This is a genomic window from Methylobacterium sp. Leaf113 (assembly GCF_001423325.1).
Taxonomy (GTDB): domain Bacteria; phylum Pseudomonadota; class Alphaproteobacteria; order Rhizobiales; family Beijerinckiaceae; genus Methylobacterium.
The window spans coordinates 1-112,693 of record NZ_LMNJ01000023.1 but is presented as its reverse complement, the minus strand read 5'-3'; the positions used below and the strand labels follow the sequence as shown (position 1 = coordinate 112,693).

Below are 112,693 nucleotides of genomic sequence, written 5' to 3'. Positions count from 1 at the left end.
GGTGATTGTCTGGTCTTGTCCGCTCAATCAAGTGGCGGAGCGGATGCCTAACTCGTCGGATTTGGTTATCGCGGTAGCGTCGAAAGTCCGGTGAGGTCGCATGAGCTTTCTATCTGACGAGGAAAAAGACGCGCTGTCGATCAAGCGAATGATTTTCCACGTGGTCGGGAAGACGCTCGAAGATCCCATCCTCCTCAAGGAGATAACCCCGCCGCAGCATCAGGACTTCTTTTTGGAGCGGGTGAAGTCCTCCCTTCGTGGCAACCTGTTCGCGTTCAAGGAGCATTCGCCGACGGAGGTGCTCCTTCGCGGGATCTCCAAGGGTGGCGACTTCACCGAGGAGACCCAGAAGCTCGCTCTGGACTTCCAGTCTCGTCACAAGAAGACGATGAGCGTGGGGGTGTTCTTCATCTTCGAGATGACGGCGGGCTACGGGGTCACAGTCTACGCCCTGGTGAAGTACGACAACGAGGACGTGGTCCGGTACGTGCTCGACGAGGCCGAGGGGGCGACGGTGCCCAAGCTTGAGCGCTTCCGGGAGTCCTTCGTCCGGAAGCCAGAGGCGATGCAGAAGATCGCCCTGGTCCGTCTGGACGCCAAGGAGGGTGGTCAGATCATGGTCAGGGACCGCAGCAACGTCGCCCACATCTCAGATTACTTCGAAGGCTTCCTTCGGGCGCGGCGCGTCAACGTTCCCGCGGACATGAGCGAGAAGTTGGCGAACGCCTTGAAGGATACGTTCAAGCAGCATCGGACGTCCCTACCGGACAACGTCCAGCGCAGCGGCGTCAACCGCATCTACGAGACGTTGCAGCTTGGGCTTCGTTTCGACCCTGACGATTGCGAGCCGCTGCTGACGGCGGTGTTCGGCCCGCTGGCCGAGGATGCGCCCTTGCGGACTACGCTGAAGCGGAAGCTGCGGGATCAGGGGGTGTCGGAGGAGACGTTCGACGTCGACCCCGAACGGGTGCAGAAGCCCCGTCGCCACGTCATGGAGACGGCCGAAGGCGTTCAGGTGCTGTACGACGCCGGCAAGCGTCCGAACGTCATCGACAGGGCAGACGGACGGCAGGAGATCGTGATTTTGACGGCGCGCGTGACAAGGGACGATGCCGAGATCGAAGCAAGTCCACGCCGCGGTTGAGCTCAGCCGCCCGGCTCTCGGGTTCTCGGTAAGCGAGGACCTCGGACACCTGCAGGTCGCGGGCGTGCTGGATCGTGCCGCGTTGGAAGCCTGGCAGGCGGTCGCCGATGGCGGTGACTGGATGAGCGTGGAGTGCGTGGACGAGGCTGGCGACGTCTTGCGTCCGGTCGAGGTGCTCGATGGGGATCGGGCGCGCATCTCGGTCCGCTACGAACCGGCCGCCCACGTCGCCCACGTGTTCACTCCGGAGGGCTGGCGCACGATCTTGCTGGGTGACCGGGCGGTGTACCGGGTCTCGGTCGTTCGGCTCGCATTCGACGACGTGAAATTTGCGACGGATGGCTTCGGGGTGGAGCCCTGGGTCGGTGCGCCTCGACCGGAGGCCGCACCCGAGCCATCGCCGGATACAGGCCCGCGACGTCAGGTTCGATGTCAGTCGTCGGACCTCATGGCGCCCCGCTCGATCCGCCCCTGGATACTGAAGAGCGATGCGCCCGCGGGTTCGTCCGGGTTCGAGATATGGCGAGGCATCGCGGCGAATATGATCGTCCGGGCCCTGCCCACGGAACTGTACCGCGACGACACCGTGGCTCGCGTCGCGCTTTCGGGACAGCCTCCCCGTCGTGTGGACCTGGGAGAGGCGACACCGGATGCGGACATGTTCGTGGTGCTGCAGCGGGCGGCGGCATGGGTCTACACGGAGGGGGCGGACATCGAGGTCCGGCACACCTTCCTGACGGCGGAGCTCGCGCGGGAATGGAAGCCCGAGCAGACCTTCGGGGCCGGCCTGCGGGACCGATTGGCACCGGCGCTCGACTCGGCCTCCCTGGTCTACAAGGCGCACCTTCGCAGCGGCAGCAAGGATACCCTCAAGGCGCTGGCCGACCTGAGGAAGACGCTGTCCGACGAGGTGCAGAAGCTGATGCAGCAGACCCGCGACCTGTCTGCCGGCGTCTGGCGGGACGTGGCCGTGGTGATCGGGCTGAACGCGTTGCGTGCCGCGACAGACATGACCAAGGCGCCCGTCGATAGCGGCAGGCTCGCGTGGGTGTACGTAATGGTCGCCGCCTATGTCGGCCTGTCCTACGCGATGAGTGTGAGGACCAACGGCAAGTTCCTGGCCGCGACCGAGGCCTCGCGCGTCGCGTGGCGGACCAAGCTGTACGCGTTCCTCGACGACGCCGATTACAAGGCGTTGGCAAAGCAGCCCCTGGACGATGCCATCGCCGCGTATCGTCGAACACAACTCTGGACGACCGTCGTCGTCGTGGTCGTCATTGTCGGTCTGTTCCTCGTCGCCGCCTCCGACGCAGGCCTTTTCGCGATGGGGGCGAGCGCGGACACGGTGATGTCGAGCCCGGGATGGTTCGACGTCCTGGCACCGTTCGGGTGGGTGCGGCCCACGGGGTCGTAGCGGATCGGGAGGCGCGCATCCTGACGGCGATGCCGCGCCTGTAGTCGGCTTCCGGACCGCGAAATACATGCCTCCGCAGGTCCGGTTTCTCGACTGCGATGGAGTAGCGATTGCGGGTAGCGCTACCTGCTATTGCTAACCGCCAAGATGGAATCCGTTAACCAAGTCGCGGCAGGATGACCCCGTTTTACGGGAGGCTCCGATGCCGGATCGGGACGAGGTGTTCAAGGCGGCCGACAAGCTGCGTTCGGAGGGCAAGGACCCTTCGTACCGGCTGGTCAGGGATCTCTTGCCGAACGGAGGCTCCCCCGGGCCGATCCTGAGGCTCCTCGACGAATGGAAGGAAGCACGCCGCTACCATCCGAAGCTGGAGGTGAAGGACGTCCCGAACGCGTTGATGGAGCACCTCGCGACCTACGGGAAGGCGGCGTGGAAGATGGCGCAGGAGCGAGCTCTGATCGAGCTCCGGCGTGAGCGGGAGGGCTACGAGGAGATCCGACGGCTCGACCTGTTGGATCGCGAGACCCTGCTGGGGTTGCTGGACGGGACGAGGGCCCTTCTCGAAACCGCCGAGGACGACATCGATGCCCTGAAGGCTCGCCTTGAGAAGGCCGAGGACCATCTCGCCCGGGTACGGGCCGAGCGCTACTGGGACCAGGTGATGGCCGAGGTGCACGCGATCCTGCCGGCCGAAGGCGCGATGAAGCCGAGGGACGTGCTGCCCAGGCTGTCCGAGGCGACCATCCGCGGGGCGCTGCTCCACAAGGAGGAACTGGACCTCAGGACCCTCAAGAAGAAGATGAAGGGCCGATCCGACCAGCAGAACTACTTCGCGTTCATCCCGGACGGCTATCGGTTCGCACGGATCGCCTGACCCGGGAACCGGGCCACGGGCTGGCGCATGGTCAGATGTAGTAGCGATAATCCCCCTGGGCATCGAAACCCTGGGGAACGTGCTTGAGGATGCGGCCGACCCGCCGGGCGGCCTGCAGGGTGATGGGCGAGGCGCCGTCGAACTGGGTCGAGTTCCAGTTCATCTTGGTCAGGGCGAGGGTCTCCGCCGCGAGTTCCTGGCTGGTCGTGTCCTGGCGATGGGGGCGGAGCATGATCGGGCGGGGGACCCGCATGCCGGGATAGGTCTTGAAGAACGGCACGCTGCCCCGGGTGTAGAGCATGGTGTCCCGGCCCATTTCCATCACGCTGCCGCGCAGGGGAGGGTAGTCCCCTTCGCGCATGGCCAGGAGGGGCGACCCCTCGTAGACCCAGACGAAGTCCCGGACCTCGATGAGGGCCTCGTCGATGGCGGCCTCGAAGCCCTCGACCTCCGCTGGGTTGAAGCGCGAGGTTTTGTAGAGGACCAGCCGCGCCGGGTAGTGCTTGTGATGCCGGCGGTAGGCGTCGAGCGCCCGCCGCAGCAGGTCGTAGGCATCCTCGCGCGACAGGTAGGGGTGGCGCTGGTTCCGTTCGGTCCGGGCGCGGCCGCCCTTGAGGATAAGGCCCTTGCCGCGCTCGTCGAACATCTGGGCGGAGCTGGTGAGGAGATGCTGCCCGGTCTCGTCCCGGTAGAAGCTGATCCCGCAATAGCTCGTCTTGAGCCCGTCCTCGGGGCTGTGGAGGCGCCATGGCACCCGCCCGGCCTTGTAGAAGAGGGCGTTGAACAGATTCCACGCCCGGGTCGCCGGGTCCTGGGTGCGGCGGGGCCGTCCGTTCAGCTTGCGGTTCACCTTCTGGGCGTCGTCCCAGGTGCTCGGCCAGATGATCTGGCTCGGGCAGCGCATGTGGATCGTGCGCGCCTTGAGGAGATCGCGAAAGTCGAGGGGCAGGCCGGCGGGCACGTTCTCCGGGAGGGGGTCCTCGTCGGCGTCCCCGGTGACGGTGTCGTTCACGACGCGCTCGATCAGGTCGGTCGGCAGGGCGAAGACGATGACGTCGGGGCGGGCGGAGGTCTCGTGGATGGCGAGGGCATGCTCGGCGAACAGGTCGACGGCGGCGCGGACGGCGGCGTCGTTGTCCCGTTCCTTGAGGATGCGCTCGATGTCCCGGCGCGGCAGCACCGTCCTGGCTCCGGCCTCGACCTCGAAGGCGCAACGGAAGGGGTTGGCGTTGCCGAGGCCGGGGAAGTGCGGGCGGAGGTTCGTCAGCCTGCCGGAGTCCGCGGCGATGCCGGTCCGGCAACGGTCCACGAAGCGCTCGAAGCCCTCGACGGTCTCGGCGGTGCCGATCACGGCGAGCCTGACCTTGTCGCCGGTGCCGGGCTGCAGCGGCCCGAACTCCATGAGGCCCATCCGCGGGTCGATGGAGCGTCCGCCGCCCCCGAACTCAAGCAGCGGTTCGTCGAGGACGTCGAGTTGGAACGTCATACCTGGAACTCCTCCTGCCCGCTGGTCCTCGACGCCGGGTCGCGGGTCTTCCACTGCCGCTCCGGGACGGCACGGGGCGCCTGGACGGCCTCGACGGGCCGGAAGCGGATCGCACCGGCGGCGGGCGTCGCCTCGAAAAGGTCGTCGAACGGCTTGGCGCCGAGCCCGCAGAAAAAGTGCCGCCACATCAGGAATTGGCCCAGGATGGCGCCGTTCTTCTCCAGTTGCCGTTTCTTGGCGAGGCGTTCGGACCCGAAGCGATCCGGCCTGGTACCGTCGCGGGTGAAGACGAAGGTCGGCTGCACGGACAGGTACCAGGCGTCCCCGATGCGCCAGAACCTCGGCACGAAGGCGTGGTGGCGCACGAAGTGGATCTTGGTGTCGTCCTTCTTGTCCTTGTAGACGGCGACGACGCCCGAGGAGGCCCCCTGCTTGAGGCTTTGGTAGGTGTAGGTGACGGCGATGCCCATCGGCGCCGGGGGGAAGTAGTAGGCGCGCTGGTCCTTGTCGAAGCAGAGGCTGCCGTCGAGTTGGGTGCGCATGGTGCGCCCGAGGAGCTTGATGAACTGGTGTTCCTCGGCCTCGTCGTCCGGGAACGCGAAGGTCTCCGTCGGCATCTCCTCCACCGTGTCGGCGTCGACGATGTGCCTGAGCGAGGAGGCGCGGGGATCGCGGAAGGCGACGAGGGTGTCGTTGCGCAGGACCCACTCGTCGGGCGGGCTCGGGTCGTGCCTGAGGAGCTCGGCGCGGGCCTCGCGCCCGTTCCGGAAGGGCGACGCCGCCATGAAGACGGTCGTGGGCAGCTCGATGCGAAGCAGGTTCAGGTGGAGCGGTTCGCCCCCGCGCAGGGGAGGCATCCAGACGCCGAAGCGGTCGGTGTCCACGGCGAGGTCGGCGAGCGCATTGACCGCCGTGGCGTCGAACGCGTCGAGGGTCTTGTCGACCGTGAGGCGGCGTCCGTCCGGATCGCCGGCCTCCCGGACGCTTTTCCAGTACATGCTCCCGTCGCTGAGCCGGACCATCACCACGATGACGGGGATGGTCCAGTTGCGCCAGTAGTCGACATCCTCCGGCTCGCAGAGGTACTCAAGGGACGTTCCGGTCTCCCGCGTGTAGGAGCCGGACTTCGTGGTCTTGACCTGGACGGCGATGGTCTTACCGGTGGCGGCGTGGGTGACCGGGTCCCGGATCTCCAGGGTGCCGTCGATCCCCGCCTCCATGCTGTCTGCCGGATTGAAGGCGAAGCCCATGGAATGGATGCGCGCCTTCACCAGCGCCTCTCCCTCCCGACCGGTGACCTGATTGTCGCTGTAGGTCTTCGCCTTTGCCATGCCTTCTCCCGGTATGCGTGATTACGGTGAGGGGACCGAGCGAGGGGCCGGTTGCCGCCATTCTCCGGACGGACGCAGGCGCCGGCGCGGACGAGCGTCCGGGTCTCCCCGGCACGCGCCATCCAAGGGCTCGCGGCCCGTTTCGACGTCCATGGGCGGGTTCCGGGTCATATCCGGCGATGTCCCTCTAAGGTTGGGTCCGGGCCGCTGGCCGATTGCCTCGGGGGGCCTTCGGCGTCGACCGGCTGCGCGGCCCCGCCTTGGTCGATGGCTTGATCTTGGGGGAGGGGGTTTTCGCCGGCGGCGCCTTGGGTTTCCCGGCTTTCGGCTTCGCGACGGTCGTTCCCGCCTTCGCGGGCGGCTTGGCTGGCGGCTTCGCCTTCGGGGGAGCGGGCGTGATCTTGACGGGGGCCTCGGCCATCTCGGAGCGGATGGTCTTCACGAGCTTGCCGATGCCCTGGGCGACGTTGAGGAAGGCGGCGTCGGCGCTGCGCCATTCGAGGACGTTCCGGCCATCCTCGGGGAGGAGCTTGAAGCCGGCGGCCTTGGTCTCCTTCCAGCCGCAGGGGCGAACGACGACGGCCACCACGCGCATGGTCCCGCGCGCCCTCCGGGCCATCGCACGCTCGTATTCGATCTGGCAGTACCGGCTGGAGATGTATTCCGGGCTGAGGAGCGCGACGAGGACGTGGGCCTGCTTGAGCGCCTTGGAGATGCTGGCGTCGAGCGGATCGCCGGGGTCCATGTTGCCGTCGAACCAGGTTCGGACCCCGTCCCTGACGAGGGGGGCGAGATGGGTTTCGAGCTTGGTCCGGGCGGCGGCGTCGAAGTGCGAGTAGGAAACGAAGATCCTGACCTCGGGCTTGCCGGCCGGGGTCCTTGCATTCGTCTTGGCGGCGGCCTGGCCGGCGGGAGTCTTGCCACTGACGGCTGTGGGGCTCGTCGCCGGCGCCTTCGGTTTCGCGGTGGCGGCCCGGGGGCGTTTTCGCGCGGCCATGGAGCCTCCAGAGCGTGACGGCCAAGTTCAGGGGAATAGGCGCTTCGGCCTCGTTTTGTTCCCTAGAAAGGTGTGGACGGCCAATATGATAGGCGCAGAGCCCACGTTGACGCCCCCCGGGTCGGCGTCGCCGGCGCAGGGGGGAGGCAGTGGCCCGGATACGAGCCACGTAAGGGCTAGCGAAACTGGCTCGGGCAGCCGGCTGAGGGGGGGCGGACACGCGCCACTTGGTGGGCACTTCCTTGCCCAGGCCGGTGAATGTTCCGCCGCCTGTCTGCGGTTCCGCGCGAAAAAACGACCCGGATTCTCGACTCTGAGGGCGTAGCGATAGCGGGTAGCGCTACCTGCTATCGCTACCTCGTTGGAAGGAATCCGTTAACCATCTGGACCGGGCCGGGGGCCCGGTTCCGGCTCGTGCCCCATGTCGAAAGGCCGGACTGGCATGCGACGGCGACAGGAACACCCTCGGGGGCATCCTGTTGGGTCGGCATCCCCTTCGGAGATATGCCATGACAACCGATCCCCTTCAGAAGTACCCCCGGCCGCCGTTCGAGGCCCAGCCCCAGGGCTTTCCCGGTAAGACCGGCAAGATGACCCCCGAGCCCGATCACGGCGAGGAGAGCTACAAGGGCTCGGGCAAGCTCTCGGGTAAGGCCGCGCTGATCACCGGAGGCGACAGCGGCATCGGACGGGCGGTCGCCATCGCCTTCGCCCGCGAGGGGGCCGACGTGGCCATCTCCTACCTGCCCGAGGAGCAGGCGGACGCGGAGGCGGTGCAGGCCTGGATCGAGAAGGCGGGCCGGCGTGCGCTGCTCCTGCCAGGCGATCTCAAGGACCCGGCCTACGGGCGCGAGATCGTGGCACGCACCGCCGAGACCTTCGGGCGCCTGGACCTCCTCGTGAACAACGGTGCCTTCCAGCAGCCGAACGAGGGGCTCGACGGTATTGAGGACACGGTCTTCGAGGACCACTTCCGCACGAACGTCTTCGGCCCGTTCTACGTGACGAAGGCGGCCATGGCCCACATGAAGCCCGGCGCCTCCGTGATCTTCACCTCGTCTGTGAACTCCAAGCACCCGATGCCGTCGCTGCTCGCCTACAGCGCAACCAAGGGCGCCCTGAGCAACATGGTGCTGAGCCTTGCCCAGTTGCTTTCCGAGAAGGGCATCCGGGTGAACGGCGTGCTGCCGGGGCCGATCTGGACGCCTTTCATCCCATCCGGGATGGACCAGGAGTCGGTCAAGTCGTTCGGTTCGAAGGTGCCGTTCGGACGCCCGGGACAGCCTGCCGAGCTCGCCTCGGCCTACGTGATGCTGGCCTCCGACGAGAGCAGCTACACCTCGGGGGCCCTGGTCACCGTGGCCGGTGGAATGCCCGTCCTCTGATCGATGCCGTATCGCGGTCGTCGGCCTCACCGGCCGCTCGGCGTGAATGAGGGAGGCCATGCGACATGGCATGGCCTCCCGAGGGCCAACTCAGGCGACCTCAGGCGTCGACCCGGACCGGCAGCGTCCAGTTCGGCCTGACGAAGTGGCAGGTGTACCCGTCGGGCCGGCGCTCCAGATAATCCTGGTGCTCCGGCTCGGCCTCCCAGAACGGTCCCACCGGCGCAACCTCGGTGACCACCTTCCCGGGCCAGAGCCCGGACGCGTCGACGTCCGCGATGGTGTCCTCGGCGACGCGACGCTGGTCTTCGTCGACGTAGAAGATCGCCGAACGATAGCCCGGGCCGCGGTCGTTGCCCTGGCGGTTCGGGGTCGTCGGATCGTGGATCTGGAAGAAGAACTCCAGCATCCGTCGAAAGCTCGTCCGTGACGGATCGAAGGTGATTTCGATGGCCTCGGCGTGGGTGCCATGATTGCGATAGGTCGCATCGGGAACGTCGCCGCCGGAGTACCCGACGCGTGTCGCCACGACCCCCTCCTGGCGCCGGATCAGGTCCTGCATGCCCCAGAAGCACCCGCCGGCCAGCACGGCCCTTTGATTGCTCATCGCTCGATCCTTCGCGCTTTCCGATGGCCTGAAGGTGGTTGGCAACCTTCGTTTTGCCCAGTGCCAGGCCCTGCAGGCAACGGTGCGGCTTCGTGGCGGTGTTCCGCCTTCCGACTGAAGGCTCCGCCCGAGCCGACACGCATCACCCCATGCACCGGAACGCAGGTTGCCTTGGCCTCAGTGGCTCGCGTGCGAGCACTTTTCGTGATCGGACAACGTCTCGATCACCCGGCATTCGCCGACGCGGCCCTGGCCGCATTCCGAGATCATCCGGTCGAGCTCGCCCCGCAGCGCCATGAGCCGTTCGATCCGCCGGTCGACCTCGGAAAGGTGGCGGCGGGCGATCAGGTCGACGTCGGCGCATGATCGGTCGGGGTGCGCGTTCATCGTCAGCAACTCCCGGATGGCGTCGACCTCGAAGCCGAGCTCGCGGGAGTGGCGAATGAAGTTCAGCCGCGCGACATCGGCCTCGCCGTAGCGGCGCTGCGACCCGGCCGACCGGGGCGGTACCGGCATGAGCCCGACCTGCTCGTAGTACCGGATCGTGGGTACCTTCACGCCGGTCCGCCGGGATAGCTCCCCGATTGCGATGTCCATGATTTTCCGCTTGCACCTCTAGCCGCTAGAGGTTGTAGCGTCGCCTCCGACCGATGGGAAGGAGACGTGATGAGCGAGCATTGCTGCGGGACGACCAAGGCCGACGCCTGCTGTTCCCCTCCCGAGCTCGCGCTCCCCGGGACCCCCACGCAAACGCCGGTGCACGACAAGGCCGGCGGCTCATGCTGCTCGGGAGGCGTGCCGGTCTTCGACGGCGTCGACCCACGCTACAAGGCCGTCCTCTGGACGGTGATCGGCATCAACGGCGCGATGTTCGTGACCGAGATGGCGGCGGGCCAACTTTCCGGCTCGCAGGCGCTCAAGGCCGACGCCCTCGACTTCCTCGCCGACACCGTCACCTACGGGCTGAGCCTCGCCGTGATCGGCGCATCGCTCGCCGTCCGCTCGAAGGCGGCCCTGTTCAAGGGCGCTTCGCTGTTCCTGATGGCGCTCTGGGTCTTCGGCAGCACCGTCTACCAGACGATGGTCCTCGGCGTGCCCAGGGCGGAGGTCATGGGCGTCATCGGCGTCATGGCGCTGGCCGCGAACCTCGGATCGGTCCTGCTGCTGCGCCGCTACAAGGATGGCGACGCCAACGTGCGCTCGGTCTGGCTGTGCTCGCGCAACGACGCCATCGGCAACGTCGTCGTGATGGTGGCCGCGCTCGGAGTGTGGGGCTCCTCCAGCGCTTGGCCCGACCTTGCCGTGGCGGCGGTGATGGCCGGCATCTTCCTGACCTCGTCCCTCCAGATCCTGCGGCAGGCCTGGGCCGAGCATCGGGAAGGCACCGTCGCGACCCATCCCGCGCCGGCCGAATAACCCCCCTCCGCAATCCATCGACCGACACCGCCCCCTACAGGACGCCATGACGACGCACGACGCACATGCCGGCCACGATCATGGATCGCATGACCACGAGGCCCATTCGGCCGAGGGCCATGTCGGCCATTCACACGGGCCGGGCCATTCCCATGCCCCCGCGAGCTTCGGCAAGGCGTTCGCCATCGGCATCGCCCTGAACGTCGGCTTCGTCGCCGTCGAGGCCACCTACGGGGTGCTGGGGAACTCGATGGCCCTGCTGGCCGATGCCGGCCACAACCTCTCGGACGTGCTCGGCCTCGTGGTGGCCTGGGTCGCCATGGTGCTGGCCAAGCGCGCCCCGAGCGCCCGCTACACCTACGGGATGAAGGGGTCGTCGATCCTGGCGGCGCTGTTCAACGCGGTGTTCCTGCTGGTCGCGGTCGGCGCCATCGCCTGGGAGGCGATCCAGCGCTTCGGCGAGCCCGTCCCGGTCGCCGGCAAGACCGTGATGGTCGTCGCGGCGGTCGGCATCCTGGTGAACGGCATCACCGCCTGGCTGTTCGCCTCCGGGGCCAAGGGCGACATCAACATCAAGGGCGCCTTCCTGCACATGGCCGCGGACGCCGCCGTCTCGGCGGGCGTGGTCATCGCCGGCCTCGTGATCCTCTACACCGGGTGGACCTGGCTCGATCCGGTCGTCAGCCTCGCCATCGTCGCGGTCATCGTCTGGAGCACCTGGGGACTCCTGCGCGACAGCCTCACGCTGTCCCTCGCCGCCGTCCCGCCGGGCATCGACCCGGCCGCCGTCCGCAGCCATCTCGAAGGATTGCCCGGCGTCACCGCCCTGCACGACCTCCACGTCTGGGCGATGAGCACCACCGAGACCTGCCTGACCGCCCATCTCCTGATGCCCGGAGGACGTCCCGACGACGCCTTCCTCATGGACGCGGCCGCCGGGATCAAGCACCGGTTCGGCATCGGCCACACCACCCTTCAGGTCGAGACGAGCGCCGACACCGCCTGCGCCCTCGCTCCCGCCAACGTCGTCTGAGCCATCGGAAACATGCCCGATCCGAAGGGGATGCCTCCAACCTGTGCGACCGGAGGAGCCCTGCATCCGCGTCGCGAGACATCGGTCCGGTGCTTCCGGCCACCGATGGATGAACGGCGGTTTCATGCCTCGTTCAACCGTCGAAGCCGATCCTGACGGCATCATCCCTTGAGGAACGAGCCATGCGTGTCCGCATCCCAATCCTGGTCGCCATCAGCCTGATCCTCGCCCCGGCCGCGGCGTCCGCCCAATACTACGGCGGCGACTTCGACAGGCGCGGAGACGTCCATGTCGACCGCTACCACCACGGCGACCACGACGATGTCGTCATCCACCGGCCGCATCGGGATTACGGCGACCGGGCCTTCTACGGGGAGCGTGGGTTCTACGGCGAGCGCAGGCACCACCATCATCATCACGACGACTATTGAGGCGCGAGCCACGTCTCGGGTCACCCGGCATGTACGGGTGGCCTTGAATCGTTCATAAGGCGACCATGACCACGGGACCCCGGATCAGGGCCTACGAGACGATGCGCGGCTGGTGGGCGTCCACCGTCCGCGCGCTCTCGCTCGTCCTGGTCATGGCTCTCGTCGTCCCCGGCGCGATCCATTCCGCCGAGGCTCACCGGTCCGTCAGCCACGAACTCTCCATGTCGGCCCCGGCGGACGGCTCCAGGCCGGACCACGCCGATACCTGTCCGGCCTGCCACGCCAATTGCGGCTGCCACCAGGCCCTGAACGTCGACGCGACGCCCGCCCTGCCGTCCCGCGGGACGGCGCGCGCCTCCTACGCGACCGTGACCACCGCCATCGGATCGGTCTCGCCCGACCGCCTTCCCAGGCCGCCTCGCGCTTGAGGCGACGTCGTCACGTTTGTGGCGCGTCACGGCCGGCCCCTCGCGGGTCCCGGCCCCTCACCATCGCGATCATTCAGTAAGGACCGTCCCCGGCCGCACGTGCGGCGAGGCGACGTCCCTGGCGGACCCCGGCCTATTCCCATGCGTGCATTCCTCTCCGTGGCCTTCCTGGCCATCGGCATCGCCGTCGGCGGTGCCTTCCCCCGTGTGTCCGAGGTCGTGCAGGGCGCGCTCGCCGCCGCCGGGCTGACGAACGCCCGCGCGGCACCACCGACCAACGCGGCCGTGACGACGCCGTCGACACCCACAGCCGACGATGGCCACGGTCATGGCGAGCATGGCCACGAGCATGCCGACGCCGAGCCCAAGCCTGCCGGCGAGCACAAGCATTCCGAGGGCGAGGCGCACGGCCACGACGAGGAAGGCGAGGGCAAGATCAAGATGACGGCCGAGCAGGCCGCCGAGCAGGACATCAAGCTCGCCACGGTCGAGGGCGGCATCCTCTCGCGCCATCTCCTGGTCCCCGGCACCATCGCCCAGGACGCCGACCGGATCGCTCGCGTCCCCGTACGGGTCGTCGGCACCGTGGCCGAGATGCGCAAGCGCCTCGGCGAGGAAGTCGCCAAGGGCGAGGTCGTGGCCGTCCTCGACAGCCGCGAGGTCGCCGAGGCCAAGAGCGACTTCCTCACCGCGACGGTCAAGGCGGACCTGGAGAAGACCAACTTCGACCGCCAGCAGGCCCTCTGGGACAAGCGGATTTCGGCCGAGTCCGCATTCCTGAACGCCAAGGCCGCCTACTCGGAGGCGACCCTGCGCGTCGATCTCGCCCGCCAAAAACTATCGGCCCTGGGCCTCAACGCGGCCGAGGTCGCGACCTCCGCTAAGAAGGACGAGACCACCCCGAACCTGTCGTCGCTGCGCCGCTACGAGCTCAAGTCCCCGCTCGCCGGCCGTGTGGTCGAGCGTAAGGTCGATGTCGGAACCGCCGTCGGCAAGGAGGGCGACCCGGCCGACGTCTACACCGTCGCCGACCTCTCCTCCGTGTGGATTGAGCTCGCGATCCCGACCACGGAGCTGTCGAAGGTCCGCGAAGGCGCCAAGGTCACCATCGTCGGAGGCGACGATGCCTCCCGCGGCGTGGGCAAGGTCGTCTTCGTCAGCCCGATCCTCAACCCCGAGACGCGCTCGGCCCGGGTCATCGTCGCCCTGCCGAACAAGGAGATGACCTGGCGACCCGGGACCTTCGTCACCACCGAGGTCGAGATCGCCCAGGACAAGGTCGCGGTCCGGCTGCCGAAGTCCGCCATCCAGACCATCGGCGGCGAGAAGGTCGTGTTCGTCCGGACCCCGGACGGCTTCGAGCGGAAGGACGTGACCATCGGCAAGGCCGACGACGATGCGTTCGAGATACTCTCCGGACTGAAGCCCGGGGACGAGGTCGCGGTGGCCAACTCCTTCGTCCTGAAGGCCGAGCTCGGCAAGGCCGAAGCCGACCACGACCACTGAGCGGGGACCGGCCATGATCTCGAAGATCCTCGACTTCTCCGTCCACCAGCGTTGGCTCGTGGTGCTCTTGTCAATGCTGGCGGCGGGCTTCGGCGTGTTCTCGCTGACCAAGCTTCCCATCGACGCGGTGCCGGACATCACCAACAACCAGGTGCAGATCAACACCACGGCGCCGTCGCTCTCGCCGGTCGATATCGAGAAGCAGGTGACCTACCCGGTCGAGACCGCGCTCGCCGGGATCAAGGGCCTCGAATACACCCGCTCGCTCTCGCGGAACGGCTTCTCGCAGGTCACGGCCGTCTTCTCCGAAAAACTCGATATCTACTTCGCACGGCAGCAGGTCGCGGAGCGGATCGGCGAGGCGAAGTCGACCCTGCCGCCGGGGGCCGAGCCCCACATGGGACCGATCTCGACGGGCCTTGGCGAGATCTACATGTGGTCGATCCATTACGCCCAACCGAAGGAGCGCAAGGTATCCCCGGACGGCAAGGCCGGCTGGCAATCGGATGGCAGCTACCTGACCCCCGAGGGCCAACGACTCGCGACGGAACTCGAACGGACGGCGTACCTGCGCACGGTCCAGGACTGGATCATCCGCCCCCAGGTGAAGACCGTGCCGGGGGTCGCCGGGGTCGACAGCATCGGCGGCTTCGACAAGCAGTACCATGTCCAGCCGGACCCGATGAAGCTGACCGCCCTCGACCTGTCCTTCGCCGACATCGGCCGGGCGCTGGAGGCCAACAACGCGAACCAGGGCGCCCGCTACCTGGAGGACAACGGCGAGGGCTACGTCGTGCGCGCCGCCGGTCGCCTGGAGACCATGGAGGACATCGGCTCCGTGGTCGTGACCACGCGCGGCGGCGTGCCGGTCCGCATCTCGGACATCGCCGAGGTCCGGATCGGGCGCGACCTGCGCACCGGGTCGGGTAGCGAGGACGGGCGCGAGGTCGTCATCGGCACCGCCCTGATGCTGATCGGCGAGAACAGCCGGACGGTCTCGGCCGCCGTCGACGCGCGCATGACCGAGATCCGGCGCACGCTCCCCCCCGGCGTCGAGGTCCAGACCGTCCTCAACCGGACCCTGCTGGTCGAGGCCACCATCCGGACGGTCGCGAAGAACCTGGCCGAGGGCGCCGCCCTCGTCATCGTCATCCTGTTCCTGCTGCTGGGCAACATCCGGGCGGCCATCGTCACGGCGCTGGTGATCCCGGTGGCGATGCTGATGACCATGACGGGCATGGTCCAGGGCCGCATCAGCGCCAACCTGATGAGCCTCGGGGCGCTCGACTTCGGCCTCATCGTCGACGGGGCCGTCATCATCACCGAGAACGCCCTGCGCCATCTCGCCGAGCGGCAAACCGAGCTCGGTCGCAAGCTCGACCTGGAGGAGCGCCTCGTCACCGTGCGCGTCTCGGCCGAGGAGATGATCAAGCCGTCCCTCTACGGGCAGGCCATCATCATCCTCGTCTACGTGCCGCTGCTCACCTTCACCGGGGTCGAGGGCAAGATGTTCGAGCCGATGGCGCTCACCGTGATCATCGCCCTCGTCTCGGCCTTCGTGCTGTCGCTCACCTTCGTGCCGGCGATGATCGCCATCGTCATCACCGGCAAGGTCACGGAGACCGACAACATTATCATCCGCGGGATCAAGGCCGCCTACCGTCCGGTCCTCGGCGCCGCCCTGCGGGTCCCGATGACTTTCGTCGCGGTCGCCCTGGTGCTGCTCGTCGGTGCCGGCTTCCTGTTCAGGGGGCTGGGACAGGAGTTCATCCCGCAACTCGACGAGAAGAGCATCGCGCTCAACGCCCAGCGCATCCCGTCGACGTCCCTGACGCAGTCGCAGGCGATGCAGTTGAAGGTCGAGCAGGCGATCAGCCGATTCCCCCAGGTCGCCTACGTCTTCTCGAAGACCGGCACGGCGGAGGTCGCTTCCGATCCGATGCCGCCGAGCTCGTCCGACACCTTCGTCATCCTGAAGCCGCAGGAGGAATGGCCCGATCCGGACCTGTCCAAGGCCGACCTGCAGGAGCAGATCGAGAAGGCCCTCGGGGCGCTCGCCGGCAACGTCTACGAGTTCTCCCAGCCGATCCAGCTTCGCTTCAACGAGTTGTTGGCCGGCACCCGCGGCGACCTCGCCGTGAAGGTGTTCGGCGAGGAGTTCGAGCCGATGCTGAAGGCCGCCAACCAGGTCGCCGCGATCCTGCGCGGCGTCGAGGGCGCCGACGACGTCAAGGTCGAGCAGACGGCGGGCCTGCCGTTCCTGGAGATCAAGATCAACAAGACCGAGGCGGCCCGCCTCGGCCTGAGCACGTCCTCGATCCAGGACGTCATCGGCGCGGCCATCGGCGGCCGCGAGGCCGGCATGGTGTTCGAGGGCGACCGTCGCTTCCCCATCGTCGTGCGCCTGAACGACAAGGTCCGCGAGGACCGCGAGGCCCTGGAGAACATCCCGGTGCCGCTGCCTCCCGGCCTCAACGGACGCGCCGCCTCGGTGCTCCTGAAGCAGGTGGCGAGCTTCTCCGTCACCGAGGGGCCGAACCAGATCTCGCGCGAGAACGGGCGCCGCCGGGTCGTGGTCACCGCCAACGTGCGCGGCCGCGACATCGGCTCGCTCGTCGCCGAGGCGCAGTCCAAGGTCGCGTCGGGCGTCCAGCTTCCGGCCGGCTATTACGTGACCTGGGGCGGGCAGTTCGAGAACCTGGCCTCCGCCCGGCAGCGCCTGATGGTGGTGGTGCCGGTGTGCTTCTTCCTGATCTTCCTGCTGCTGTTCTCGGCCCTGAACTCGGCGCGTGACGCGCTCCTGGTGTTCAGCGCAGTCCCGCTGGCACTGACCGGCGGTATCGCGGCCCTGTGGCTGCGGGGCATGCCGTTCTCGGTCCCGGCGGCGGTCGGGTTCATCGCCCTGTCCGGGGTGGCCGTCCTCAACGGCCTGGTGATGCTGACCTACATCAAGCAGCTCATCGCGGAAGGGCGGCCACGGCGCGAGGCCATCCTGGAGGGTGCGATGACCCGGCTCCGTCCGGTGGCGATGACCGCCCTGGTGGCGTCGCTCGGCTTCGTGCCGATGGCGCTGGCCACCGAGACGGGCGCCGAGGTCCAGCGTCCGTTGGCGACCGTGGTCATCGGCGGCCTCATCTCGGCAACCCTGCTGACCCTCGTCGTCCTGCCGGCCCTCTACGCGCGCTTCGCCGGTGCCGTCGCCCCGAGGAAGGCCACCGTCGAGAAGGAGGGTCCCCATGCACGCCCCGTCCTGCCCCAGGCCGCGGAGTAGGACGATGTCTCGCCGCCCCGCGCTCGCACTGACGGTGGTGGCGTGGACAGGGGCGGCCATGGCGGCGGAACCGACGGCGGGCGAGGCGCCGTTCGGATTGGCTTGGGGTCCCGTGGACCGTGTCGATGCACCCTCGATGGTCGACCGCGAGGCGAACCTGACCGGGCTGTACTATTTCCACGACCGTCCGCTCGCCTCGGGACCCGACACCGTCGAGGTGGTCCTGGTGGTGTGCAGGGAGCAGGGCCTCCAGCAGGTCGTCTGGGTCGGTCGGCCGCTCGACGGACCAGCTCATGTCACCGCACGCGAGGCCATCCGGCGCGAGGGGGTGCGCCGCTACGGCGAGCCGCGCCCGGGCATCGCCTCGGGGTCGCTGGTATGGCTCTCGGGCCGGGCTGTCCTGGCGACGCGCACCTTGCCGGACGGCACCCGCGGGTTGGTGATGTCCGTATCCGGCCCGGATGACGCGGCCTGCTCGGAGAGCCACCGCACCGCCACGGGCCACCCCGCCGGTTCCCACATGGCGGACCTGATCGGCGGGATGGTCCCGTGATCGTGCCGATCCGTCACGGCCTGCAGCGCCCCTCCTCGACCCATGGAACCCATCGGCGGGGGATCAGGGGGCGATGACCGGCAAGAAGCTCGCCCGGCAGATCGGGGAATTCGGCGGCGGAAGCAGGCGCCGACGCAAGGTCAGGCCGCATGTCCTGAGGGCGGCGCGACGGTCATTTCTGATGTCGGCGATGGCCATCGCCGTCGTGTGCGCGCTGTACTGCTGGTTCCACGTCCCGCGGTGACGAAGCTCGACCGCGGGGCCGATTGCCTTCGGGCCGGCTCAACCATGTCCGTGGCGATGGTGAAGGTCGGGGTAGTGCACGTGCTTGTGGCGCATCGGCTGGTGGCGATGCCAGTGGGAGTGGGGCTCGGTCACGGGACCATCGTGGTCGTGGTGGTGATGTTCGTCGTGCACGTGCCCATGCTCATGGCCCATCGCCTCGTGCGAATGCTCGTGGTCGTGCCGTTCCGCGAGGTGCAGCCAGAGGCCGACCCCCATCAGGAGCGCGGCGACGACGAGTTGCGGGGTCACGGGTTCCGGCAACAGGACCAAGGCGACGACGGCCCCGATGAACGGGGCGAGCGAGAAGTAGGCCCCAGTCCGCGCGCTGCCGAGATGGCGCAGCGCGAACACGAACAGCACCAGGCTGACGCCGACCCCGAGGAACCCGACGACGGCCGCGAAGCCGATCATGCCGGGCGGCGGCAGGCTCGCACCGCGTGCGAGGGCAATGGCGAGGTTGGCGCCCCCGGCGACGAGCCCCTTGGTCAACGCGATCACGACCGGATCGGCGGAGGACAGCTTGCGGGTCAGGTTGTTGTCGACGCCCCAGGCGAGGCAGGCCAGCGCGATCAGGCCGCCGCCCGCGTCGAGATGGACGCCCTGGCCCTGCCACGACAGCGCGACGGCGCCGGCGAGGATGGCCGCCGCGCCGAGCAGGAGGCGGCGGTCCACGTTCTCGCGGAACACCACCCAGGCGATGCCCATGGTCGCCAGCCCTTCTAGGTTGAGCAGGAGCGAGCCCGAGGCCGCTGACGTCCGTGCCAGCCCCAGCATCAGCAACAGGGGACCCGCCACGCCTCCGAACAGCACCACCGCGAGCAGCCACGGTGCGTCCGACCTGCGTAGGGGGGCCTCCGGCGCCTCGATCCGGAGGGCGGACCGGCTGCCGTGGACGGCGGCGAGGCCGACGCCCGCACCGAGATACAGGAGGCCAGCCAGCGCCTGCGGGTCGACCGATCCCAACAGGAGCTTGGCGAAGGGGGCCGATGCGCCGAACAGGACGGCGGACGCAAGCGCCAGAGGGACTCCGGGCCAGAGGTGCGCGTGACGATGGGCGTGATCGGACATGCCTCACGATAGCATTTGCGAGGAAGGTCGCATCCGCCCGGTGGGGCCGTAAGTCGAAATGGAGACCGCTCGAAACGGCGATAGCACGAGCCTTTGGTCGCGCTACGTTACCCCAAGTTGTCGGCTAGCGGTTAGGATCTAACGCTCGGTGCCGACTGCACCGGACCTAACCCGGCCGCCTGAATCGTCGTGGACGCTTCCCATAAGCGGTCGTTCGTCGGCCATACGGCAACTTCCACTCGGGGTGTACCGGAAGTCAGCCACTCGCCTCGAAGCGGACGTTCGGCATCCGACCCAACTACGCCGTAAGAGCAAGCCAACGTATCTCTTGAAAGCAGACGTTGCAGTCGATCTCGCCGTGCGAGGGCATGATCTCGGATCTCCGCCTTTCAGAGTGGTGACGCCGCCGCATCATTCCTCTGACTGCTCCTGGGTGACGGCCGTATGCCGTGGTTGAGGACGAGTCGGCGGTCACGCTGACGTCACCAATCTTTTTCGTGTGTCAGTGGAATAGACGCGCCCGTTCGGCATCTCTCCCGATGCGGTCATGGTCGACCGCCGGAGACCTCACTCATGCACACCATGCTGATCCGCGCTGCCTTTGCGGCCTTCGCCTTCTCCGCCGTCGCCGCCCAGGCCGCTGCGCCTGCGATGACGGCCGAGACTGCCAAGGGGCCGGCGCTCGTCGATTCCAAGAGCATGACCCTCTACACCTTCGACAAGGACATGGGCGGCAAGTCGATGTGCAACGGCCCCTGCGCCGCCAACTGGCCGGCACTGATGGCCGCCTCCGGCTCGGCTGCTAGTGGCGACTGGACGATGGTGACGCGGGACGACGGGACGATGCAGTGGGCCTACAAGGGCAAGCCGCTCTACACCTTCGCCAAGGATACGAAGCCCGGCGACATCACCGGCGACGGATTCCTCAACGACGCGTGGCACATCGCCAAGCCCTGATCGGTAAAGCCTCGTGGACGAGATCGCCGCCCTCATCGAACCGCAGATCCCAGCGTTGCGGCGCTACGCAGTCGCACTGTTGCGGGACCGCGAAGCGGCGGATGACCTCGTCCAGGACACCCTGGAGCGGGCGTTGTCCGGCTGGTCCGGACGTCGCCGCGACGGCGACCTGCGAGCCTGGCTGTTCACGATCGAGCGCAACCTGTTCCTCGGCACTGTTCGACGCCGGGGCCGGCGCGGCATCGATGTCGGCGCTGAGGCTTTGGAGCAGGTGCCCGATCCGGGTGCCGACCCCGAGGCCGTTATGGGGGCACGCGACGTGCTCACCGGACTCGACGCCCTGCCCGAGGAGCAGCGCTCAGTGCTACTGCTCGTCGCGGTCGAGGATCTGTCTTATGCGGAAGCGGCGCAGGTGCTCGGAGTACCGCTGGGCACGGTGATGTCGCGGTTAAGCCGAGCCCGGGAGCGGATGCGAAGTTTTCTGGAAACGGGTCGAACCGGCTTGTTGAGGAGGGTGAAATGAGCGGGGATCCGCGCCCGGTCGGCGAGGACGACCTGCACGGCCTGATCGACGGTCATCTTGAACCGGAGCGGCAGGCGCTGGTCGAGGCATGGCTCAGGGGAAACCCCGCGCGGGCGGCCGAGGTCTCGGCGGATCGCGCCCTGCGCGAGCGCTTGCGTACCCGCCTCGCGCCGATTGCCGAGGAGGCGATCCCGGCGCGGCTCCGGGTGGCCAACATCCGCTCGCGACATAGCCCAATAACCGGGCGCTGGCTTCCGGTCGCGGCTGCGGCCGTGTTCTGCCTCGCGGTCGGCGGTGCCGCCGGCTGGTTCGGCCATGCCGCGCGGCAGGTACCCACGGTCACGCTTGCGCGAACCGAGCCGGCGACCGACGACGCAGTGGCGGCCTTCCGCACCTACGTGGTCGAGGCGGTGCATCCGGTGGAGGTGCGCGCCGACGAGAAGCCGCACCTTGTTACGTGGCTCTCGAAGCGCCTCGGCCGGGCGGTGACCACCCCCGACCTCACGGCCTACGGCTTCCGCCTGATGGGCGGGCGGTTGTTGCCCGCTGGGTCCGAATCCGCAGCGATGCTGATGTACGACGACGACCACGGCACCCGGCTGACGCTCTACAGCCGCGTGGGCGATGCGGATGGCCGCACAGTGTTCCGCTTCGCCCGCGAGGGCGACGTCGCCGCTTTCTCCTGGGTCGATGGCGGCATGTCCTACGTCGTCACCGGTCGGACCGACGAGGCCCGGCTGCTCACCGTCGCGCAGGCGGTTGATGCGCAGGTCCGCGGCCTCGCGCCGGATCGGCAGCAGCCATGACCCTCGACCAGCTCCGCATCTTCGTGGCGGTGGCCGAGCGGCAGCACGTGACGCGGGCCGCCGAGGCACTGAACCTCGTTCAGTCGGCGGTCAGCGCGGCGATCGCCAATATCGAGGGGCGTCACGCCACCAAGTTGTTCCACCGGGTCGGCCGCGGGATCGAGCTGACCGAGGCGGGGCGCACGTTCCTTGTCGAGGCCCGTGCCGTGCTCGCCCGGGCGGAGGCCGCCGAACTGGTGCTCGCAGACCTCAGCGGCATGCGACGAGGGACGTTGGCGCTTTACGCCAGCCAGACCATCGCCAGCGACTGGCTGCCGCGCCATCTCGTTGCCTTCCGCCGGGCCTACCCCGAGATCGCTATCCGGCTGGCGGTGGGCAACACCACCGACGCCGCCGACGCGGTGCGCGCGGGGCAGGCCGAACTCGGCTTCGTTGAGGGAGCGCTGGACGACCCGACGCTCGCGAGCACGACCATCGCGCGAGACCAGCTTGTCCTCGTAGTCGCTCCTGGCCATCCCTTCGCCGGGGCTACTGCCCTCGAACCCAAGGAGCTCGCAACGGCCAATTGGGTGCTGCGCGAGGCGGGATCGGGAACCCGCTCGGCTTTCGAGGCGGCGCTGACGGACGCCGGCCTCGCTGCGGCTCAACTCCAAGTCACACTCGAATTGCCCTCGAACGAGGCGGTCCGCGCCGCCGTCGAGGCCGGGGGCGGGGCCGCCGTGCTGTCCGAGACCGTGGTCGCCGCAGCGCTTCGAGCCGGGACCCTGGTACGGGCGGCGTTCGCCCTGCCGAGCCGTCCTTTCCGGGTGCTGCGCCACAAGGAGCGCTACTGCAGCCGGGCCGCCGACGCGCTTCTCGACCTGATCGCGACGGCGAACATCAAATGAGTGAGCCCGCGAAACCCGTGCCCCCCGACGATCCCCGGGTGAGGCTCGCCGAGGACCGGACGGTGCTGGCAGCCGAGCGTACGTTCGTGGCGTGGCTTCGCACCGGGCTCGCCTTCCTCGGCGTCGGCCTGGCTGCGCAGCGCTTCCTGCGGGAGGTGCTGGCGGTTTGGCCGCTGAAGGTGCTGTCGCTCACGCTGATCGCCTGTGCGCTCGCCTCGTTCGCCGGCGCCGCATGGCGGGATCGGGCGATTCGAGCGCGTCTTGCCCATACCGAGATCCCGATGATGCCGCGCATCCTCACCGTCGGGATCGCGGCCCTGCTGATCGCGATCTCGGGCCTTGCGGCCACCGCCCTACTCTGGGCGTGAGGTCAGGCCACCGTGACCCGTACCCGGTGCCAGGCGGCGCTGAGGTAACCCTTGTAGTTCCAGGTGTCGTCCGGCGCCGCAGGCTGGGTCTGGCCGGCTGAGTCCCAGGCCCGCACCGCGAGTTCGTGTTCGCCCGCGGTCAGCTCGCAGTCGATCTCCCAGAACGTCCAGGCGTAGGGTGCGTCCGCATCGCGGTCGATCCGGGCCTGTGCCCAGCTGCGACCGCCATCCGTCGAGACGTCGACGCGGGCGACCGCGCGGTCGCTGGCGATGGCGTAGCCGCGGATCGCGTGCCGGCCGGCCTTCAACGCTGCGCCGCGGGCGGGCTCGCAGATCGCGCTGTTGAGCGGCATCGCCTCGATGGTGATGCCGTGGGTGGGGTCGGCGGTCTCGGCGGTCACGTCGGGCGGAAACAGCTTGTAGTCGTCGGCCTGCATCGGATTGTCGGAGGGCCGGTCCTGCACCGTGATGCGGGCGAGCCACTTCGGGCTGCGGATACCGGCAAATCCCGGCACCACCACGCGCAGGGGGTGGCCATGCTCGGGGGAGAGATGCTCGCCGTTCATTGCGAAGGCGACCAACGTATCGGGGGCCAGCGCCTTGGCGAGCGGGATCGAGGCGCCGAAACGCGTGTCCGTGTCCGCGATCCGGTCGTGGCTCTCGAAGGCCACGTGGCGCGTATCGCCCGCATCGATGCCGGCCGCGCGCAGCACGTCGGCGAGGCGCACCCCAGTCCATTTCGCGTTGCCGATGGCGCCGGGCGCCCACGGGTCGCCGGAGACCGGGGCCACCGCTAGCATGTCGGCCCGGCGGTTGCCGGCGCATTGCATTACCGCCGTGACGGTGACGGGCGCGAACCGCGTCTTCAGATCGGCAATGGACAGTTCGAGCGGCGTCGCAACCATCCCGTCGACGGTCAGGCGGTAGCTGTCGGCGTCGAGATCCGGGATATTCCCGTGGCTGCGGACGTAGAAGTCGGCCTGCTCGGTGAGGAAGGCGGCGCGTAGGCGATCGAGCGGTGGCTCGGCGTTGTAGGGCGCCTTTCCGTGGACGATGAGGCGGTCCTTGCGCTGGAACAGGCCGAGCATGGGGTCTTTGTCCTGCGTTCGTGACGTGTCGACGACGAGAACGCGCCGGGAGCCGAGAAGGCACCCAACGCGCGACGCCTCAGGGCTTCATGGTCGAGATGACCGCGTTCTTCGCCCGGTCCACCACGGCGACGCTAAGGTCGCGGTTGAGGACGTAGGCGTGGGCGTTGTCGGCCGAGAACGCGATCGCCTGGCGCGGCTCGTTCAGGCCGGTCACCGTGGCGACGACCTTGAGGGTGCCGGTATCGATCACCGAGAGCGAGTTGTCCTTGAGGTTGCCCGAATAGACGAAGTGCCCGTCCGGGGTCAGCGCGGCGCCGTAGGGGTCCTTGCCCACTGCCACCTCGGAGGTGACCTTACGGGCGGCGACATCGACCACGCCGATGGTGTTGCGGCCGCTGTTGGCTGCAAACAGCGTCTTTCCGTCCTTGGTGATCGAGATGGCGCGCAGCTTGTCGAACCCGGCGATCTCGCCGGTGATCTTGTTGGTGGCGGTATCGACCAACGTGATCTTGTCGCCGAGGAAGTTCGTCACGAACACGGTCTTGCCGTCCGGCGACAGCTTCACGCCCTGGCGCGGCTGCGCGAAGCCGGGGATCACAGCCTCGGCGAGCATGGTCCTGGTGTCGAACACGGTCAGCGTGCTTGCGGCCTCGTTATTGACGTAGAGCTTGCCCCCGTCGGCCGAGAGCACCGTACCGAACGAGCCGGGGCCCGCGGCGAGAACGCCGGCCTCCTTGCCGGTGGCGGTCTCGTAGACCGTGATCCGGCCGGTGCCGCTGTCGGAGACGTAGAAACGGGCGCCGTCCGGCGCGAACACGATGTTTCGCGGCGTGACGAAGCCGTCGAGGCGGCGCAGCACCGTGCCCTTGGCGACGTCGTAGACGACGACGGCGCTCTCCTCGCTGTTCGACACAGCGGCGACGGTCCCGGCGGCGTTCAGCGCCAGTGCGTTGTTCTTGATCGCGCCGTCGAAGCCGGCGGCGAACCCGGGCTGGGCCTGCGCTAGGAGCAAGGCGGCTCCGGCGAGGAGGGTGCGGAGGCTGGTGCGGATATGGGTCATGAAGCGGGTCTCTCGGGCATGCGCGCTCGTTCGGCGGCCGGGGCCTACCGTGAGGGCTGGTTCGAAATCGGAAATCCGTGGTCTAAGGCCGGGCCGGCCGTGCATCGCCCTGGGGAGACGCCGGAAGGCGCGGTCTATTCCCCGAGGCCGGCGAAAAAAGCGCGGCGGCCTCGGTATTCGGGGGTTCAGGGTGCCGGCTTCAACGCCGTCAGGTAGTCGACGATGGTCTGCACGTCGGCCTGATCAACGGGCGCATTGTAGACGTGGACCATCTTGTTCACGGTCTCGGTCCACTGCGCCTTCGTGAGCTTGGGTTGGGTTAGCACCATCCCGGCCGAGTGGCAGGCGAGGCAGTTGTTGTTGACCGCCTCGGCCCCCTGTCCGTCGGGGAAGGTCCGGTCGGAGGTCGGCATCGCGATGGATTGTGAGGTGAAGCGCATCGGCTCGGGGGCCGGGGCGGCAAGCGCCACCAGAGGAGACAAGGCGAGCGCGGCGATCAGGGCCGCCGGATGGATCGGGTTCATGGCTGGTCTCCTCAAGCGGCCTGGAAGGATACGGCCTCGATGCCGTTCTGCATGAAGCCGGCCCCGTTCCAGATCCGGTCCATGCCCTGCGCGACGCCGTTGGTGTTGGTGCAGCGGACCCTGACCGTGTGGGTGCCGGCGGCCAGCGCCGGCAGGCTGCCGTCGAAGCGGCGGAAGCTGTAGGGGCCCTCGTCCGCGCCGAGTTGCGCCGGAAACCACGTCGCCCCGCCGTCTCTGGAGAACTCGACCGCCTTTACCCCGCAATCGCCGCCGAAAGCGATGCCGCGGATGGCCACCGGCGTTCCGGCTGCCACCTTGGCGTCGTCCTGCAAATTGGTGATGAACGAGCGCGGCACCATCCTGTTGATCGGCACCGTCTTGAAGCCGGTCTGGCCTGGTTTGATGTTGGCGCCCGGCACGTCCGGAATGCGGTAGGCGGTCTTCATCCAGTATTGCTCGTCGGGCTTGTCCAGCACCTCGATGTCGGACAGCATCTTGACCCAGTAGGTCGAGTACCAGCCCGGCACCACGAGGCGGAGCGGGAAACCGTTGAGCAACGGGAGCTGCTCGCCGTTCATCGCGTAGGCGATCATCACCTCACCATTGTTGGCGTGGTCGAGATCGAGGGACTTCTTGAAGTCCGGCGCGTCGTCGACGACCGGCTCGTCGAGGCCGTTGAAGCGCACCTGCACGGCACCGGCCTTCACCCCGGCCTTTTCGAGCACGTCCTTGAGGCGCACCCCGGTCCAGCGGGCGTTGCCCATCGAGCCGTTGGCCCATTGCGCCCCGGGCACCCGCGGCTCGAACAGCCCGCGTGAATTGCCCGAGCACTGGTTCACCGCGGCGATCTCGAAGCGCGGCAGGCCGGCGATGGCGTCGAGCGAGAGCGAGAGTTCCTTATCGACGTGGCCGTGGACCTTGAGCCGGAAGGTGCCGGCATCGACTTCGGTCGGGATCGAGGCCCAGTGCCAGCGCACGTAGAAGCGGTCGTTGGGCGTGAACACGCCCTCGTCGAACACCGAGAACGGCGTCTCCAGCAGCGGCGGATGGGTGCGCTGGAGGATCATCTCGCCTTTGCCCGGAAAGGCGGTGGTCAGCGCCCGCTCGTCCGGGCCGCCGGGCAGCGGAAGCTTCACCGAGCCCGCGGCCCAGGCCGGCATGGCGGCGGCGAGGCTGCCGACCCCTAGGCCACCCAGGACGAGGCGGCGGTTCAACGGTTCGTGCAGATGGCGCATGATGTCTCCCTGGAATCGTTTGTTGGGCCGCGTCGGCCGGTCGCTAGATCTCGGTGTCGCCGTCGGCGGACGGCATTGGCGTCGGTCGAGACGGTTCGGTCTCGCCGCCGGAAACTCGGGTCATCGATCCAAGGCATCCCGGCAAAGAGGCGTCTTCTCCGTGAAGGAGATGCTACGGCGAGACGATTATTCCATCCAATGATCGTTCGAGATCTCAACGATCTCCGATTGCGATCATCCGAAGATCTCCGATCTCCGATCAATGGCGGGCGGCCGGATCAGATGATCGTCAGCCAAGCGGTGCCGACGGCGGCGACAGTCAGGGCGACCGTCCAGAATAGGACCCAGCGCATATGACCGCTGGTCTCGCCCTGCTAGGCCTCGTCGGTGGTCTCGATGGTGGGTCGGGTCATGACGGATCTCCCTGCCATTCGGGTGGTCGAAGGCTTCACGCGCCGCCGGACGGATGCCCGGCGGCCAAGGGGGCGCTGTCAGCGTCCGATCAGTTCCCGCGCCGGGCCGCCGGTCTCCTGGCCTCGGCCACGGGCGTAGGCCGGGAGTGCCGGGTTCTTGGCGTTGGCGCCATCGGCGTCGCCGTAGATCGGTGCGGATGGGCTGGTGATGAAGCGGACCTGCGGAGCGCGGAGGCCCTGGGCCTGCGAGAGGCCCGTCATGCCGACAAGCGCGGAGGCGGCGAGGGCGACGGCGGCGATCGTACGGGTCATGGTCGATATCCTTCTGGTGGGGTCGTCACGCCGGTTCGTGATGACAAGAAGGTAGCGGCCGGAAACCATTCGTACTAATGGTTTGATTAGCTAGTTTTAATCGATTGTTTTGATGATTAAGCGCCGCTTGCGAGTTGCTGTCTATCGCGGCGGCGCGCGATGCGGGGTCGTGCTAGAGCCGGTGCGTTGACCCTCCGAAGCCCAAGAGCGCCCCGTGTCCGAATCCAGTCTGCTGGCGATCAGCACAGGCCTAAAGCCGCTCTCGCGCCTCCAGCATCCGCGGGACGTGGTCCGACAATTCACGCCGAACTGGTTCACCGTGGTGATGGGCACTGGCGTGGTCGCCTTGACCCTCGACCGTCTGCCAGCGACGCATGCCCTGCTGGCCCCTGTGCCGCTCGGGCTCTGGCTCGCCTCCGTCGTGCTCTTCGCCACCTTCTGCTTGGTCTACGGCGCGCGCTGGATCTTCTACTTCGACGGCGCCCGACGGATCTTCGGACACTCGACGGTGTCGATGTTCTTCGGGGCGATCCCGATGGCACTGGCGACGCTTCTGAACGGGCTGCTGATATTCGGTCCGCCCTATCTCGGCGCAGAGACCGTCCGAATCGCACTGCCGCTGTGGTGGTTCGACGTGGCGCTCGCTCTGATCTGTGCTGTCGCGATCCCCTACCTGATGTTCACCCGTCAGGAGCACCGCATCGACCAGATGACGGCCGTATGGCTGCTGCCAGTGGTGACAGCCGAGGTCGTCGCCGTCTCCGGTGGCCTGCTCGCTCCAGCCTTGAGCGGCGAGAGCCAACAACTCGCCGTCATCGTCACGAGCTTCGTACTCTGGGGCGTCTCGGTCCCGCTGGCGCTGAGCATCCTGGCGATCCTGGTGCTGCGCATGGCGCTGCACAACTTGCCACCGCGTGAGATGGCCGCATCGAGCTGGCTCTCCCTCGGTCCGCTCGGAACCGGGGCGCTCGGCCTGCTCGTGCTGGGGCAGGCCGGTGGCCCGATCCTCGCGGCAGGCGGTTTTGCCGGCGCGCCCGAGATCCTCAGGATCACGGGCCTGATCGGCGCGCTGATCCTCTGGGGCTACGGCGCCTGGTGGTTTCTGCTCTCGCTCGCCGTCACCGTGCGCTACCTACGCGCCGGCGTTCCGTTCAACCTCGGCTGGTGGGGCTACATCTTCCCGCTCGGCGTCTATGCCCTGGCCACCCTGCGGATCGGCGAAGTGACGGCACTCAGCGGGTTCGCCTGGCTCGGAGCGGGCCTCGTCGGCCTGCTGACCCTACTCTGGCTGATCGTGTCCGTGCGCACGTTGCGCGGGGCCTATCGCGGGGAGCTCTTCGTCTCGCCCTGCCTCGCCGGGGCCTGACCGGGCCTCGGGCGCATCCGATCGGTTCAAGCGAGGCCCAGCACGCGGATCAGACCGAGGCTGACGGCGCCGAGTGCGACGAGCGAGGCGACCACCGCCAGGGTCACCCGTGCTCCGGCCTTAGCGACGCTGCGCACATCGACCCCGAGACCGAGCGCCGCCATCGAAACCACGGTCATCACGTTGGCAGTCTCCGACATCGGCGCGAGCGCGACCTGCGGGACCAGCCCGGCCGAGCGAAGGCCCGCGAGCGCCAGGAAGGCGAGGATGAACCACGGCACCAGGCGGTGGATCGCGAGGCCGGCGCGAGCAGGGCGGTCGCCGGCGGTGACGCCGGGGGCGGCCTCGTCGGTCTCCTCGCGCAGCCGGCTTGCGCCGAGCGAGAGCATCAGGACGACCGGGCCTAGCATCAGCACCCGGACGAGCTTCACCAGGGTTCCGACCTGGACGCTGAGCGCCGCGACCGGCGCGGTGGCGGCGAGGACCTGCGGAACAGCGTAGACGGTGAGGCCGGCGAGCACGCCGTACTGCATCGGCGACAGACCGAGCAGCGGCACCAGCAGCGGCAGGCCGAGCACCACCAGCACGCCCAGCACCGCGGTGAAGGCGATGGAGGCGGCGACGTCCTCGCCATCGGCGCCGATCACCGGTGCCGTGGCCGCGATCGCCGAGTTGCCGCAGATCGAGTTCCCGCAGGCCACGAGGATCGCCATGCGCGGATGCAGCCCGAGCGCTCGGCCGATGCCGTAACTCGACAGGATCGCCACGACGACGACGCCCGCGATGCCGAAGAGCAGGCCCGGTCCGGCGGCGAGGATCGTCGCGAGGCTGAGCGACGCGCCGAGCAGTACGACCGCGATCTCCAGCACGGTCTTGGCCCCGAAAGCGATGCCGGGAAAGAAACGCTGCGACGGGGTCCAGGCGGTGCGGATCGCGCTCCCGAGCAGGATCGCCAGCACCAAGGCTTCGAGCCAAGCGCGACCGAACAGGTGCGTCTCGACGGCTTCGAAGCCGATCGCTGCGGCGGTGACCGCCACACAGAGGCCCAGTCCCGGAAGGATGGCTCTCGTGCCGGCTAAGGCACGCGTCGAACGAGAGTGGGAGAAAAGTCTGGGCGCGGACATGGATGGCTCCGATGTGATGCCGGAGGATCCCAGGTCCCGTTCATTCACTCCAACGGAATGATTAGATGTTTCCCATCACTGAAATAGATGGAATGATGACCCCTTCAGAGTTTGCGGAGACCCATTTTGTGGGGCCGACAGGCGGATTCACCCGTCGATCCAACGGGCCTTGATCGCCGTGTCCGCAGCAAGCTCATAGATCCTGACGGAGCCCGTCGCGAGTTCGAGGTGCTCGACCTCCGCGGGGCTCAGGTCTTCAAGCGCCATGACAAGCGCCCGCAGGCAATTGCCGTGGGCAACGACGAGCACGTCTCCGCCCATGACCGCCGGCTGGATGGTTCGGAGGTAGCATGGCACGATGCGGGCGACGGTATCGCGAAGGCTCTCACCGTTCGGCGGCGCCTCGGCGTAGGAGCGGCGCCAGGTCTCGATCCGCTCCGCCCCCCAGCGCGCATCGGCGGCGATCTTGTCGAGCCCGCTGAGGTCGCCGTAGTCTCGCTCGTCGAGCGCGGCGAAGCGTTGGGGGACCAATCCGGGTTGCCCGAGCGCATCGAGAATAAGCCGGCCGCTCACGACGGCCCGCGTCAGCGTCGAGGTGAAGGCTGCGGAAAAGCGCCAGCTGCGCTCGGCCAAACGCCGCCCGGCTGCCTCGGCTTCCATCCGGCCCTGCTCGGTCAAGGGCGAGTCCAGCAATCCCGTGAACAGGCCGGATCGGTTGGCTACGCTCTGGCCATGCCGGACCAGCACGAGATGTCGCGTGACCGGGGCTTTGCAATCGTGAATCACGCTGTCTCCCGAGGCAGAGCGCTTTCGTGCCGGTCGCATCGCCTCTGATGATGTCGGCATCCGACTTCAACGAACTTCGACCCTGCGATGGGTTGGACCGTCCATCCGGAGTCGGCAGGTCATCTTAGGTCCGCTTAAGAACGTCTTGCGACCGAAAGCAGCCAAGCTGCTTCCCACCCGGTGCGGACGGTTGAGGCCAACATTAAGCATCGGATTTCCACGACTTGTTGGATCAGCCACGAGGCCCGAAGAGGATCACGCCCATGCCCGCCAGGCAGATGGCGGCACCGGACAGGTCCCATCGGTCGGGCTGGTGCCCTTCTGCCAGCCACAGCCATAGGATCGAGGCGGCGATGTAGACGCCGCCGTAGGCCGCGTAGGTGCGGCCGGCGGCCTCGCTGTCCACCAGGGTCAGGAGATAAGCGAAGAGCCCGAGCGAGACCATGCCCGGGGCCACCCACCACATGGTCCTGCCGAGCCGGAGCCACGCCCAGAACGCGAAGCATCCGGCGATCTCCGCCAGGGCGGCACCGGCATAGGCGAGGAAGGTCTGCATCCCCCGCCCCGTCGCATGGCCGGCCCGAAAGGCCAAGGTGGTACCCTAAGTCACCGTGGCGCCGTGGTAGCGCGCGAACGAGCGGCGACCGCCAGGCGCGAACAGGATGACGTCGTAGGTGTCCGGCTCCATGCCCTCGACCTCCATGCCGGGCGACACCGCGGGCATGCCCGGAACGGCTAGGCCCGTCCCTATGGGTTTCTCCGTCAGGAGGCGCTTGATCGCCCCGGCCGGGACATGGCCCTCGACGACGTAGCCGTCGACCTGGGCCGTGTGGCATGAGGCGAGGTCGCGTGGCACGCCGAGGCGGATCTTCAGCGGGTTCACGGGTCCCTCGGTCACGGCGGCCGTAAACCCGTTCTCGCGGAGATGGGCGATCCATTTCTCGCAGCAACCGCAGCTGGGGTCCTTGGTCACGGCGAGCGTGGGCAGGCCCTGCGCGAGGGCATGCCGACCGAAGGCCACCGATGCCGTCATGCCCAGGACCACGGCACGCCGGTTCGTCCTCGTCGTCTCGTTCATGGTCGATCTCCCGTTCCCGCTAGGCGGCCAAGGTCGTTTTCGTTTTTTCGCCGGATTCTCCCAGGGCTCCGGGCTTCGGCAGTCCCCAGCCCTTCACCAGGCCGTAGACCGCCGGGATCACCACGAGGGTCAGGACGGTCGAGGAGACCATGCCGCCGATCATCGGCACCGCGATCCGCTGCATGACCTCCGAGCCGGAGCCCGTGCTCCACAGGATCGGCAGGAGCCCGGCCATGATGGCCACCACCGTCATCATCTTCGGCCGGACCCGCTCGACCGCGCCGACCATGATCGCCCGCCGCAGGTCGTCGCGGTTGAACGTCCGCCCGTCGCGTTCGCAATCGGCGCGCACCTCGGCGAGCGCGTGGTCGAGGTAGACCAGCATGATCACGCCGGTCTCCGCGGCGACGCCGGCCAACGCGATGAAGCCGACCACGACCGCCACCGACAGGTTGAAGCCCATCCACCACATCAGCCAGACCCCGCCGACGAGGGCGAAGGGCAGCGACAGCATGACGATGAGCGTCTCCGTGAGCCTCCGGAAGTTGAGGTAGAGCAGCAGGAACACGATCAGCAGCGTCAGCGGCACCACGACCTTCAGCCGGGCGGTCGCGCGGTCGAGGTATTCGACCTGCCCGCTCCACTGCACGAGGGTTCCCTGCGGCAGGCTCACCTCGTTGGCGACCGCCGCCCTGGCCTCGGCGACGTAACCCCCGAGGTCGCGACCGGCGACGTCGACGTAGATGAAGACCGCGAGCTGGCCGTTCTCGGTCCGGATCTGGGTTGGGCCGCGGTTCAACTGCACCTTGGCGACCTCGCCGAGCGGCACCGTACCCCCGCCGGCGATCGGCACCTGGACCTCGGAGGCGATGGATCGCGGGTCGGACCGGAAGGCGCGCGGGTAGCGTACGTTGACGGTATAGCGCTCGCGGCCCTCGACGGTGTTGGTGACGCTCTCTCCTCCGAGCGCCATGGCGATCACGTCCTGCACCTCGCCGACCGTCAGCCCGTACCGGCCCAGCGCCTCGCGCTCGGGTGTGATGTCGAGGAAGTAGCCGCCCTGGACGCGCTCGGCGTAGGCGCTCGACGTGCCCGGGACCGCCTTCACCACCGCCTCGACCTGGCGGGCGACCTTCTCCATTTCCGTCAGGTCCGTCCCCAGCACCTTGATCCCGACCGGCGTGCGGATGCCGGTCGAGAGCATGTCGATGCGGGCGCGGATCGGCTGGGTCCAGGCGTTCGAGACCCCGGGGAACTGGAGCGCGGCGTCCATCTCGGCCCTAAGGCTCGCCGTCGTGACCCCGGGGCGCCACTCGGCCTTCGGCTTCAGGTTGACGATGGTCTCGAACATCTCGCTCGGCGCCGGGTCGGTCGCGGTGTTGGCCCGTCCGGCCTTGCCGTAGACCGAGGCCACCTCGGGGAAGGATTTTATGATCCTGTCCTGGGTGGCGAGCAGGTCCCCGGCCTTGGTCACCGAGATGCCCGGCAGGGTGGTGGGCATGTACATCAGGGTGCCCTCGTCGAGGTCGGGCATGAACTCCGACCCAAGTCGGCTCGCAGGCCACGCCGTCGCCGCCAGGACGACCACGGCCAGCAGGATCGTGAGGACACGCGCCCGCAGGACGCCGGCGATGAGGGGGCGGTAGACCCAGATCAGGAGCCTGTTCACAGGGTTGCGGTGCTCGGGGATGATCCGGCCTCGGACGAAGAGGACCATCAGCGCCGGGACGAGGGTCAGGGACAGCACCGCCGCCGCCGCCATGGCGAACGTCTTGGTGAAGGCCAGCGGACCGAACAGGCGGCCCTCCTGGCTCTCCAGTGTGAAGATCGGCAGGAAGCTGACCGTGATGATGAGGAGCGAGAAGAACAGCGACGGCCCGACCTCGTCCGCGGCCTCGATCAGGATCTCGACCCGGGGCTTGCCTGGGTCCGCCCGCTCCAGGTGCTTATGGGCGTTCTCGATCATCACGATGGCGGCGTCGATCATGGCGCCCACCGCGATGGCGATGCCACCGAGGCTCATGATGTTCGCCCCGAGCCCCAAGGCCTTCATGCCCGCGAACGCCATCAGGATGCCGACCGGCAGCATCAGGATCGCGACCAGCGCGCTGCGGACGTGGAGCAGGAACACGACGCAGACGAGGGCGACGATGGCGCTCTCCTCGATCAGCGTGCCCTTGAGGGTCTCGATGGCCGCCTCGATCAGGTGCGAGCGGTCGTAGACCGGCAGGATCTCCGTGCCCTTGGGCAGGCTGGCGGCGACCTCGGCAAGGCGGGCCTTCACGTTCTCGATGACGTTCAGGGCGTTCGCCCCGAACCGCTGCAGGACGATCCCGCCGGCGACCTCGCCGTCGCCGTTCATCTCGGTGATGCCGCGGCGCTCGTCGGGGCCGAGCTCGACCTTGGCGACGTCCTTCACCCGCAGCGGCGTACCCGCCTCGGTCTTCAGGACGATGCTCTCGATGTCGGCGACGCTCTTGAGGTACCCACGGCCACGGACGACGAACTCGAACTCGGAGAGCTCGACGGTGCGACCGCCCACATCGGCGTTGCTCGACCGGATCGCTTCCCGGAGCTTGGACAGGGTGATGCCCTGCGCCCGCAGCCGGTTCGGATCGACCACGACGTTATACTGCTTCACAAAGCCGCCGACGCCGGCGACCTCCGCCACGCCCTCGGTGCGGGACGCCCCGAAGCGCACGACCCAGTCCTGGAGCGAGCGGAGCTCGGCGAGGCTCCGTTCCTTGGCGACCACGACGTACTGGTAGACCCAGCCGACCCCGGTCGCGTCGGGTCCCAGGGTCGGGGTCACGCCGGCCGGCAGGCGTTTGGCCACGGTGTTCAGGTATTCGAGCACCCGGCTCCGGGCCCAGTACGGGTCGGTGCCGTCCTCGAAGATCACGTAGACGAACGACACCCCGAAGAAGGAGAAGCCGCGTACGACCTTCGACCGGGGCACCGTCAGCATGGCGGTGGTCAGTGGGTAGGTGACCTGGTCCTCGATGACCTGGGGCGCCTGCCCGGGGTACTCGGTGTAGACGATGGTCTGGACGTCCGAGAGGTCCGGGATGGCATCGAGCGGCAGGGTCCTCAGGGCGTAGAGCCCGGCTCCCACCGCGAACACCGTCCCGATCAGGACCAGCATCAGATTCCTCGCCGACCAGGCGATCAGGCGGGAGATCATGGCGCCTTCCCCTCGGCGGCGGCCTGCGGCCTGGGATCGGGCTTGGGTTCGGAAAGCCCCTGCAGCGCCGCCTTCAGGTTGCTCTCGGCATCGATGAGGAAGTTCGCCGAGGTCACCACCCGGTCGCCCGCGGCGATGCCGTCGCGGATCTCGACGTAGCCGTCGCCGCGGGTGCCAAGCCTGACCGGTCTCGGCTCGAAGCGGCCCTCGCCCCTGTCGAGCAGGACGACCTGTTTCGTGCCGGTGTCGATGACCGCGTCATCGGGCACCGCCACCACCGGCTTGGCGCTGCCGGTGGCGATCGTCACGTCGGCGAACATGCCCGGGCGCAGGTCCCCGTTCGGGTTCGGCAGCTCGATGCGCAAGCGGGCTGTCCGGGTCGCCATGGCGAGGTGCGGGTAGATCCGGGTCACCGCGCCGGTGAAGACGCGATCCGGGAACGTCCGGGCGCGCACGGTCGCCGTCTGGCCCTCCGCCACGGCCGCCAGGTCGCGTTCGGTCACGTCGGCCAGGACCCAGACCTTGGAATGGTCGACGAGCTTGAACAGCGTGTCGCCGGACTTGGCGCGCATGCCGTCGGAGACGTTGCGCTCGACCACGACGCCGTCGCGCGGGGCCGACCACGTGATGGTCGCCGGCACCTTTCGGGATCGCTCGATCTCGTCGATGACCTCGGGCGGGATGCCGAGGTTCTCCAGCCGTCGGCGGGCTCCCTCGTAGCCGATGCCGGTGAGGTACTGCGCGGCGGCCGCGTTCATCTCAGGCGAGAACAGGCGCAGGAGCGGCTGGCCCTTGTGCACGTGGTCGCCGGTGGTGACGGCCTCGACCTTCTCGATGAAGGCGTCGGTGCGCATGGCGATGACCGAGATCCGGCGCTCGTCCTCCTCGATGGCGCCGGGGGCCCTCACCGGCATCGACAGGACCCGTCGCTCGGCCACCGCCGTCCGGACCCCGGTGCGCTGGAGCTTGCCCGGAGAGATTTTTACGGTGCCGTCGTCGGTGTCCTCGCCCTCGTAGACGGGGAGGTAGTCCATCCCCATCGCGTCCTTCTTCGGAATCGGCGAGGTGTCCGGAAGGCCCATCGGGTTGCGGTAGAAGCGCACCTTGCGGGCGCTCGCAGGCATCGTGGTCAGACCCTTGGCCATGTCGCCGTGCCCAGGGTCGGGCATCGCCTCCGCCTCGTCGGGTTCGTCGAAGCGCACGTCCTCGCTGGCGCGGACGGCGCGATAGTCTCGACCGTCCGCCATGCGCGTCGGCTCGGACGCGTAGTCCGGCTTCCCGTCCGGGTCCTGGTAGTAGACGACGGGTCCCGTCGCCTTGGCCGGGACCCGAGCGGGCACCGAAGAGGGTTGCCGGGTTCCCGGCAGCCAGTTGGCGAACCCGGTCCGCGCCTGCTGGACGAGCGCCGGCACGGGGCTACCCTCATGCCCCGCGCCGTACCCCAAAACCCCCGCCGCGAGCGCGGCGAGGGTCCCGGCTGCCCAAGCCGACCGGCTCACTTGGTGGCCTTGAACACCAGCTTGTTCTCGACGGTGCCGGCCTCGCCTTGGACCTTAGCCCCGAGCGAGAGGCGCCAGCCGCCGGCCATCGTCAGCTTAGCCTTGAACCGGTAGAGGCCCGGCTCCGGCGAGGGCAGCTGCTCGATCTTCGAGGTCATCTCCTCCATGCTGTCGGGCGCCATGTCGATCCGCTTGGCAAAGATGACGGCGTTCGGCACGGGCTTGGACGTGCGCTTGTCGACGAGGCGCACGTCGAGGATGGCCTCGCCCTGCCTGGCCTCGTCCTTCACCAGTTGGAACTCGTAGTCCTTGGTGTCGGCCCGGGCCGCGGTGGTCAGGGCGAGGCCGAGCAGCGCAGCCGTCAGGGCGCGCGAAAACGATGTCTTGGACACGGTCGATGATCTCCTGAAAACGATGGGACCCGGGCCTTCAGGCGCTCGGGATCGGCCGGCGCAGGCGCCGGCGGCATCGGGTTCAGGCTCGGGGAGGCTCGGTGGGCGGCCCTTGCGACAGGCTGTCGAAGGAGGCGGTGACGGCCCGGGCGGGCCCCTCCATGACGGCAACGCGGCCCGGAAGTCCGACGGCGACCGGCAGGCCGGTGGCGACCTTCGCCAGGCAAAGCGCCATCAGGGGACAGCCCTTCGAGCAATCGGGCATGTCCGGCCGCTCCTTGGGGCAACACGGCATCTCGTCCATGGCCATCCCGGCCATGTCGGCCATGGCTTCGTCGGGCATCGCCATGGCGTGCCCCTGAACGGCCATCGGCACGCGCATGCCTGCGGCGGCCGCGGATGCGGTCACCGGCGCAAGGGCGAGGCCGATCACCGCCAGGAGCGGGAGCAGCCTGCGAAGGGCGAGCCAGAAGGTCACCGTCGGACGATGCCACAATGCGCGACGGCGAGGAAGGGAGCGTTCATCACCGGTGCCGCCCCACCTTCCAGGCCGAGACGAGAAGGATACCGGCCAGCGCCGGAAGCAGGATCGCACCTGGAACCATGCCGAGCAGCCGCCCGCCGACGAAGGTCCCGAGGATCGATCCCGCCGCCATCACCAGCACGAAGGTACGATTGCGTCCGATCACGGCGAAGCTGCCGTCACGGCTGTAGCGGGCGAACGCCATCAGCATGGTCGGGAGCGACACGGCGAGCGACAGGCTCCCGGCCAGCTTGATGTCCACGCCGTACAGGATGATCAACGTCGGGATCAGGAGCTCCCCGCCCGCGACCCCGAGCACGGCCGCCACAACGCCGATCAGGAACCCGGCCAGCACCCCCGCCACGACCTGCGCCGACCCCGTCAGGAGAGGCATGGCGCCCTCCGAGCCGTGTCCGAGCAGCAGCACGCCCGCGATGCCGACCAGCATGATCGCGATCACCCGGTAGAGGGTCTCCGAGCGCAGGCGCGTGGCCCAGCCCGCGCCGATCCAAGCCCCCGCCAGGCTGCCTGCCAAAAGGTTCGCGATCACGGCCCAATGCGCGCCGACCTCTGCGAAGGGTACCGTTTCGGCTCGGAACGGCAGCGCGGTCGCGACCACGATCAGCGACAGCAGCTTGTTGAGGATCACCGCCTCCAGGGCAGGGAACCCGAACGCCCCGATCAGCAGGGGCAGCCGGAACTCGGCTCCGCCCAGGCCGATCATACCCCCGAGGACTCCGATCAACGTGCCGGCGCCGAACGCCCCGACGATGCGTCCGCTCATGTCACCTCCCGGAGGTCCAGGGCCTCGCGCATCCGGGCGTCGACGCTGCCGCGCAGGATCTCGGCCGGCGTCCCGGTCCCTAGTGTCTCCCCGGCGTCGAGGACGCAGATCCGGTCGGCCAGCGTCTCCGCCTCCGACAGGTCGTGGGTGACCATGACGATGGGAATGCGGATCTCGGACCGCAGCGAGGCGAGCTCGTCCTGCATGCGTCGGCGCGTCCGCCGGTCCACCGCCGAGAACGGCTCGTCGAGGAGCAGGACCCCCGGGTCCCGGGCAAGGGCGCGCGCGACGGCCACGCGCTGCTGCTGCCCCCCGGACAGGGCCGAGGGCATTCGGTGTTCCAGGCCATCGAGGTGGACCATGCGCAACAGCGCCTGGGCCTTGGCATCGCGTTCGCCACGCGGCCGGTGTCCCATGGCGGCCGTGACGTTGCCCAGCGCCGTCATGTGCGGGAACAGGGCGTAGGACTGGAACACCAACCCGGCCCGCCGGCGGTGGGGCGGCACGTCAATGCCGGCATCCGTGTCGAGCCAGACGGCGCCGCCGCATCGCACCGCCCCGGACACCGGACGGTAGAGCCCGGCCACGGTCCTCAGGACGGTCGTCTTCCCGCTGCCGGACGGCCCCACCAGGGCGAGCATCTCCCCCGGCCCGCAATCGAGGTCGACGTCGAGCGGGATCGGGCCTCCCTGCCGGAGGCGAACCGTGAGGCCGGGGGCGTCAGCCACGGAGGGTGACGCGGTTCGACAGGGCGTAGGTCACGGCGAGCGCGATCAGGCTCAGCACGAGGAGGAAGGCCGCCATCACGCCGGCGGCCTGCATGTCGAAGGCCTGCACCCGGTCGTAGAGGGCGATGGCGACGGTGCGGGTCTCACCGGGGATCGACCCGCCGACCATCAGCACCACGCCGAACTCACCCACCGTATGCGCGAAGGTGATCACCAGGCCGGTGACGATGCCCGGCCATGCCAGCGGCAGGTCGATGGCCCAGAGCACCCGCCACGGGGAGAACCCGGACACCGAGGCGGCCTCGCGGACGTCTGCGGGGATGGCCTCGAACCCGCGCTGCATCGGCTGGATGGCGAAGGGCAGGTTCGCGATCACCGAGGCCAGCAGGAGTCCCTCGAAACTGAAGGCGAGAGGGTGACCGAACACGGACTTCCACGCCTGCCCGAGATGCGACCCGCCCCCGAACGTAACCAAGAGATAGTACCCGAGCACGGTCGGCGGGAGCACGAGGGGCAGCGCCAGCAGGGCCTCGACGACCGAGCGGCCCCGGAAGCGGCGGAACGCCAGCCGGCGCCCGACGAGCACGCCGATGGGCAGCAGGACGAGAACGGTCAGGGCCGCGAGGCGCAGCGAGACCGAGAGCGCGGTCCAGTCCATCGGATCACGGCGTCTCGCCCGGGAGGACGAACCCGAATTTCTTCAGCACGGCCCGGGCCGGCGGTGTCTGCATGTAGCCGTAGAACGCCTTCGCGGTCTCCCCGGCATTCGCCATCAGCACCATCCGCTGGCGCAGGGGCAGGTGCCACTCGACCGGCACCAGGGCATACGTGCCGAGCTTGGCGACCTCCGGCGAGAGCGCGAGCGAGTAGGCGAAGATCCCGCCCTGTGCGGACCCGCCGGTAGCGAACTGCGCGGCCTGGGCGACGTTCTCGCCGAGCACAAGCCTGGGCTTGGCGGCGTCCCACAACCCCTGGTGCGTCAGGGCCTGCTCGGCGGCCCGCCCGTAGGGGGCATGCTCGGGATTGGCGATGGCGAACTTCTGGATGCGCCCGTCGTCCAGGGCTGCCTTCAAGTCCGAGAAGGACGGGTCGGGTTTCAGCGGGGAGCCCAACGGAGCGAACAAGACGATCCGCCCCTCGGCGTAGAGGGTGCCCCGGTCCTGCGTCCGGCCGGCATCGGCGAGCTTGAACACGAAGCCCTCGTCCGCCGAGAGGAAGATCTCGAACGGCGCGTCCTGCTGGAGCTGCCGGGCGAAGTTACCGGACGAACCGTAGGTGACGCTCAGGTCCTTGCCCGTGTCGGCGCGGAATTGGGTGACGACGGCATCGAGCGCGAACTTGAGGTCCGCGGCGGCGGCAACGCGGGGGGCGGTCTCCGCGAGGGCGGCACCCGTGAGCGTCAAGGTGATGGCGACGGCCAGGGCGAGGGATGGAAGAGGCGATCTCATGTCCAACCCGATATAGCGGCCCGGCTATATCGGCAAGGACGTCTCGTTGGCCTCGGGCTCGTCGACGGGCTTCAGGAGCGCAAGCAATCCGGTCAGGTCGGACGCGGTGGCCACCGCGGCGGCGCGCTCCATGCTGCGAAACCCATCCAGGACGGCATCCCCGGTCTCGCTGAGGCGGGCGCCACCGCCCGTCCGGCCGCCCTTCGCCGTGATGACGAGAGGGTTCAGGAAACCGGCGTTCAGGGTGTCGATGAGGTACCAGGCGCGCTTGTAGCTCATCCCCATCCGGCGCCCGGCCGCCGCAATCGACCCGGTCTCGCGGATGCCCTGGAGGAGGTCCGCCTTGCCTGGCCCGAGAAGCGTGCCTCGGCCGAGGTCGACCCGAAGCCGGACGACGCCCCCATCCGTTCCGTCGCCATCGGCCTTGTCAGTCATATGATCCCGTTGTTCGGCCACCTGCATCGTGGCTTGAGGGAAGGCTCGCTGCCGGCATGTCGTCGGTCCTATCGCCCCCAAAGGGTTGCGGCTACCTGACCCGCCAGAGCGCCAGCGCCAATCCGACATTGGCAACGGACAATCCCATGAGCAGCAGGTAGGTCGCATCGGCCCCCCAGAAGGTGAGGACGAGCGCGCCCAGCGATGGGGCGAACGCCTGGGCCACCAGGCCCGGCCTTGCCAGCCTTCCGACGAGCGGGGCGTAGCGCTCCGGTCCGAACAGCGCCAGCGGCACCGTCCCCCGGGCAATCGAGTAGATCCCGTTGCCCGCCCCGTAGAGGACCAACGCCAGCCCGACCATGGGCAGGCCGGCCGCCAGCGTCGCGACCCCGATGGCGACCAGCACCATCGCGGCCGTAAGGGTCCAGAGGGGGTGATGCCGTCCCTTGCCAGCCATCTCGACGATGCGGGCGCCGACCTGGGAGGGGCCGATCAGGGCGCCGTAGGCAACCGCCGAGGAGAGCGCCACCCCACGAGCCTGGAGCAAGGTGATGAGGTGAACCGAGACCATGGCCATCACCGTGCCCCCGAGGGTCAGCACCCCCGCCATGAGGAGGAAGGCACGGCGTTCCCGACCATCGAGCCGAACGCTCGGGGCCGCGTCTGCGGATCGCGCGACGGGACGTACGGGCGGCCGGGGGATCACGATGAGGACGAGGGGAAGCGTGATCAAGAGATGGAGTCCGGCGTAGGTGAGACAGGTCCAGCGCAATCCGATCCGCTCCACGAGGAACGCCGAGAGGGGCCAGCAGACCGTGCTCGCGAAGCCGCCCCACAGGGTCAGCGTGGTGATGGCGGGCCTTGCCTCGGCCCCGTAGAGACGTCCGAGGGTGGCGAAGGCGGGGTCGTACAGTCCGGTGCCCATGCCGAGGCCGATCAGGAGCCAGCCTCCGAGGTATGTCGGTAGGTTCGGCGCCAGACCGAGGATGGCAAGGCCGACGGCGAGGGCGACGGACGCGAAGGCAAGGACGGGGCGCCCGCCATGTTCGCCGATGAAGGCCCCCACCCGCGGCGAGGCCAAACCCGCGACGAGGAGGCCGAGGGACAGGCCGCCGATGACCCATCCCAAGGGCCACCCCGTGTCCGCCGACATCGGGGCGGCCAACACCGACAGCAGGTAGAACGACGAGCCCCAGGTCAGGATCTGGACCACGCCCAGGGCCGAGATCACGGGCCATCGGCGCGCCGGGGCCATCGGCGCGCTACCGGGCCCCAAGGATGGGTAGCCACAACGCCAGGGCCGCCAGGGTGACGAGCAGCACCGGCGGGGTGATGACCAGGCCGACCCGCATGTAGTGGCCCCAGGTGATGCGCTGGCCCTTGGTGTCGAGGACGTGGAGCCAGAGCAGGGTCGCCAGACTCCCGATGGGCGTGAACTTCGGGCCGAGGTCGCAGCCGATGACGTTGGCGTAGACCATGAGCTCGCGCATCAGCGGCGACAGGTCCGGGGCCTGCTGGATCGAAAGCGCACCTACGAGCACGCTCGGCATGTTGTTCATCACCGAGGAGAGGATGGCGGCGGCGAACCCGGTCCCGATGGTGGCGACGAACGGGCCAAAGCCCGAGAGCCAGACGAGCCCCTGCGCCAGGTAGTCGGTCAAGCCGGCGTTCTTCAGGCCGTATACCACGAGGTACATGCCGAGGCTGAACAGGACGATCTGCCAGGGAGCCCCGGTCAGGACCTTGCGAATGGGGATGACGCGGCTGCGGTTCGCCAACGCCAAGAGGACGAGCGCCCCCGCACAGGTGACCACCGAGACCGGCACGCCGAACGACGCGGTGACGAAATAGGCCACCAGCAGCAGGCCGAGGAGCGGGAAGGCCGCCTTGAAGACCAGCGGGTCCCGGATCGCCTGGCGCGGCGCCTCCAGTTCGGCCACCGGGTAGGTGGCGGGCAGGTCGCGCCGGTAGAACAGCCACAGCACCACCAGGGTCGCGGCCAGCGAGACGAGGTTCACCGGCACCATCACGGCGGCGTAGCGGCTGAACGAGATGTCGAAGAAGTTCGCCGAGACGATGTTGACCAGGTTCGAGATCACCAGCGGCAGGCTGGTCGAGTCCGCAACGAACCCGCAGGCGACGATGAAGGCCAGGGCGGCGGCCGGCTTGAAGTCCAGCCGGAGCAGGATGGCCAGCACGATGGGGGTGAGCAGCAGGGCCGCCCCGTCGTTGGCGAACACCGCCGCGATGGCCGCGCCGAGGAGCATCACCAGCGGGAACAGCAGGCGCCCCCGCCCGCCGCCCCAGCGGGCGATGTGGAGCGCCGCCCAGTGGAAGAAGCCGGCCTCGTCGAGGAGCAGCGAGATGATGATGAGGGCGACGAAGGTGAAGGTGGCGTCCCAGACGATGTGCCAGACCACCGGGATGTCCCCCAGGTGGATGACCCCCGTGGCAAGGGCCACGGCGGCCCCGATGAGGGCGCTCCACCCGATCCCGAACCCCTTCGGCTGCCAGATGACGAAGACGAGGGTGACCACGAAGATGGCGAGCGCGAGCATCGGGACCGTTTCTTGTTCTTGATTGCGTGAAGAGGCTCAGGCGGTGGCGACGCGGCGCCCGTGCTCGTCGACGACGCGCTCGCCGTCCTCCTTGACGAACTCGCCCTGCTGGGCCGGCAGGAGGTCCAGCACCGCTTCCGACGGACGGCAGAGTGCGACGCCCTTCCGGCTGACCACCAGGGGCCGGTTCAATAGGATCGGGTGCTCGGAGATGGCGTCCAGAAGCTGGTCATCCGTCAGGCTCGGGTCCGAGAGCCCGAGCTCGGCGTAGGGCGTCCCCTTCTCCCGCAGGAGGTCGCGCACGGTGATGCCGGCGCGCTCCGCGAGCTGGCGAACCAGGATGCTGTTCGGCGGTGTCTTCAGGTACTCGATGACGTGCGGCTCGATGCCGGCATTGCGGATGAGGGCCAGGGTGTTGCGGGACGTGCCGCAATCCGGGTTGTGGTAGATGACGACGTCCATCACGCGACCTCCGGACGGGGCGAGGTGGCGCCGGCCTGCTGGCCGATCTCGCGAACCTTGGACGTCAATGCGACCTGGTCGAGGCTCGCCACGGGCAGCGCAAGGAAGGCCGAGATCCTGTTCTTTAGGTAGCGTTGGGCGGTCACGAAGGCGGTCTTGCGCTCAATCTCGCTACCCTCGACCGCGGCGGGGTCCTCGATGCCCCAGTGCGCCGTCACCGGCTGGCCGGGCCAGAACGGGCAGGCCTCGCCGGCGGCGTTGTCACAGACCGTGAAGACGAAATCCATGACCGGCGCGTCTGCGCCGGCGAATGCGTCCCACGACTTCGAGCGAAGGCCCTCGGTAGGGTACTCGGACTCGCCCAGAACTTGGATCGCCATCGGGTTGACGTCGGGCTTGGGCTGGCTGCCGGCCGAGAACGCCCGGAAGCGTCCGTGGCCGTCCTTGGCCAGCATCGCCTCGGCGAGGATCGAGCGGGCCGAGTTGCCGGTGCAGAGGAACAGGACGTTGTAGACGCGGTCAGGCATGGCTGGTGTTTCCCGTGGGTAGGCAACAGGCGGACAGGGCCGCGACGGCGGGGGCGCAGACCTCGGGTCGGCCCTGGCAGCAATCGCGCATCAGGAACTGGATCAGGTCCGACAGGTCCGGGTAGGCGGCGCTGTAGATGATCGACCGGCCCTCTCGCCGGGAGGTGATCAGCCCGGAATGCGAGAGCTCCTTGAGGTGGAACGACAGGTTGGTCCCTGACACGCCGACCGCCTCGGCCAGCATGCCGGCCGCCATCCCTTCGGGGCCGGCGGTCACGAGTTGGCGCACGATGCGCAGGCGGTGCTCCTGGCCAAGGGCTGCAAAGGCAGCCACGGCTTGCCGTTCGTCCATCATGATGTCAATATCTCAATCATCATTGAAACGTAGAGGAACGAAGCGTCTTGGACAAGCCCCAACAGCCTTTCGCCGATGGATTGCCCAACCTCAGCGAGGGGCACTTCGTGGTGCCGACGGCGACCGACCTGCAGGTGCAGGCACCGTTCACCCACTCCCCACGCTTCCTGATCCTGTACGGCTCGCTCCGGGAGCGTTCCTTCAGCCGCTTCCTCGCGTACGAGGCGGCACGCCTTCTAGAGGCGATGGGCGGCGAGGTGCGGATCTACGACGCGCACGGGCTGCCGTTGCCAGACGACGCCACGGCCGATCACCCGAAGGTCCAGGAACTCCGGAACCTCTCGATCTGGTCGGAGGGGCACGTCTGGGTCAGCCCCGAACGCCACGGCGCTATGACCGGGGTGATCAAGAGCCAGATCGACTGGCTCCCCCTGTCGGAAGGGTCGGTGCGCCCGACGCAGGGGCGGACCCTGGCCGTGATGCAGGTCTCCGGCGGCTCCCAGTCATTCAACGCGGTCAACGGCCTGCGCGTGCTTGGGCGCTGGATGCGGATGATCACCATCCCGAACCAATCCTCGGTGCCGATGGCCTACAAGGAGTTCGACGACGCCGGCCGGATGAAGCCGGGGCCGCTCTACGACCGGGTCGTCGACGTCTGCGAGGAGCTGGTGAGGTTCACGCTCCTGACCCGGGAGCGAGCCGACCATCTCGTCGACCGGTACTCCGAGCGCAAGGAGCGCGAGCCTGAGCGCCTGAAGGCCGTGGCGGTCGACATAGGGTTCGTCAAATGACCTTCGTGACCCGACCGGAGTGGGCACCGACCCATCGTCAGCATGGCGGGGCGATGGCAGGGGACGCCGCCATCCTCGCCATGATCCGGCCCAGCGTGACCGGCCGCCAATCCCAGCAATCGACGCCGACGTCGAGGCTCGTCCGGGTGGCCGGAATGCCGCCGTGGGAGTGCCCGTAGACGTGCAGGTCGCCGTGCCATGCATGGGGCCACGTCACGTGCGCATAGTGGCTTGCCCAAAGGGCGACGCGCTTCGGCATGCCCGGATCCTGGACGAAGATCCTCTGGACGTCGACGACGGGGCCGGCCCATTCGAGGCGGTCACCGAGGCCGTGGTCGTGGTTGCCCCTGCAGAGGTACTTTCTTCCCTTGAGGCGAGCGAAGATGCCGGCGGCATGGTCGAGACTGCACTTGTAGGCGAAATCGCCGAGGTGCCAGACGATGTCATCCGGGCGCACCACGGCGTTCCAGGCCGCGACGATTGCCTCGTCATGCTCCTCGATGGAGGAAAACGGGCGCCGGTTTGCGAACCTCGGGGAGAGAATACCCTTGTGTCCGACGTGGCCGTCCGCAGTGAAGAACGTTCTCGGCATGATCGCCTCCGGCGGTACGGAGGCACGGCACGCGACACGGCACTCCGTGATTAACGGTAAAGGTGCGGCGTCTCGGTTTTCATCGTCGGTTCTCCTCGATGAGCGATGGATCGCAGCTCGGTCGGCATCGGGCAAGCACGCGAATTTCGGCGTCCACAGGCGCGACGGCATCCGTGGGCGCAACGTTTTCGAGGTGTCAGCATGGGGGCCCTGGCCCGCTGGAATTCCGATGCGCGCGCTGGGGCTGAAGAGCATTCTCCGGCCAGGGAATGCGACTCCGACCCTGTAGCGATAGCGGGTAGCGCTACCTGCTATCGCTACCGGGTCGGAAGGAATCTGTTAACCATCGCCAGCGGGTAGGCATCTAACCCCATTGGCGCGACGGGAGGGCCTAGCTCGGGCACACCCTGCGCGACGGATGTCGTGGAGGCGGTAGGGCTCGTCCCCACCCGGTAGGGATTGCCGTAGCTGTTCCTGGATGTGGGATGGCACTCGGGAGACCCCGGGGGGCCTGCCCGCCGCTCCGATGCGGAGGGTTGGGCGACCGCCATGTCGCTTGCCCCTCGCAAGACGGTCGCATTGGCCTGTTCGCATGGGACGTGCCTGCCCGCCGGGCTTGCCATCGAGCTGGGTCCAGGCTTTTGGTCGCCCGCAGGCCTCATGGTTTGCCGGCCAACTCGCAACCATGTTGTGTCGATCTCCGGGCTCCACATGGTGCTGGCCGCCGGCGTGGTGTTCTGGCTGGTGCGGGCCGGGCTGGCGATCGTGCCGTTCACCGCCCTGCACTGGCCCATCAAGAAGATCGCCGCCGGCATCGCCATGGTGGGGGTCACCGCCTATTGCGTGTTCTCCGGGTGGGACATCGCGGCCGAACGCTCGCTGATCATGACCCTGGTGATGCTCGGCGCGATTCTGGTCGATCGGCCGGCCCTCAGCATGCGCAACCTCGCGCTCGCCGCGCTGATCGCCCTGGCGCGGGAACCGGACGGGCTCCTCGGCCCCAGCTTCCAGATGTCCTTCGGCGCCGTTGCCGGGCTCATCGCCTGCGCACCGCTGATCGCCGGACAGGGCGGCCGGCGCGAGGGCGCCGGTCCCGTCACCCGCGCCGTCGCGTTCCTGATCGCCGCGATCGTCGGAACGCTGGCCACGACCCTCGTGGCGCAGATCGCCACCGCGCCCTTCGCGACCTATCATTTCCAGACGGTGCAGCCCTTCGGCCTCGTCGGCAATGCGCTCACCCTCCCGCTGGTCTCCCTGGCGGTGATGCCCGCGGCGGTGCTCGGCATCCTCGCCTATCCGTTCGCCCTGGATCAGCCGGTGTGGTGGGCGATGGGTCTGGCGGTGCGCGGAATGCTGTCGATCTCGACCTGGATCGCGGGCTTCGGACACGCCGTCGTGGTGGTGCCGGCCTTCGGGGCGGGGGCGTTGGGGCTGCTGGCGGCCGGCCTCCTCCTGCTCACCCTTCCGGCTTCGTCCCTGCGTTGGCTCGGGTTGATCCCGGCAGCGATCGGCATCGCCTTCGCGGCGTCGCCCGATCCCTTCGACATCTACGTCGATCGGGAAGGCACCGGGGCGGCGATCCGGGATCGCAGCGGACACCTCGCCACTCTGGGGCGTCCGCCGGCCTTCGTGCTCGAACAATGGCTGAAAGCGGATGGCGATGCCCGGAAGGCCGGCGCCGTCCCGGCCTTTCCGGACGCCCGGTGCGATGGCCTCGGCTGTACCCTGACCCTGCCGGATGGGCGCAGGGTCGCCCTCGTCACCGACAAGCGCGCCTTCCCGGAGGATTGCGCCCGGGCCGATATCCTGATCAGCCGCCAATCGGCCCCGCCGGGCTGCGCCGCGGCGTTCGTCCTCGACCGGACCTTCCTGGCGGCACACGGCGCGGCGGCCTTGCGCCTCACGCGCGAGGGCGCCCGCGTCGTTACGACCCGGCGCCCGGGAGAAGCCGTTCCCTGGCGACCCGTGGCACCTGCCAACACGGACGCACCGGCGCGTGCCGCACCGGACATCGTGCCGGCAGCGCCGATCGGGCGAGCAAAGGACGCACCAGGTTCGCCCGGCGAAGGGCCGGGCGAAGGAATTGGCGAAGGGACCGGCGAAGAGCCTCAGTAACGACGCACGAGACTGACGAGGCGCCCCTGGATCTGCACCCGATCAGGGCCGAGCACGCGGGTCTCGTAAGCCGGATTGGCGGCCTCGAGAGCGATGGACGATCCCCGTCGGCGCAGGCGCTTGAGGGTCGCTTCCTCGTCATCGATCAGGGCCACGATGATGTCCCCGGTATTCGCCGTGTCCTGCTTGCGGATCACCACGAGATCGCCGTCGAGAATGCCGGCCTCGATCATCGAATCGCCGCGCACCTCCAGGGCATAGTGCTCGCCACCCGCGAGAAAGTCCGGCGACATCGTCACCGAATGGCTCTGCTCCTGGATGGCCGAGATCGGCGTACCGGCCGCGATCCGCCCCATCACCGGGATCGTTACGGCCCGGCCGCTCTCGTCGGTCGCCTGGGTGGTCGGCAGGCGTGAGATGGAGGCGCCGGCCGGCACGCCCTTGCCCTTGCCGCCCTCGACCACGCTCGGGGTGAAGCGACGGACTTCCGCCGCAGGCGCGGTCCGCGCCGAGGCGGATTGACCGCCGAGGCTCTCGGGCATCCGGATCACCTCGATGGCGCGGGCCCGGTTCGGCAGACGCCGCAGAAAGCCCCGCTCCTCCAAGGCCGTGATCAGGCGGTGGATGCCCGATTTCGACTTCAGATCGAGGGCGTCCTTCATTTCGTCGAAGGACGGGGGAACGCCGCTCTCGCGCATCCGAAGCTGGATGAACTGGAGCAAATCCAGTTGCTTACGCGTCAACATGCGGAACACTCTTCGTTGGAGACATTGGCTGCGGCGGACGACCACAGAAACAAACCACGAACACGTTAAACGTTCCGCAAGTGTTCTGCAAGAGTTCCTTAAAAAAGGCGACATTCGTGCGCGGTGGCGCGCGTCCGATCCCAATTCAGGGCCGGTCGGGTTGGTCCGGTCACCGGTCACCAGAGCACCCGGACGCAACTCTGGCAATATCCGGATCGGGCGGAAAGGCCGCCAGAGCGCAGACCTTGCCCCGCGATCGAGGGCGCTCAGGTTTCGTGCGCGTCGGGCAGGCATGAATCGGGAAGGCATGAACCGGGAAGGCATGAACCGGGAAGGCGCGAACCGGGAAGGCGCGAACCGGGAAGGCGCGAACCGGGAAGGCGCGAACCGGGAAGGCGCGAACCGGGAAGGCGCGAACCGGGAAGGCGCGCGTTTCTCGACTCTGTCGCACCCGGATCGGCCGTTCTCCGCATTCCGCAAAGGCACGGCGCGATGCGATGGACGGTTCGCGTTACGAAGCATCATACACTGCAAGCCTTGCCTCTCATCTCTCCTTAACCAAGAGAAAACCCCGTCGTTGTGTCCTTTACTGCCTATAGATAGAGATTACCCTTATAGAAAAACGCCAGAACAACGACAAGGCCAAGCAAAAATGTCGAAAATCATTGCGTATTGGGACAGTGAAAGTTCCCGCAATGCCGCTGGCGGCCAAGCAGACCTCATCCTGGCGACGGCGCAAGGCGCGGCGGATGGCTGGGCGAAACACATCCAGGGCGACGCCGTAATCGAGATCGCCATCGCGATGGGCAATTTCGCCGGCGGAAATGTCCTGGCCAATGCCGGTCCCAGCTATGCCTGGGACGGCCAGGGATGGACCTTCGCCCCGATCCTCGAAGCGCGCGAGGGTTGGGATGGCAATGGAGGCGAGGCGGACGGCAAGGTCACCCTGGGCCAGGACAAGCTCGGCGATCTCTTCTTCGATCCGCAGGGACAAGCCGGTGTCCCGTCCAACAAGATCGACGCGTTCGGGCTGTTCCAGCATGAGATCGCCCATGCCATCGGGTTCATCGATTTCCAGCCGGCCTGGTATGAAAACGGATCGATGGTGTATTACGACGAGAATACAACCACGGTCCTGGGTGGCCCTGCCAAGCTCGACGATGCGCGGGCGCATGTCTCGGGCGTCGAAGATCTGATGGACCCCTATTCGCCCTGGGGATGGCGCCCGCAGATCTCGGATCTCGATCTCGCTCTCCTTCAGGACAAGGGCCTTCCGATCGCAACGGATCGCAAGGACCAGATCTGGCTCGGCAGCAAATCCGACACCTTCTCGGCCTTCGGCGGCGACGATTACGTCGAGGGCGGACGGGGCGACGATCACATCGACGGTGGGGCCGGCAAGGATTGGCTCTATGGCGGCGTCGGCAACGACACCCTTCTCGGGGGTGCGGGCGCCGACGGGCTCGATGGCGGCGAGGGCGATGACCTGCTCGAGGGCGGCACCGGCGCCGATCGCCTCTATGCCGGTCTCGGCGACGACAACCTGCGTGGCGACGCGGGGGATGACGTCCTGGAAGGTGGCGACGGCACCGACATCCTGAACGGTGGCGCCGGCGCCGATCTCATCATGGGCGGTCGCGGCGGCGACCGGGTTGCCGGCGGAGCCGGGGATGACACCTTCGTCATCACCTTCGGCGATCTGGAGACGAAGGGCATTCGCGACCTGATCGTCGATTTCCAGGGCGCGGGGCAATCGGGCGGCGATGTGATCCAGTTCAGCGGGTTCGCCGTCGCCTCGACCCTGGACCTCATCGGAACGTCCGGCAACGCGCGCGTCTACGAGGTTCACGACGCCGCGGGCGGGTCCCAGGGGCAGCTTCAGGTCAGCGCGGGTGGAGCCCTGGGCCCGTTGCTGACGCTGAACGACTTCCTGTTCGCCTGATCCGATGTCGCGGCGGCCTGCATCGGGCCGCCTCGAATGAGCCTCGCTCTTCGTTCCTCGCCTCGTCGCGGCCTTCAGGCCGGGGCAAGCGGAGCGCGGGCGCAGTCACCTCAAGCCGATCCGTCGCGATCGACGTGGAGAAACCCGATCGGGCCGGCCTGCCCTTGGTCGAAGATGCCGGCCGTGAGCTGCCGGCCATAGACGCAGGCGGTGTCGAGATTGGTCCGGTAGCGCTTCTGATCGGGAATTCCGGTCCGCTGCGGCGTATGCCCATGGACCACGTGCTTGCCGAAGTCGAAACCGGCGCCAAGAAAGGGCTGGCGAATCCAGAGGTGGTTGGCGACATCGGGATCCGGTCCGGTGCGCCCCGGACGGAAGCCGGCGTGAACGTAGTAGCGCAGGGCATCCTCGTGGAAGGTGGGGAGCGACGCCATCCAGCGCACCACCTCCGACGGAAGCGCGTCCGGCTCCGTGACGCCGAACGAGCGGAGCGTGGCATCGCCGCCATTGGCGAGCCAGACCGCCGCGTCCGCCGCATCGCGATACGCATCGATCATCATCCGCTCGTGGTTTCCCATGAGGCAGACGACGGCGTTCGGTGCCGAGGCCTGCAGGTGGCTCAGCATCGCGACGACCCGTGCGCTGTCGGGGCCGCGATCGACGTAGTCGCCGAGGCAGACGATGCGGGCGCTGCGGTCGCCCCGATGGGCGTTGATCCGTTCGAGCAGCCGCATCAGGGCATCGGCGCATCCGTGAATGTCGCCGATCGCGTAAGTCAGGTCGTTCATGGGGGTGTCGGGGCGCGGGGCGTGCGGAGTGGCTGGACTGAGCATCGCACCCGCATGGCAGGAATTCGGCGCCACGAAAATCCTCGACGCGCCCGGGCTGCCGCCGCACCGCTCGCCCGGTCGGGGCTCCTCAGGGGTTTGACCCGCCACCGTGAGCGGGGAATGCCGGGTCACGGCCGCGCACGGGTCGGATCGGGCTCCGGCGTGGGTCAGCGAAAGACCTGGATCATGGCGGGCGTCAGGATGACGACGAAGAGCACGGGCAGGAAGAACAGGATCATCGGCACGGTCAGCTTCGGCGGCAGGGCCGCCGCCTTCTTCTCGGCCTCGTTCATGCGCATGTCCCGGCTTTCCTGCGACAGCACGCGCAGGGCCTGGCCGACCGGGGTGCCGTAGCGCTCGGCCTGGATCAGCGCCGTCGTGACCGCCTTGATCTGGTCGAGGCCGATGCGGCTGGCGAGGTTCTCGAAGGCCATGCGCCGGTCCGGAAGGTAGGACAGCTCGGCGGTCAGCACCGCGAGTTCCTCGGCCAGAACGATGGACTGCCCGGAGACCTCGGCGCTGACGCGGCGAAAGGCGTGCTCCACCGACATGCCGGATTCGACGCAGATCAACGTGAGGTCGAGCGCATCCGGCCAGGCCGAGCGAATTTCCGTCTGGCGCTTGCTCGACGCGTTGTGAAGGTAGAGTTCCGGCGCCTTGATCCCGAAGAGAAGGACCGCGATCACGATCATCGCCCGGATCGCGAAGGGCTGGTCCAGAACCCCGAGCACAAACAGGTAGAAGATCGCCACCACCGCCAGAACGACCGGCGTCACGAGGCGGAAGAACAGGAAGGCGGTTTCGGCGCCCGGCGAGCGGTAGCCCGCCATCATCAGCTGCTTGCGGGCCGTCTCGGTCCCGAGCCAGCGATCGAGGCTGAACCGCTCCACCACCCGCTTCATGTAGGCTTTGGGCGCGACCCGCAGGGTGACCTTCGAGGACATCCGCTCGCGTTCGCGGCGGCGAATCTCCTCCCGCTCCTCGCCGATCAGCTTCATGCGCTTGCCCAGGCGGTCGGGCTCGATCATCGGCTGGAGCAGCGCGAAGGCGGTCGCCGCGGCGGCGACGCCGGCCAGGACCGTGCCGAGGAAGCGCGGCTCGGTGACCTTGGCGGCGATCAGGTCCAGCATGCGGTGTCTCCGTACGATCCCGCCGGGCGCGGATGGGGGTGAGCGGGGAGCCCGCGCGTGGAGCGCGGACGGCGGAGAGAGCGGGTCGGCGGCCTCATCAGACGTCGAAGTTGATCATCTTCTTCATCGTGAAGACCCCGATCGACATCCAGATCGCGGAGCCCACCAGCGCGAGCTTGCCGATATCGGTCCGCCACAGCAGCGAGATGTAGTCCGGGCTCGACAGGTAGGTCAGGGTGGCCACGATGAAGGGGAGGGCCGCGATGATGCCGCCGGAGGCCTTGGCCTCCATGCTCATCGCCTGGATCTTGCCGGCCATCTTCTTCCGCTCGCGCAGGACGCGGGACAGGTTGGCCAGGGCCTCCGAGAGGTTGCCGCCGGACTTGGCCTGGATGCTGATCACGATCGCGAAGAAGTTCACGTCGGAGACCGGCACGCGCTCATACATCTTCAGGAGGGCCTCCCCGAGCGAAACCCCGAGGGTCTGGGATTCCACCACCTGCCGGAACTCGCTGCGGATCGGTTCCTCGGCCTCGCGCGAGATGATCCGGAAGCAGTCGCCCACCGGGATGCCGGCGCGCACGCCGCGGGTGATGATGTCGATCGCGGTCGGAAGTTCCTTGATGAAGGCGGCGATCCGGCGCTTGCGCAGAAAGGTCAGAAGCCAGAGCGGCAGACCGAAGCCACCGGCGAACACGGCGCCGAGACCGGCCAGGGGGTTGCCGGTCGTGATGAAGATGGTCGCGCCGAAGACGAGCGCGATCCCGGCCGAGATCAGGTAATACTGGTTGCGGGACCAGGACAGGCCCGCGCGGGCGATCTTCAGCTCCAGGGTCACCTTGGTGCCCTCGCGCTTGGCCTCGACCTCCTTCAGGCTCTTCGCGACCTGATCCCGCCGGCTGACCGTCGCCGCACGGGCGCCCGGGGCCGCGACGACGCTCACGGTCCGGCGCCGCTCGGCGGAGCGCCGCTCGCCCGAGAGGTAGGGGGACACGAAGACATAGGCCAGTCCGCCGGCCGTCAGGGCCAGGAGACCGGAGGCGAGGACGAGGCCGCTGGCGTTCACGATCCGCTCCCGTCCTCTCCGGCCGCGTCCAGCGCGGCCGCCAGCGCCTCGTCCTCACCGTAATAGCGCGCGCGCTCCCAGAAGCGCGGGCGGCCGATGCCGGTGGAGCGATGGCGGCCGATCAGCTTGCCGTTCGCGTCCTCGCCCAGCACGTCGTAGAGGAAGAGGTCCTGGGTGATGATGACGTCACCCTCCAGGCCCAACACCTCGGTGATGTGGGTGATCCGGCGTGAGCCGTCCCGCAGGCGCGTCGCCTGCACGATCACGTCGATGGACCCGCAGATCATCTCGCGCAGAGTTCGCGACGGCAGGCTGAACCCGCCCATGGTGATCATCGATTCGATGCGCGCCAGGGCCTCGCGCGGCGAGTTGGCGTGCAGGGTGCCCATCGAGCCGTCATGGCCGGTATTCATGGCCTGGAGGAGGTCGAAGGCCTCCGGTCCGCGGACCTCGCCGACGATGATCCGCTCGGGGCGCATGCGCAGGCAGTTCTTGACCAGATCGCGCATGGTGACCTGACCCGACCCCTCCATGTTGGGCGGCCGGGTTTCCAGGCGGACGACGTGGGCCTGCTGCAATTGCAGCTCCGCCGCGTCCTCACAGGTGATGATGCGCTCATCGGCGTCGATGTAGCGGGTCAGGCAGTTCAGCAGCGTGGTCTTGCCCGAGCCGGTACCGCCCGAGATCACGACGTTGCAGCGGACGCGCCCGATGATCTGCAGGATGCGGGCGCCCTCGGGCGAGATCGCCCCGAAGGAGACGAGCTGATCGAGGGTCAGCTTGTCCTTCTTGAACTTTCGGATCGTCAGCACCGGCCCGTCGATGGCGAGCGGCGGCGCGATGATGTTGACGCGCGACCCGTCGGGGAGGCGCGCGTCGCAGATTGGGGAGGCTTCGTCGACGCGGCGGCCGACCTGACTCACGATCCGCTGACAGATGTTCATCAGCTGCTGGTTGTCGCGAAAGCGCACGTTGGTGAGCTGGATCTTGCCGCCGACTTCGATGAAGGCCCGGGTCGCCCCGTTGACCATGATGTCGGCGATGTCGTCGCGCGCCAGCAACGGCTCGAGCGGTCCATAGCCCAGCACGTCGTTGCAGATATCGTCGAGCAGTTCTTCCTGCTCGGCGATCGACAGGACGATGTTCTTGAGGCCGATGATCTCCGAGACGATGTCGCGGATTTCCTCGCGCGCCGATTCGGCATCCAGGCGCGAGAGCTGGGACAGATCGATGGCCTCGATCAGCGCCCCGAAGATCATGCTTTTCGTGCGGAAATAGTCCTCGGACTTCGAGGTCTCCTGGATCTGCACCGGCTCGGGCCGGCGGGGCGCCTCGGCTTTCGGGCGCAGGATCGAATCATCGTGGATCGGCAGGGAGACCGGCGCCTTCGCAAGGTCCGTCATCGGCCGCGGGGCCGGCACCGCAGCACTGCCCGATCGTCTACCGAACATGGCGCGGGCTCCTGGGTATCGGGTCCTTGGGGATCGGGTCCTTAAGGATCGGGTCCTTGGACGACAGATGGCGCATCAGGAGGCCTTGCGCCGGGCGAGCCGGGACAGCAGGGGCTCGAACAGGTTCGGACGCGCGCGCTTCAGCTCCGCCCGGCCGGTGATCGAGGCGGCGAGGGAAGAGAAGATTTCCGCCGCCTTCGAGCCGGCCTGCACCTCGCCGATCATCTGGCCGTTATTCGCGGCCGTTCCGAAGAGGGCCGCGTCGAACGGGATCGCGGCGCCGATCGTCGTATCGAGGGACTTGGCGAACTCCGCCAGGGCGATCTCCGGGCGCTTCGGAACGCCGACGCCGTTGAGGATGACCCGGGGCTTGCGGTCGTTCGGCCGGTTCTGCTTAAGCAGGGTGAGCAGGTTCTTGGTGTTGCGCAGGGCCGCGAGTTCCGGGCTGGCGACGATGATGATCTCGTCGGCGCTGATCATCAGGCGCCGCGACCAGGCGGTCCATTGATGCGGCACGTCGAGGACGACGCACGGCACCGCGGCCCGCAGAAGGTCGAGCAGGTGGTCGAACGCCGGCTCGCCCAGATCGGTGGTCCGGTCGAGGGTGGCCGGCGCTGCCAGCAGGGACAGCCGGTCGCTGCACTTCGAGAGGAGGCGGTCGAGAAGAATCGAATCGAGACGGTCCGGGGCGAACACCGCCTCGGCGATGCCCTGGGGCGGGTCCTGGTTGAAGTTCAGGCTCGCCGTGCCGAAGGCGATGTCCAGATCGGCGATGACGGTGGCGGTGTCCTGCTCGCGGGCGATCGTCCAGGCGAGGTTGTGGGCGAGGGTGGACACGCCGACGCCACCCTTGGCGCCGACGACGGCGACCGTCCGCCCCACCGGCTTGGCACCCGGAGCGGTGAAGAGGTCCGAGATGGCCTGGATCAGATCGATCGGGCGCACGGGCGCCATCAGGTATTCGCTGACGCCGCGCTGGATGAACTGCCGATAGAGCGCCACGTCGTTGACGTGGCCGATGACCACGACCTTCGTTCCCTCGTCACAGACCTCCGCCAGTGAATCGAGGTACTCGAGCGGGCGCGATTTCATGCCCTGGGTTTCGATGACGATGACGTTCGGCGTCGGCGCGTGGCGGTAGGCTTCGACGGCGGCGGCGCCGCCCCCCATCTGAACCTTGATGTGCGCCTTGTTCATGCGTCGATCCAAGCCGACCGATTCGACCAGGGTCGCACTCTCCTGCGTCTCGCAGAACGCCTGGATCGTGATGCGGGGCACGGGGGCGATGATGCGCTCGGACGTCTCGTTCAGATCCGTCATGAGGGTGGTTCCGGTTCAGGTTGGTGCAGAGGCGGGAGCGAAGGCGGATGACGTGATGAGCGACGTGGCGGGTAACTTAGAGGGTGGCGCCGGGCCACCCGCCCCTTGCGGTTATTGCGAGACCTGCGACTTGACCGAGGTCTTCCCATCCTGACGCCATTCGATTGACGGATCCTTGCCGTCCCGGATCTTGCCGATGTCGTTGGTCCGCCGGATGGTGTCGATGCGCCCCTCGGGCCGGGCCCGGACGAGGTCGACGGGGTCTGCGACCTGGGCGGCGAAGTTCGACTGCGAGGCGCACCCGAAATTCCAGTAGGTTTCGTTGCGTCCGTTGAAGGGCGCATCGCCGACGCCGAGATCCTGCGGCCAGGTCCCGCATTGGCTGGCAACCTTCGCCTCCATGCGCTGGAAGCTGAGACGCAGGGGCGAGGCGAGGTTCGGGTTGGCCACGGCGTAGTGGGAGATCACGATCTGCCGGCCCGGGACGCCGCCATCCGCGCCCATCCGGCGCAGGGCCGCTGCCGTCCGCTCGACCGCCGCCCCCTGGGCCGGGGCGATGCCGCCCGGCAGGTCGAGCACCAGAGTCCCCCGGCCGTAGCGCCGAAACTCGAGCAAGAACGCATCGACGTCGGCGGCCTGGCGCGGATCGAGATGGCCGGTTCCGGTGACGAAGACGTCGAGGGTGCGGACCCCCTCGGTGAGGGCGATGGGGTGCCGGGCGCGGTAATCGACCGGATAGAGCGAGCCCGTGGTCGCCACCGGATTGGCGCGGCAGGCTCCGAGCAGCGCGGCAAGACCCGCGATCGCCGCGAGAGCCATCGGGGTACGGGGGGACGAGTGGGACATCGGGGTCGGATCCTGCTGATGCCGGGGCCGCGGCGCTGTGGGTTTCGGACGCGGAGATTCTGAGAAGATCTCGAAGCGGGACTGTGAGCCCGTGCGGCGCGGGCCTAGTCGGTGATGAAGCCGACGCGGCCGCGATAGGCGGTGCCGAGGGGCTTCGCGCCCGCGACGCCGTAGAGCCGGTTGAAGCGCCCGAGCAGGATCGCCTGCGCGTCCTGCGCATCGACGAAGCCGTCATCCGGGCGGGCGATCTGGCGCGGCTCCATCGGCTTGGCGATGTAGGGGGTGACCATGATCATCAGTTCCGTCTCCTGGCGCTGGTAATCGCGCGAGCGGAACAGGGCGCCGATGATGGGGAGGTTGACCAAGCCCGGCAGGCCGGTGATCGCGGCCTTATTGCGCTGCTGGATCAGGCCGGCGGTCATCATGGTGGCGCCGGAGGCGAGCTCGATGGTGGTTTCCGACTTGCGGACGGTGAAGCCCGGCACCGCCGTCGTTGTACCGGTGAAGTTGAGGTTCAGGGCGTTCTGCTGGTCGATCTCGGTCACCTGGGTTCCGACCCGCACCGAGATCTTGTTCTCCGCCAGGACGACGGGGGTGAAGTTCAGGCTGACGCCGTAATCCTTGTAGGACAGGCTGGGGACGCAGGACTGGATCGTGCTGGTCCCGATGGTGGTGCAGCTCAGGTTGGACGGCACCGGGATCTGCCCGCCGGCGGTGAAGGTGGCGGATTCGCCGGAAATCGCCGTCAGCGTGGGCTCGGCCAGGACGCGGGAGACGCCGGCCTGCTCGAAGGCCCGCAGGGTGGCGGTCAGGTTCGCGCCGCCGGCGCCGTTGATCGTGCCGGACAGCAGGTTGCCGTTGGGGAACTGGCCGCCGTTGATGGCGAGGGGTGTCGTGTTGGCGAGGTTGAGACCGGACCATCCGCCGCTCAGGTTGACGCCGAACTGCTTCAGCACCGTCCGCGAGACCTCGACCACCGTGACGCGCAGCATCACCTGATCCTTGCCGCGGATCGTCAGGTTGTTGATGACGGCCCCGCGTGCGGCTGGTCCGGTACCCGAGATGCCCACGAAGGCATTGGCGATGTCGAGGGCCTGCGCCGCCTCCGAGGCCGAGTTGACCGTGCCGGTCAGGACGACCGAATCGCCCGCGGCCCGGACATCGAAGCGTCCCCCGGCGATGCTCTGGTTCAGCGTCTGACGCAGGACGTTGAGGTCGCGCGCGACCGTGACGTCAAGGGCGGTGATCTGCCGGCCCTCGGCGTCCATGATGAAGATCGAGGTCGCGCCGTTCTCCATCCCGATGATGAACACCTTGCGGGTCGAGCGGACGACCGCGTTGGCGACCTTCGGATTGGCGACGAAGACCTCCTTGGCGTCGCGCGGGAGGTCGACGACCAGCGAGCGGCCCATGGTGAGATCGACCCGGCGCGAGGTCGCCGTCTCGTTGCCGCCGACCGCCAGAACGGGGGCGGCCGTCAGACCGCCCGATGGTTGAGCGACGCTCGGCGTCGGCACCGACAGGGCGAGAAGCCCGGCCAGGATTCCAGCCTGAATTCGGGAACGGCCCGCGGCTGGCTGGGGAATGAGGGTCATCGACGCTTCCTCGATCATGGTGCGGGCGCCGATCTCAGCGTCGCGACTGCTGCTTCGCGACGCCGAACCGCACCACGGTCAGGGCCGTCTCGGGGCGTCCATCGACGTTCGCGTCGGCGGAGCGGCCGCTATCCACGAGGCTGCGGAGGGACAGCGACAATTGCCCGACCTTCTGCGCCAGGGTCACGGTCTCGGCCTGGCCCGGGGTCAGCGCCAGGGTCGCGGTCTGGCCGGTGACGACGGTGTTGCCGTTCTTTTCCTGCACCACCTGCCCGATGGCGAGGACGCGGACATCCTGGAGCAGGGTTTCGGACAGCTGCGTGTCGGTGGTCCCGCGCGCGGAATCCTCGTCGCGATAGGTCCGGATGATGTCCACGTGATCGTTCGGCAGGATGAACCCGCCGGCGGTGTTGCTGCCCGCTGTGTCGATGTTGATCGCCACCGCGCGCATCCCGGTCGGCAGGATCGCCGCCATGAACCCGCCATCGGAGCGGGCGAGCTTCTGCGGCCGGATCGGTTCGCCGGCGAGGAAACTCGACCGGGCGATGGAGCCGACGATCTCCTCCATGCCCTTCGGGGCGTTCTCGCGGGTGATGTAGCCCGTGGTGACGGCCTCGCTCGGCCAGGGCTGCCAGCGCAGGTCAGGCGCCTGGATATTCTGGCCCATGGGAAGCTCGGCGGCCGCGACGAGCACGTCGGTCATGGCGACGACGGGAGGCGGAACGACGGCCGCCGGCTGCACCGCCGGTTGATCGTCCCCACTGATCAACAATGCCGCTCCGCCACCTGCCAAGAGGGCAATGGCAAGGACGGCTAGTCTGGCTGGTTTCATCGCCGAACTCGACCCCGGAACGGCAGGACGCCGTATTGGTCGAGAATGGCCCGCCATTCCTCAAATTACGGTTAACAAGTGGTAATTTCAGCTAAGCCTTTTGCTTGGCCTATTGGGACCGATCAGGCCGGCAGCATCCGCAGCCAGATCGCGGTATCGGGCAGCACGATCAGGGCCGACAGCGCCAGGGCGATGCCGTAGGGGACACCGGTTTTGGCGTCGTGCAGATGCAGCGCGAAAGGCAGCCGGGCGACCGCAAACGGAAGCGGATGCGCCCGGATCGCCAGTAGGCCCAGCGTCAGTGCCCCCCCGGCCAGCGACGCGATGATGAGATAGTCGCCAAGCTGATCGAAGCCGATCCACAGCGCCGTGGCGGCGACGAGCTTGGCATCGCCACCGCCGATATAGCCGAGGGCAAACAGCGTGAAGGTGACCGCGAGCGCTGCCAATCCGGCGCCGAGGTGCCACGCGACGACGTCCCACCCCAATCCACCGGAAACGGCGAAGGCCGCGAAGGCGACGACCAGGGCGATCGAGACGGTGTTGGGGATCAGCATCGTCAGCAGGTCCCTGACAGCGGCATAGGCCATCAGAAACGGGAAGACGACGAGGAGACTGATGCTGGTCATCATGTTGGCATCCCGGGCAGTTCGATCGAGGTGCGGCACAGATCGCCGGAGGCCTCCGGCATCGACCGGCCCGGCACGATCATGGCCCCGAAACCTTTAGCCGTTCCTCAACGGAGCGAGGAGCATTGCGGGTTGTCCGCAATGCTCCTCGAAACCACCGGCGTGCAAGATATCAGGTATCTCTGAGGAGTTCGGCGACTTATCGCTGCCGGACACGTCCGGCCTGTGCTCGGCGATTAAGATGTCTTCAGGTTGTCCGCGACCTTCTGCAGGGTCGTGGTCAGCTTGGTACCGACGGAGGTCAGCACGGTGATGATCGCAACGGCGATCAGCGAGGCGATCAGGCCGTACTCGATGGCGGTGGCGCCGGACTCGTCGGCTGCGAAACGCTTGAGGATGGACGACATGGCAAAGTTCCCCTGGAAGTAGCTGTGCCGGTCACGCTCTCAGCGTCATCCTCGGCCACGGACTCACTATGCCCAGACCCTCTTGCGATAGCGTTAAATCGGCCGGTGAAACTGGCACCCGGCTGGGCGGTTCTCACCATGGTGAAACAATCCTTAAGGCAATAGGGTGGCCTTTCGACATTTGCTTTGTTCGAATACACCTCGACTACAACCCGCCAGTGCTTCACAAAATCGAGACAAATCCACCTTGGACACCCTGAGCTTTCGACATTGCTGTCGAACGGTAATTTATGGGTTTGTTTACCGTGTCCGTGGTTGATATCGGCTCACTCGCGGCGATGGGGTCCGTCCTCGGACGCGGAGAACGATCACGACATGCGTCGTGCCATCAGGTCCGAGTGAGCATCCGATGCCGCTGTCCATGAACCCCACCCAGATCCCTGTCCGGTGCATCACCGCGCTACTGGTCGCGGCTTACGGGATCTTCGTCTGCGGCGACGCCCGAGCCCAGGACGCGGTCGCGGTTCCGACCGTGGTGGCAGTCTCGGTCGACAACGCCAAGGTCATGCGTCTTCCGGAGAAGACCCAGATGGTGATCGTCGGGAACCCGATGGTCGCCGACGTGGCACTCCAGAAGAACGGCGTCCTCATCCTGACCGGCAAGAGCTTCGGCAGCACCAACCTGATCGCCCTCGATGCCGCCGGGACCATGCTGGCCGAATCCACGATCAGCGTTCAGGCGCCGCAGGCCTCCGTGATCACGGTGCAGCGGGGTCTGGAGCGCGAATCCTATTCCTGCACCCCGAACTGTCAGCCCTCGATCCAGCTCGGGGACGCCACCAAGTTCTACGGGGAAGTCAGCAGTCAGGCCGAGTCGCGCCGCAACATGGCCACGGGCGCGGCCGCAGCCGGAAGCCGGTAGGCGGCCGCTCAGCGGATGAGCGGATGCCGACCGAGCGCCTCGCGCGCCGCTAGGCGAAACCCGTCCAACCCTTCGACCGTGGCCTCGAGGCCGGCGCGCCGGTCGGCCACATACCGCAGAGCGCCGGCAACCACCCGTTCCGAATAGGGCTTGGCGATCACGCCGACCGCGCCGGCGAAGTCGTCCGGGATGCGCTTGGCGTTCGCCGTCATGAACACCACCGTCGTGTGGGGATCGGCGCTGAGAGCCCGGGCGACGTCCACTCCGGTCGGGCCATCGACGAGATGGATGTCGACGAAGGCCACGTCGGGAGCCGTCGACTGCCCCAGCGCGATCGCCTCCACCGAACTCCCCGCCACCCCGACGATGACATGACCGAGATCGTCGAGAAGGCACTCGAGTTCGAGGGCGATCAGCGCCTCGTCCTCGACGACGAGGATGCGGAGGGGGATATCGGTCATCGGGAGGCCCAATCCGGCTCGGCGGCGCGATCGGACATCACGCTCTGCAGCGAGATGGCATCCAGGGGCACGGTGATCTCCACACGGGTGCCGGGCGAGACGTCGCTCCAGGCAATCACCCCGCGCAGCTGGCGCACCACCATCTCCACCAGGGACCGGCCGAAGCCGGCGGGATTCGGCGTCCCACTGGCCATGCCGATCCCATCGTCCTCGATCAGCATGCGCAGGCCGCCCGCGCTGCGCTGCGCCGTGATCATGATCCGACCCGGCCGGCTACCCGGAAAGGCGTGGCGCACGGCGTTGGTCGCAAGCTCGTGCATCATCAGCGCGAGGGGCGCCGCCATGGCGGCCGAGACCGCGATCGAGTCGATCTCCGCACTCACGGCGGTGCGGTCGGTGTCGAGACCGGCGACGAGTTCCGAGACGAAATCCTCCGCGAATTCCCGAAGGTCGAACTTCGTCACGTCGCCGGTGGAGTAGAGCATCCGGTGGACCGTCGACAGGGCGCCGATGCGCTCGGCCATCCCCTGCAGCGCGTCGCGGGCTTCGCCCTGCGGCGTGCGCCGTGCCTTCAGCAGCATCAGCGACGAGATCACCTGGAGGTTGTTCTTGACGCGATGGTCGACCTCGTGGAGCAGCGCCGTCTTCTGTTCCAACGCGGCCCTGAGGTCGGCCGTCTGCTCGCCGACGCGCCGCTCGAGTTCGTCGTGGGCATCCCTCATCGCGACTTCGTGACGGTGCTTGCCCGTCATGTCGGCCTGGGCCGAATAGAAATGCACGATCCGGCCGGTCTCGTCATGGACCGGCGCGACGGTCATCCCGTTCCAGAACGAGGACCCGTCCTTGCGGTAATTGACGAGTTCGACCTCGAGCGGGCGACCGGCCGTCACGGCCTCGCGCAAGCGCCTGATCGCACGCGGATCGGTTTCGGGCCCCTGCAGCATCCGGCAGTTCCGGCCATCGATCTCGTCCCACTCGTACCCGGTCAGGGCCAGGAACGCGTCGTTCGCCCAGACGATGGGATTATCCGCCTGTCGCGGATCGGTGAGGACCATGGGCGTCGGACTCGCGGTGAAGGCCGCCACGAACGCGCCCGCATTGACTCCGAGACCGCGTGCCCTGGTGACCGGCGTTTCCCTATGCGTCATGATCGGCTTCAGCCAAGACGAAACACCCGTTGTAGACCTGGACGCCGATCCGTCGCACGTCCCCACGCAGACGAACCCAGACTTGAACTGCCGGGATGCCCCGCCGTCAACACCTGGATCGCTGAACCCCCGGAGGGCTGGCAGACCGCTAACAGGAAGATGCGAGACCTCGCGTTAAGAATTCGGAAGGCATGTTGTGGACGGTAATCGGCCGTAAACGGCCGACATCCTCGTCGCCGGCCCGACGATCGGGCCGGCGACGAGGCCTGCTCAGTATGCGGGCATCAAGCCGTTCGGACCTCAGGAGTTCCATGTCATGGCTCAAAGCGACGTGCGGGGTGCTCGGAGCCGCCTTCGCCTGAAGGACATCATCGAGGACCCGCGCATCCTGCTGATGCTGGCCCTGGGCTTCTCCTCGGGGTTGCCGCTGCTGCTGGTGCTCGGCACCTTCTCGACACGGCTCGCCTATTCCAACGTGGACATCAAGGCCATCGGCCTGTTCAGCTACCTGGCGCTTCCCTACACCCTGAAGTTCTTCTGGGCGCCGATCATCGACCGGTTCGACGTTCCCGTCCTGAGCCGCGCCCTCGGGCGGCGGCGTGCCTGGATGATCGCGAGTCAGTGTGCCGTGGCCCTGGCGCTGACGCTGATGGCCTTCGCCGATCCGGGCACCAGCCTCGCGCTGCTCGGCCTCGGGGCATTCCTCGTCGCCTTCTGTGCCGCGACGCAGGACGTGGTGATCGACGGCTGGCGCATCGACGCCGCCGGCACCGACCTGCAGGGCGTGATGGCCGCGACCTCGAACCTCGGCTACCGCCTTGCCCTGATGTCGGCCGGAGCCGGCGCCCTGTTCATCGCCAGCGCCTACGGCTGGCCCGTGGCCTACCTGTCGATGGCGGCCCTGATGGGCGTTGGCATGATCGCGGCCCTGCTGGCACCGGCCTACGACCGCGCCGTCACGACCACGGCGGCTCCCCTCAAGGTCTGGACCTTCCGGGGCGCGGTCCTCGAACCGCTGACGGAGCTGCACACCCGGTTCGGCGCCAGTCTGTGGGCCGTCCTGCTGCTCGTCGCCTTCTATCGCCTGCCGGACTTCATCTCCGGCGTGATGGCGAGCCCCCTGTACCGGGAGGTGGGGTTCAGTCTGGTGGAGATCGGCGCCGTCTCGAAGCTCTACGGCATCTGGATCGGCATCGCCGGCGCCTTCGTGGGCGGGTGGGCGATGACCCGGTTCGGGCTGTTTCCCACCCTCGTGGTCGGGGCTTTCCTGGGCGCAGCCTCCAACCTCGCCTTCTCGTGGCTCTCCTTCGGCGGCCCCGAGGTATGGCGCCTGACGGCGGCGATCTCGATCGACAATTTCTGCGGCTCCTTCGCCGGCATGGCGCTGATCGCCTACATGTCGAGCCTGACCGCGCCGGGCTTCGCCGCCACGCAATACGCCCTGTTCTCCTCGCTCTACGCGCTGCCGGGCAAGCTCATCGCCGGAAGCTCCGGTTTCATCGTCTCGGCCTACGGCTACCCGGTGTTCTTCGCCTTCACGGCCGCCGTCGGCATTCCTGTGGTGATCCTATGCCTCCTCGTCGGTCGCGCCGGCGAGCGCAAAGCCGCCGCCGCGGCCGCCACGGCTCGCGATCCCGTCCGCCCGGAGGCCGCGGCCGGCGACGAGATCGGCGGGAACCAACTCCGAGGCCCCGAGCTTGCTTCCACCGGCACCGACCAACCTGGGACGGGTCGTCCCGAACGTCCCCGCCCGGCACACGGATGAGACCGCAGACGTGAGCAACATCAAACTCGTCGACGACAACACCACCGCACCCGCCATCGCCCCCGGCGCACCGCCGCTCAGCGACGCCGACCGCGCAGCCCTGCGCCGGGCGGTCGAGGCCCTGGAGAAACCCGGCCTCGCCGCCCGCCTCTCGGGGATCGCCGGCGCGCCCCTCGACTTCATCGGACGGGCGCTGCCCGCACCGGTGACCGACGCGGTGTCGCAGGCGACCGAGAGTGCGATGCGGGCCTCCCTCAAGGTCGCGCTGGCGACGCTTCCGGCGCACGTTGCGGCGGGCCGGGAGGGTCCGCTGGCGGCGAGCGCCGAAGCCCTTCTCGAAGGTCCGGTCGCCGAGCCGTCCGTCGCGATGCGCACGGTGACGCGTCTCGCCAAGTACCTTCCGTCGAGCACGTTCGGCCACAAGGCCATGGCGGCGGCCTCGGGTGCGGTCGGCGGCGCCTTCGGCCTCGCCACCCTGGCGGTGGAACTGCCCCTCTCGACCACCCTGATGCTGCGGTCGATCGCCCAGATCGCCCAGGAGGAGGGCGAGGACCTGAGCGACCCGGAAAACGCGCTCGCCTGCGTGCAGGTCTTCGCCCTCGGCGGACGCGAGGCCGCCGGAAGCGCGCTCACCGAGAGCGGCTACTTCGCGGTCCGCGCCGCGCTCGCCAAGACCATGGTGGAAGCCGCCCGCTACGCCGGCAACCGTGCGCTGCTCGACGAGGCGGCCCCGGCCCTGATCCGGTTCTCAACCCAGATCGCCGCGCGCTTCGGCCTCGTCGTCTCGCAGAAGGTGGCGGCCCAGGCCGTGCCGATCCTGGGGGCCTTCGGCGGCGCAGCCGTGAACGCCGCATTCATGGACCATTTCCAGTCCACCGCCCGCGCCCACTTCACCGTGCGGCGCCTGGAGCGGATCTACGGAGCCGCTCCGGTGCGCGCCGCCTACGAGTCGGAGAAGGCGATGCTGGGGGTGTGACCCGGGCTTACGCCCGGGGGTAGCGCCGTGTCAGCAGGGCGTGGACCAGACGCGCCGTCTGGACCTCGCCCCCCTCCGGGCGTCCCGGCTTGGTCGACGGATTCCAGCCGTAGAGATCGAAATGGACATGCGCCCGCGTCGCGGGCGCGAAGCGGCGCAGGAAGAGAGCGGCGGTGATCGCCCCGGCGAAGGGGCCGCCGGACACGTTGTTCAAGTCCGCGATCTTGGAATCGAGCAGGCTCGCGTAGGGCTTGTGCAGCGGCAGGCGCCAGACCGGATCGGCCACCGCCGCTCCAGCCTCGGCTACGGATTGCGCCAACGCCTCGTCCTCAGTGAAGAAGGCGGGCAGGTCGGGGCCGAGCGCCGTCCGGGCCGCCCCCGTCAGGGTCGCGAAGTCGATCAGCAGGTCGGGCTTCTCCGCATCGGCCAGCGCCAGCGCATCGGCCAGGATGAGGCGGCCCTCGGCGTCGGTGTTGCCGATCTCGACCGTGAGGCCGGCGCGGCTGCGGATCACGTCCCCCGGTCGAAACGCGGTTCCCGACACGGCATTCTCGACGGCCGGGATGATCAGGCGCAGGCGCAGGTTCAGCCCGGACCCCATCACCATCTCGGCGGCCGCGAGCGCGGCGGCACTGCCGCCCATGTCCTTCTTCATCAGCAGCATGGCGCTCGACGGCTTGATGTCGAGGCCGCCGGTGTCGAAGGCGACGCCCTTGCCCACCAGGGTGACCCGAGGCGCATCGACCGGCCCCCAGGTCAGGTCGATCAGGCGCGGCGCGCGCGGCGACGAGGCGCCGACGACGTGCACGAGGGGGAAGTCCCGCGCCAGATCCTCTCCCGTCACCACCGTAACGGCGGCGCCGTGCCGGTCCGCGACGGCGCGGATCGCGGCCTCGATCTCGGCCGGGCCGAGGTCGTTGGCGGGAGTGTTCACGAGGTCGCGGCCACGGGCCACGGCCTCGGCGATGCGTGTCACCGCCTCGGCGTCGACGCCCTCGGACACCGCGAGGGCAGGGCGCTCGGCACTCGCAGCCCGGTAGCGTCCGAAGCGGTAGCTCCCGAGCAGCCAGGCCAGGGTCGCACCCTGCACGTCGAAGCCACGCAGCTCGGAGCCCTGCCCGTCGGAGTTCTGCACGTCGGAGGCCTGCACGTCGGAGTTCTGCACGTCGGAGCCACGCAGCTCGGAGCCCTGCACGTCGGAGTTCTGCGTCGGGCTGAACCGGTAGGTGCCGGGGGGCAGGAGGCCGGGGAGCTTGCCTGCGAGAAGTGGGTCCGCATCGTCACCGAGGCCGAAGAGAACCGCGGCCACTCGACCCTCCGCATCGGGGAGGAGGGCCAGGCACCCGGCCTTCGGGCTGAAGTCGGTCGCGCGCGCATAGGCCGCCTGCGGGGCGGGGAGCGCCGCCTCGATCCCGGGCCAGGATTCCCGGGTGACGCAGGTGATCGGCACGGCATCGGCGGCCTCGCGGACGAGGCGGGACAGGGTCTGGCTCATGGCTCTCGCACAGGCAGGAAACGGACCGCCGGGGGATTAACGGCGGGTTAGGGTTAACGCTCTATCACCGGCTCTACGGCGGCGCGAAGCGTTCCGCCGGTCACGTTCAGACCCGAGGGGTCGTCGCGGAGCGCGCCATGGTCACGCCGCTGTTGAAGTCCTCTCGCATCCGGCCGGCCCGGCTGGCCGTGGCGGTCCTGGTGGCCGCCCTCGCGGCGGGATGCCAGTCCCGCTCGCCCGAGACCACCGGCTCCATCGGGGGCCTCTCGCTGCCGGGCTTCGGCCGGGCGCAGAACCCCGCGGTGATCAGCCGCCGCGAGGTCGAGAGCCTGGGCGAGAAATACGCCGGGGACCAGAACGATCTGCGCCTCGCGCTGCGCTACGCGCAGGCCCTGCGGGCCACCGACCAGAAGCCCCAGGCCGTCGCGGTGCTGCAGCAGGCGGCCCTGCGCAACCCCAAGAACACCGCGGTGCTGGCGGCCTACGGCAAGAGCCTCTCGGAAGTCGGCCGCTTCCAAGAGGCATCGGACGTCCTGCAGAACGCCCATACGCCCGCCCGGCCCGATTGGCGGGTGCTCTCGGCGCAGGGCGCCGTGGCCGACCAGCTCGGCGACAACGCCCGCGCTCAGGCCTTCTACGAGGCGGCCCTGAAGATCCAGCCGGACGACCCGGTCATCCTGTCCAATCTCGGGCTCTCCTACGCGCTCGGCCGTCAGCTGCCCCAGGCGGAAGCGACCCTGCGGCGGGCCGCCGCCCAGCCGCGCGCCGACGTGCGGGTTCGCCAGAACCTCGCCTTGGTGCTCGGCCTTCAAGGCAAGTTCGCCGATGCGGAAGCCGTGGCGCGCCAGGACCTCTCGCCCGACGAGGCCGCCGCCAACACCGCCGCCCTGCGCGCCTTCGTGGCCCAGCCCAACAGCTGGAAGGCCCTGAAGACGGCCGATGCCCGCGCGGCGAAGCCCGTCCGCCGGCTGGCGGAAACCCCAACCGATTGAGCCTTCGCATGGACGGGGCCAGTGACTTGAGGTTAACCGAAGGTTAAGGCGCACGGCCTAGCCAGGACCGGACGGGACTCGATCGGAAGAGAAGCCGGCAAGATCCGAAACGGCAAGATCCGACCTGGCAAGGCTCGACCCGGCAAGATCCGACCTGGATCGGACTCGACCTGAACAAGACTCGGCGGGGCGCCGGTTCGTAGGCGTTACGTTGAAAGAGGAGACTGCGTGCGTTGGGGGGCTGATCGCTGGCGGTTCTATCGGCTGATCGGACGCGAAATCGCGGGCTCGGTGCGCAACACCTATGCGCGCCTCACCGGCCGGCCCGATATCCTCAGCCGCGCCCGCGTGACCGGATTGGTCATCGCCCCGCACGATCTGCGCACCAGTGACGCCACCTTCGCCGACGACATCTATGCCGGCCTCTTCGTCTTCGCCGGTCGCTCGCTCTCGGTCAGCGGCCGCTCGCCCTTCGACTACGCGCCGCCCTCGCCGGAATGGGCCGACATCCTCTACGGCTTCGGATGGCTGCGCCACCTCAGGGCCGCCGACACCGCTTTGGCCCGGGCCAATGCCCGCGCCTTCGTGGCCGATTTCATCGCCGGACGCGGCGATGCGACGTTCGCCCGTCCGACCCCGGTCGCGGCCCGGCGGCTGATCTCGTTCCTGTGTCAGTCACCCCTCGTCCTGGAGGGTGCGGACCACGCCTTCTACCAGGCTTTTCTCAAGAGCCTCGGCAAGGCCGCCCGCGACCTCGAGGGCGATCTGCGCCGCGGCATCTCTCCGCAATCCCGGCTCCTGGCCGCCGTCGCCCTCTGCTACGCGGGCCTATGCTGCGAGGGCATCCAGCCGATCCTACGCCGGGCCACGCGCATCCTGGTGCGCGAACTCGACCGGCAGATCCTGCGCGACGGCGGCCATCGCAGCCGCGACCCGCGCTTCGCCATGGAACTGCTGCTGGACCTGCTCCCCCTGCGCCAGAGCTTCCTCTCCCGCAGCGTCGACCCGCCGGTGGCGCTGCTGCACGCCATCGACCGGATGCTGCCGCTGCTGCGCCTGCTGCGCCACCCGGATGCCTCGCTCAGCCACTTCAACGGCATGGGCGCGACGGCGGCCGACCACCTCGCCACGCTCCTGGTCTATGACGGCGCCCTGGCCCAGCCGATGATGCACGCGCCGAATTCCGGCTACGAGCGCCTCGAAGGCGGGCGGGTGCTGGTCGTGACCGATGTCGGCGCGCCGCCTCCGCTGCCCGATTCGATCAATGCCGGGGCCGGCTGCCTGTCGTTCGAGATGTCGAGCGGCCCGCAGCGCATCGTGGTCAATTGCGGCCTGCCGGCGAGCGGCCCGGAACTGCGCCGCCTCGCCCGCAGCACCGCCGCCCATTCCACCGCCACGGTGGCCGACACCTCCTCCTGCCGCTTTCTGGTCGGGGGCGGGGCCTGGTACGAGCGCTGGGCCGTGACCTGGCTCTCGCGGCGTATCGGCCCGGTGATCCTGCGCGGCCCCCGCGACGTGAAGGCGGAGCGGACGACCGAGCCCGGCGCCACGATCCTGGCGGCCCGCCACGACGGCTATGCCGGCGACCACGGCATCATTCACGAGCGGCGCTGGCGCCTGACCAGCAACGGCCACCTGCTCGACGGGGAGGACGCCTTCGTGCGGCCCCAGCCGACCCGGCGCGGCAAAGTCCGGTCTGGCAAGGCCCGGTCAGGCAAGGCCCGGCACCGGCCGCAGGAGGTGGCGGTGCGCTTCCATCTCCACCCGGCCATCGCGGCCCGCGGCCTCGACGACGGCCGGCTCGAACTCACCTCGCCGATCGGCGAAATCTGGCACTTCGGAGCCGAGGGCGCGCAGGTCGCCCTGGAAGAGAGCGTCTACTTCGCCGGTCTCACCGGGGCACGGCGCACCGACCAGATCGTGCTCTATGTCTCGGTGACGGAGGACACCCGGGTCCGGTGGGGCTTCGCCAGGGCGCCCGCCCGCGAAGGCTGACGAGGCGTCTGGCCGCAGCGCACAAATCCGTGGTAGGCGCGGCGCAGGTTCCACCGTCGATTGCCTCGGACGAAATGCCATGTCGCACGATCAGGTGCGGGTTACCCGCGCGCTTCTCTCCGTCTCGGACAAGGACGGCCTCGTCGCGTTCGCCACGGCCCTCGACCGACTCGGGATCGAACTCGTCTCGACCGGCGGCACCCACAAGGCCCTGCGGGCGGCCGGACTCCCCGTCACGGAAGTCGCCGAACTGACCGGCTTTCCCGAGATGATGGACGGGCGGGTGAAGACGCTTCATCCCGGCGTCCATGGCGGACTGCTGGCGGTGCGCGACAACCCGGAACACCAGGCCGCGCTCGCCGCCCACGGCATCCGCGCCATCGACCTGCTGGTGGTCAATCTCTACCCCTTCGAGGCCACCGTGGCGCAGGGCGCCGACTACGACGCCTGCGTCGAGAACATCGACATCGGCGGCCCGGCGATGATTCGCGCCGCCTCGAAGAACCATGCCGACGTCGCGGTCGTGGTCGACGTCGCCGATTACGGCGACCTTCTCGGCGAACTCGCGGCGCAGGGCGGCGCCTTGAGCGCGCGCACCCGCCGCCGCCTCGCTCAGAAGGCCTATGCGCGGACCGCCGCCTACGACGCCGCCATCGCCAATTGGCTCGGCAGCCAGATCGAGACGGAGACGACGCCGGTCTTCCGCGCCTTCGGCGGGACCCTGGCCCAGTCGCTGCGCTACGGCGAGAACCCGCACCAGAGCGCCGCCTTCTACCGCATGCCCGGCCCGGCCCGGCCCGGCGTCGCCACCGCCCGCCAGCTTCAGGGCAAGGAACTGTCCTACAACAACCTCAACGACACCGATGCGGCCTACGAATGCGTGGCCGAGTTCGAACCGACGCGGTCGGCGGCGGTGGCGATCATCAAGCATGCCAATCCGTGCGGCGTGGCCGAGGGGGCCAGCCTCCTGGAAGCCTACGAGCGCGCGCTCGCCTGCGATCCGACCTCGGCCTTCGGCGGCATCGTCGCCCTGAACCGGACGCTCGACGCCGACGCGGCCCGCAGGATCGTCGAGATCTTCACCGAGGTGATCATCGCCCCGGACGCGACCGAGGAGGCGGTCGCGATCGTGGCCGCCAAGAAGAACCTGCGCCTGCTGCTGGCCGATGGGCTGCCCGACCCGCGCGGCGGCGGCGAGACCGTGAAGACGGTCTCGGGCGGGCTGCTCGTCCAGGCGCGTGATTCCGCCGTGGTCGACGACATGCCGCTCCAGGTGGTCACGAAGCGCGCACCCACCGACCGGGAATATGCCGATCTGCGCTTCGCCTACCGGGTCGCCAAGCACGTGAAGTCGAACGCCATCGTGTACGTGCGCGACGGCGCCACCGTCGGCATCGGCGCCGGACAGATGTCGCGGGTCGATTCCTCTCGCATCGCCGCCTGGAAGGCCGCCGAGGGCGCCAGTCGCATCGGCGCTGCCGAGAGCCTGGCCAAGGGTTCGGTGGTGGCCTCCGACGCGTTCTTTCCCTTCGCGGACGGGCTGATCGCGGCGGCCGAGGCCGGCGCCACGGCCATCATCCAGCCCGGCGGCTCGATGCGCGACGCCGACGTGATCAAGGCCGCCGACGAGGCCGGCCTCGCCATGGTCTTCACGGGTCACCGCCATTTCCGGCACTGACGATCGGCAGCGCACCTGCCACCGGAACACGGCCGGGCGCCCACGCCCGCCGCATCGACGAGGCCTCCCATGACCCACATGCCCATCCTGTCCAGCCGCGAGGAGCGCCGCGCGGCCGGCAAGCGCCTGCGCGAGCACGTGTCCCGGGAATCCCACGGCCAGTGGCAGCCCACGCCGCAGCGTGATCCGCTGGCGGTGCTGCGGGCGGGCGACGCCGGTCGGCTGCCGAGCCTGATCCCCCTGCGCTACGAACGGATGCGGGACAATGCCTTCGCGTACCTGCGCGGGGCGGCGGCCGTGATGGCCGCCGATCTCGAGGGCGTGCCGGTCCCGGGTATTCCGGTCCAGGCCTGCGGCGATTGCCATGTCGGCAATTTCGGCGTGTACCGCAGCCCCGAGGGGCAGACCCTGTTCGACATCAACGACTTCGACGAGACCCTCTGGAACGTCGATTTCACCGTCGATGTGAAGCGCCTCGCCGCCAGCGTGGCCCTGGCGGCCCTTCCGCGCGGCGTGGAGAAGGCCCGCAAGGCCGCGAAGGCCACTGCCTGCGCCTATCGCGAGCACATGCGCGACCTGTCCAACCTGTCGCCGCTGGCGATCTGGCACAGCCGCATCGATATCGACCTCGAGGTCGGACGTTTTGGGGACGGCGACCTGTGCCGGCGCCTGCTCTCGGAAGCCTCGATGGAGAATGCCGACGGCTTGAGCCGCGGCGACACCCCCAAGCTGGCCTCCGAGCCGGATCGCCAGAACCCGGCCGATTGGCGCATCGCCGACAAGGATCGGACGATCTTCCACGAGGGGCCGGACGGGCTGACCGAGGCCGTACAGCACGCCGAAGCGGCACTCCAGGCCTATCCCGGCGCACTGAGCGCCGATCGCTGGACCCTGGTCTCGCGCTACGCCCGTCGCGACGTCGCCTTCAAGGTCGTGGGGATCGGCTCGGTCGGCCTCGTCTGCGCGGTCGGCATCTATGCCGATGCCGATGGCGCGCCGCTGTTCCTGCAGATCAAGGAGGCCCGGCCCTCCGTGATCGGGCAGCTCGCCCTGAAGCCGTTCTCGATCGTCTCCGAGGGCCAGCGGGTGATCGACGGCCAGCGGATCATGCAGGCGGCGAGCGACCTCTTCCTCGGCACCGCGCAGTCCGAGGCGAGCGGACGCTCCTACTACGTGCGCCAGCTCAAGAACCGGAAGCTCTCGGCCGTCGGCGAGATCCTGTCCGAGAGCGGGGCCAAGGCCTACGCCCAGCTCTGCGGCACCACGCTCGCCCGCGCCCATGCCCGGTCGGGCGACGCCGTGATGATCGCCGGCTATCTCGGCAAGGGCTCGGCCTTCGACGAGGCGATCGCGGATTTCGCCATGGCGTATGCGCGCCAGAGCGTCGAGGACCACGCCCTCCTGATCACCGACTTCCTGACGACGCCGACGCCGCAGGCCGCCTGAACGAAAAAAGGCCCCGCCGGGTGGCGGGGCCTTCCTCAGAACCCGGCGATCAACGCACCGGGTTCTCGTCGTAGGTGAAGATGTCGCGATCCTTGGTCTCCGGGATGAACAGGAGGCCGATGACGAAGGTCATCGCGGCGATCGCGATCGGGTACCACAGGCCGTTATAGATGTTGCCGGTCTGGGCCACGATGGCGAACGAGGTGGCCGGCAGAAGGCCGCCGAACCAGCCGTTGCCGATGTGATAGGGCAGGGACATCGAGGTGTAGCGGATACGGGTGGGGAACAGCTCCACCAGGGCCGCCGCGATCGGGCCGTAGACCATCGTCACGTAGAGGACGAGGATCGTCAGGATGCCGATGACGATGAGCTTCTGGCCCGTGAAGATGTCGATCGGGTTGGCCACCTTCACGATGGTGGCGTTGCCGGCGGGCGCCGGGTAGCCAGCGGCCGTCAGGGCGGCCGGGACCGCCTTGGCGAAGGCCGGATCGGCCACCGGGAAGTCCTTGCCCGCGATGGTCACGATGGTCGGCGCACCGGCGGCGACCGGCTCCGTGGTGTAGTTCACGGCCGAGCGGGCGAGCAGCGCCTTGGCGACGTCGCACTCCTTGGTGAACTTGGCGGTGCCGACCGGATTGAACTGGAACGAGCACGCATCCGGGTTGGTCTTGACCACCACCGGGACCGTGGACTGCGCCTGGTAGAGGGCCGGGTTGGCGTTGGCGGTGAGCTGCTCGAACAGCGGGAAGTAGGTCAGCGCCGCGATCAGGCAGCCGCCGAGGATCACCGGCTTGCGCCCGATCTTGTCGGAGAGCGCGCCGAAGAACAGGAAGCCGCCGGTGGCGAGAAGCAGCGACCAGGCGATCAGCACGTTGGCGGTGAACTGGTCGACCTTGAGGATGCTCTGCAGGAAGAACAGGGCGTAGAACTGCCCGGCGTACCAGACCACGGCCTGACCGGCGGTGAGGCCAAGCAGCGCCAGCAGCGCCCACTTGGCGTTGCGCCACTGGCCGAAGGCCTCCGAGAGCGGCGCCTTCGAGTGGGTGCCCTCTTCCTTCATCTTCTTGAAGGCCGGGCTCTCGTTCATCTGCATGCGGATCCAGACCGAGATGCCGAGCAGGACGCAGGAGACGAGGAACGGGATGCGCCAGCCCCAGGCCTGGAAGGCCGTGATGGTGGTCTGGGTGCCGTCGGCGGCCGTCGTGACGGTCGGCGCGTAGGCGCCGTTCACGTAGCCCTGCGTCGACAGGATGATCACCAGCGACAGCAGCAGGCCCAGCGTCGCCGTGGTCTGGATGAAGGCGGTGTAGAAGCCGCGACGGCCGCGGGGGGCGTGCTCGGCCACGTAGACGGCGGCGCCGCCATACTCGCCACCGAGCGCGAGGCCCTGGAGCATGCGCAGGGCGAGCAGGGTCACGGGAGCGACCCAGCCGATGCCGTAGGCGTTCAGCGTGTCATAGGACGGCAGCAGGCCGACCATGAAGGTCGAGATGCCCATGATCAGGATGGTGATCAGGAAGGTGTGCTTGCGTCCGACCATGTCGCCGAGGCGACCGAACACCAGGGCGCCGAAGGGCCGGACCAGGAAGCCCGCCGCGAAGGCCAGCAGCGCGAAGATGTTGCGGGTCGCTTCTGGGTAGGCCGAGAAGAACTGTGCCCCGATGATCGTCGCGAGCGATCCGTAGAGATAGAAATCGTACCACTCGAACACGGTACCGAGGGATGAGGCGAGAATGACTTTCTTCTCGCCGGCGCTCATCGGCCGTGTGGCCGAATCGCTGACGGGAATTGCGCTGGACGCAACCATGGGACGTTTCTCCAAGTCTTGTTTTGCCCAGGCGTAGTCCGCCCGTGACGTGTTGGACCCTGCGGATGCCGCAGCATTGCTGCCGGACCCGCGCGGACTGATCAGTCCCTCGCGTGCCGGCGGCTAGTCTGAGTACCCGCGTGGCGATGCTAGGCCATGCCACGTTTTCGCCCAAGTCCCCATCGCGGCCGAGGAGTACCGAATTCAGATATTTTTTGAGTCTTGAGGAAGTCTTTTTTGGATCGCGCCGGGATTAGACCGGCCAGCCGACATGAGAAGGGGCGCGACTTGCGTCGCGCCCCCTCGATCCCCACTCGATTCGGAGCAGCTTCGGCTCAGTGCGCGTGGGCTCCGTCGGCACCGATTCCCGTCTCGGAGCGGACGAACTGCGCGTCGAACAGTGCCCGCTCGCGCTGGGCCCGCTTGGTGTTGTCGAGCTTCGAGACGACGATGATCGTCAGGAAGGCCAGCGGCATCGAGAACAGGGCCGGGTTGTCGTAGGGGAAGATCGCGGCCGGGTTGCCGAAGGTCGTGACCCAGACGGCCTTCGACAGCACCACCATGCCGACCGCCGCCACGAGGCCGACGAGGCCGCCGATGAGGGCGCCCCAGGTGGTGGTGCCCTTCCACAGGATCGACATGGTCAGGACGGGGAAGTTGCAGCTCGCCGCCACCGAGAAGGCGAGGCCGACCATGAAGGCGACGTTCTGGTTCTCGAAGACGTAGCCGAGATAGATCGCCACGATGCCGATGACGACGGCGGCGATCTTGGAGAGCCGGACTTCCGCCGCCTCGTTGGTGCGTCCCCGGGCGATCACCTGGGCATAGAGGTCGTGGCTGACCGCCGAGGCCCCCGCGAGGGTGAGGCCGGCCACCACCGCCAGGATGGTGGCGAAGGCCACGGCCGAGATGAACCCGAGGAAGTACGGGCCGCCGACCGCGTTGGCGAGGTTCACCGCCACCATGTTGGTGCCGCCGACCATGCCCTTGAGCTTGTCGAAGGCGCCGGCCGCGTCGAGGTTGAAATAGGCCGGATCGGACATCAGCAGGGCGATGCCGCCGAAGCCGATGATGAAGGTGAGGATGTAGAAATAGCCGATCAGGCCGGTGGCGTAGAACACCGACTTGCGGGCGGCCTGGGCGTCCGACACCGTGAAGAAGCGCATCAGGATGTGCGGCAGGCCGGCGGTGCCGAACATCAGGCCGACGCCGAGCGAGATCGCCTCGACCGGATTGCTGACGAGGCCGCCCGGCGCCATGATGGCGTCGCCCTTGGGGTGGGTGGCGACGGCGGCGGCGAACAGGGCCTCGGGGTTGAAGCCGTACTGATAGAGCACCGCGCCGGCCATGAAGGTGGCGCCGCCCAGCAGCAGGCAGGCCTTGATCACCTGAACCCAGGTGGTCGCCTTCATGCCGCCGAAGGCCACGTAGACGATCATCAGCACGCCGACGATGATGACGGCGTAGAGGTAGGGCAGGCCGAACAGCAGCTGGATCAGCTTCCCCGCGCCGACCATCTGGGCGATCAGGTAGAACGCCACCACCACCAGGGTGCCGGTGGCCGAGATGATGCGGATCGAGGTCTGGTCGAGGCGGAAGCTGGCCACGTCCGCGAAGGTGAACTTGCCGAGGTTGCGCAGGCGCTCGGCAATCAGGAACAGCACGATCGGCCAGCCGACCAGGAAGCCGGTGGAGTAGATCAGGCCGTCGAAGCCCGAGGTGTAGACGAGCCCCGAGATGCCGAGGAACGAGGCGGCGGACATGTAGTCGCCCGCGATCGCCAGGGAGTTCGTGCCGGCCGAGATGCCGCCGCCGGCGGCGTAGAAGTCGGCGGCCGACTTGGTGCCCTTGGCGGCTTTGTAGGTGATGCCGAGGGTGAAGAGCACGAAGAACGCGAACATGCCGATCGCCGGCCAGTTCGTCGCCGACTGCTTGACGGCGCCGAGATCCGGTCCGGCCGCATAGGCGACCGTCGCGGCGAGCGCCGCCATCACGGTGCCGAGGACGAGGGGGTGCTTTGCGCGGATCATCGGGCGAGGTCCCGCTTGAGGGCGGCGGTCAGCTGGTCGAAGCGGCCGTTGGCGCGCTGGACGTAGATGCCGGTGAGGATGAAGGCGAGCACGATGACGGTGACGCCGAGCAGCAGGCCCAGGGAGGCCGTACCGCCGCCGATCTTCACCGCCAGCAGCGCCTTGTCGAAGGCGATCAACCCGATGAAGCCGAAATAGATCAGCAGCATGATGATGGTGAGCGTCCAGCCGAAGCGGGTGCGCTCGTGGACGAGTTCCTTGAAATGCGGGCTCTGCGCGATCCGCGCAGTCTCGAGATCGGCCATGACGTGTCTTTCCCAGGGATCCGCGTCTTCGCAGGGCGGCGTCCGGATTGCAGGCGTTCGATTGTGGGAACAGCAGGACGCGCGAACACGGGGTCACCGTGCCCGCGCGATCGGAGGGACCGTGGCGCTCAGTGCGTCCGGTTCTGGCGATTCTCGATCAGGTCGTCCACCACCGCCGGCTCGGCGAGAGTGGAGGTGTCGCCGAGCGCCGAGAACTCGTCCTCGGCGATCTTGCGCAGGATCCGGCGCATGATCTTGCCCGAACGCGTCTTGGGCAGGCCGGGCGCGAACTGGATCAGGTCGGGCGAGGCGATCGGCCCGATGTCCTTGCGGACCCAGGTGACGAGCTCCTTGCGCAGCTCGTCCGAGCCGTCCTCGCCCTCCATCAGGGTCACGTAGGCGTAGATGCCCTGGCCCTTGACGCTGTGCGGATAGCCCACCACGGCCGCTTCGGAGACCTTCGGATGCGCGACAAGGGAGGACTCGACCTCCGCCGTGCCCATGCGGTGACCGGAGACGTTGATGACGTCGTCGACCCGGCCGGTGATCCAGTAATAGCCGTCCGTATCCCGGCGGCAGCCGTCACCGGTGAAGTAATTGCCCGGATAGGTCGAGAAGTAGGTCTGCTCGAAACGCTCGTGGTCGCCATAGACCGTGCGCATCTGGCCCGGCCAGGAATCCTTGATGCAGAGATTGCCTTCGCAGGGCCCCTCGAGGGTCTTGCCCTCGGCATCGACCACGATCGGCTGAACGCCGAAGAAGGGCCGCGTCGCCGAACCCGGCTTCAGCTTGGTCGCACCCGGCAGCGGCGTGATGAGGATGCCGCCGGTCTCGGTCTGCCACCAGGTATCCACGATGGGGCAGCGGGAATCGCCCACCACCTTGTAGTACCAGTCCCAGGCTTCCGGATTGATCGGCTCGCCGACCGAGCCGAGGACGCGCAGGGACGCCCGCGAGGTCTTCTTCACCGGGTTCTCGCCGCCGCCCATGAGCGAGCGGATCGCCGTCGGGGCGGTGTAGAAGATGTTGACCTTGTGCTTGTCGACCACCTCCCAGAAGCGGGAATTCGACGGATAGGTCGGGATGCCTTCGAACATCAGCGTCGTCGCGCCGTTCGCAAGCGGTCCGTAGACGATGTAGGAATGCCCCGTGACCCAGCCGACATCGGCCGTGCACCAGTAGACCTCGCCCTCCCGGTAATCGAAGACGTATTGATGCGTCATCGAGGCGTAGACGAGATAGCCGGCGGTGGTGTGGACGACGCCTTTGGGCTGACCGGTCGAGCCCGAGGTGTACAGGATGAACAGCGGGTGCTCGGCCTCCATCGGCTCGGCCGGGCATTCGTCGGTCACCTGGGCGGCGGCCTCGTCGTAATAGACGTCGCGTCCGGGCTCCATGGCGATCGACGAGCCGGTGCGGCGCACGACGACGACGTGGTCGACGCTGTCCTTCGGCAGGCGCGCGATGGCGGCATCGACATTGGCCTTCAACGGCACCTTGCGGCCGCCGCGCAGGCCCTCGTCGGCGGTGATGACCATCTTGGAGGCGCAGCCCTCGATGCGGCCGGCCAGCGAATCGGGCGAGAAACCGCCAAAGACGATGGAATGGATCGCGCCGAGCCGCGCACAGGCCAGCATGGCGTAGGCGGCCTCGGGGATCATCGGCAGGTAGATGGTGACCCGGTCGCCCTTGGACACGCCACGGTTGCGCAGCACGTTCGCCATCTTGCCGACTTCGGAATGAAGCTGGCGATAGGTGATGTGCTTGGACTCGTTCGGATCGTCACCCTCCCAGATGATGGCGACCTGATCGCCACGCGTCTCGAGATGACGGTCGACACAGTTGTAAGCGACGTTGGTACGCCCGTCTTCGAACCACTTGATCGAGATTTTGCCAGGTTCGAAGCTGGTCTCCTTCACCGTCGTGAAGGGGGTCATCCAATCGATGCGCTTGCCGTGCTCGCTCCAGAATGCCTCTGGATCGGCGACGGAGGCCTGATACATGGCCAGGTACTTGGCATCATCGACGTGAGCGCCTTCGCTCCACGTCGGACGCACTTCGACTACCTTCTCGTCCATCGCGTTTTCCCTGTCGGCGCCCGATCGTATCGCGACTGTTCACGCAGCCGGGACTTCCGAATATCGTCATAGGCTCAACGACATATCGGCCGCAAGCACTCAGGCGGCCTGTTGGGAGACAGATTGACGAGTTTCTACGCGGTGCTTCAGTTACAACCGATGCAGATCCCGGTCTCGATCTTGCGATCCAGGGACTTCTGCTTCTGCACGGCATCCGACCCGACATCGTCGGAACCTGCGCCGGCCCGGCCCGGCGGCTTCGTCACCCCCGTGGAGGTGATGTTACGGAACTGGCCGGCCGAATTGAGATTCTGTTCGGTCGGTCCTGTGCCGGTCTGCTGAGCCAGGGCGAGGCTCGGAGCACCGAGGCCGAGACCGGCGATCAGGGGCAGGGCGATCAGGGGCAACGTCCGCATCGGTTTCTCCATCCCAGGTTCTTGATCCCAGGTTCTCGATCCCAGGAGAGCCCGCCTCCCTGGCTGCCCACATAACGCGCGCTGACATCGCGGGTTGCGCGGGTACAACCGGAATCAGGCCCGCATCGTCGCAGGGCGAGCGGGGAACGACATCTCGACCAGGGTGCCCTCGTGCTTCCGGCTGTCGATGCGGAACCGCCCCTGATTGGCCTCGACCAGAGCCTTGGTCAGGGGAAGGCCCAGCCCGGTTCCCCTGCGCGTATCCGCCTGCAGGCCCTCCCTGGAAGGCAGGCCCTCCCTGGAAGGCAGGCCCTCCCTGGAAGGCAGGCTCTCGCTGGAGGACAGCTCTTGCCGGAACGGATTGAGCACGCCGTCAACCTCGTCCGGCGTCATCCCGGCTCCGGTATCGCGGACCCGAAGGGCGATCTCGCCGCGATCCGCCATGGTGGTGGAGACGATGACCTGGCCGCCCGCCTCGGTCAGGGCGATGGCGTGGGCGAGAACGTTGAGCGTGGCCTGATGCACGGACCGCTCATCGGCCAGCAGGGGCGGCAGATCGACGGAGAAGCTGGTGCGCAGCACGATCCGCTCCCGCGCAGCCTGGGGTTGCAGCAGGGCGACGCAGCGCGACACCACGTCGTTCAGCGGGACCTCCGCGATGTCGAGATCGAGGCGCCCGGCCTCGATGCGCGCCAGATCGAGGAGATCGTTGATGAGGTCGAGGAGGTGGGCTCCGGAGGCCCGGATCTCCTGCAGGGCCGCGCGGTGGCGTTCGGAATCCGGCGGCCCGAACGTCGCGTCGAGCAGGCCGTCGGTCAGCCCCATCATGGACGTGATCGGTGCCTGGACGGATTGGCTGATCCGGGCCAGGACGTCCGCCTGCCGGACGCTGCCGGCCTCCGACGCGCGCGCGCGCGACGCCTCGTCCCGAACGTCCGACCCACCCTTCTCGGGACGCGATCCGTCGTTCCGAATCACGGCGCAGAGACGGCCCTGCGCATCGCCCGCCAGGGGCAGGATCTTGACCCGGAGGCGCACCCCGGTTCCGCGCGCGGTGACCGGGATCTCGTCCATCGCGGCGGAGGCGGGGTCGGCGTGCAGGCGCGCCAACAGGGCGACGGCGTGCTCGGCCGCGAACAGGCTGAGGAAGCTCGCCCCGACGACCTCTCGGGAATCGAGCCCGAAAGCCTCGGCGGTCCTGCGATTCAGCGTCAGGATGCGGCCGCGCTCGTCGAGGAGGGCGACCCCGTCCTCCAGTGTTTCGAGCACCGCCAGGGCGTCGGCACCGCGCCGTGCGGCGAAATCCTGCGCGATGGCCACCGCCGTGGCGGCGCGGGCCTCCTCGCTCGGCTCGGCATCGCGGGCGAGGAGCAGTTCGGCCGGCTGCCCGGCCCAATCCAGGACCGAATGCTCGACCAGGACGCTCGCACGGCCGCCGTCCCGGGTAACCAGGACGAGGGGCGTATCGACACTCGAACGCGCGTGGGGGTCCAGGCCTCCGAACAGATGTCCGACCCCGCCGGCCGCAGCCAGTGCATCGCGGTCCGCATACCCGACGAGGTCGAGCAGCGGCCGGTTGGCGAACAGCACCGCATTGTCCCGGTAGACCAGGACGCCGGAGGGAATGCGCTCCAGCGTCGCCACCATCGCGGCATCGGGTGCGGCGGGGTCCACCGGACGCGCGGGCGGGACCGGGAACGGCATCACGGCGCAGGGCAGACCCGGCTCGGACTCGGGCTCCGCCCGGTCGTCGCCGGCGAAACGGGCACCGAGGGCGCGGGCGATCTCGCGGAAGGCCGCGTGTTCATGGCTCGACAGGTGCGGATCGGGCTCGGGCAGAGGTGCCTCTACGGGGCCGGAATCAGGCTGGACGATCGCACCAAGGGCTTCCTCCACCTCGGCCGGAGCCGGGACAGGCGTTGGAACCGGTGCAGACACCGGGATGGGCATCGCTGACACGGCCGGAGGCGCCGATGCGACGGAAACGGCGGGCCGCACGATCGAACGGACCTGTCCGAAGCCGCGGAAGCCGTTTCCGCTCCGGTCGATCGGGGCGCCGGACAGGTCCAGTTCGCAGAGAGCGCCGTCCGGCTCGATCAGCGTCACCGGAATGGCCCGGAACGTCCGCACCCCCTCCAGGGCGGTGAGCAACCCGCCGGCATCGCGGAGAATTTCCGCCTGCGCGAGGTCGCGCCAGGTCCGGCCCTGGAATCGGCGGCGAAACGCCGAACCGGCTTCCTGCGAGATCCGCACGATGGCGCCGCCCGCGTCGCTTTCCCAGGTAAAGCGCTGGCGAAGCACCAGGGGGTCATCGCCCTCGAGGTCCGGGTTCGGGTCCTGGTCCTGGTCCTGGTCCTGGTCCTGGTCCTGGTCCTGGTCTGCGATCTCGATCGCGTCGGGCACGGGCGGGATCGCGGCAGAGGGCGGCACCGGCTCCGCGCGGCTCTCCGCAGCCCGCCGGGGGCGAAGGTTCGGGAGCGGCGCGCCGGCGACGAGGACCACCGCCTCGCCGTCTTCGGCCAGTGCCGTGAGCAGGAGGCTGACCGTCACCGGTGGAGCGAGGCGCCGGGGGTCGAGGTGGAGCCGTACCAGCACGGGATGATCCCGGCGCAGACGCGCACGGGCGATCTGCTCGCCGAGCCGCAGATCCGGGTAGATCCGCCTGTCCGCATCGCTGATCGCGCGGAGCAGCGGGTCCGTGCCCGCGGAGGCATGGAGAACCCGCGCGCCGGACGCATCGAGGATCAAGGTTGCGGTCGATGGATCGGCCATGCGGGTCGCGAGGCGCGAATCATGGGCGCACCGGCGCAAGACGGCCTGCAGCGCCGGATCGTCAACCAAGCCCGGCCGTGAAGCTCCAGTCTCGAACATCCGCACCTGTTTCGCGTGACGATTTTTGCAACGTGACGTCCTTTTTAGTGCGTCACGCCCTCTTCGTAAGCCACCAGCGTCTCAAGCGGGCGTTTACCTGTTGTCAACCTTAATGCGCCCGAGCAGGGTGGCATAGGGCTGGGCCTGTGCTATTGTGCAGCGCACAACAAGCCATCAACAATCACCTGTGAGGAGAGGATAATGAGCAGCACCCCGAATTACGAGGTTCCCGCCGAGATGCGCGACTTTGCCGAGAAGAGTGTCGATCAGGCGCGCAAAGCGTTCGACACCTTCATCAGCGCTGCTCGCCGCACCGCCGATACCGTTCAGGGCTCCGCCGAGATGGCGCGCACCAACGCCCACGACGTTTCGGCGCGCGGCTTTGAGTTCGCCGAGCAGAACGTGACCGCCGCCTTCGATCTCGCCCAGAAGCTCGTCCGCTCCCGCGATCTGCAGGAAGCCATGCAGCATCAGGCTGAATTCGTGCGCAGCCAGTTCGCCGCGATTCAGGCCCAGGCCAAGGAGTTCGGCGGCCTCGCCCAGACGGCGATGCAGCAGAGCGCCGAGAAGGCCAAGGGCGCCATGCAGGAGGGTGCCGAGCACGCCCGCAAGGCGATGGAGCAGGGCACCGAGGCGGCACGCAAGGCCGGCAGCGACGCCGAGCAGGCCATGCGGAACGCCACCAACTCCTGATCGCGCTCCGCGCGTGACGTCCTGATCAACGGCGCCCACCCGGCGCCCAGTCTCAGCCCGCTCGGCCCCTGGCCGGCGGGCTGTTCTCGTTCGATGGGCGGCGCCGGACGGCCATCAGCCAGAGGGCTTGCCTCAGGCCAGAGGACTTGCCTCAGGCCAGAGGACTTGCCTCAGGCCAGAGGACTTGCCCGCAGCCGACCCGTCTCCTACCGCTGACAGCGTTCCGATTTCGGGCCGCTCGGCCCTTCCGCCTCCCGCCCGAAGCGGGTGTGGCGGTCAGGGGCGCCGACATCTTCCAGCGGCGCACGACTCCAACAGAGGTGCACATCCATGCGACGCATTTCCGGACGCTGTCTGATCCTCGGCCTCGTGGCCGGACTGCTCACGACCCAGACCGCGCAGGCGCAGTATTACGATGACGGCTACGACCAGCCGCCGCCGCGCCGGTACGAGGAACGCCGGCTGCCGCCGCGCCCCTATGACCGGGACGATCGCTACGAGCGCCGGGCGCCACGCCGCGAGGTCGGCCTGAATTGCGATGCCGTCCAGTCGGGCCTCACCGGGTATCAGCCCTATTCCTGCCCGCTACCGGGTCCGCGCCCGCTTGGCGCGCGCTGCTTCTGCAACATGCCGATCGCGCCGCTGAGCGCACCGCAGACGGCCGTCGGCCGGGTCGTCCCCTGACCGGTCGGCACGTCTGACGTCCGATCGTCTCCAATAAGAAGGCCGCGCCATCCTCCCGGACGGCGCGGCCTTCTCGCATCTGACGGTCCGAGTGTGGCTGCCGAGGCAACCTCGCTCAGCGGGTCCCGATCAGTTGTTCAGCACGACGACCTTGGCGCCGACCTTCACGCGCTCGTAGAGGTCGGTCACGTCCTCGTTGGTCATCCGGATGCAGCCCGACGACACGGCCTGGCCGATCGTGTCAGGCTCGTTCGAGCCGTGGATGCGGTATTCGGTGTTGCCGATATACATGGCCCGCGCGCCGAGCGGGTTCTCGACACCACCGGCCATGTAGCGCGGCAGGTCGGGACGACGGGCAATCATCGCGGCGGGCGGGGTCCACGACGGCCATTCCTTCTTGGCGGTCACGGTCTTGACGCCCGACCACGTGAAGCCGGGACGACCGACACCGACGCCGTACCGGATGGCTTCGCCGTTCGGCATCACGAAGTACAGCCGACGCTCGGCGGTGGAGACCACGACCGTTCCCGGCTTGTAATTGCCGTCGAAGGCGACGATCTCGCGCGGGATCGGGGCGACCTGCGCCTGCGGGGCGGCCTGATAGCCCTGACCGACGGCGCCCGGGAAGCTGTAGGGATCGTCGGTGAGACGGCCGTTGGCATAGGCCGGATCGGCGGAATAGTAGTCATCGCCGGCATTGCCGCCGAAGGGATCGTAGGGAGCTGCCAGAACAGGGCTCGTCGAGAGGACGCAGACACCGAGTATGCCAGCCAGGGCGGTCGCCAAGGTCTTCATCTGTGGTCCCTTACCTATGCCGTAACCTTTGCTATACAAGCGTAAGCATAGAGCGGAGGTTCCACCGGCCGCGCAGATTTCGTCATCATTGCGGCAGCGTCGGTCGCCGGGCGACGATCGTGCTTAACGATCGCCGTAAGACCGGCGCGACCCGTATCCCTGTGAGGTGCCGTATCCGCAGCCATAGCGATAGCGCGAGCACCCGACCGAGAAGTCGTTCCGCGCCCGGGCCTTCGCCCGCTCCTGATCGATCACGAGATCGCGCTCCCGGTTGCGCTCGGCCGACAGCGAGGAGCCGTAGCGTTCGGCCGCTTCGGCTGCGGTCCCCCCCACGAGCGCCAGGGTCAGGCCGATCGCAGCGGCCCTTCCGCACCGGCGGGTCTTTCCATCAAATCTGGTCGTCATGCGTCGCATCTCCCGATCTGTCCCTCCTGAGCGGCCTCAGCCCGGCAGGCGCCAGACCGTGACGCGCTGGATCAGGTACTCGGCCGGCATGGGCGTCGAGGCGTCGGGATACCCACCCCACGATCCGCCGATGGCGAGGTTGACCAGGATGTACATCGGAACGGACTTCATGTCGGACGGCGTCGGAATGCGACGGACCTCCTTGCGGTCGACGTACCACACGATTTCGTCGGCGGTCCAAGCGGCGCCGTAGGTGTGCCAGTCCGCCCCGGGTCCGCCCACCGGGAAGGGCAGGGCGACCTTCTGGTTGCGCTGCTTCGGCGCCTCGCCGGTGTGGAGCGAACACCAGATCTCGTTTGGGACACCCAGTCCCTCGAAGATGTCGAGTTCGCCGTTCTCCGGCCAATTGCCCTTCGTCGGCATTAGCCAGAAGGCGGGCCAGACGCCCTTGCCCACGGGCAGCTTCGCCCTGATCTCGAAGTACCCGAACAGCTGCGAGAAGCTGAACCGCGTGGTCAGCACGCCGCCCATGAATTGCTTTCCATGCGCGAGCGGTTGCAGGTTCTCGGGTATCTTCGAACCCAGGATGGTGAGGTGTTTACCCGGATCGAGCTTAAACGGGTTCAGACCGAGCGGCGTGTCGAGGACCTTGTCGTCCTTCACGCCGGTAAAGCTCGGGTCGACGTAGATGCTGCCGGCGCTGCCGGAGCGGTACTCGAGTTTCGTCGGACCGCCCGAGCCGAGCACGGTTCGCCACCGGGTCGGGGAAGGGGGCTTCTTCGCCATCTCCGAGGCATCGAGCGTCTGCCAGCGCTCGTCGAAGGTCGGAGCCCCGAAGGTCGCCGGATCGATCTTGCCGGGCAGCGGACCGGCTTGCGCCAGGACGGTGCCGGCAAGCGTCGCGGCGACGAGACAGGCGAAGCGTTGGAACATCACAGTATCCTCGAAACGATGCCGGACCACTGACGCCGACGGGCCTCCGCCCCCATCCTTGATAGGGCGCCGCAAGGGTCCGAGCCAGTGCAGGGAGGCCTATGGCCGGCGCAGGGGTGCCACGACGACGTCACAACGCGGCGATCTCATGGCGCCAGCGGGATCGCGCATTCTCCCGTTTCTTCGGAAGGACAGCGACAGCGTCGCATCGCAAAGATCCCGGCAGGGACATCGCGGGCGCGGCTTCAGAAGCGCCCCGCGAGGGTCAGACGAAACGCGGTGGGCTCGACCGGATGGACATGCCGGTCGGCCACGCCCGCGGGGCCTTCGCCGCTCAGGCGCGAGGTGTAGAAGTAAGCGATCTGGTCCGCCCTGGCGTTGGTCAGGTTCAAGACGTCGAGGGACAGGCTGATTCCGTCGTCGAAGGCGTAGCCGATCCGTCCGTTCAGGAGAGCCGTCGCTTTCGAGCGCACCGAATTGTCCTCGATCAGCGGACGCGGCCCGAAGTAGCGAAAGCGCATCGAACCGAACCAGCCGGGACCCGCACCGAAGGTGAATCCGGCCGACGCGATGGTGGTCGGTGCCTCCGGCACCCGGTTGCCGATCGGGTCCCGGTCCGAGAAGCGGGCGTTGGTGACCGTCAGGTCGCCCTCCAGGGAGAGCCAAGGCGTCACCGCGTAGCGGTTGGTCCACTCGATGCCGAATCGGCGGGTGGGGCGGCTCGGCTCGGTGGTGCCGCTGTCGCCCTGGAACAGGTTCTCGGAGGCGAAATCGAGTTGGAACAGGGCGACGGCGGTCTCGAGCCCGGCGATGCTGCGGTTGCGCAGGCCGATCTCCGAGCCGGTCGAGGGCACGAGGAAGGGCGAGCGGCTGATGTTGAAGAGCGGGCTCGTCGGATCGACCGTGGCGGTTACGCCGCGGGCGTCGTTGGAGTGGAAGCCGCCGCCGTAATTCACGAACAGCTCGGTCTCGAACCACGGACCGAGCACGAGGCCGAGCTTCGGGTTGACGATGCCGTCCCGTGCCGTGCCGGAATTGGCCGGCGTGTCCGAGCGGACATCGGCGGTGAACCCGTCGGCCCGGACACCGACGCTGGTGCGCAGCCAATCGGTCCAGCGCACCCGGTTCTCGACGTAGAGGGCGGCGCTCGCCTCCAGCACCCGGTCGTCCAGCACCGTCGAGCGGACCTGCCGCGCGGTGGTGTTGAACAGGCCGACGCGGATCGAGTCCGTGCGGGTCTGAAGCCCTATCTCGGTCTCCATCGGCAACCCGAAGAGATCGCCCTGGACCGTGTGGCTGATCTCGCCGCCGCCCAGCACCCGGCTGTCGCGCTGGCGGAACTGGTCGCCGCTGACCGGATCGTTGAGAAAATACGTGAAGTCGTTGAACAGGTTCATCCCATAGCGGATGACGTAGGCGTTCGCCCGGGTGATGCCGGCGTCGCTCGTCCGGCTCCAGCGTCCAGAGAGCGAGAAACGGCCGGTGTCGCCGCCATCCGTGGGGTTCAGGGCGCCGAAGCGGCCGATGATCCCCTCCGCGACGGCGCGCTCCGGGATCTGGTTGGTGGCGTTCCACCGGGCCCAGTAGGCCATGCCCGTCAGGGCGAAGCCGTCCAGGGCCGTGCCCTGGCTGTAGCGGACGACGCCGTTGAGCTTGGCCAGACGGTCCGGCACGTCCCAGGGGCCGTCATAGGTCTGGGCCTCGCCCGCCACCAGAAGGGTGCCCTGCCCGAGCGGTGCCGACGCGATGGTGAGCGCCCGCTTGTAGCCGAAGCTGCCGAAGGAGGTCAGGGCGAGGTTGCGGTCGGTCTTGTCGAGATAGTCGATCCGCACCGAACCGGCCGAGGCGAAGTCGCCATCGCGCACGAAGTAGGGACCCTTGTGGAACTCCACCGCGCCGACGAGTTCCGGGATCAGGAAGTTGAGGTCGGCATAGCCCTGTCCGTGGGCGTGGGTCCGCATGTTGACCGGCATGCCGTCGATCGACAGCGCGATATCGGTGCCGTGGTCGAGATTGAACCCGCGCAGGAAGAACTGGTTGGCCTTCCCCTCCCCGGAATGCTGGGTGACGATGAGACCGGGCACGCTTTCCAGCACCTCTCCCGGTCGGGTGATCGGGCGGCTGTTGATCTGCGCACCCGATATCACCCCCGCGCTCGCCGCATCGACGGGCCTGAGACCGCCGCCGATGCCGGTGACGCCGCCGACGAAGCCCGCCTGCGCGACCGGTCCGGTTCCGGGCGGCGCCGATGCCTCCGCCGTGACCGAGAGTTCAGCCAGGTTCGCCTCGGCCGCCTGGCCAAAGACCGGCCGGATCTGCGCGCCGTAAGGCACCAGGCCGGCGCAGGAGACCAGAAGGAGCGTTCGGTAGGGGGGCCGTGACGGAGCGGGCGACATGAAACCTCGGGCGACGTCTGTGGCACGTCACCGCGACGAGGTCGGTCCGTTCGCCGCGTGCGAACGCCCCGACACCCACCAGGACACCCCGCCCGATGCGTTTCGCGTGTGACCACGATGGACGGCAGGTCTCCTGGCTCGCGGGTCACCGCCCTCTCATCGTCTTCCCAGGTGCCGGGGCACCCAGTGACGTGTTGATGATGGGCTCGCCGCTTACAGTTGCGGGGGCAGCCGCGGCGTTGGGCTCTCGCCCGCACCGCGTTCCCTTTTGATCCTCGATCCGAGGAACCGTCCGAGGCCAGAAGACCAGAGGAAGCCCGACAGCGTCAATCGAACGCGCGGGAAATCGGCGTCCTGTGCTCCCTGTGCGACAGCCCGGGCCGAGCCCAGCGCCGGGGGGTCGGGGACAGGCCGGGTGAAGGCTGGATGGGCGGCCGCCCCTCCGATCAGAGCGGGCGATCCCGATCCTGGTCCGGGCTCCAGCTTCGCAGCGGCGAGGGTCCGATCTGGCGTTCGGCGCGGGGCGCCGGCTCGTCCTCGAGCCAGGTGCGGGGGCCATTGGCATTGCCCCGGACGACGTCACCGGCGACGATCGCGTGTCCGGAGGCGACCGCCACGATCAATTGGGTGGCGTAGGCCCTCGGACCGCTGCCCTTGAGGGACATGCCGGGTCCGCCCGGACGGAGCTTGCTGCCGAGCGCGCCCCAGAGGGGCGGTGTCTTGATCCGGCGCAAACCAAAGCCCTGGTCGATCAAGCCAGCGGCCGCCTCGATCTGGCCGTTGAGGAGAAGCAGGCCCGGCCGCGTCAGGCGGAAGGCATAGCTGCCTTCGTCGTCCTCCTCGACGAGGTTCACCAGCTTCAACGACAGGGCCTGACAGGCCGTGTCGACGTTGTCGCGGGTGAACTCGGCGTCGACGGCCAGCGGCCTCAGGGCTTGGCCCGAAATCCGGCAGGAAACCCGTTGGAGGAAGAAGCGACGTCTGGAAATCTGGCTCAGGCCCCATCCAAGCGCGATCGCGCGACGTGGGGCGATCATCCGCCGGACAGCATGGCGCCCGGAGGTTTCGGTCTGGTTGAGACGGTCCGCGAGTTTCGGTGGCGGAATGCACGCCGTGGTTGACGATCCAGTGCCCGGCCCGATCCCGCGGGGACCCCGGTCTCGGTCACCGAGGCGGCGCGGGCGCTCGCCCCCGCGATCGGCCGATCGATGCCGGCCCTCTTGCTGTTCGCCCGTCACCGCCCTCTGTGAGCGGTCATCACCGCCGGGAGACATCGGACATGACGAAGCTGTTCATCGCCAACATCAGGACCGCCGAGGGACCGAAACCGCTGGTGACCGTGCGGGCCGCCGCCGAGGGCGAAGCCAGGCTGTTTCTCGAAGCCGCCTATCCGGACGACGAGATCCTCGACGTGGCGGAGCCGAGCGGCTGGGCCAGCGACGCCGACACCGGCAGCGCGGCGGGCGACATCCGCGAGCATGCCGGCGTGCAGTGGCAGGCGCCCTCCAGCCATTCCGGCTGAGATTCAGCGCCGCCGGTTGAACTCGGCGCTTGCCAGCGCCAATCGTGCCGTGACCATTGCCGACCATGCCGATCCGTCGCGAGCATCGCTTCTTCTATCCGATCGACTGGCCCGAGCTGTCGGCCGTCATCCGGTTCACTCGCGCGCGGGGTCGGTGCGAGTCCTGCGGACGGCCGCATGGCCGGCGGGTCTTCCATCTCGGCGATGGGCGCTGGTGGGACGACGATGCCAGCGCATGGCGCGATGGGGCAGGGCGGTTCGTCTGCCTCGCGGTCGGGATCGATGACGTGCTGGGAACCGTGCGGACGACGCGCGTGGTCCTGGCGACGGCCCACCGCGACCACGATACGGCGAACAACGCCGCGAAGAACCTCGCGGCCTTCTGCCAGCGCTGCCACATCAACCACGACCGACCGGAGCATCAACGCCGGCGCTGGCGCACCCTGTTCCGGCGCAAGGCGTTGGGCGACCTGTTTCGCGGCCCGTATCCCAGCCCCTGAAACGCGCGGAACGGCTGGTTTCGAACAGGACATCAGACAGCGCGACAGGACGTCAAGACGAGGATTCCGGTGCGGAACGGTTTGTCCCCTGATCGAGGACCGGATCGGCCGCCGCGATACCTTGTGCTCCACCGACAATGCCGCTCGATTTGATTCCATGACCAAATCTGCTCAGCCTCGTCCGAGCGCAAGACTTATCAGTCTTTTTATTAATCTCGGTTCGCATCCAACCGAATAGACTCCGATCCGGAGGATTTTTTCAGCAAAAATACAGAAGCGCCCGTCTCGGCGATGCTTTACACAGAGCCTGACCTTGCCCTGGAGTGAGCCCGTGACAACAAGCCTGTCGAAATCCGCCAGCGTGGCCGCCCTCGCCGTCCTGCTGATGGGCGCCGTCGCGATCGCCGAACCCGTCACCGTCGTCCCCGGACAACCGCCGGTCACGGTGGACCTCCCGGCCGGCTGGACATCCTCGGCGATCAAGCGTGGCATCCAGGCCAAGACGTCCGACGCGGAGGTCTTCGTCTGGTTCGAGAGCTTCAGGCCGGCCGAGCTGAAGGAGCTCCTCGCGGAACACGAGAGCGACTTCAAACGCCGGGGCGTGACGGTCACCGGCGAAGCGAATATCGAGGAGAAGGACTTTCCGACCTATTTCCTCAAGATCACGGACGTTCCCGCGACCTACGAAGGCAAACCAACCCTTCTGCGCTACGTCGCGGTCTCGCCGAAGGACCCGAACAAGCGCCAACTCCTGGTCAGCGTTTGGGCCTTGCCCCAGGGCGGGACCCGCTATGCCACAGACCTGAACGCGATCTTCGACAGCTTCCGGATGTCCGTCGAAGCGCTGTGATCCCGCCGGCGCGTCTCAGGCGGCCCGGTTCGCGCGCTATCCCGCCGGATCGGTGAGGACCAGCTTGCCCTCGAAGGGGGCCTTCTGGTTGCGGTTGCTGGTGCAGGCATAGGTTTCCTGCCCGGCCTTGAGCGTGCGGATGCGCAGAACGCCCTTGCCGTTCTGCTTGACGAGATAGCCCTTCTCACTCGCCACATGGACGAGATCGCCATCGGCGTGCAGCACGTTCGCGTTCTCGAACTGCCCCGGGGCCGTGATCGTCACGGGCTCGGCCGCCTGACTGACGATGTGGAGTTCGACGTTGGTGTTGGCCGGAAGCTTCAGCTCGGCCGGCGCGCAGACGGGCTTGCCCCCCTCCATCCGGATGGTGAGTTCGACGGGCGGCATCACATCGGAGGAGGCGGGCGGCAACGGCTTGCTCTGCGCGAAGACCCCCGTGGCGAATGACGTGACCGCGAGCGCGCTCAATCCGAGCAAACCATAGCGCATGTGACTGACCCCGACCGTTCCGTGTTGGATATCGAGGAAAGGGCCGCGGGAGTCCGCGAGTTCCGGTTTGCGGCGGCACGCCGCAAGGCCCCCTGGCAGGTCGGCAAGGCCCCCTGGCAGGTCGGCAAGGCCCCCTGACAGGTGGCGAGGTCTCGCGGCGTGGCTCGCCCGATGGCCTCAGGCGCGCACGAAGGCCAGCAGATCCGGGTTGATGATCTCGGGATGCGTCGTGCACATGCCGTGCGGCAAGCCCTCATAGGTCTTGAGCGTGCCTTGCTGCAGGAGGGGGTGCGAGAGCATCGCCGAATCGGCGATCGGCACGATCTGATCGTCGGTCCCGTGCATCACCAGGACCGGCACCGCGATCGCCTTCAGATCCTCGGTGAAATCCGTCTCGGAAAACGCCTTGATGCAATCGTACTGGGCCTTGGCACCGCCGATCATGCCCTGGCGCCACCAATTGTCGATCACGCCGGGCGAGACCTTCGCGCCGTCCCGGTTGAAGCCGTAGAACGGGCCTTCCGGCACGTCGCGGTAGAACTGCGCCCGGTTGGCCGCAAGCGCGGCGCGAAAGCCGTCGAAGACGGCGAGGGGCAAGCCGCCGGGATTGGATTCGGACTTCACCATCACGGGCGGCACCGCGCCGATGAGCACCGCCTTGGCCACGCGACCGGGCTCCGAGCGGGCGACGTAGCGCGCCACCTCGCCGCCGCCGGTCGAGTGACCGATATGGACGGCGTTCTTCAGGTCCAGGGCCGCGGCGAGTTCGATGACGTCGGCGGCGTAGGTGTCCATCTCGTTGCCGGTCGCCGTCTGCGAGGAGCGGCCATGGCCGCGGCGGTCATGCGCGATCACCCGATAACCCTGGTTAACGAAGAACAGCATCTGGTTGTCCCAGTCGTCGGCGCTGAGCGGCCAGCCATGATGGAAGGCGATGACCTGCGCGTCCTTGGGACCCCAGTCCTTGTAGGCGATCCGCGTGCCGTCCCGTGTCGTCAGGAAATCCATGGTCTCGGTCCTTCCTCGAGGGTGAACTCTGTGGTGGGGTGAAGTCTGTCCCGCGGCCCCGACGAAGCCCGGTTTGACGGGTGCCGGATCGGGGCCGGCCGGCCGGCGCGAGGCGGAGGCGTATCCGGCTGAACGCTGAGGGCACAGACCCGGGCCTTCGCGATCAACCGCTTCGTCCGTGGACCGGCGACAGGGTTCGGAATTGCGACTTTGAAATGGAGAATTCGATCTGCCCGATCATGCAGTCTTCGCGTGTATCGCCGATGATGTCTGACGGTATCATCGCAGATCGTCTTGCCGGCAGCGTCGATGTCGTCGGCGAAAGCGACCCGGCCCAAGCGATACAAGCTGCGGGCGACGGGCGAAACCATACGAAGGTAGAGGGTTCCTCTCCCCACGACGTGTCGGCTACGCCGACGCGATGCGTCGGCCGCGCAGGCGACCCTCACGTACCGGCGCCTCCGATGATCGACGTCCCCGGTGCGTCAGGGCAGCGGCTCACCCCGTCGCTTCGGCGCCCCGCGCTTCGCCGCCCCGGGCTTCGGCCGCCTGCACGAGGGTGCTCAGCAGCCGGTTCACCGGTGTGGGCACGCCGGTCTCTGCTCCCTTCCGGACGATCAGACCGTTGAGATGCGCGATCTCGCTCGGCCGGCCCCGGGCCAGATCCTGCGCGGTGGAGGAATGCTGGTCCGGCATGGCGGCCGCGAGTGCGAGGACGCGGTCGAGGATGTCGCCCGGCACCGCGACGCCGGAAGCTTCGGCGACGGCAACGCATTCGGCCACCACGTCGGCCATGACGGTGGCGATGCCCGGGACCGCGAGCAGGCGTCCGTACGGGAGCTGCGTGATCGCCGACAGGGCGTTGTAGGCGCAATTGACGACGAGCTTCCCCCACAGGGCGTCGACGGCCCGGGCGGAGACCTGCGTGGGGATGCCCGCGGCGGCGAACGCGGCGGCGATCTCCGGGCTCGTCGCGGAGGCGCCGATCACCAGGTCTCCGCGCCCATGGTGCTTCACGTGGCCCGGCCCCACCATCTCGGTGGCGACGTAGACCGCCACCGGCACCACCAGGCGATGGAGAACCGCCTGCAGGCGCTCCGGATTGTCGACCCCGTTCTGGAAGCTCAGCACCGTCGCATCGGGCCGCAGGTGCGGGGCGATGGCCCGTCCGGTCGCCTCGGTATCCCCGGACTTCACGCAGACCAGCACCCATTCGGCCCCGGCGACGGCGTCGACCGCCGTCGTGGCCCGAACCGGGACCACGATCCGCTCGTCGCCGATCTCCAGCCAGAGCCCACGCGCCTCGACCGCGTCCACGAGCGGGCGCCGCCCGACCAGGACGACTTCGAGCCCCGACCGCGCCAGCAGGCCGCCGTAATAGCATCCGACCGAGCCCGCCCCCACGATAGCGACCTTCTTGCTGGCAACCTTCTTGATGGCGACCGTCATGCCCTGGGCAACCTCGTGGCGAACCGGTGCCGGCGCGACGCCGGCCGGAGCGCCAATCTGGACCCGCCGGGCGGCCGGGACCAGACGCAGGCGCGGGACAGCAGGCCCGCGCGGCGGAGCGGAGCGGGCGCGATGCAGTCGGAAATCCGATCGCAGCCATCAGAACTATGCGTTTCTCAAATGATCGCGTTCGAGCGAGGGTCCTCCCGCGGAGCCGACCCGACAGGTATCGGCAGCTTTCCGCATCGCCGATCAGGAGCATCCCCATGAAGGCCGTCGGGTTTCACACCTCCCTGCCCATCACCGAGCCCGAGGCTCTGATCGATCTCGACCTGCCGGAGCCGGATCTGCGCCCGCGCGATCTTCGCGTCCGCATCCAGGCGATCTCGGTCAATCCCGTCGACGTGAAGGTCCGGGGCCGCGTCACGCCCGAACCGGGCCGGCCCCACATCCTCGGTTACGATGCGGTCGGCATCGTCGCGGCGACCGGCCCGGAGGTCCGCCTGTTCCAACCGGGCGACGCCGTGTTCTATGCCGGCGCCCTCGACCGGCCGGGCACCAACGCGGAATTCCACGCCGTCGACGAACGCCTCGTCGGTCTCGCCCCGAAGACCCTGACCCCGCAACAGGCCGCCGCCCTGCCGCTCACCGCGCTCACCGCCTGGGAGCTGCTGTTCGATCGCCTGCGCGTGCCCTACGGCGTCATGGCGGGCACCGACGCGCTCCTCATCGTCAACGGCGCCGGCGGCGTCGGCTCGATCCTGACCCAGATCGCCCGGTGCCTGACGGGGCTCACCATCATCGCGACGGCCTCGCGTCCCGAGACCGAGGCGTGGTGCCGCGCCATGGGCGCCCACCACGTCATCGATCACCGCCAGCCCCTCGACCAGGAACTCGCCCGGATCGGCATTCCGCAGGTTCGCTATGCCGCCAGCCTGGCGGGCAGCGACCAGCATCGGGACGCCCTCGTCGCCGCCCTGGCGCCGCAGGGTGCGCTGGCGCTGATCGACGATCCGGAGACGTTCGACATCGTGCCGTTCAAGCGCAAGAGCCTGTCGGTGCACTGGGAACTGATGTTCACCCGCAGCCTCTTCGGCACGCCGGACATGGACCAGCAGCACCGTATCCTGACCGAAGTGTCGCGCCTCGTGGATGCCGGGCTCCTGCGCAGCACGTTTCGCGAGGAGATGGGCCCGATCAACGCCGCGAATCTGCGCCGGGCCCACGCCGCGCAGGAGAGCGGACGCAGCATCGGCAAGACCGTGCTGACCGGCTTCTGAGCACGCGCGGCAGGGGCGGCAGAGGCCGCTGGGGGGGAAGGGCCGCCAGGGGGCAAGGGCCCCGCAACGGCGGCGCCATCTCCGCGTCAGGCCACCAGGGCGAGGCCGTCGCTGCCCGCGAGGCTCTCGGTCAGGAAGGTGATCAGCGGCCGGATCAGGGCGCCGGCCCGGTCCTCGCCGATCACCGTGACCTCCGTCATCGGCAGGGCGGGCCAGAGGTCGGGCGCGCGCAGGATCTGCAAACCCTCCTGCAGGAAGGAGCGGCCGAGCAGCGTCACCCCGAGGCCGCCGGCCACAGCAGCCTGCACACCCATCAGGCTGCTTGCCGTACAGGCCGCGACCCATTCGCAACGGACCGAGTCGAGCGCCGCGATCATCATGTCGCGATAGCTGCAGGGGGCCGGCAGCATCACCAGACGGGCGGGTCTGCTGAAATCCGGCTGGTAGTCGGCGGCCGCCAGCCAGACCAGCGGCTCCCGCCAGATCACCCGGCCGCGCGGGCTCGCGCCGCTGCGCTTGGCGATGACCGCATCGAGCCGATCGGCGTCGTAGGCCTCGAGCAGGGTGCAGCTCAGGCCGGTCATCAGGTCGATATGCACGCCCGGATAGAGCCGTCCGAACCGGGCCAGGAGCTTCGGCAACTGGCCCGGGATGAAATCCTCCGCCACCCCGAGACGCAGCGTCCCGCTGGCCGGGGGTTCGTGCCAGGCGCGGATCACCGCATCGTTGAATTCCAGCATCTGCCGGGCCGCCACCAGCAGGCGCTCGCCGTCCGGGGTCAGGCCGAGGGTCCGGCTGGTGCGCTCGAAGACGCGCTGCCCCAGGATCTCCTCCAGGCGCAGGACCTTCTGGCTCACCGCCGATTGTGAACGGTGGACCACGTCCGCCGCGGCCGTGAAGCTGCCGGTCTCGGCCACGGCCACGAAGGCGCGCAGGAGATCGATCTCAAGATCCGGGCGGCGCATGGCTCAATCGCGATTCTGCTGGATGCCGATCCATCTATGCAGATGTCGCATCGCTCGCAACGCGGACCCGGTCATCTCCGGGTGCGCCCGACGAGATCGGGCTCGTATCCCCGTGGCGGGACGCGTCGCTGCCGGAGCGCGTCCCGCCTTTGCCCTGAGTCCGGACCGCGCCGAGCCGATCAGTCGATGATCTCGACCACCCGGCGGGTGCGCGGCTCCACCAGCACCGGGTGATCGTTGACGATGGTGTAGTTGTAGCCCGAGATCGCGAATTCCGCCGGGACGTCGTAATAGACGATGCCGTCCTCCGGCAGCACCGAGCCGACCCGAAGGTTGCCCGCATAGGCATAGGAGGGCCGGCGCTCGGCCGTGGTGTAGATCCGGAAGCGCTCGCGCCGGTCGATGCCCAGGATGCCGTTGGCCGTGCCGACCGCTGCCCCGATGGCGCCGCCGACCACGGCCCCGAGCGGCCCGGCCGCCATCCCGCCGCGCGCCGCCCCTTCCTCCGCCCCCTGGACGAGGCCCTGCGCCTGCGCGGTGGCGAGGCCCGCCAGAACCAGGGCGGATGCGGCCGTGAAACGCGCGAGGGTCATGGGGAGGGTCATGGGATCAACTCCAGGCAGGCCCGAACCGGGCCGGTCAACGAGGGGGGATGAACGGTTTGGGATACGGTCTCACCACGGCGCGGCGGAGACCGGTAACCCTTGGCGGCAGCCAGGATGCGGAGCCTGGCTGACGCGGGGCTTGGCTGATGCGAGGCTTGGCTGATGCGGGGCTCGGCTGATGCGGAAGACCCCGACGACATCCCGGGACGCATAGCGGAGCGGACCGAAGGGCATCATTCGGGCGTGCCGGTGACGGCCCGCATGGGGGCGCCGGCCAGATCCACCGTCGAGCCGACCGTATCGGTGACGCCGTGCCCGACATTGGACAGGTGCTGCCCGTAGGTTTCCCGCGTCTGCGGATCGAGGATCGCCACCGGCGCCGCCACCGCCAGCGCCGCTCCGGTGGCGACCGTCGAGGCCGCTCCGGCCGCCGTCTGGACCAGCTTGTCGCCCAGCCCGACATGGCTGTCGGAGATCGGCTGTCCATCGGCCAGTCGCTTGCCCAGGAGCGCCACCACCTCGCTCGATGCGAACTTGCCGTGGTTCAGCGAATCCCCCGACTGCACCCCGGTCAGGTTCAGGATGCCGATGTTCTCCCGCTCCAGTTCCGAGCGGTAGGGCTCCTGGTTCGGGTCGATGGCGCCGAGGCGGACCGAATCGCCCCAGACCAGGCGCGACACGGCCAGGGCCCGGTCGTCGCCGGACACCATCAGGGTGAGGCGGGGCCGGTCCTTGCCCATGTCGTGGAACGCCGCGCGGGCGAGGTCCATGTCGACGTCGGGGGCGGCCAGCATCACGTTGCGGATCTTGGCGGCGACGCGGCCGTCGCGGATGGCCATCTGGCGCAGGCTTTCCAGCGCGAGCCAGTTGCCCATGGAATGGGCAAGGACGGTGATTTCGCCGACCTTCGGGTCCTTGGCGAGATCGCGCAGGAGGGTCTCCAGGCCGTTGCGGGAGAAGTTGGTGCTCTCGCGGTCGTAGCCGTAGGCGAGGACGCTGCCGCGGGACGGCCAGGTGAACAGCACCGGCACCACCTCGGCCCCGGAATCGTGCACGATCTGGGCGAAGCGGAAGACCGCATCCTCGAACCGGTTGTTGAAGCCGTGCACGAAGACCAGCACCTGGCGCTTGCGCGATTGCTTCAGGGCACGCCCGGTCCAGGCCGGCACGTCCTTGCGCGCCAGGGGATCGGCCCGCAGGGCGACGAAGTCGGTGGCGGGATTGCCCGGCAGGGCCTTCGGCCATTGCACGGTCCCGGCCGCGCGGGTCGCATCGGGCGGAATCGAGACGGCGAGATCGGTGTAGCTCACCGCCGCGCCGCGCTCGCCGGAGAACAATTCCCCGGGCGCGCCCGCACTCTTGCGGTTCGTCACCACCAGCATCTCGACCTGCGAGGTTCCGGGTGCCGTCACCCCGGCGGCCACCGGCAGGAGCACGCCGGTCGGGCGCCCGGCACAGGCGGGCAGGGCGAGAAGCAGCACCAGGACCGGCATCAGCCGTCGCGCCCGGACTCTACGGTCCGCTGTCGTCCCGATGGTCATGCTCGCCACGCGTGTCTCCCTGTGACCGGACCGAGACGGCCCGTCGGTTAACCAGAGGTTAAGCCCGGGCTGGAGCCCTGGACCGGTATTGCGGCGGGGACGCGGTCGCCGCACCGCCAAACGGCGCTTCCACCTTCCGAATTGCCTCGCGACCTGCCAGGAAACGGGCGATCACACGATGACGTGAAGGCGCCGCCCCGCCTGCTGGGCCGCCGTGGTTGCGAAATCGCGACGCGTCGGGTGAGCTTGGCGCTGATGATGCATCGGCGCCTGCCCTGACCCCGACCCCACCGGACCTGATGATCGCCTCACCGTTGCCCGCTTCACCGTCCGTCGCAGCGCCGACCCTCCCTTTCGCGGCGACGGCGGCCCGCATCCGCGCGCCGCGTCCGGCCGGCGGCGAACGGGGGCGGACGTGAGCGAACTCGACGGCTGGGCCGAGCGTCGCCGCATCGCCGAGCAGGGACGCGGCGAACGCCCCTGGTCGCTTTGGGGGCCGTATCTCAGCGAGCGTCAGTGGGGCACGGTGCGGGAGGATTACAGCCGCGACGGCAATGCCTGGCGCTCGCTGCCGCATGACGAGGCGCGCTCGCGGGCCTATCGCTGGGGCGAGGATGGCCTGGCGGGGATCTGCGACGAGCGCGGGCAGATGTGCCTGGCGCTCGCCCTCTGGAACGGGCGCGACCACATCCTCAAGGAGCGACTGTTCGGCCTCGCCAACGAGGAGGGCAACCACGGCGAGGACGTGAAGGAGGTCTATCACTACCTCGACGCGACCCCGAGCCACGCCTACCTCAAGTTCCTCTACCGCTACCCGCAGGGCGCCTACCCCTACGACGATCTGGTGCAGGAGGGGCTGCAGCGCGGCCGCGACCAGCCGGAATACGAGATCGAGGACACCGGGCTGTTCGCCGATAACCGCTTCTTCGACGTCACCGTGGAATACGCCAAGGAGGACGTGGAGGACATCCACGTGGTGATCACGGCGGTGAACCGGGGACCGGAGACCACCGACCTGCACATCATCCCGCAGCTGTGGTTCCGCAACACCTGGTCGTGGTGCGAGGAGGCCAGCCATCGCCGGCCCGCCCTGACCCTGCGCCCGGACGGCGCGATCGCCTGCGACCACCCACGCCTCGGGCTCTACCGGCTCAGCTTCGACGGCTATCCCGATCCGCTGTTCTGCGAGAACGACACCAACCTGCGCCTGCACGGCTGGGAGCCCGACGCCCCCGGCCCGTTCAAGGACGGGCTGCACGCGGCGATCGTCGACGGCGACGACGGCGCCGTCGGGCGGGAATCCGGCACCAAGCTCGGCCTGCATTACTTCCGCCAGCTCGAACCCGGCGAGACCACGCGGGTCACGCTCCGGCTGTCCGCGGGCACCCGCGCCCGTCCCGTCGACCGCGAGGGCACCATCGTGCATCGCCGGGTCGCCGAGGCCGATGCCTTCTACGAGTCGCTCCAGGACGGCCTCGTGGATGCCGATTCCCGCACCATCTACCGTCAGGCCGCCGCCGGCCTGATCTGGTCGAAGCAGCTCTATTCCTACGACGTCCGGCTTTGGCTCAAGGGCGACCCGCTCCAGCCGGTGCCGCCGAAGGAGCGGGACAGCGGCCGCAACGTGCATTGGCGCCACTTCGCCGGGGCGGACGTGCTGTCGATGCCGGACAAGTGGGAATATCCCTGGTTCGCCGCCTGGGACCTCGCCTTCCACTGCCTGCCGCTCGCCCTGCTCGACCCCGACTTCGCCAAGAAGCAGCTCCTGCTCCTCACCCGCGAATGGTACATGCACCCGAACGGCCAGCTGCCGGCCTACGAATGGGAGTTCGGCGACGCCAACCCGCCGGTCCATGCCTGGGCCACCTACCGGGTGTTCGAAATCGATCGGGACCGGCGCGGCGGACGCGGCGACATCGCCTTCCTGGAGGGCGTGTTCCACAAGCTTCTCATCAACTTCACCTGGTGGGTGAACCGCAAGGACGCGGACGGCCGCAACGTGTTCCAGGGCGGCTTCCTCGGCCTCGACAATGTCGGGGTGTTCGACCGTTCGCGCCCACCGCCCGGCTTCGGCCGCATCCACCAGGCCGACGGCACCGCCTGGATGGCGATGTACGCCCTCAACATGATGCGGATCGCCCTCGAGCTGGCCCTGCACAACGACGTCTACGAGAGCACCGCGTCGAAGTTCTTCGAGCACTTCCTGCTCATCGCCGAGGCGATGACCGACATGGGCGGCGAGGGCTTCGGACTGTGGGACGAGGAGGACGAGTTCTACTACGACGAGGTCGATATCCCCGGCGGCGGCATGCTGCCCCTGCGGGTGCGCTCGGTGGTCGGTCTGGTGCCGCTCTTCGCCGTCGAGGTGATCGAGCCCTCGGTGCTCCAGCGCCTGCCGGACTTCGCCCGGCGCCTCAACTGGCTCCTGGAGCACCGCCCGCACCTCGCCTGCCTGGTGTCGCGCTGGGACGAGGGCGGCGTGCAGGACCGCAAGCTGCTGTCGCTGCTGCGCGGCCATCGCATGAAGGCGCTGCTGCGCCGGATGCTCGACGAGGCGGAGTTCCTCTCGGCCCACGGCGTGCGCTCGCTGTCGAAGGCGCACCGGGACCAGCCCTATGCGCTCAACGAGTTCGGCGCCTCCTTCACGGTGCGCTACGACCCGGCCGATTCCACCTCGAACATGTTCGGCGGCAACTCGAACTGGCGCGGCCCCGTGTGGATGCCGATGAACTACCTGATCGTGGAGGCCCTACGCCGCTTCCACACCTATTACGGCGACGACTTCCTGGTGGAATACCCGACCAGCTCCGGCGCCCACCTCACCCTCAGCGCCATCGCGGACGCCCTGGAGGATCGGCTGATCGCCCTGTTCACCAAGGATTCCGAGGGCCGGCGCCCGATCTTCGGCGACCGGCCCCCGATCGCGCCGGCGCCCGGCACCGAAGAGGCGCTGCTGTTCCACGAGTTCTTCGACGGCGACACCGGCCGCGGCCTCGGCGCCTCGCACCAGACCGGCTGGACGGCCCTGATCCTCAACCTGCTGCACACCCGCGCCCGGCGGGCGCCCGCGTAGCGCCGGGCCGGACCACCGCGCGCCAGCACCGTCTTCCGCTCGGGGAAGATGCCGCTGAATCTGCGACGGTTCACCCGGAAACTCGGAAACTCAACCGGTAGAATTAGGGAACCCGTAAATTCTACCGGTCATTGTGGAATCAAGAAGGCGAATTTAAGCGTCGCGAGCAGGGCCGCAAGAGGCATCGACCCCCTCCACGGTTCACGTCAATTCCAACGTGCGACAGCTCGAACTCACTCTGAATCCGGCGTCCGCCGACACGCTCCACCCGATCGCACCCGCCCCGGCATCCGGTTCGCTCGATCAGTCCGCAGAAGGGCCGTTATGCACGTTGTTCTGGTCGATTCGAGCCGGCTAATGCGCAAGGCGATCGCCCGGATGCTGGTGCATGGGGGCCATACAGTCGTCGAGTTCGCGGATTCGGCGGCGGCGCTCGCCTATGTCGCCGGAAATCCGGCCGCGACCTGCGTCCTCACCAGCCTGGAGGTTCACCCCCTGGATGGACTGGAACTCTGCTGGTCCCTGCGCGCCCTCGCGGATGACCGCCGCCCGCTCACGATCCTGGCGATGTCGTCGGCACGCGACACCCGACCCATCGACGAAATCCTGGACAGCGGGGCAGACGACTTTCTGGCCAAGCCGCCGAGTTCGCGGGAGCTGTACGGACGGCTGCGCGCGGCCGAGCGGGTCCTGAAGCTGCAGCATGCCCTGATCAAACAGGCCGACACGGATCACCTGACGCAGCTCTTCAATCGCGGCGCGCTGCTGCGTCTGGCCCGCGCGGAACTCCACGCCGCCTCCGCCGATCAGCCCCTCTCGGTGCTGCAGATCGACATCGACCATTTCAAGAGCATCAACGATCGCCATGGCCATGACGTCGGCGACCTGGTGATCCGCAGCGTCGCCCAGATCCTGCGCGAAACCGGAAGCCTCGCGGGCCGGATCGGGGGCGAGGAATACGCTTTGGTCATGCCGGGGCACAGTCTCGGCGGCGCCTCGGTGGTGGCGCAGCGCATCCGCCGGCAATGCTCCGCACGCCGGATGCTCGACCGGACCAATTCGCTGCGATTCACGGTGAGCATCGGCGTGAGCAGCTGGGTCGAGGGCGACGAGGTCGGAACCCTGCTCAAACGGGCGGATCTCGCGCTCTACGCCGCCAAGGCCGCGGGACGGGATCGCGTCGCCCTCACCAGCGCCAAGCTGACGACCGAGTTCGTCTGACCGCGCCTCCCGCCGCGGCCTCGGACACGCGATCCCGGACCATCCGCGTTCCGCTTCGGCCGTCGCTGATCGCGGCATCGGAGGGAGGTGCCGATGCCGGGTCGGTGGCGGGCCGCGCCTCTGATCGTCACGGCAAAGCGATGAATCAGTCGAGCCGGCGATAGCGGCGGGTGCCATGGCGTTGATGCGGCGCCCAATCCGTCGCTTCGCGCGAGTCCGCGGGAAGAACCCGCTTGGGGACCAGCTTCGCGAACTTCACGATCCGCACGCCGACGAGATTTCCCACGCGCCACGCGAGCGCCACCGCGCACACATAATCCATTCCAACAACTTTGAGCATGAATTCGTACGGGAGCTGGATGTTCTCGGAGACACTGAGCTTGGCTCCGGTCGCCGAAACATCTTTCACGCTGCAGGGAATTTCAGTTCCCTCATGCGTCCTGATCAGACCGATCCATTCCGTTTTGCTCCTGCTTGCCCGATCTTCGTGCAACGCAGCATCTTGATCTTGAGTCAAAGAACTGTTCCCAGGCTCTTATCGTCAATATACCACCCGACCATCGGTATTCAATCATGCCTTGTCTGTATCGGAAACGAAACTGAATTTCGGCTCCGCCTCTTGGTGCCGCATCAACAACCCCGACAGACCAGAGTGGAAGACCGCCGGGCGCGATCGGCACAGGCATCGGGAACCCGGCCAGGTGTCGACGATGGCCTCCGGGGTCTAGGCCGCACCGATCGGAGCGCCGGCGGCAACGTCTCCCTGCGGCAGCCACGCGCTCGTCAGGGCGGCACCGATACCGGACTCGGCCCATCTCGACGTCGGCCCATGTCGACGTCGGCCCATGTCGAAGTCGGCCCATGTCGAAGTCGGCCCATGTCGAAGTCCGACGCACGGCCCTAGATGAAGCTCCGCACTCGTCCCGCCGGAGACCCTGCCGATGCCTCCTTCCCGACGCGCCGTCCTGGCCGGCGCCGGCCTGCTGCCCCTGTCGCTGTCCCGCTTCGGCACGCCCGCCGTCGCGGCGGAGCCGGCCGCCCTGCTGCGACGCCCGATCCCGTCCACGGGCGAGACTCTTCCGGTGATCGGCATCGGCACCTCGCGCCGCTACGAGGTCGAGCCTACCGCCGAGGCGATCGCCCCCTTGCGGGAGGCGGTGCAGCGGTTCGTGGCCCTGGGCGGCAGCGTCATCGATACGGCGCCGAGCTACGGCACAGCCGAAGACGTGCTCGGCCTGATCCTCGCTCCCGATGGCATCCCCGGGCAGGGCAGCCTGCGCGAAAAGGTCTTCCTGTGCAGCAAGGTCGGAACGCCGGGCCGCGAAGCCGGCGCCGCCGAGATCGCCCGCTCGTTCAAGCGCCTGAACACCGGGATGATCGACCTCATCGCGGTCCACAATCTCATCGATCCGTCGGCGAATCTCGCCACCCTGCGGGAGCTGAAGGCGCAGAAGAAGATCCGCTACGTCGGCGTCACGGTCTGGCGCGACAGCCAGTTCGGGGACCTCGAAGCCCTGATGAAGCGCGAGACGCTGGACGTCATTCAGGTCAATTACGCCCTCGACGACCGCCGCGCCGCCGAGCGCATCCTGCCGCTCGCCGCCGAACGCGGCATGGCCGTGATGGTCAACGTGCCGTTCGGGCGCGACCGCCTGTTCAAGGCCGTGCAGGGGCGGGCGCTTCCCGCCTGGACCGCCGAGTTCGATTGCGCGACCTGGCCGCAATTCTTCCTGAAATACGTCCTCGGGCACGCGGCGGTGACCTGCCCGATCCCCGGGATGGCCAAGGCCGCCTATGTCGAGGACAACCTCGGGGCCGCGCGCGGCCGCCTGCCCGATGCCGCCCAACGCACCCGAATGGAGGCCTTCGTCGATGCACTCTAGGTTCATTTCCCGCCGCACGATCCTGGCGCTCGCCGCCCTCGCGCTCGGATCGGCGGCGCCTGCCCAGGCCCAGACGGCGGCACAGCCGACCCGGATCGGCATCATCGGCGCCGGCAATATCGGCGGCACCCTCGGGGGGCTGTGGGCGAAGGCCGGGCATGAGGTGATGCTGTCCTCCCGCCATCCCGAGACGCTGACGTCCCTGGTCAAGGAACTCGGACCGAAAGCCCGCGCCGGCACGCCCGCCGAGGCGATCGCCTTCGGCGACGTCATCCTGGTCGCGGTGCCCTACAAGGCCTACCCGCAGCTCGCGCAGGATTACGCGGGCGCCTGGACGGGCAAGGTCGTGATCGATGCCGGCAACGCGACCCAGGCCCGCGACGGCGAGGTCTACGGCGAGGTACAGGCGAACGGCATCGCGGCGGTCTCGGCCAAGTATCTCGCCGGCGCCCGGGTCGTCCGGGCCTTCAATGCGGCCAACTACAAGGTCTTCGCCAAGAACGCCCGCCGCGACGGCGGCCGCATGGCCATCCCGATCGCCGGCGACGACGCCGAGGCGCTGAAGAGCGTGGCGCAACTCGTGACCGATGCGGGCTTCGATCCCGTACCGGTCGGGCCGCTGGCGAAGGCGGACAGCTTCGCCATGGGGTCGCCGGGCTTCGGCCTGGACCTGACCGCGCCGGAACTGGCAACCCGTCTGGGCGTGTCGCGGTGACGGCCGGGGCCGGCGCCGACCCGCGCGCATCGACCTGGCTCGGGCGCCTGGTCGATGTGCGACCGGGAGAGGCGCCGGCCCTCGCCTGGTCGTGGGCCTACATCTTCTCGATCCTGGCCGCCTACTACGTCCTGCGCCCGATCCGCGACCAGATGGGCGTCGCCGGCGGGATCGAGAACCTGCCGTGGCTGTTCACCGGCACGCTCGTGGGCATGCTGGCGCTCAACGTTCCGTTCGCCTGGCTGGTCAAGACGCTGCCGCGCGCGCGCTTCGTGCCGCTGACCTACCGGTTCTTCGCCGCCAACATCCTGCTGTTCGCCGGCGGGCTCTATCTCGCCGGCCCCGAGGGCGACGTCTGGATCGGCCGGGCCTTCTTCATCTGGCTCTCGATCTTCAACCTGTTCGTGGTCTCGGTGTTCTGGGCCACCATCGTCGACGTGTTCTCCACCGAGCAGGGCAAGCGCCTGTTCGGCTTCATCGCCGCCGGCGCGACCCTCGGCGCCATCGCGGGCTCGGCCACCACCGCCATCCTGGCCCGCGACGCCCCGACCTGGGCGCTCCTGCTCGGCGCGGCGCTCCTCCTCGAAGTGGCCGTGTTCAGCATGCGCGGGCTCGCGCGCCTGTCCGACCGCTTGCACCGGGCCCCAGGCGCCGGCGCGGCGATCGGCGCAGAGGCGCACCCCGCGGAAGCGATCGGCGGCAGCGTCTTCGCGGGCATCACCCGCACCGTCCGCTCGCCCTATCTGCTGAACATCGGCCTGTTCCTGCTGCTGTTCTCCGTGACCTCGACCTTCCTGTATTTCGAGCAGGCCGGCATCGCCAAGCGCAGCTTCCCCGATCGCGGCGCCCAGACCGCCTTCTTCGCCAGCGTCGACCTCCTGGTGAATCTGCTGACGCTCGGGGTGCAGTTTTTCCTCACGGGGCGGATCGTACGCCGGATCGGCGTCGGCCCCGCCCTCGCGCTGCTGCCCGCCGCCAGCATCCTCGGCTTCGCCGCGCTCGCGGTCTCGCCGACCATCACCGCCATCGTGGTGTTTCAGGTGCTGCGGCGGGCCGGGAACTTCGCCATCGCGCGCCCGATCCGCGAGGTGCTGTTCACCGTCGTGCCGCGCGAGGATCGCTACAAGGCCAAGAACTTCATCGACACCGTGGTGTATCGCACCGGCGACCAGCTCGGCGCCTGGTCCTTCGCCGGCATCGGCGCCCTGGGGCTCGGCTCGACGGCGGTCGCGGTGACCGCCATTCCCCTGTCGGCGCTCTGGCTCCTGAACAGCCTCTGGCTCGGCCGCCGGCAGTCGGAACGCCAGCGGGCGGCGCTGACGGACGAGCGGACCGTACCCGAAGTCACGAAGTCTTAAGCATCCGGGGCGGACTCTCCTGTCGAGGCCGCCGCGCGCGCCATCGCTCCGGTGCGATGCCGGCCGTTCCGGGGCGTGGCGATCAGGCCCGCTCAGGCGGCGATCCGCATGGCAGAGCGCCCTGCACCCGACAGATTCACCGCTTCGCGCTGGAACAATCCAGCAATATTCGTGCGGAACAACCTTCACGGTAGCCTCGGAGTTGTGGACATCTCCTATCCGAATCGTGCATATCTGCCCTGTTGGTCGACCGAATTGGCGGCTGGCGCTTGATAAATGCCTTCAGATGGGCGATTTGCCGTCTGGGGGCGCAGGAAAAGAAAAGTTCGCATGTCCGAAAATACCGAAATTCAAACAACTGACTTCGTCGACCTCGCGGCCGACATCGTGGCGGCCTATGTTTCGAACAACCCGGTTCGCCCGAGCGATCTGCCGGATCTGATCCGCAACGTGCATGCGTCCCTGAGCGGCCTCGCCGGCGGTGTCGCTCCGGTTTCCGAGGAAGCCGAGATCGAGAAGCCGAGCGCCGCCCAGATCCGCAAGTCGGTGACGCCGGACGGCATCGTCAGCTTCCTCGACGGCAAGAGCTACAAGACCCTGAAGCGTCACCTCAGCAGCCACGGTCTCGACCCGCACAGCTACCGCCAGCGCTACGGCCTGCCGGCCGATTACCCGATGGTCGCACCGTCCTACGCCGCCATGCGCTCGGAACTGGCCAAGTCGATCGGCCTCGGCCAGGTTGCCAACCGCAACGAGGACGAGGACGTGCAGCCGAAGGCCAAGGGCGGCAAGAAGGCCGCCTGAAGCGCGTCTCTGCGCGCCGAGACGTCCGAAGCCCCGCTGCCGTCACCGGCGCGGGGTTTCCTCGTTTTCAGGGGTCGGGCAGGGGCGTTGCGCCGAACAGCCAGCGCTCGTCGAGATCGGTCGCGTTCCGCGTGGCCATCGCCTGGGTCTCGTCGCCCTCGGCGAAGATCACCACGTCGTCCGGGCCGACATCGCGGGTCGCGTAGAAATCCCAGCGCCGGTGGATGACGCGGGGGCCGCCGAACACCCGGTAGGCGTTCTGGTAGCGATCGTCGCGGAAGCCGACGTAGTGGACGCAGCGCGGCGGACGAGCCCCGCCGCTCACGATCGCGGATCCGGCCATGCAGGGTGCCGGGGCGACACGGGCTCGCGCCGGTCCGATCCCGCGCAGGCCGGCTTGGGAAGTTCGGTCGTCGGACAGCGCTCGCGAGACATCGGACCCATCGCCTGAACATAGGGCGGCACGCAGATGCGTGTTGCGACAGCGGTCACGAAGACGTCAGCGATGGAGGGGGCGGTCGATCGGCCCGTAGGCCTGAGTAGAGTGGCGCGCCCTACGGGAATCGAACCCGTGTTTTCGCCGTGAAAGGGCCGGGTGGGTTCGTCCGATAACGTCCAGGAACGTCCAGCTATCTATCTGCCACAGCTAACTTTTTTGGCGATCACACGCTTGGCACGTCCAGCATCGTGCGGTACGTACTAGGTACGTCGGCAGGACACAAACTGGACACGCGACCATGCCCCGCAGCGCCCGCGCGCCCAAACTCGAAACTCGTACCAACCGGTTAAAGCTACCGGTGGCCGGCAAGCCTGTATTCGTGCGTGTTATCCCCGGCGTCTCGCTCGGCTACCGCCGCACCGCGACCGCCGGCTCTTGGGTTGTCCGTGTCGCCGAACGGGACAGCGGCACCTGGACGAAGCGGATCGCGATGGCAGACGATCTCTCCGAGAGCGATGGCGAGACCATCCTCACATTCTGGGAGGCGCAGGAACGGGCGAAGGCGGCGGCGCAGGGCGATGAGGCCGGCACCAAGCGCGGGATCCCGCTTACGGTACAGCGCGCTGCCGAAGCATACTGGACAAGTCTGGAGGCACGCAGCAGCCGCACGGCCTACGATGCTCGGTTGCGGCTGAAGCGCATCTTCCTGCCGCGCTTCGGCGAGAGCCGTATCGAGGATCTGACCCGCCGCCAATTGGAGGCGTGGCGCGACGGCCTCGTGCGCACGGATGGTGACGCCGAGCGGCGTCGGCGCAGTCAGGATACGGCGAACCGTGTACTTAGCATCGTTAAGGCGTGTCTCAATCACGCGGTCGGTGATCCAGCGAACCGGCTCACTGACGACAGCGCGTGGCGACTCGTCCGGCCTTTTCAGGGCGTGGCGCGCGCGCGCGAGGTACACTTCACCGTGCCCGAGATGTTGCGCCTGCTCGAAGCTGCAAGCAGCCCCGCCTTTCGCGACCTCCTCACGGCCGGCTTCCTAACCGGTGCACGCTACGGGGAACTCTGTGCTTGCGAGGTGCGCCACTTTGACCTCGCCCGCGAGACGCTGAACGTGCCGCGTGGAAAGACCGGCCCCCGCACGGTGATTCTTCAGCCAGAGGCGGTAGCGTTTTTCGCACGCGTCGCGGGAACGCGGGCTAAGGGTGAGCCGCTGCTTAAACGCCCGGACGGCGAAGGCTGGAAGCAGAGCGACCAGCAGCGACCGATGAAGGAGGCCGTCGCCAAGGCCGGTCTTGATCTGGAGGGCACGTTCTACGCGCTGCGTCACTCCTACATCTCACGGGCCATCGAGGCGGAGATGCCGCTAACGGTTCTGGCTGAGAACTGCGGCACGAGCGTGCGGATGATCGAGAAGACCTACGCCAAGGTGTTGGCTGACAAGCGGCGCGAGTTCATCGTCCGAAGTGCGCCTCGGCTTTTTGCTGCCTGACCCCCTCTCCGCCACTTCAATTATTCAAGTCAATGATTTGATGTCGCTTTTCGCTTGGTGGCGTGAGCGCACCCCTCAAAATACCCCACATTTTGAGTAGGCTTGTACCGGCTCAACCTGGACGTAGCTGGACGGGTGCTCGCTGAGAGCCGAGCCCAACGGTAGGGCCGATGCGAAGGCTGGATGACTGAGGTAGCACCGTAGCGATCTTGGTGCGCATTCCTCTCCAGCGAATGCACGTGGCATTGTAAGCGCCTGTTAACGCTGCACGCCCATTTTCGAGAGCTTGATTAATCGGCCGTTCCGATCACCACGGTCCGCCGCATGCGATGAAAGATAACGGATCCATGACTAGCATGCTGGAACTGCTACGCTGGAAGATCCGGGTGCTTTTTGCGTGGACGCCAACACGCACTGTGGCGGTGCCTCTGATCCTGGGAGTTTATGCCCTCGCAGGCTGGGGAGCCTACGCGAGTAAAGCTTCGGCAAACCGCGATCTCACGAGTCAGGTCAGCCTCCTGCAAGCGGATAGGGATGGATTTGTAGAGCGGCAAAAGCAGTTGGAACAGGCGAACATCGAACTGCTGCATGAGTGGCAAGGCAAGCTCGCCTCCGCTCAACAGGAGCTCAGCCATGCTACTGCTGCTCGGGACACTGCTAAGGGGCAGCTTGCCAGCTCGCAGCGCGAGCTCATCGCTTCTAAGAAGCGATTCGATCAGGCCCGGGATCGTGTGACTGAAACAGGAAGCATCAAGCCTGTTGAGCCGTCGAAGAAGGCTGCGGGTAAGCCGTAGGCTCCGGCAGCTCGCAGCCTTTAGGGGGGCGTGGATCGTGGTCCAAGCGGCGAGCGATGAGATGAATCGTTGCTAGATCCACTCATCAGCGCGCCTCCACCGTTGGAAGTTAGGCCGTAGGCGTCAAGTCGTCGGCCGACCACGTCTCGCGGACGTTGCCGACATCGATTTCATAGGCTTCGCCGAGATTCCAAACGCCGACCACAGCTCCAACGCGACCGTCAGGAAGTCGAACGAGATCCAGCGTTTTAAACGGAGAGAGGGTCATAGCATGGCTCCTTTCCCCATCAACTGGCGTGCGAACGTCTTAGATCCAAGCTGGGCTCGATTACGGCAGCTAGAGCTGCACCCGATCAAGTTGGGTCAAAGGCATCGTAGCCTGCGGCCATCAGGTAGTTACGGCATTCGTCCGGTGTAAAGCGGCCGAAGGCTTGCTNCTAGAGCTGCACCCGATCAAGTTGGGTCAAAGGCATCGTAGCCTGCGGCCATCAGGTAGTTACGGCATTCGTCCGGTGTRAAGCGGCCGAAGGCTTGCTTGATGGTGTCGGAGAGGTCTGCGAGCGTGCGAGCAGCGTGGGCACGCAGAAGGGCTTTGAGCTTGGCGAAGGCGAGTTCGATGGGGTTGAAGTCGGGGGAGTAGGCCGGCAGGTAGAGCAGGCGGRCACCGGCTGCCTCGATGCGCTCGCGGATGCCGCTGACCTTGTGGGCGGGTAGGTTGTCGAGCACGACCGTGTCACCGTGCTTCAAGGTCGGGATCAGGGTCTCCTCGACATAACTGCGGAAGCGAGCGCCGGTCATCGGTCCGTCGAAGAGCGCGGTCGCCGTCAGGCCGCTGGCCCGTAGCCCCGCCGTGACCGTGATGGTCTTCCAGTGTCCGAACGGCACGGCCACCCGGCAGCGTTCGCCCCGTGGAGCCCGCCCGTAGCGACGCGCCATCTTCGTGTTGGTCGCGGTCTCGTCGAGGAACACGAGGCTGTCCGGATCGAGGTCGGGCTGGCCCTCGAACCAGGCCAGGCGGGCCGCCTTCACGTCCTCCCGATCCTGCTCGGCGGCGTGACCGGTGTTTTTTTACGCGTGATGCCGTGGCGCTTGAAGAAACGGGACAGGCTGCTGACGCCGACCCGCAGGCCGTGTTCGGCCAGTCGGGCGCGTAGCTCGCGCAGGAACAGTTCGGGCTTCGCCTCGTAGGTCTGCCGGATCAGGTCGGCCTGGGCCTCGATGGCGTGCGAGCGCTGATCGCCGCCCATCGGCTTTGCCCGTGTGCGCCCTTCCCGCACGAAGGTCTCGTGCCAGCGCACGGCGCTGGCGGGGCTGACCTTGAACCGTTTAGCGGCTTCCCGGCGTGAGGCGCCTGCCTCGATCGCCACCACGACGCGTTCACGCAGATCGGCTGACAGGGCTGAGGGCATCCAGCTCTCCTCCTTGGAAAGCCGCGCATCGAATCACATCTGCGCCGCCCTCGAAACCC

The 112,693-nt window shown here is 68.2% G+C and carries 106 protein-coding genes, 1 pseudogene and 1 riboswitch; of the genes and pseudogenes, 42 read left to right on the top strand and 65 right to left on the bottom strand.

All coding sequences use genetic code 11. The annotated features are described in order from the left end of the window. The first annotated feature begins 100 nt into the window (after window positions 1-100). The 3 genes from ASF60_RS14525 (at window position 101) to ASF60_RS14515 (ending at window position 3,432) form a co-directional block, all read left to right on the top strand. The gene (locus ASF60_RS14525) at window positions 101-1,144 is read left to right on the top strand and encodes a nucleoid-associated protein (RefSeq protein WP_056186133.1); all 1,044 of its coding nucleotides are present in this window, start codon (window positions 101-103) and stop codon (window positions 1,142-1,144) included. After that, window positions 1,110-2,558 (top strand): hypothetical protein, encoded by a 1,449-nt coding sequence (locus ASF60_RS14520; RefSeq protein WP_056186130.1) that lies wholly within the window; start codon window positions 1,110-1,112, stop codon window positions 2,556-2,558. The genes ASF60_RS14525 and ASF60_RS14520 overlap by 35 nt, the downstream gene beginning before the upstream one ends. Before the next feature lie 202 nt (window positions 2,559-2,760). After that, on the top strand, window positions 2,761-3,432 hold the full coding sequence (locus tag ASF60_RS14515) for a DNA-binding protein (protein WP_056186126.1): 672 nt from the start codon (window positions 2,761-2,763) through the stop codon (window positions 3,430-3,432). A 31-nt stretch (window positions 3,433-3,463) separates the two neighbouring features. On the opposite strand, the gene ASF60_RS14510 is transcribed toward ASF60_RS14515, so the two are convergent. From ASF60_RS14510 to ASF60_RS14500, 3 genes are all read right to left on the bottom strand, one after another. Further along, a complete protein-coding gene (locus ASF60_RS14510) occupies window positions 3,464-4,918 on the bottom strand; it encodes an argonaute/piwi family protein (protein WP_056186123.1) in 1,455 nt (484 codons plus the stop codon). After that, the gene (locus tag ASF60_RS14505) at window positions 4,915-6,249 is read right to left on the bottom strand and encodes a DUF4365 domain-containing protein (protein ID WP_056186121.1); all 1,335 of its coding nucleotides are present in this window, start codon (window positions 6,247-6,249) and stop codon (window positions 4,915-4,917) included. Before ASF60_RS14505 ends, ASF60_RS14510 begins: the two co-directional genes overlap by 4 nt. A gap of 187 nt (window positions 6,250-6,436) precedes the next feature. Beyond that, complete coding sequence (locus ASF60_RS14500) at window positions 6,437-7,246, bottom strand: toll/interleukin-1 receptor domain-containing protein (RefSeq protein ID WP_056186118.1); 810 nt, start codon at window positions 7,244-7,246, stop codon at window positions 6,437-6,439. A 509-nt stretch (window positions 7,247-7,755) separates the two neighbouring features. On the opposite strand from ASF60_RS14500, the gene ASF60_RS14495 reads away from it, so the two are divergent. Then, window positions 7,756-8,631, top strand: coding sequence for an SDR family oxidoreductase (locus ASF60_RS14495; protein ID WP_056186116.1), 876 nt, complete (start codon window positions 7,756-7,758; stop codon window positions 8,629-8,631). A 100-nt stretch (window positions 8,632-8,731) separates the two neighbouring features. Here the strand turns inward: ASF60_RS14495 and msrA are convergent, their stop codons facing one another. Continuing rightward, window positions 8,732-9,238 (bottom strand): peptide-methionine (S)-S-oxide reductase MsrA, encoded by a 507-nt coding sequence (gene msrA / locus ASF60_RS14490; protein ID WP_056186112.1) that lies wholly within the window; start codon window positions 9,236-9,238, stop codon window positions 8,732-8,734. Window positions 9,239-9,415: 177 nt separating this feature from the next. Then, window positions 9,416-9,835, bottom strand: a complete 420-nt coding sequence (locus tag ASF60_RS14485) for a MerR family transcriptional regulator (RefSeq protein ID WP_056186109.1) — start codon at window positions 9,833-9,835, stop codon at window positions 9,416-9,418. A 69-nt stretch (window positions 9,836-9,904) separates the two neighbouring features. Here ASF60_RS14485 and ASF60_RS14480 point away from each other — a divergent pair, with 69 nt between their 5' ends. From ASF60_RS14480 to ASF60_RS25180, 8 genes are all read left to right on the top strand, one after another. After that, complete coding sequence (locus tag ASF60_RS14480) at window positions 9,905-10,654, top strand: cation transporter (RefSeq protein ID WP_056186106.1); 750 nt, start codon at window positions 9,905-9,907, stop codon at window positions 10,652-10,654. Between the two features lie 46 nt (window positions 10,655-10,700). After that, window positions 10,701-11,687, top strand: a complete 987-nt coding sequence (locus ASF60_RS14475) for a cation diffusion facilitator family transporter (RefSeq protein ID WP_056186103.1) — start codon at window positions 10,701-10,703, stop codon at window positions 11,685-11,687. Between the two features lie 182 nt (window positions 11,688-11,869). Beyond that, window positions 11,870-12,118: a hypothetical protein gene (locus ASF60_RS25185; RefSeq protein WP_056186100.1), complete on the top strand. Its 249-nt coding sequence runs from the start codon at window positions 11,870-11,872 to the stop codon at window positions 12,116-12,118. A gap of 65 nt (window positions 12,119-12,183) precedes the next feature. After that, window positions 12,184-12,546, top strand: a complete 363-nt coding sequence (locus ASF60_RS14465) for a hypothetical protein (RefSeq protein WP_244478437.1) — start codon at window positions 12,184-12,186, stop codon at window positions 12,544-12,546. Between the two features lie 141 nt (window positions 12,547-12,687). Further along, complete coding sequence (locus tag ASF60_RS14460) at window positions 12,688-14,052, top strand: efflux RND transporter periplasmic adaptor subunit (protein WP_056186097.1); 1,365 nt, start codon at window positions 12,688-12,690, stop codon at window positions 14,050-14,052. A gap of 13 nt (window positions 14,053-14,065) precedes the next feature. Next, window positions 14,066-17,323, top strand: coding sequence for an efflux RND transporter permease subunit (locus tag ASF60_RS14455; RefSeq protein ID WP_056186094.1), 3,258 nt, complete (start codon window positions 14,066-14,068; stop codon window positions 17,321-17,323). 4 nt (window positions 17,324-17,327) lie between these two features. Continuing rightward, window positions 17,328-17,876, top strand: coding sequence for a hypothetical protein (locus ASF60_RS14450; RefSeq protein WP_056186091.1), 549 nt, complete (start codon window positions 17,328-17,330; stop codon window positions 17,874-17,876). 73 nt (window positions 17,877-17,949) lie between these two features. Then, window positions 17,950-18,120: a hypothetical protein gene (locus ASF60_RS25180; RefSeq protein WP_200940972.1), complete on the top strand. Its 171-nt coding sequence runs from the start codon at window positions 17,950-17,952 to the stop codon at window positions 18,118-18,120. A gap of 38 nt (window positions 18,121-18,158) precedes the next feature. Here the strand turns inward: ASF60_RS25180 and ASF60_RS14445 are convergent, their stop codons facing one another. Continuing rightward, complete coding sequence (locus ASF60_RS14445) at window positions 18,159-19,229, bottom strand: DMT family transporter (RefSeq protein ID WP_056186088.1); 1,071 nt, start codon at window positions 19,227-19,229, stop codon at window positions 18,159-18,161. Window positions 19,230-19,802: 573 nt separating this feature from the next. Between ASF60_RS14445 and ASF60_RS14440 the strand changes: the two genes are divergently transcribed. The 5 genes from ASF60_RS14440 to ASF60_RS14420 are packed head-to-tail and all read left to right on the top strand — an operon-like array spanning window position 19,803 to window position 22,770. After that, window positions 19,803-20,186: a COG4315 family predicted lipoprotein gene (locus ASF60_RS14440; RefSeq protein WP_056186085.1), complete on the top strand. Its 384-nt coding sequence runs from the start codon at window positions 19,803-19,805 to the stop codon at window positions 20,184-20,186. A gap of 13 nt (window positions 20,187-20,199) precedes the next feature. Next, window positions 20,200-20,709: an RNA polymerase sigma factor gene (locus ASF60_RS14435; RefSeq protein ID WP_018044293.1), complete on the top strand. Its 510-nt coding sequence runs from the start codon at window positions 20,200-20,202 to the stop codon at window positions 20,707-20,709. After that, on the top strand, window positions 20,706-21,515 hold the full coding sequence (locus tag ASF60_RS14430) for an anti-sigma factor family protein (protein ID WP_056186082.1): 810 nt from the start codon (window positions 20,706-20,708) through the stop codon (window positions 21,513-21,515). The genes ASF60_RS14435 and ASF60_RS14430 overlap by 4 nt, the downstream gene beginning before the upstream one ends. Continuing rightward, complete coding sequence (locus tag ASF60_RS14425) at window positions 21,512-22,402, top strand: LysR substrate-binding domain-containing protein (RefSeq protein WP_056186080.1); 891 nt, start codon at window positions 21,512-21,514, stop codon at window positions 22,400-22,402. The genes ASF60_RS14430 and ASF60_RS14425 overlap by 4 nt, the downstream gene beginning before the upstream one ends. Beyond that, window positions 22,399-22,770: a YidH family protein gene (locus ASF60_RS14420; protein ID WP_056186077.1), complete on the top strand. Its 372-nt coding sequence runs from the start codon at window positions 22,399-22,401 to the stop codon at window positions 22,768-22,770. The genes ASF60_RS14425 and ASF60_RS14420 overlap by 4 nt, the downstream gene beginning before the upstream one ends. A gap of 2 nt (window positions 22,771-22,772) precedes the next feature. On the opposite strand, the gene ASF60_RS14415 is transcribed toward ASF60_RS14420, so the two are convergent. The 5 genes from ASF60_RS14415 to ASF60_RS14395 form a co-directional block, all read right to left on the bottom strand. After that, the gene (locus ASF60_RS14415; protein WP_056186076.1) at window positions 22,773-23,858 is read right to left on the bottom strand and encodes a sulfite oxidase; all 1,086 of its coding nucleotides are present in this window, start codon (window positions 23,856-23,858) and stop codon (window positions 22,773-22,775) included. A gap of 79 nt (window positions 23,859-23,937) precedes the next feature. After that, window positions 23,938-24,921 (bottom strand): beta-propeller fold lactonase family protein, encoded by a 984-nt coding sequence (locus ASF60_RS14410; RefSeq protein ID WP_056186073.1) that lies wholly within the window; start codon window positions 24,919-24,921, stop codon window positions 23,938-23,940. Between the two features lie 185 nt (window positions 24,922-25,106). Next, window positions 25,107-25,445: a c-type cytochrome gene (locus ASF60_RS14405; RefSeq protein WP_056186069.1), complete on the bottom strand. Its 339-nt coding sequence runs from the start codon at window positions 25,443-25,445 to the stop codon at window positions 25,107-25,109. Window positions 25,446-25,456: 11 nt separating this feature from the next. Next, window positions 25,457-26,680 (bottom strand): molybdopterin-dependent oxidoreductase, encoded by a 1,224-nt coding sequence (locus ASF60_RS14400; protein WP_056186066.1) that lies wholly within the window; start codon window positions 26,678-26,680, stop codon window positions 25,457-25,459. 491 nt (window positions 26,681-27,171) lie between these two features. After that, complete coding sequence (locus tag ASF60_RS14395; protein ID WP_018044302.1) at window positions 27,172-27,405, bottom strand: hypothetical protein; 234 nt, start codon at window positions 27,403-27,405, stop codon at window positions 27,172-27,174. A 214-nt stretch (window positions 27,406-27,619) separates the two neighbouring features. Between ASF60_RS14395 and ASF60_RS14390 the strand changes: the two genes are divergently transcribed. Further along, a complete protein-coding gene (locus ASF60_RS14390) occupies window positions 27,620-28,771 on the top strand; it encodes a TDT family transporter (RefSeq protein WP_056186063.1) in 1,152 nt (383 codons plus the stop codon). Window positions 28,772-28,797: 26 nt separating this feature from the next. Here the strand turns inward: ASF60_RS14390 and ASF60_RS14385 are convergent, their stop codons facing one another. From ASF60_RS14385 to ASF60_RS14300, 18 genes are all read right to left on the bottom strand, one after another. Beyond that, entirely contained in the window at window positions 28,798-29,895 is a 1,098-nt protein-coding gene (locus ASF60_RS14385; protein WP_056186060.1) for a YeiH family protein, read from the bottom strand. Window positions 29,896-30,042: 147 nt separating this feature from the next. Further along, window positions 30,043-30,681, bottom strand: coding sequence for a 2,3-bisphosphoglycerate-dependent phosphoglycerate mutase (locus ASF60_RS14380; RefSeq protein ID WP_056186057.1), 639 nt, complete (start codon window positions 30,679-30,681; stop codon window positions 30,043-30,045). Window positions 30,682-30,913: 232 nt separating this feature from the next. Beyond that, on the bottom strand, window positions 30,914-31,237 hold the full coding sequence (locus tag ASF60_RS14375; RefSeq protein WP_056186054.1) for a YnfA family protein: 324 nt from the start codon (window positions 31,235-31,237) through the stop codon (window positions 30,914-30,916). A gap of 45 nt (window positions 31,238-31,282) precedes the next feature. Next, on the bottom strand, window positions 31,283-31,759 hold the full coding sequence (locus tag ASF60_RS14370; protein WP_056186051.1) for a DUF411 domain-containing protein: 477 nt from the start codon (window positions 31,757-31,759) through the stop codon (window positions 31,283-31,285). 19 nt (window positions 31,760-31,778) lie between these two features. Then, a complete protein-coding gene (locus tag ASF60_RS14365) occupies window positions 31,779-34,943 on the bottom strand; it encodes an efflux RND transporter permease subunit (protein WP_056186046.1) in 3,165 nt (1,054 codons plus the stop codon). Beyond that, complete coding sequence (locus tag ASF60_RS14360; protein ID WP_056186043.1) at window positions 34,940-36,442, bottom strand: efflux RND transporter periplasmic adaptor subunit; 1,503 nt, start codon at window positions 36,440-36,442, stop codon at window positions 34,940-34,942. Before ASF60_RS14360 ends, ASF60_RS14365 begins: the two co-directional genes overlap by 4 nt. Next, window positions 36,439-36,834, bottom strand: coding sequence for a FixH family protein (locus ASF60_RS14355; RefSeq protein WP_056186040.1), 396 nt, complete (start codon window positions 36,832-36,834; stop codon window positions 36,439-36,441). The genes ASF60_RS14360 and ASF60_RS14355 overlap by 4 nt, the downstream gene beginning before the upstream one ends. Window positions 36,835-36,916: 82 nt before the next feature. Beyond that, window positions 36,917-37,312: a hypothetical protein gene (locus ASF60_RS14350; protein WP_056186598.1), complete on the bottom strand. Its 396-nt coding sequence runs from the start codon at window positions 37,310-37,312 to the stop codon at window positions 36,917-36,919. A gap of 46 nt (window positions 37,313-37,358) precedes the next feature. Then, the gene (locus tag ASF60_RS14345) at window positions 37,359-38,141 is read right to left on the bottom strand and encodes a sulfite exporter TauE/SafE family protein (protein ID WP_056186036.1); all 783 of its coding nucleotides are present in this window, start codon (window positions 38,139-38,141) and stop codon (window positions 37,359-37,361) included. Next, a complete protein-coding gene (locus tag ASF60_RS14340; protein WP_056186033.1) occupies window positions 38,138-38,869 on the bottom strand; it encodes an ABC transporter ATP-binding protein in 732 nt (243 codons plus the stop codon). Before ASF60_RS14340 ends, ASF60_RS14345 begins: the two co-directional genes overlap by 4 nt. Next, window positions 38,862-39,527 (bottom strand): molybdate ABC transporter permease subunit, encoded by a 666-nt coding sequence (gene modB / locus ASF60_RS14335; protein WP_056186032.1) that lies wholly within the window; start codon window positions 39,525-39,527, stop codon window positions 38,862-38,864. Before modB ends, ASF60_RS14340 begins: the two co-directional genes overlap by 8 nt. 4 nt (window positions 39,528-39,531) lie before the next feature. Beyond that, on the bottom strand, window positions 39,532-40,317 hold the full coding sequence (modA, locus tag ASF60_RS14330) for a molybdate ABC transporter substrate-binding protein (RefSeq protein ID WP_056186028.1): 786 nt from the start codon (window positions 40,315-40,317) through the stop codon (window positions 39,532-39,534). A gap of 24 nt (window positions 40,318-40,341) precedes the next feature. After that, window positions 40,342-40,752, bottom strand: a complete 411-nt coding sequence (locus ASF60_RS14325) for a winged helix-turn-helix domain-containing protein (protein ID WP_056186594.1) — start codon at window positions 40,750-40,752, stop codon at window positions 40,342-40,344. Between the two features lie 91 nt (window positions 40,753-40,843). After that, window positions 40,844-42,007 (bottom strand): MFS transporter, encoded by a 1,164-nt coding sequence (locus ASF60_RS14320; RefSeq protein ID WP_056186022.1) that lies wholly within the window; start codon window positions 42,005-42,007, stop codon window positions 40,844-40,846. A gap of 7 nt (window positions 42,008-42,014) precedes the next feature. Beyond that, entirely contained in the window at window positions 42,015-43,310 is a 1,296-nt protein-coding gene (locus ASF60_RS14315; RefSeq protein ID WP_056186018.1) for an arsenic transporter, read from the bottom strand. Between the two features lie 36 nt (window positions 43,311-43,346). Then, complete coding sequence (arsC, locus tag ASF60_RS14310; RefSeq protein WP_056186016.1) at window positions 43,347-43,772, bottom strand: arsenate reductase (glutaredoxin); 426 nt, start codon at window positions 43,770-43,772, stop codon at window positions 43,347-43,349. Then, a complete protein-coding gene (locus tag ASF60_RS14305; RefSeq protein WP_056186012.1) occupies window positions 43,772-44,299 on the bottom strand; it encodes an arsenate reductase ArsC in 528 nt (175 codons plus the stop codon). Before ASF60_RS14305 ends, arsC begins: the two co-directional genes overlap by 1 nt. Continuing rightward, entirely contained in the window at window positions 44,292-44,651 is a 360-nt protein-coding gene (locus ASF60_RS14300) for an ArsR/SmtB family transcription factor (RefSeq protein WP_056186591.1), read from the bottom strand. Before ASF60_RS14300 ends, ASF60_RS14305 begins: the two co-directional genes overlap by 8 nt. A 50-nt stretch (window positions 44,652-44,701) precedes the next feature. Between ASF60_RS14300 and arsH the strand changes: the two genes are divergently transcribed. Then, window positions 44,702-45,445: an arsenical resistance protein ArsH gene (arsH, locus tag ASF60_RS14295; protein ID WP_056186010.1), complete on the top strand. Its 744-nt coding sequence runs from the start codon at window positions 44,702-44,704 to the stop codon at window positions 45,443-45,445. Between the two features lie 37 nt (window positions 45,446-45,482). Here the strand turns inward: arsH and ASF60_RS14290 are convergent, their stop codons facing one another. Continuing rightward, window positions 45,483-46,037 (bottom strand): metallophosphoesterase, encoded by a 555-nt coding sequence (locus ASF60_RS14290; protein WP_056186008.1) that lies wholly within the window; start codon window positions 46,035-46,037, stop codon window positions 45,483-45,485. Window positions 46,038-46,721: 684 nt separating this feature from the next. Between ASF60_RS14290 and ASF60_RS14285 the strand changes: the two are divergent. Continuing rightward, a pseudogene (locus tag ASF60_RS14285) lies at window positions 46,722-48,152 on the top strand (ComEC/Rec2 family competence protein); the annotation flags it as partial. Here the strand turns inward: ASF60_RS14285 and lexA are convergent. Continuing rightward, on the bottom strand, window positions 48,146-48,898 hold the full coding sequence (gene lexA, locus ASF60_RS14280; RefSeq protein ID WP_056186006.1) for a transcriptional repressor LexA: 753 nt from the start codon (window positions 48,896-48,898) through the stop codon (window positions 48,146-48,148). The pseudogene ASF60_RS14285 and the gene lexA sit on opposite strands and share 7 nt — an antisense overlap. Window positions 48,899-49,205: 307 nt before the next feature. Here lexA and ASF60_RS14275 point away from each other — a divergent pair, with 307 nt between their 5' ends. Then, window positions 49,206-50,840 (top strand): calcium-binding protein, encoded by a 1,635-nt coding sequence (locus ASF60_RS14275; protein WP_200940970.1) that lies wholly within the window; start codon window positions 49,206-49,208, stop codon window positions 50,838-50,840. Window positions 50,841-50,950: 110 nt separating this feature from the next. On the opposite strand, the gene ASF60_RS14270 is transcribed toward ASF60_RS14275, so the two are convergent. The 10 genes from ASF60_RS14270 to ASF60_RS23770 form a co-directional block, all read right to left on the bottom strand. After that, window positions 50,951-51,628: a metallophosphoesterase family protein gene (locus ASF60_RS14270; protein WP_056186000.1), complete on the bottom strand. Its 678-nt coding sequence runs from the start codon at window positions 51,626-51,628 to the stop codon at window positions 50,951-50,953. A 209-nt stretch (window positions 51,629-51,837) separates the two neighbouring features. Next, entirely contained in the window at window positions 51,838-52,800 is a 963-nt protein-coding gene (locus ASF60_RS14265) for a type II secretion system F family protein (RefSeq protein ID WP_056185996.1), read from the bottom strand. A gap of 97 nt (window positions 52,801-52,897) precedes the next feature. Further along, window positions 52,898-53,866, bottom strand: coding sequence for a type II secretion system F family protein (locus ASF60_RS14260; protein ID WP_056185992.1), 969 nt, complete (start codon window positions 53,864-53,866; stop codon window positions 52,898-52,900). Beyond that, on the bottom strand, window positions 53,863-55,317 hold the full coding sequence (locus tag ASF60_RS14255) for a CpaF family protein (protein ID WP_056185990.1): 1,455 nt from the start codon (window positions 55,315-55,317) through the stop codon (window positions 53,863-53,865). Before ASF60_RS14255 ends, ASF60_RS14260 begins: the two co-directional genes overlap by 4 nt. A 75-nt stretch (window positions 55,318-55,392) precedes the next feature. Beyond that, entirely contained in the window at window positions 55,393-56,637 is a 1,245-nt protein-coding gene (locus ASF60_RS14250) for an AAA family ATPase (protein ID WP_056185988.1), read from the bottom strand. 111 nt (window positions 56,638-56,748) lie between these two features. Further along, entirely contained in the window at window positions 56,749-57,483 is a 735-nt protein-coding gene (locus ASF60_RS14245; protein WP_056185985.1) for a CpaD family pilus assembly protein, read from the bottom strand. 104 nt (window positions 57,484-57,587) lie between these two features. Further along, complete coding sequence (locus tag ASF60_RS14240; protein WP_056186589.1) at window positions 57,588-59,078, bottom strand: type II and III secretion system protein family protein; 1,491 nt, start codon at window positions 59,076-59,078, stop codon at window positions 57,588-57,590. A 34-nt stretch (window positions 59,079-59,112) separates the two neighbouring features. Then, window positions 59,113-59,910 (bottom strand): Flp pilus assembly protein CpaB, encoded by a 798-nt coding sequence (gene cpaB / locus ASF60_RS14235; RefSeq protein WP_056185982.1) that lies wholly within the window; start codon window positions 59,908-59,910, stop codon window positions 59,113-59,115. 122 nt (window positions 59,911-60,032) lie between these two features. Next, window positions 60,033-60,539 (bottom strand): A24 family peptidase, encoded by a 507-nt coding sequence (locus ASF60_RS14230; RefSeq protein WP_056186586.1) that lies wholly within the window; start codon window positions 60,537-60,539, stop codon window positions 60,033-60,035. A gap of 236 nt (window positions 60,540-60,775) precedes the next feature. Next, window positions 60,776-60,946 (bottom strand): Flp family type IVb pilin, encoded by a 171-nt coding sequence (locus ASF60_RS23770; protein ID WP_082503638.1) that lies wholly within the window; start codon window positions 60,944-60,946, stop codon window positions 60,776-60,778. A gap of 421 nt (window positions 60,947-61,367) precedes the next feature. Between ASF60_RS23770 and ASF60_RS14225 the strand changes: the two genes are divergently transcribed. Next, window positions 61,368-61,868, top strand: coding sequence for a pilus assembly protein N-terminal domain-containing protein (locus ASF60_RS14225; RefSeq protein WP_156375921.1), 501 nt, complete (start codon window positions 61,368-61,370; stop codon window positions 61,866-61,868). 8 nt (window positions 61,869-61,876) lie between these two features. Here the strand turns inward: ASF60_RS14225 and ASF60_RS14220 are convergent, their stop codons facing one another. Further along, complete coding sequence (locus tag ASF60_RS14220; protein ID WP_056185976.1) at window positions 61,877-62,329, bottom strand: response regulator; 453 nt, start codon at window positions 62,327-62,329, stop codon at window positions 61,877-61,879. Continuing rightward, a complete protein-coding gene (locus ASF60_RS14215) occupies window positions 62,326-63,477 on the bottom strand; it encodes a PAS domain-containing protein (protein ID WP_056185974.1) in 1,152 nt (383 codons plus the stop codon). The genes ASF60_RS14220 and ASF60_RS14215 overlap by 4 nt, the downstream gene beginning before the upstream one ends. A 316-nt stretch (window positions 63,478-63,793) precedes the next feature. On the opposite strand from ASF60_RS14215, the gene ASF60_RS14210 reads away from it, so the two are divergent. Beyond that, a complete protein-coding gene (locus ASF60_RS14210) occupies window positions 63,794-65,242 on the top strand; it encodes an AmpG family muropeptide MFS transporter (protein ID WP_056185971.1) in 1,449 nt (482 codons plus the stop codon). A gap of 19 nt (window positions 65,243-65,261) precedes the next feature. Beyond that, window positions 65,262-66,218 (top strand): EcsC family protein, encoded by a 957-nt coding sequence (locus ASF60_RS14205; protein WP_244478444.1) that lies wholly within the window; start codon window positions 65,262-65,264, stop codon window positions 66,216-66,218. Window positions 66,219-66,225: 7 nt separating this feature from the next. On the opposite strand, the gene ASF60_RS14200 is transcribed toward ASF60_RS14205, so the two are convergent. Next, window positions 66,226-67,713: a leucyl aminopeptidase family protein gene (locus ASF60_RS14200; RefSeq protein ID WP_056185963.1), complete on the bottom strand. Its 1,488-nt coding sequence runs from the start codon at window positions 67,711-67,713 to the stop codon at window positions 66,226-66,228. A 137-nt stretch (window positions 67,714-67,850) separates the two neighbouring features. Between ASF60_RS14200 and ASF60_RS14195 the strand changes: the two genes are divergently transcribed. The 4 genes from ASF60_RS14195 to ASF60_RS14180 all read left to right on the top strand — a co-directional run bounded on the left by ASF60_RS14195 (window position 67,851) and on the right by ASF60_RS14180 (window position 73,824). Then, window positions 67,851-68,705, top strand: a complete 855-nt coding sequence (locus ASF60_RS14195; RefSeq protein WP_056185958.1) for a tetratricopeptide repeat protein — start codon at window positions 67,851-67,853, stop codon at window positions 68,703-68,705. A gap of 228 nt (window positions 68,706-68,933) precedes the next feature. Then, window positions 68,934-70,700 carry a heparinase II/III family protein gene (locus tag ASF60_RS14190; RefSeq protein ID WP_056185955.1) on the top strand — a complete coding sequence of 589 codons (1,767 nt, stop codon included), beginning with the start codon at window positions 68,934-68,936 and terminating at the stop codon, window positions 70,698-70,700. A gap of 79 nt (window positions 70,701-70,779) precedes the next feature. Then, complete coding sequence (gene purH, locus ASF60_RS14185) at window positions 70,780-72,378, top strand: bifunctional phosphoribosylaminoimidazolecarboxamide formyltransferase/IMP cyclohydrolase (protein ID WP_056185952.1); 1,599 nt, start codon at window positions 70,780-70,782, stop codon at window positions 72,376-72,378. Between the two features lie 69 nt (window positions 72,379-72,447). Further along, a complete protein-coding gene (locus tag ASF60_RS14180) occupies window positions 72,448-73,824 on the top strand; it encodes a DUF2252 domain-containing protein (protein ID WP_056185949.1) in 1,377 nt (458 codons plus the stop codon). A gap of 49 nt (window positions 73,825-73,873) precedes the next feature. On the opposite strand, the gene ASF60_RS14175 is transcribed toward ASF60_RS14180, so the two are convergent. The 6 genes from ASF60_RS14175 to ASF60_RS14150 all read right to left on the bottom strand — a co-directional run bounded on the left by ASF60_RS14175 (window position 73,874) and on the right by ASF60_RS14150 (window position 83,232). Then, window positions 73,874-75,631, bottom strand: coding sequence for an MFS transporter (locus ASF60_RS14175; protein WP_056185946.1), 1,758 nt, complete (start codon window positions 75,629-75,631; stop codon window positions 73,874-73,876). Between the two features lie 335 nt (window positions 75,632-75,966). Further along, complete coding sequence (locus ASF60_RS14170; protein WP_056185943.1) at window positions 75,967-77,661, bottom strand: cation acetate symporter; 1,695 nt, start codon at window positions 77,659-77,661, stop codon at window positions 75,967-75,969. Further along, window positions 77,658-77,966 carry a DUF485 domain-containing protein gene (locus ASF60_RS14165; RefSeq protein WP_056185939.1) on the bottom strand — a complete coding sequence of 103 codons (309 nt, stop codon included), beginning with the start codon at window positions 77,964-77,966 and terminating at the stop codon, window positions 77,658-77,660. The genes ASF60_RS14170 and ASF60_RS14165 overlap by 4 nt, the downstream gene beginning before the upstream one ends. A 128-nt stretch (window positions 77,967-78,094) precedes the next feature. Further along, window positions 78,095-80,044 (bottom strand): acetate--CoA ligase, encoded by a 1,950-nt coding sequence (acs, locus tag ASF60_RS14160; protein WP_056185935.1) that lies wholly within the window; start codon window positions 80,042-80,044, stop codon window positions 78,095-78,097. Window positions 80,045-80,190: 146 nt separating this feature from the next. Continuing rightward, window positions 80,191-80,460 (bottom strand): hypothetical protein, encoded by a 270-nt coding sequence (locus ASF60_RS14155; RefSeq protein WP_056186584.1) that lies wholly within the window; start codon window positions 80,458-80,460, stop codon window positions 80,191-80,193. A gap of 114 nt (window positions 80,461-80,574) precedes the next feature. Then, window positions 80,575-83,232 (bottom strand): sensor histidine kinase, encoded by a 2,658-nt coding sequence (locus ASF60_RS14150; protein ID WP_162241323.1) that lies wholly within the window; start codon window positions 83,230-83,232, stop codon window positions 80,575-80,577. A gap of 300 nt (window positions 83,233-83,532) precedes the next feature. Between ASF60_RS14150 and ASF60_RS14145 the strand changes: the two genes are divergently transcribed. Further along, the gene (locus ASF60_RS14145; protein WP_056185929.1) at window positions 83,533-84,024 is read left to right on the top strand and encodes a phasin; all 492 of its coding nucleotides are present in this window, start codon (window positions 83,533-83,535) and stop codon (window positions 84,022-84,024) included. A gap of 330 nt (window positions 84,025-84,354) precedes the next feature. Next, window positions 84,355-84,708, top strand: coding sequence for a hypothetical protein (locus ASF60_RS14140; RefSeq protein WP_056185927.1), 354 nt, complete (start codon window positions 84,355-84,357; stop codon window positions 84,706-84,708). Between the two features lie 129 nt (window positions 84,709-84,837). Here ASF60_RS14140 and ASF60_RS14135 read toward each other — a convergent pair whose 3' ends face one another. From ASF60_RS14135 to ASF60_RS14115, 5 genes are all read right to left on the bottom strand, one after another. Next, window positions 84,838-85,503 (bottom strand): L,D-transpeptidase, encoded by a 666-nt coding sequence (locus tag ASF60_RS14135; RefSeq protein WP_056185924.1) that lies wholly within the window; start codon window positions 85,501-85,503, stop codon window positions 84,838-84,840. Window positions 85,504-85,626: 123 nt separating this feature from the next. Next, the gene (locus ASF60_RS14130; protein ID WP_056185921.1) at window positions 85,627-85,908 is read right to left on the bottom strand and encodes a hypothetical protein; all 282 of its coding nucleotides are present in this window, start codon (window positions 85,906-85,908) and stop codon (window positions 85,627-85,629) included. A gap of 36 nt (window positions 85,909-85,944) precedes the next feature. Beyond that, window positions 85,945-86,841 carry a glycoside hydrolase family 16 protein gene (locus ASF60_RS14125; protein ID WP_056185918.1) on the bottom strand — a complete coding sequence of 299 codons (897 nt, stop codon included), beginning with the start codon at window positions 86,839-86,841 and terminating at the stop codon, window positions 85,945-85,947. 245 nt (window positions 86,842-87,086) lie between these two features. Next, on the bottom strand, window positions 87,087-89,237 hold the full coding sequence (locus tag ASF60_RS14120; RefSeq protein WP_082503639.1) for a TonB-dependent receptor: 2,151 nt from the start codon (window positions 89,235-89,237) through the stop codon (window positions 87,087-87,089). A gap of 106 nt (window positions 89,238-89,343) precedes the next feature. Next, a riboswitch (cobalamin riboswitch) is annotated at window positions 89,344-89,545 on the bottom strand. Between the two features lie 138 nt (window positions 89,546-89,683). Further along, window positions 89,684-90,274, bottom strand: a complete 591-nt coding sequence (locus tag ASF60_RS14115; protein WP_056185915.1) for a hypothetical protein — start codon at window positions 90,272-90,274, stop codon at window positions 89,684-89,686. A gap of 242 nt (window positions 90,275-90,516) precedes the next feature. Here ASF60_RS14115 and ASF60_RS14110 point away from each other — a divergent pair, with 242 nt between their 5' ends. The 3 genes from ASF60_RS14110 to ASF60_RS14100 all read left to right on the top strand — a co-directional run bounded on the left by ASF60_RS14110 (window position 90,517) and on the right by ASF60_RS14100 (window position 92,109). Beyond that, window positions 90,517-90,759 carry a hypothetical protein gene (locus tag ASF60_RS14110; RefSeq protein WP_056185912.1) on the top strand — a complete coding sequence of 81 codons (243 nt, stop codon included), beginning with the start codon at window positions 90,517-90,519 and terminating at the stop codon, window positions 90,757-90,759. A gap of 65 nt (window positions 90,760-90,824) precedes the next feature. Beyond that, window positions 90,825-91,259, top strand: coding sequence for a hypothetical protein (locus tag ASF60_RS14105; protein WP_056186580.1), 435 nt, complete (start codon window positions 90,825-90,827; stop codon window positions 91,257-91,259). A gap of 331 nt (window positions 91,260-91,590) precedes the next feature. Beyond that, window positions 91,591-92,109 carry a hypothetical protein gene (locus ASF60_RS14100; RefSeq protein WP_244478436.1) on the top strand — a complete coding sequence of 173 codons (519 nt, stop codon included), beginning with the start codon at window positions 91,591-91,593 and terminating at the stop codon, window positions 92,107-92,109. A 36-nt stretch (window positions 92,110-92,145) separates the two neighbouring features. On the opposite strand, the gene ASF60_RS14095 is transcribed toward ASF60_RS14100, so the two are convergent. The 3 genes from ASF60_RS14095 to ASF60_RS14085 form a co-directional block, all read right to left on the bottom strand. Continuing rightward, window positions 92,146-92,598, bottom strand: coding sequence for a hypothetical protein (locus tag ASF60_RS14095; RefSeq protein WP_056185909.1), 453 nt, complete (start codon window positions 92,596-92,598; stop codon window positions 92,146-92,148). A gap of 177 nt (window positions 92,599-92,775) precedes the next feature. Next, window positions 92,776-93,606 (bottom strand): alpha/beta fold hydrolase, encoded by an 831-nt coding sequence (locus tag ASF60_RS14090; RefSeq protein ID WP_056185906.1) that lies wholly within the window; start codon window positions 93,604-93,606, stop codon window positions 92,776-92,778. A gap of 498 nt (window positions 93,607-94,104) precedes the next feature. Next, entirely contained in the window at window positions 94,105-95,055 is a 951-nt protein-coding gene (locus ASF60_RS14085; protein ID WP_056185904.1) for a ketopantoate reductase family protein, read from the bottom strand. A 266-nt stretch (window positions 95,056-95,321) separates the two neighbouring features. Between ASF60_RS14085 and ASF60_RS14080 the strand changes: the two genes are divergently transcribed. Next, on the top strand, window positions 95,322-96,335 hold the full coding sequence (locus ASF60_RS14080) for a zinc-binding alcohol dehydrogenase family protein (RefSeq protein ID WP_056185901.1): 1,014 nt from the start codon (window positions 95,322-95,324) through the stop codon (window positions 96,333-96,335). Window positions 96,336-96,421: 86 nt separating this feature from the next. Here ASF60_RS14080 and ASF60_RS14075 read toward each other — a convergent pair whose 3' ends face one another. The 3 genes from ASF60_RS14075 to ASF60_RS14065 form a co-directional block, all read right to left on the bottom strand. After that, window positions 96,422-97,300, bottom strand: coding sequence for a LysR substrate-binding domain-containing protein (locus ASF60_RS14075; RefSeq protein ID WP_056185900.1), 879 nt, complete (start codon window positions 97,298-97,300; stop codon window positions 96,422-96,424). A 179-nt stretch (window positions 97,301-97,479) separates the two neighbouring features. Beyond that, on the bottom strand, window positions 97,480-97,893 hold the full coding sequence (locus ASF60_RS14070; RefSeq protein ID WP_056186573.1) for a DUF1236 domain-containing protein: 414 nt from the start codon (window positions 97,891-97,893) through the stop codon (window positions 97,480-97,482). A 245-nt stretch (window positions 97,894-98,138) separates the two neighbouring features. Continuing rightward, window positions 98,139-99,446, bottom strand: coding sequence for an alpha/beta hydrolase (locus ASF60_RS14065; RefSeq protein WP_082507974.1), 1,308 nt, complete (start codon window positions 99,444-99,446; stop codon window positions 98,139-98,141). A 415-nt stretch (window positions 99,447-99,861) separates the two neighbouring features. Between ASF60_RS14065 and ASF60_RS14060 the strand changes: the two genes are divergently transcribed. Together ASF60_RS14060 and ASF60_RS14055 are read left to right on the top strand one after the other, a co-directional pair. Continuing rightward, a complete protein-coding gene (locus ASF60_RS14060; RefSeq protein WP_056185893.1) occupies window positions 99,862-102,519 on the top strand; it encodes an MGH1-like glycoside hydrolase domain-containing protein in 2,658 nt (885 codons plus the stop codon). Window positions 102,520-102,843: 324 nt separating this feature from the next. After that, window positions 102,844-103,740, top strand: a complete 897-nt coding sequence (locus ASF60_RS14055; RefSeq protein ID WP_056185891.1) for a GGDEF domain-containing protein — start codon at window positions 102,844-102,846, stop codon at window positions 103,738-103,740. Between the two features lie 145 nt (window positions 103,741-103,885). Here ASF60_RS14055 and ASF60_RS24525 read toward each other — a convergent pair whose 3' ends face one another. Beyond that, window positions 103,886-104,257 carry a PilZ domain-containing protein gene (locus ASF60_RS24525; RefSeq protein WP_156634110.1) on the bottom strand — a complete coding sequence of 124 codons (372 nt, stop codon included), beginning with the start codon at window positions 104,255-104,257 and terminating at the stop codon, window positions 103,886-103,888. Between the two features lie 424 nt (window positions 104,258-104,681). Here ASF60_RS24525 and ASF60_RS14050 point away from each other — a divergent pair, with 424 nt between their 5' ends. The 4 genes from ASF60_RS14050 to ASF60_RS14035 all read left to right on the top strand — a co-directional run bounded on the left by ASF60_RS14050 (window position 104,682) and on the right by ASF60_RS14035 (window position 108,500). Continuing rightward, window positions 104,682-105,623, top strand: a complete 942-nt coding sequence (locus ASF60_RS14050; RefSeq protein ID WP_056185887.1) for an aldo/keto reductase — start codon at window positions 104,682-104,684, stop codon at window positions 105,621-105,623. Beyond that, window positions 105,613-106,338, top strand: a complete 726-nt coding sequence (locus ASF60_RS14045; RefSeq protein ID WP_056185884.1) for an NADPH-dependent F420 reductase — start codon at window positions 105,613-105,615, stop codon at window positions 106,336-106,338. The genes ASF60_RS14050 and ASF60_RS14045 overlap by 11 nt, the downstream gene beginning before the upstream one ends. Then, window positions 106,335-107,696: an NTP/NDP exchange transporter gene (locus tag ASF60_RS14040; protein ID WP_056185881.1), complete on the top strand. Its 1,362-nt coding sequence runs from the start codon at window positions 106,335-106,337 to the stop codon at window positions 107,694-107,696. Before ASF60_RS14045 ends, ASF60_RS14040 begins: the two co-directional genes overlap by 4 nt. A gap of 330 nt (window positions 107,697-108,026) precedes the next feature. Then, the gene (locus ASF60_RS14035; RefSeq protein ID WP_056185878.1) at window positions 108,027-108,500 is read left to right on the top strand and encodes a MucR family transcriptional regulator; all 474 of its coding nucleotides are present in this window, start codon (window positions 108,027-108,029) and stop codon (window positions 108,498-108,500) included. A gap of 67 nt (window positions 108,501-108,567) precedes the next feature. Here the strand turns inward: ASF60_RS14035 and ASF60_RS14030 are convergent, their stop codons facing one another. Beyond that, the gene (locus ASF60_RS14030; protein ID WP_244476780.1) at window positions 108,568-108,825 is read right to left on the bottom strand and encodes a hypothetical protein; all 258 of its coding nucleotides are present in this window, start codon (window positions 108,823-108,825) and stop codon (window positions 108,568-108,570) included. A 412-nt stretch (window positions 108,826-109,237) separates the two neighbouring features. Between ASF60_RS14030 and ASF60_RS14025 the strand changes: the two genes are divergently transcribed. Continuing rightward, the gene (locus tag ASF60_RS14025) at window positions 109,238-110,431 is read left to right on the top strand and encodes a tyrosine-type recombinase/integrase (protein ID WP_082507962.1); all 1,194 of its coding nucleotides are present in this window, start codon (window positions 109,238-109,240) and stop codon (window positions 110,429-110,431) included. A gap of 356 nt (window positions 110,432-110,787) precedes the next feature. Further along, entirely contained in the window at window positions 110,788-111,225 is a 438-nt protein-coding gene (locus tag ASF60_RS14020) for a hypothetical protein (protein ID WP_162241322.1), read from the top strand. A gap of 109 nt (window positions 111,226-111,334) precedes the next feature. Here ASF60_RS14020 and ASF60_RS24520 read toward each other — a convergent pair whose 3' ends face one another. Both ASF60_RS24520 and ASF60_RS23765 read right to left on the bottom strand, forming a co-directional pair. Further along, window positions 111,335-111,493: a hypothetical protein gene (locus ASF60_RS24520; RefSeq protein WP_156634108.1), complete on the bottom strand. Its 159-nt coding sequence runs from the start codon at window positions 111,491-111,493 to the stop codon at window positions 111,335-111,337. A gap of 185 nt (window positions 111,494-111,678) precedes the next feature. After that, window positions 111,679-112,634, bottom strand: a protein-coding gene (locus ASF60_RS23765; protein ID WP_156634106.1) for an IS630 family transposase whose coding sequence is annotated in 2 segments (ribosomal slippage) — window positions 111,679-112,295 and window positions 112,295-112,634 — 957 coding nt in all. Because the reading frame shifts where the segments join, the coding sequence is not laid out codon by codon here. Window positions 112,635-112,693: the final 59 nt, after the last annotated feature.

Coding starts and splice junctions, on each gene's coding strand:
- ASF60_RS14225 (WP_156375921.1), top strand. CDS start 61,368: ATGAACCCCACCCAGATCCCTGTCCGGTGCATCACCGCGCTACTGGTC.
- ASF60_RS14155 (WP_056186584.1), bottom strand. CDS start 80,460: ATGCGGACGTTGCCCCTGATCGCCCTGCCCCTGATCGCCGGTCTCGGC.
- ASF60_RS14135 (WP_056185924.1), bottom strand. CDS start 85,503: ATGAAGACCTTGGCGACCGCCCTGGCTGGCATACTCGGTGTCTGCGTC.
- ASF60_RS14440 (WP_056186085.1), top strand. CDS start 19,803: ATGCACACCATGCTGATCCGCGCTGCCTTTGCGGCCTTCGCCTTCTCC.
- ASF60_RS14120 (WP_082503639.1), bottom strand. CDS start 89,237: ATGTCGCCCGCTCCGTCACGGCCCCCCTACCGAACGCTCCTTCTGGTC.
- ASF60_RS14075 (WP_056185900.1), bottom strand. CDS start 97,300: ATGCGCCGCCCGGATCTTGAGATCGATCTCCTGCGCGCCTTCGTGGCC.
- ASF60_RS14450 (WP_056186091.1), top strand. CDS start 17,328: ATGTCTCGCCGCCCCGCGCTCGCACTGACGGTGGTGGCGTGGACAGGG.
- ASF60_RS14065 (WP_082507974.1), bottom strand. CDS start 99,446: ATGACCATCGGGACGACAGCGGACCGTAGAGTCCGGGCGCGACGGCTG.
- ASF60_RS14045 (WP_056185884.1), top strand. CDS start 105,613: ATGCACTCTAGGTTCATTTCCCGCCGCACGATCCTGGCGCTCGCCGCC.
- ASF60_RS14445 (WP_056186088.1), bottom strand. CDS start 19,229: ATGTCCGATCACGCCCATCGTCACGCGCACCTCTGGCCCGGAGTCCCT.
- ASF60_RS14250 (WP_056185988.1), bottom strand. CDS start 56,637: ATGACGGATCTGAACGAGACGTCCGAGCGCATCATCGCCCCCGTGCCC.
- ASF60_RS14345 (WP_056186036.1), bottom strand. CDS start 38,141: ATGAGCGGACGCATCGTCGGGGCGTTCGGCGCCGGCACGTTGATCGGA.
- ASF60_RS14460 (WP_056186097.1), top strand. CDS start 12,688: ATGCGTGCATTCCTCTCCGTGGCCTTCCTGGCCATCGGCATCGCCGTC.
- ASF60_RS14505 (WP_056186121.1), bottom strand. CDS start 6,249: ATGGCAAAGGCGAAGACCTACAGCGACAATCAGGTCACCGGTCGGGAG.
- ASF60_RS14525 (WP_056186133.1), top strand. CDS start 101: ATGAGCTTTCTATCTGACGAGGAAAAAGACGCGCTGTCGATCAAGCGA.
- modA (WP_056186028.1), bottom strand. CDS start 40,317: ATGAGATCGCCTCTTCCATCCCTCGCCCTGGCCGTCGCCATCACCTTG.
- ASF60_RS14485 (WP_056186109.1), bottom strand. CDS start 9,835: ATGGACATCGCAATCGGGGAGCTATCCCGGCGGACCGGCGTGAAGGTA.
- ASF60_RS14145 (WP_056185929.1), top strand. CDS start 83,533: ATGAGCAGCACCCCGAATTACGAGGTTCCCGCCGAGATGCGCGACTTT.
- ASF60_RS14315 (WP_056186018.1), bottom strand. CDS start 43,310: ATGCTCGCGCTCGCCATCTTCGTGGTCACCCTCGTCTTCGTCATCTGG.
- ASF60_RS14025 (WP_082507962.1), top strand. CDS start 109,238: ATGCCCCGCAGCGCCCGCGCGCCCAAACTCGAAACTCGTACCAACCGG.
- ASF60_RS25180 (WP_200940972.1), top strand. CDS start 17,950: ATGACCGGCAAGAAGCTCGCCCGGCAGATCGGGGAATTCGGCGGCGGA.
- ASF60_RS14370 (WP_056186051.1), bottom strand. CDS start 31,759: ATGAACGAGACGACGAGGACGAACCGGCGTGCCGTGGTCCTGGGCATG.
- ASF60_RS14105 (WP_056186580.1), top strand. CDS start 90,825: ATGCCGATCCGTCGCGAGCATCGCTTCTTCTATCCGATCGACTGGCCC.
- lexA (WP_056186006.1), bottom strand. CDS start 48,898: ATGTTGACGCGTAAGCAACTGGATTTGCTCCAGTTCATCCAGCTTCGG.
- ASF60_RS14510 (WP_056186123.1), bottom strand. CDS start 4,918: ATGACGTTCCAACTCGACGTCCTCGACGAACCGCTGCTTGAGTTCGGG.
- ASF60_RS14085 (WP_056185904.1), bottom strand. CDS start 95,055: ATGACGGTCGCCATCAAGAAGGTTGCCAGCAAGAAGGTCGCTATCGTG.
- ASF60_RS14230 (WP_056186586.1), bottom strand. CDS start 60,539: ATGACCAGCATCAGTCTCCTCGTCGTCTTCCCGTTTCTGATGGCCTAT.
- ASF60_RS25185 (WP_056186100.1), top strand. CDS start 11,870: ATGCGTGTCCGCATCCCAATCCTGGTCGCCATCAGCCTGATCCTCGCC.
- ASF60_RS14385 (WP_056186060.1), bottom strand. CDS start 29,895: ATGTCCGCGCCCAGACTTTTCTCCCACTCTCGTTCGACGCGTGCCTTA.
- ASF60_RS14115 (WP_056185915.1), bottom strand. CDS start 90,274: ATGATCGCCCCACGTCGCGCGATCGCGCTTGGATGGGGCCTGAGCCAG.
- arsC (WP_056186016.1), bottom strand. CDS start 43,772: ATGGACGTCGTCATCTACCACAACCCGGATTGCGGCACGTCCCGCAAC.
- ASF60_RS14265 (WP_056185996.1), bottom strand. CDS start 52,800: ATGCTGGACCTGATCGCCGCCAAGGTCACCGAGCCGCGCTTCCTCGGC.
- ASF60_RS14180 (WP_056185949.1), top strand. CDS start 72,448: ATGACCCACATGCCCATCCTGTCCAGCCGCGAGGAGCGCCGCGCGGCC.
- ASF60_RS14415 (WP_056186076.1), bottom strand. CDS start 23,858: ATGCTCGGCCTGTTCCAGCGCAAGGACCGCCTCATCGTCCACGGAAAG.
- ASF60_RS14080 (WP_056185901.1), top strand. CDS start 95,322: ATGAAGGCCGTCGGGTTTCACACCTCCCTGCCCATCACCGAGCCCGAG.
- ASF60_RS14240 (WP_056186589.1), bottom strand. CDS start 59,078: ATGACCCTCATTCCCCAGCCAGCCGCGGGCCGTTCCCGAATTCAGGCT.
- ASF60_RS14150 (WP_162241323.1), bottom strand. CDS start 83,232: ATGGCCGATCCATCGACCGCAACCTTGATCCTCGATGCGTCCGGCGCG.
- ASF60_RS14165 (WP_056185939.1), bottom strand. CDS start 77,966: ATGGCCGATCTCGAGACTGCGCGGATCGCGCAGAGCCCGCATTTCAAG.
- ASF60_RS14375 (WP_056186054.1), bottom strand. CDS start 31,237: ATGCAGACCTTCCTCGCCTATGCCGGTGCCGCCCTGGCGGAGATCGCC.
- ASF60_RS14110 (WP_056185912.1), top strand. CDS start 90,517: ATGACGAAGCTGTTCATCGCCAACATCAGGACCGCCGAGGGACCGAAA.
- ASF60_RS14200 (WP_056185963.1), bottom strand. CDS start 67,713: ATGAGCCAGACCCTGTCCCGCCTCGTCCGCGAGGCCGCCGATGCCGTG.
- ASF60_RS14130 (WP_056185921.1), bottom strand. CDS start 85,908: ATGACGACCAGATTTGATGGAAAGACCCGCCGGTGCGGAAGGGCCGCT.
- ASF60_RS14395 (WP_018044302.1), bottom strand. CDS start 27,405: ATGACCCGTACGATCGCCGCCGTCGCCCTCGCCGCCTCCGCGCTTGTC.
- ASF60_RS14430 (WP_056186082.1), top strand. CDS start 20,706: ATGAGCGGGGATCCGCGCCCGGTCGGCGAGGACGACCTGCACGGCCTG.
- ASF60_RS14455 (WP_056186094.1), top strand. CDS start 14,066: ATGATCTCGAAGATCCTCGACTTCTCCGTCCACCAGCGTTGGCTCGTG.
- ASF60_RS14495 (WP_056186116.1), top strand. CDS start 7,756: ATGACAACCGATCCCCTTCAGAAGTACCCCCGGCCGCCGTTCGAGGCC.
- cpaB (WP_056185982.1), bottom strand. CDS start 59,910: ATGAAACCAGCCAGACTAGCCGTCCTTGCCATTGCCCTCTTGGCAGGT.
- ASF60_RS14245 (WP_056185985.1), bottom strand. CDS start 57,483: ATGTCCCACTCGTCCCCCCGTACCCCGATGGCTCTCGCGGCGATCGCG.
- ASF60_RS24520 (WP_156634108.1), bottom strand. CDS start 111,493: ATGACCCTCTCTCCGTTTAAAACGCTGGATCTCGTTCGACTTCCTGAC.
- ASF60_RS14170 (WP_056185943.1), bottom strand. CDS start 77,661: ATGATCCGCGCAAAGCACCCCCTCGTCCTCGGCACCGTGATGGCGGCG.
- ASF60_RS14480 (WP_056186106.1), top strand. CDS start 9,905: ATGAGCGAGCATTGCTGCGGGACGACCAAGGCCGACGCCTGCTGTTCC.
- ASF60_RS14410 (WP_056186073.1), bottom strand. CDS start 24,921: ATGACCCATATCCGCACCAGCCTCCGCACCCTCCTCGCCGGAGCCGCC.
- ASF60_RS14420 (WP_056186077.1), top strand. CDS start 22,399: ATGAGTGAGCCCGCGAAACCCGTGCCCCCCGACGATCCCCGGGTGAGG.
- ASF60_RS14210 (WP_056185971.1), top strand. CDS start 63,794: ATGGCTCAAAGCGACGTGCGGGGTGCTCGGAGCCGCCTTCGCCTGAAG.
- ASF60_RS14270 (WP_056186000.1), bottom strand. CDS start 51,628: ATGAACGACCTGACTTACGCGATCGGCGACATTCACGGATGCGCCGAT.
- modB (WP_056186032.1), bottom strand. CDS start 39,527: ATGGACTGGACCGCGCTCTCGGTCTCGCTGCGCCTCGCGGCCCTGACC.
- ASF60_RS14275 (WP_200940970.1), top strand. CDS start 49,206: ATGAACCGGGAAGGCATGAACCGGGAAGGCGCGAACCGGGAAGGCGCG.
- ASF60_RS14055 (WP_056185891.1), top strand. CDS start 102,844: ATGCACGTTGTTCTGGTCGATTCGAGCCGGCTAATGCGCAAGGCGATC.
- ASF60_RS14305 (WP_056186012.1), bottom strand. CDS start 44,299: ATGCCTGACCGCGTCTACAACGTCCTGTTCCTCTGCACCGGCAACTCG.
- ASF60_RS14020 (WP_162241322.1), top strand. CDS start 110,788: ATGCTGGAACTGCTACGCTGGAAGATCCGGGTGCTTTTTGCGTGGACG.
- ASF60_RS14405 (WP_056186069.1), bottom strand. CDS start 25,445: ATGAACCCGATCCATCCGGCGGCCCTGATCGCCGCGCTCGCCTTGTCT.
- ASF60_RS14140 (WP_056185927.1), top strand. CDS start 84,355: ATGCGACGCATTTCCGGACGCTGTCTGATCCTCGGCCTCGTGGCCGGA.
- ASF60_RS14465 (WP_244478437.1), top strand. CDS start 12,184: ATGACCACGGGACCCCGGATCAGGGCCTACGAGACGATGCGCGGCTGG.
- ASF60_RS14215 (WP_056185974.1), bottom strand. CDS start 63,477: ATGACGCATAGGGAAACGCCGGTCACCAGGGCACGCGGTCTCGGAGTC.
- ASF60_RS23770 (WP_082503638.1), bottom strand. CDS start 60,946: ATGTCGTCCATCCTCAAGCGTTTCGCAGCCGACGAGTCCGGCGCCACC.
- ASF60_RS14425 (WP_056186080.1), top strand. CDS start 21,512: ATGACCCTCGACCAGCTCCGCATCTTCGTGGCGGTGGCCGAGCGGCAG.
- ASF60_RS14320 (WP_056186022.1), bottom strand. CDS start 42,007: ATGGCCCCGGCGCGCCGATGGCCCGTGATCTCGGCCCTGGGCGTGGTC.
- ASF60_RS14290 (WP_056186008.1), bottom strand. CDS start 46,037: ATGCCGAGAACGTTCTTCACTGCGGACGGCCACGTCGGACACAAGGGT.
- ASF60_RS14195 (WP_056185958.1), top strand. CDS start 67,851: ATGGTCACGCCGCTGTTGAAGTCCTCTCGCATCCGGCCGGCCCGGCTG.
- ASF60_RS14125 (WP_056185918.1), bottom strand. CDS start 86,841: ATGTTCCAACGCTTCGCCTGTCTCGTCGCCGCGACGCTTGCCGGCACC.
- ASF60_RS14090 (WP_056185906.1), bottom strand. CDS start 93,606: ATGGATTTCCTGACGACACGGGACGGCACGCGGATCGCCTACAAGGAC.
- ASF60_RS14175 (WP_056185946.1), bottom strand. CDS start 75,631: ATGGTTGCGTCCAGCGCAATTCCCGTCAGCGATTCGGCCACACGGCCG.
- ASF60_RS14220 (WP_056185976.1), bottom strand. CDS start 62,329: ATGACCGATATCCCCCTCCGCATCCTCGTCGTCGAGGACGAGGCGCTG.
- ASF60_RS14300 (WP_056186591.1), bottom strand. CDS start 44,651: ATGGACGAACGGCAAGCCGTGGCTGCCTTTGCAGCCCTTGGCCAGGAG.
- purH (WP_056185952.1), top strand. CDS start 70,780: ATGTCGCACGATCAGGTGCGGGTTACCCGCGCGCTTCTCTCCGTCTCG.
- ASF60_RS14400 (WP_056186066.1), bottom strand. CDS start 26,680: ATGCGCCATCTGCACGAACCGTTGAACCGCCGCCTCGTCCTGGGTGGC.
- ASF60_RS14365 (WP_056186046.1), bottom strand. CDS start 34,943: ATGATCTCCCGCCTGATCGCCTGGTCGGCGAGGAATCTGATGCTGGTC.
- acs (WP_056185935.1), bottom strand. CDS start 80,044: ATGGACGAGAAGGTAGTCGAAGTGCGTCCGACGTGGAGCGAAGGCGCT.
- ASF60_RS14095 (WP_056185909.1), bottom strand. CDS start 92,598: ATGCGCTATGGTTTGCTCGGATTGAGCGCGCTCGCGGTCACGTCATTC.
- ASF60_RS14515 (WP_056186126.1), top strand. CDS start 2,761: ATGCCGGATCGGGACGAGGTGTTCAAGGCGGCCGACAAGCTGCGTTCG.
- ASF60_RS14475 (WP_056186103.1), top strand. CDS start 10,701: ATGACGACGCACGACGCACATGCCGGCCACGATCATGGATCGCATGAC.
- ASF60_RS14325 (WP_056186594.1), bottom strand. CDS start 40,752: ATGACTGACAAGGCCGATGGCGACGGAACGGATGGGGGCGTCGTCCGG.
- ASF60_RS14520 (WP_056186130.1), top strand. CDS start 1,110: ATGCCGAGATCGAAGCAAGTCCACGCCGCGGTTGAGCTCAGCCGCCCG.
- ASF60_RS14035 (WP_056185878.1), top strand. CDS start 108,027: ATGTCCGAAAATACCGAAATTCAAACAACTGACTTCGTCGACCTCGCG.
- ASF60_RS14500 (WP_056186118.1), bottom strand. CDS start 7,246: ATGGCCGCGCGAAAACGCCCCCGGGCCGCCACCGCGAAACCGAAGGCG.
- ASF60_RS14050 (WP_056185887.1), top strand. CDS start 104,682: ATGCCTCCTTCCCGACGCGCCGTCCTGGCCGGCGCCGGCCTGCTGCCC.
- ASF60_RS14070 (WP_056186573.1), bottom strand. CDS start 97,893: ATGACCCTCGCGCGTTTCACGGCCGCATCCGCCCTGGTTCTGGCGGGC.
- msrA (WP_056186112.1), bottom strand. CDS start 9,238: ATGAGCAATCAAAGGGCCGTGCTGGCCGGCGGGTGCTTCTGGGGCATG.
- ASF60_RS14255 (WP_056185990.1), bottom strand. CDS start 55,317: ATGTTCGGTAGACGATCGGGCAGTGCTGCGGTGCCGGCCCCGCGGCCG.